The sequence below is a fragment of the Pseudomonas sp. NFPP24 genome (assembly GCF_900112095.1).
Lineage (GTDB): Bacteria > Pseudomonadota > Gammaproteobacteria > Pseudomonadales > Pseudomonadaceae > Aquipseudomonas > Aquipseudomonas extremorientalis.
The window spans coordinates 57,169-172,511 of sequence record NZ_FOKD01000012.1 but is presented as its reverse complement, the minus strand read 5'-3'; the positions used below and the strand labels follow the sequence as shown (position 1 = coordinate 172,511).

Here is a 115,343-nt window from a genome sequence, read left to right as displayed (position 1 = left end):
TGATCAGTCCTTTGTACTCGGTGGCCTCGGCCGTCCTGGCCGCCAGTTCTGTTTTGAGTGTTGTGTTGAACATGACGTACCCTCAGGCGTGCGAAAAAACCCGTGTCTTGATAGGGCTATCGGCTGTGGAATACGCGACTTTACCGGCCTTGCGTGGATTATTTTCTGGCGTCAAATACTTGCGCAATCAGGGTTTTGCGCCTAGCAAAGCGAGGCGCTCGCGCATGCCGGCACTGGCCGCCGGACCGGCTTGCAACACGCACTGGTCAAACGCCACCAACTGCCCATCCGCGCGGGCGAGCGTCGGCTGCACCGGCCTGCCTGTTTTACGCTCCACCAACTCGACACTGGCGCCCTCCTCGGCGTAATGCCGGTTGCCCCAGGCAACCAGTGATATCAGCACCATGCCGAAATCCTCACCCTTGGCCGTCGGCACATATTCATGGCGCGGCGGTCGTTCGCTGTAGGCACGGCGCTCCAGCATGCCCGCCTCCACCAGCGCGTTCAGGCGGCGCGTGAGCATATTCGGCGCAATGCCCAGGCTGCGCGAGAACTCATCGAAGCGGCGCAGGCCGTGCAACGCATCGCGCATGATCAAAATGCTCCACCACTCCCCTACCCGCTCAAGGCTGCGGGCGATGGGGCATTCGTCGCTGATGAGGGACTTGCGTTGCATGGGGATTCCTGTGGGTCAGTGCCAATGTGCGTGATGCCATGTTACTTTCATGATGATAGTGACGTCCATAAGGTCTGTTCCTTCACCGCAACTGGAGTCGATTGATCATGAGTAAACGCATCGTTGTAACAGGTATGGGCGCACTGACGCCGTTGGGCGCTGACGTGGAATCTACCTGGCGACGCCTGTTGGCCGGGCAATCGGGTATTCGTCGCCTGCCGCAAACGTTGATCGGTGATTTGGCCGTCAGCATCGGTGGCCAGGTGCAGACCGTACTCGAGGACCCTGAAGCCGGATTTGATCCCGACCGCCTGCTGGCAGCCAAGGAACAGCGCAAGATGGACCGCTTCATCCTGTTCGCCCTGGCGGCGGCGGACGAAGCCTTGAAGCAGGCCGGCTGGGCGCCGAACACGCCTGAAGCGCAGGAGCGCACCGCGACCATCATCGCCTCGGGTGTCGGCGGCTTCCCGGCGATTGCCGACGCGGTACGCACCACCGACAGCAAAGGCCCACGGCGGTTGTCGCCGTTCACCATTCCGTCGTTCCTGAGCAACATGGCCGCCGGACACGTGTCGATCAACTACGGTTTGAAAGGCCCGCTGGGTGCGCCGGTGACGGCCTGTGCAGCGGGTGTACAGGCCATCGGCGATGCGGCGCGCATGATTCGCGCAGGTGAAGTGGATGTGGCGGTATGCGGCGGTGCCGAAGCGGCGATCCATCGGGTCAGCCTTGCCGGGTTCGCGGCGGCGCGGGCGCTGTCCAGTGACTTCAATGACAGCCCGGAGCAGGCTTCGCGGCCTTTCGACCAGGCGCGGGACGGTTTTGTCATGGGCGAAGGCGCCGGCATCCTGGTCATCGAGGAACTGGAGCACGCCCTGGCCCGAGGTGCGCAGCCGATTGCCGAATTGGTCGGCTACGGCACCAGTGCCGATGCCTATCACATGACCGCCGGCCCGGAAGACGGCGACGGTGCACGCCGGGCGATGCTGCAAGCCCTGCGCCAGGCCGGGATCGACGCGGACCAGGTGCAGTACTTGAATGCCCACGCCACCTCGACGCCGGTGGGTGACAAAGGCGAATTGGCCGCGATCAGGACGGTATTCGGTGCGAACGGCAGCCCTGCGATCAGCTCGACCAAATCCGCCACCGGCCATCTGCTGGGGGCTGCGGGCGGTATCGAGGCCATCTTCACCGTGCTTGCCCTGCGCGACCAGATCGCCCCGGTCACCCTCAACCTGCAACACCCCGACGCCCTCGCCGAGGGCCTCGACCTGCTGCGCGGTGCTGCCCGGCCGATGCCGATTGACTATGCACTGTCCAATGGCTTCGGGTTTGGCGGCGTGAATGCCAGCGTGCTGTTCCGCCGCTGGGCGTAGTTTGCCCCTGCCGTCATTTTCGGGGACCATGGCGCCTTTCTGAACCTGCCAACGAGAGGCGCCCATGGCCAACCACGACCTGCACTACACCCCGGACCCCGATGCCGATTCGATTTCCTCCGACGTGATCGGCTTCAACGGCATCCTGGTGTCCACCCAGATCCCGACCCGTGCCGATGGCAGCCTGGAACTGGGCGACATCACCCTGCAAAGCGAATGCACCCTGCAAGCCCTGAAAGTTGCCCTGGAAAAGGCCGGCAGCTCCATGGACCGGGTGATGCACCTGACCATTTATCTGACAGACATGGCCGATCGCGCCGCCTTCAACGAAGTCTACAAACGCTTCTTCGCCAAGCCCTGGCCCGTGCGCGCAGCGGTTGGCGTGGCCGCGCTGGCGGTAGACGGCATGCGCGTGGAAGTCACGGCGATGGCCGCTCAAGCCTGAGTGCGTGCCGGTCAGGCATTTCACAGCTACAATGCGCGCCTCAACCGTGACAAGCCTGACTAAAAAAACTATGTCCTTGCCCAAGCATCACCTGGAATTGCTCAGCCCTGCCCGCGATGTCGCCATCGCTCGCGAGGCCATCCTGCATGGCGCCGACGCCGTGTACATCGGCGGCCCGAGCTTCGGCGCGCGCCATAATGCCTGTAACGACGTGAGCGACATCGCGCAGCTGGTGGAATTCGCCCGCCGTTACCATGCCCGCGTGTTCACCACGATCAACACCATCCTGCACGACAACGAACTGGAACCCGCACGCAAGCTGATCCATCAGCTCTACGATGCCGGCGTCGATGCGTTGATCGTGCAAGACCTGGGCGTGATGGAGCTGGATATTCCGCCCATCGAGCTGCACGCCAGCACCCAGACCGATATCCGTACCCTGGGCCGCGCCAAGTTCCTCGACCAGGCCGGTTTTTCGCAGTTGGTATTGGCCCGTGAGCTGAACCTGCAAGAGATCCGCGCCATTGCCGACGAAACCGATGCCGCCATCGAGTTCTTTATCCACGGCGCGCTGTGCGTGGCGTTCTCCGGGCAGTGCAACATCTCCCACGCGCAGAATGGCCGCAGCGCCAACCGTGGCGATTGCTCCCAGGCTTGCCGCCTGCCGTATACGCTCAAAGACGATCAAGGCCGCGTCGTGGCTTTTGAGAAACACCTGCTGTCGATGAAAGACAACAACCAGAGCGCCAACATCCGTGCGCTGGTCGAAGCCGGCGTGCGTTCGTTCAAGATCGAAGGCCGCTACAAGGACATGGGCTATGTGAAGAACATCACCGCCTATTACCGCCAGCGCCTGGATGACGTGCTTGAAGACCGCCCGGACCTGGCCCGCGCCTCCAGCGGCCGTACCGCGCACTTCTTCCTGCCCGACCCGGAAAAGACCTTCCACCGGGGCAGCACCGACTATTTCGTCAATGACCGCAAGGTTGATATCGGCGCCTTCGACACCCCGACGTTCACCGGCCTGCCGGTGGGTGTGGTGGAAAAAGCCGGTAAGCGCGACCTGCAAGTGGTTACCCACGAGCCATTGTCGAATGGCGATGGCCTGAACGTGCTGATCAAGCGCGAAGTGGTGGGTTTCCGTGCCAACATCGCCGAGCCTAAAGGCGAGTTCGAGGAAGACGGCGAGAAGCGCTACCGCTACCGCGTGGAGCCGAACGAGATGCCGGCCGGCCTGCATCAATTGCGCCCGAACCACCCGCTGAACCGCAACCTGGACCACAACTGGCAACAGGCGCTGCTCAAGACCTCATCCGAGCGTCGTATAGGCCTGACCTGGGCCGCTCGCTTGCGCGAAGCGCAGCTGGAAGTCACCGCCACCAGCGAAGAAGGCATCAGCGCCAGCGTCACCCTGCCCGGCCCGTTCGGCGTGGCCAACAAGCCGGAACAGGCGCTGGACACCCTGCGCGACCTGCTGGGCCAACTGGGCACCACCGAATACCACGCGACCGACATCCAACTGGATGCGCCGCAGGCGTTCTTCATCCCCAACTCACAGCTCAAGGCCCTGCGCCGTGAAGTGATCGAGGCGCTGACCGCCGCCCGCGTGGCTGCGCACCCACGGGGTGGCCGCAAGGCGGAAACAACACCACCGCCGGTGTACCCGGACGCGCACCTGTCGTTCCTCGCCAACGTCTACAACCAGAAAGCCCGCGACTTCTACCACCGCCACGGGGTGAAGCTGATCGACGCTGCCTTCGAAGCCCACGAAGAAACCGGCGAAGTACCGGTGATGATCACCAAGCACTGCCTGCGTTTCTCGTTCAACCTGTGCCCTAAACAGGCCAAGGGGGTCACGGGCGTGAAGACCAAGGTAGCGCCGATGCAATTGATCCATGGCGATGAAGTACTGACCCTGAAGTTCGACTGCAAACCCTGCGAGATGCACGTGGTGGGCAAGATCAAGGGGCATATCCTGGGCTTGCCACAACCGGGCAGCGCGGTAGAGCACTTCAACCCGGAAAACATTATTTTCCAGGGCACGCACTGACCCTTTGCACGCGGGGCCACCACCAGCCCCGCTGCAACCCGGCAGCCGCCAGTAGAATTGCCGCCACCCCGAACCATTGCAGCCAGCCCAGACGATGCCCGAAGGCGAACCAATCGACGAAGATCGCCGCAATCGGGTAGATAAACGACAGCGCACCGGTCAGGGCTGTCGGCAGTTTCTGGATCGCGCCATACAACAACACATACATCACGCCGGTGTGCACCACGCCGAGTGTCACCAGTGCGCCCCACGCGCTGGTGGTGGCCGGCAAGCTATTCCATGGCACCAGCGGCGCCAGTAACAACGCGCCGGTGGTTACCTGGATCAACGCCATCAAATGTGGCGGCACTGCCTTCAGACGTTTGATGATCAGCGCGGCAATCGCGTACAGCAACGCCGCGCCCAGTGCCAAGACGATGCCGGCCAGGTAATCGTCGCCGGTCGGTTGATCGCCATGGGCAGTGACAATCGCCAACATGCCCAGGAACGCTACGCTCAGCCAGGCGAGTTTCTGCAGGGTGATCTTTTCACCTAGAAACACGGCAGCCAGCATCACCAGCATGAACGGCTGCACGTTATACACCGCCGTGCTGATGGCAATCGACGCGCGGGAATAGGATTCGAACAGCAGTAACCAGTTGCCGACAATTGCCACGCCACTGAGCATCGCCAGGCCGAGCCTGGTCCAACTGAGCAGGTCCAGGCGCAAATACCCCAGCAGTGCACACACCAACAACAACGTCAGCCCGCCGATCACACAGCGCCAGAACACCACTTCGATCACCGATACGCCGGAGACCAGGACAAACCAGCCAATGGTGCCCGAGATCAGCATGGCGGCAACCATTTCCCACGACCCGCGACGGATGGATGTATCCATGATTGAAGCTCCTCAAGTGAGGCCCAATTATGGCAATCTGGTCGAGACCGGCTCCAGCGACTAAAAAAGGCAAAAGCCTTGAGTTGCCTTTACTTATTAGGTGGACACCATGATTGACACCATCGACCAGCAACTGATCGCCGCTTTGATGGACGACTCGCGTCTGTCCCTCAAGGCCCTGGCCGGGATTACCGGGCTGTCTTCGCCGAGCGTCGGCGAACGCCTGCGGCGTCTCGAAGAGCGCGGCGTGCTGACCCACTACACCGTCGACATCGACCCCAGGCACTTCGGCTACCTGCTGCAGGCCATCGTGCGCATCCGCCCCTTGCCCGGCAAATTGCATGAGGTGGAGCGACAGATCCAGGCGATCCCCGAGTTTACCGAGTGTGACAAGGTGACTGGGGAGGATTGCTTCATCGCACGCCTGCATGTGCGCACCATGGATCACCTGGACAGCCTGCTTGACCGGCTCAACGCCTACGCTGAAACCAACACGGCCATTGTCAAGAAAACCCCGGTGAAACGGCGTCTGCCGCCCTTGGGCGACTAGCGGCAGTAGCTTGTTGTGGGTCCTGATGTGGCGAGCGGGCTTGCCCCGCGTTGGGACGCGAAGCGGCCCCTTTTAGCATCACCGCGTTTCTACAGGAAAACCATGGCGCCTGGGTTTGGGGCTGCTTCGCAGCCCAACGCGGGGCAAGCCCGCTCGCCACGTCATAACCAGGCAGCATCCCACAGTGGATAGTCTCCAATGTGCTCGACCAACCCGGCTCGCAAGGGGTTGGCGATGATATAGCGCGCCATTTTCCGAATATCGTCCTCAGCCCGCACCGCCCGGTCGTGATAACCACGCTGCCAAAATCTTTCCCGACTGCAACGGGCTCTATTAATGCTCAAGGTGCTGCGCGACTTGGTTTGTCGCATCACATCGGGAAGCGTCGAACGGTTAAGGTCAAACAACCAGTGGAAGTGGTCTGGCATGACGACCCAGGCTAGGGAGTTCACTAAGCCGGCATCATGAAGTCGCTTGAACTCGGCGACCAGTAACCGCCCCAACCGGAACTCCCTGAACAAGGGTTGGCGTTGATGGACCACAGCGGTCACCAGGTAAGCACGGCCGGTTTCCGAATAGCGACCACGGCGTAACAAATGAGAGTTGGGCTGACGGGGCAATCCGTTGCTCCTTTGAGTGGGTTTGGCCTTTTCACGCTAGCAATGGGTGCGGCTTAGCTATGTTGATTTCAGTGTCCTGGTGTTACCCCGATTACACCAAGCGTTGATAAGGGTACTTGTTGTGGCGAGCGGGCTTGCCCCGCGTTGGGGCGCGAAGCGGCCCCTTTTAGCATCACCGCGTTTCTACAGGAAAACCATGGCGCCTGGGTTTGGGGCTGCTTCGCAGCCCAACGCGGGGCAGGCCCGCTCGCCACAACAGGCCGTTCACCAAAACAGGCCACCCAGATAAGCTAGCTCACTACAGAAGGCTACTCGTGAAGGGCCTTGGCCGCGCTCAGCAAACCTTGAAACTTGCGATATCGCGCCTCCAATACGGGCTGCGGCGTAAGGTCCGGCCTGTACCGGGCCTTGACCCGCATCCCCGCCGCGAGCAACTGCGCGCCTTGCCCTATCGCCACAAACCCCAGCTTCGCCGCACCGATACACGCGCTCAATTCGCTGCCGTGCAGGGTGAAGATGTCCCGTTGCAGGATGTTGGCCAGCAACTGCGCCCAGTACTCACTGCGCGCACCACCACCCACCAACGCGCAGGCGCCCACGTCAGCCCCCGCTGATTGCACCGCGCGCAACGCATCCAGCAGCCCGAACCCCACGCCTTCCATCACCGCATAACCGAGCATCGCCGGCGTGCAGTCATGGCCCAGGCCCATGAAGCCACCGCGCAGCAGCGGGTCGTTATGCGGGGTGCGTTCACCGGCCAGGTACGGCAGGAACAACGGCGTACCGAGCGGTACTGCCTGTTCGATCGGCAGTTGCGCCTGCACCTGGTCCAGCAAGGTTTGCTCATCCGCGGTTCCCGTGAGACGCGTGACCCAACGCAGGCAACTGGCGCCGGCCAGCATGGCGCCCATGGTGTACCAGCGATCAGGCAGCGCATGGCAGAAGCTGTGCACGGCACTCGCGGGATTACCGGCTGCGTGATCGGTAATCGCGACAATGGCAGCGCTGGTGCCGAGGGTGATGAAGCCATCACCGGCACTGATCGCCCCGATCCCCACGGCCGCTACCGGGTTGTCACCACCACCGCCGGCAATCACCACCGAGGAAGACAAGCCCAGCCCCTGCGCCGTCAACACAGCACTTGCGGCACCGCCCTCGACCAGTCTTGGCATCTGCTCCGGCGACAGGCCCGTCGCCCGCAGCATCGGCGCGAACCACTCACGCCGCGCCACATCCAGCCACAACGTCCCCGCTGCATCGGACATCTCGCTGATGCGCTCGCCACTCAGACGCAAGCGCAGGTAATCCTTGGGCGACAGCACACAATCAATGGCCTTGAACACCTCGGGCTCATGGCGTTGCAGCCACAGCAGTTTCGGCGCCGTCAGCCCAGCCATGGGCAGGCTGCCGGTGATGTCGGCATACACCGGGCCCAACTCATCGGCCTCGGCGACGGCACGGGAGTCGTCCCACAGGATCGCCGGGTACAACACACGGTTGTCCGTGCCCAGCAGCACCGCGCCATGCATCTGCCCGGACAGGCCGATACAGGCCACGCGGGCAAATCCGGGATGCTCGCGCAATTCGGCAAGCGCCTGCAAACACGCCTGCCACCAATCTTCCGGCGCCTGCTCGGACCAGCCGCTATGGCGCCGCGACACACTCAAGCGCACGCCAGCATGGGCCAGCACCGTACCGTCGAGGTCCATGAGGATGGCCTTGAGTTCCGAGGTGCCGAGGTCGATGCCGAGGGAAACGGGACTGCTCATAAGGGGGTCATTCCAATCCATTACAGCCACATGAATTACGCCGTTGCAGGGTCGGCGCCAGGCGCACGCTGTGAGTGGGGGCGTCGGGCGATGCCATGCGCTGCAACAACAGGTTCACTGCCTGTGTGCCCAGTGCCTGGACCGGCTGCGCGATCAGGGTCAGGCGCGGCACGAAGAAATCCGCCCAATCGAAATCATCAAAACCCACCAGGGCCATCTGCGCCGGTACGTCGATCTGCGCATCACGCAGGGCCTGCATGGCGCCCAGGGTCATCAGGTTATTGCCGGCCATGATCGCCGTGGGTGGCTGCGCCAGGCCCAGCAACTGCACCGTCGCCTGACGCGCTGGCTCGGTGTTGGAGCCGCCATTGACCAACAAGTGCGGATCGAACGCCAGCCCCGCGCCTTGCAGTGCCGCGCGGTACCCGGCAACCCGCTCATCGGTGGTGCTGAACCCCTCACGCCCGGCGATAAAGCCGATGCGCCGGTGCCCGTGTTTGATCAAGTGGGTAACCAAGGCCTGGGTGGACTGCGTGTTCTCCACCCCGACCTGGTCGAATTGTTCGCTCATCATGCGGTCCACCAATACCGCCGGGATTTCGTTGGCCCGCAGATACTCCAGGGCCTTGGAGCCGTTCGAGGGCGCCAGCACAATGCCGTCCACCCGCCGATGGTGCAATGCCGTGACGACCCGCAGCTCGTGTTCCGGGTCGTCGTGGGTATCGACAAACAGCATCATGTAGCCGTGCCTGGCGCACTCGGTTTCAATCGCGTGCACGGTTTCGCTGAAATAATGGTTGGACAGCGCAGAGATCGCCACGCCAATCGTGCTGGTGCTCGACCGTGCCAGCGAACGCGCCAGGGTGTTGGGGATGTAACCCAGCGCCTGGATCGCTTGCTGTACCGCGTGCACCGTTGCCGGACTGACCTTGCGGGTACCGTTCAACACATGGGACACCGTCGACGTCGACACCCCCGCCCTGCTTGCCACGTCATCCATGGTGACCACGACGCTGTTCCTCTCAAGGGATCAATGTTTGCTCGACCAACCGCTGTACGTAGCGACGTTGTCGCGGGTGATCAGTTTTGGCGTGAGCAGGGTAACCGCTTCGGCCGGGGCTTTGTCATTGAGAATATCGTTGCCCACGTTGACGGCGGTCTGCGCCATGGCCCAAGGGTCCTGGCTGGCCGACGCCTGAATCTGTGTGTCGGTTTTCAGCGCGTTCTCGATATCCGGCGCACCGTCCACCGAGGTAATAATGATGCCGCTGCGCTTGAGCTGTTTGGCCGCCAGGTCGCTGCCGATGGCTTGCGGGTCGTTGATCGCGAACAGACCGTCGATTTTCGGGAAGCGCGTGAGATAACCCTGCATCACGTTCAGGCCGCCTTCGCGGGAGCCTTTGCCGTCCTGGTCATCGGACAGCACCTTGATCTGCGGCGCGGCGGCCAGTGCGGCCTTGCAACCCTTGACGCGATCGGTCACGGCGGTGACCTGCGGACCGTTCTGGATGATCACATTGCCCTTGCCGGAGAGCTTGTCCACCAGGTACTGGCAGGCCAGCTTGCCGGCTTCGACGTTGTCGGTCTGCACCGTGGCGTTCACCCCTTTCGCGTCCACATCCACGGCCACCACAACGATGCCGGCATCGCGGGCTTTCTTGATCGCCGAGGCCATGGCGGACGGGTCGACGGCGTTGATCAGGATCAGATCGACCTTGGACGAGATGAAGTTGTCGATCTGCGAGAACTGCTTGCTCAGGTCATAGTCGGCCGACACCGAGGTGACCTTGACGTTGGGGTTCAGCTCCTTGGCCCGGGCGGTTGCGCCATCGGCCAGGGTCACGAAATACGGGTTGCCCAGCGAGCCCATGCTGATGCCGAGGGCCTTCAACTCACGGGCTTCGACGGCCTGGGACATCAGGGCAGCCAAGGCAATGACCGGAAAGATACGTTTGAGGTTCATAGGGGTCTCTCTTGTGATTGTTGTTGGAGTGAGTTCAGGTCCGTGCGCCGGACTGGCGATAACGATCCAGCGCCACCGCGCCGATGATCACGATGCCTTTGATGATGTACTGCCAGATGTCCGAGACGCCCAGCAGCACCAGGCCGTTGGTGAGTACCGCGATGATCAGCGCGCCGATCAGCGTGCCGCCGATGGTGCCGACACCGCCGGTAAAGCTGGTGCCGCCGAGGATCACCGCGGCAATCGCATCCAGCTCGTAGGATTGCCCCAGTTGCAGGCCATTGGCAGCGAACAGGCGCGACGCGCTCATCACCGCGCCCAGCCCGGCCAACGCGCCGGACATGGCGTAGACGAACAGCAGCACCTTCCACACCTTGATCCCCGACAGCCGCGCCGCTTCCGGGTTGCCGCCCACCGAGTAGATCTGCACGCCCATCACGGTGCGGCGCAGGATGAACCACGACAACGCCACCACTGCCACGGCGATTACCACCAGCCACGGCACCCCGAGGATCGAGTCGTTGCCGATAAAGGCAAACGGCAGGTCCGGGTTGAACACGGTCTTGTCGTCCGCCAATAGCCGGGCCAGGCCGCGCATGGCCGTGAGTGCACCGAGGGTGACGATAAACGGCGGCAGGCGCATAAAGGCGATCAAGCCGCCATTGACCAGGCCCAGCAACAACCCGAAGCCGATACCGGCGGCAATCCCGAACATGCCGAACTGCGGCGACATCGACGCCTGCAGCGCCACCACCGCCGATGCGGCGAGGATCGCGCCCACCGAGAGGTCGATGCCCGCCGTGAGGATCACAAAGGTCATGCCCGCCGCCAGCACCACGTTCACCGACGCCTGCTGGGTGATGATCGACAGGTTCTGTACCGTCAGGAAGTTCTCGCTGGCCAGGGCAAAGCCCACCAGCAGCAAGATCAGTACCGGCAACATGCCGACCGTGCGCATCAGCTCGCGGGCGCGCTCTGCCTTGCCGGTTGTTGCAATATTCAATTCAGCCATGGGCCACCACCTGATCGCCACCGGTGGCGAGGTCAATAATACGTTCCTGGGAAATAGCGTCGCCGGAGGCGCCGCCGACTTCTGCGACCAACCGGCCTTCGCGCATGATCAGCACGCGGTCGCAGGTGCCGATGATTTCCGGCAGCTCGCTGGAGATCACCACGATGCCGACGCCGGCCTGGGCCAATTGGTTGATGATGCGGTAGATCTCGGACTTGGAGCCGATGTCGACGCCACGGGTGGGCTCATCGAGGATCAGCACGTGCGGCTTGACCTCCAGCAGCCGCGCCAGCAGCACCTTCTGTTGGTTGCCACCGGACAACGCACCGACATTGACCTTGCCCGACGCCACGCGAATCGACAGCGACTTGATTGCCTCGGTGGCGCGCTGCGCGGCATGGGCGCGATCGAGCACCCCGCCGGCATGGGCATCCGGCACGCAGGCGCAGACATTGATGTTGTCCGCCACGCTCATGTCCAGGAACAGGCCCTGGGCCTTGCGGTCTTCGGTGAGGTAGACGACACCGGCACGGATCGCATCCGCCGGGGTGCGCAACTGGGTGACGGTCTTGCCGACCACTTCCAGGGTGCCCGAGGTGCGTGGGTCGGCGCCGAAGATCAGGCGCGCCAGTTCGGTGCGCCCTGCCCCGACCAGCCCGGCGATGCCCAGCACTTCACCGGCGTGCAGGTCGAAACTGCACTGACGCACGCGCTTGCCATCGGCCATGTCGCGCACGCGCATCACCACGTTGCCGGGGTTATAGGCGGCGTGCTCCTTCTTGTAGAACCCTGACAAGTCGCGACCCACCATCATCTTCACCAGCACTTCGGCCGACAGCGCCTCGCGGGTCAGTTCGCCGATGTACTGGCCGTCGCGCAGCACCGAGACGCGGTCCGACAGCTCGTAGATCTCCGCCATGCGGTGGCTGATATAGATGATCGCCAGGCCCTGGTTGCGCAGCTGTTTGATCAGCGCGAACAGGCGGTCGGTCTCCCGGGATGACAGCGGCGTAGTCGGTTCGTCCATCACCAGGATCTTGGCGTGGGCGTGCAAGGCGCGGGCGATTTCCACCAATTGGCGCTCGGCAATCGACAGGCTGCTGACCTGCGTGGCTGGAGTGAACTCCGCGCCCAGACGTTGCAGCACTTCGATGCAACCGGCCTGCATGCCTTTGCGGTCGATGGTCCAGCCGCGTCGCAGTTCACGGCCCAGGTAGATGTTCTCGGCCACGCTCAGGTTGGGGCAAAGGCTCAGTTCCTGGTAGATCACGGCGATGCCGAGGGCTTTGGCGGTGGCGGGGTCGAACGTGGGGATGGGCTGGCCGGCGATGCGGATTTCACCGCCGGGGTCGGCTTGGTAGGCGCCGGAAAGGATCTTCATCAGCGTCGATTTGCCGGCGCCGTTCTCCCCCATCAAGGCGTGGATTTCGCCGGGGTAGACCTTCAGGCCGACATTCTTGAGCACGCGCAAACCGTTGAAGGTTTTGCTGATGCCCTGCATCTCGAGCAAGGGTTCAAGGCTCATGGATGAGCTCCTGGTTTTATTATTTTTGTCGTCAGTGGGCCGACTCTAATGTAGAAACATTTCCTTACGCAAGCGCTTGCGTCGATCATTTATCGACAGATGAAACGTTTCATCAGCCATTAATCCGAAAAGTACCCAATTTCACCCGAGGGTATCCATTTGAAGCGAGATAGCCCGTAGCCCGCCATCAAAACGCCATAATCTCTGCTATTGTCCAAGGACCTCATCTCCTCCTCGTCGCCCCCCAGCGATCTTCTGTGAGCATGCTCTGCGCCATCGCCGCTTGACGATGGCGGGCCTGAACGTCACGGAACGCCAAAGCGATGGACACACCGTTACCCGAACAACCGCAATCGCGGGCTGAAAAGATCGTCGAGTTCAAGCGGCAGAAAACCCTGCTCAAGACCGGCGCCCTGCAAGACGCAATCTTCAACAGCGCGTACTTTTCCAGCATCGCCACCGACGAGAAAGGCGTGATCCAGATCTTCAACGTCGGCGCCGAACGCATGCTCGGTTATGCCGCCGCCGATGTGGTCAACCGCATCACGCCGGCCGATATTTCCGACCCGATCGAGCTGATCACCCGCGCCGCCGCCCTCAGCCTGGAACTGGATACGCCGATCACGCCGGGCTTCGAAGCGCTGGTATTCAAGGCCTCGCGGGGTATCGAAGACATCTACGAGCTGACCTACATCCGCAAGGACGGCAGTCGTCTGTCGGCCATGGTCTCGGTCACCGCCCTGCGCAACCGACATGACACCATCATCGGCTACTTGCTGATCGGCACCGACAACACCGCGCGCAAGCAGGAAGAAGCCGAGCGCAAAGGCTTCGAGCGGGCGCTGGAAGAAAAGAACCTGGAGCTGGAACACGCCAGTCACATGAAGTCCGAATTCCTCGCCACCATGTCCCATGAACTGCGCACGCCACTGAACGCGGTCATCGGCTTTTCCGAGGCGCTCAAGGATGGCCTGGTCGGCGACATGAGCGAGACCCAGCGCGAATACATCGGCGACATTTTCACCAGCGGCCAGCACTTGTTGTCGTTGATCAACGACATTCTCGACCTGTCCAAGGTCGAGGCCGGGATGATGGAGCTGGAACTGGAAAACGCAGAACTGGCGGGGCTGTTGGCCAACAGCCTGCTCATCGTGAGGGAAAAGGCGGCGCTGCAACGCATCCAATTGAAGCTGGAGTGTCCCGAAGACCTTGGCCTTTTGCAGCTGGACCTGCGCAAGACCAAACAGATCGTCTATAACCTGCTGGCCAACGCCGTAAAGTTCAGCGCACACGGCAGCTCAGTGACCTTGACAGTGCGCCAGGTGCCCCGCGCACAGGTCGGGCACATTCCCGGCGACTGGCCGGTGTACCGCTTTGCCTTGCCCGACGGCGCTCATCAGCCGTTCCTCGAACTCAGCGTCTGCGACACTGGCATCGGGATCGCCGAGGCGGACATGGACAAGTTGTTCAAGGCGTTCAGCCAGATCGACAGCAGCCTGGCACGCAAATTCGAAGGCACTGGCCTGGGGCTGGCGATGGTCAAGCGGTTGACCGACCTGCATGGCGGCAGTGTCGCCGTGGCCAGCCGTGAAGGCTGCGGGGCGCGGTTCGTCGCCTGGCTGCCGCTGCACCGCGCCCCGGAGGCTGCATGCCCCACATCCTGATTGTTGAAGACAACGAAGCCAACATGCGCCTGGCGCGCCTGTTACTCGTCAATGCCGGTCACACGGTGCTGTGGGCCGCGGATGCCGAAACCGGCCTGACCCTGGCCCGCGAACTGCAACCGGCGCTGATCCTGATGGACATCCAGTTGCCCGGCATGGACGGGCTGGCCGCCACCGCCCTGCTCAAGCGCGACCCGCTCACCGCTCACATCCCGGTGATCGCCCTGACGGCAATGGCGATGAAAGAAGACCGCGAAAAGACCCGACTCGCGGGGTGCGATGCCTACATCATCAAGCCGCTGCGTTACAAAGAGCTGTACCAGGTGATCGACACCTTGCTGCAACAGCACATCCGCCCTCTCACATGAGTCCTCTCCATGGCCAGCCAACCCGCAACGTTGTTGATCGTTGATGATGAACCCCAGGTGCGCAAACTCTTGGAAACCCTGCTGCAACATGAGGGCTACCAGACCCTGAGCGCGAGCAGCGGCGAAGAAGCCTTGCAGTTGGTGGCCCGGCAGCCGCCGGACCTGATCCTGCTGGACATCATGATGCCGGGCATGGACGGCTATGAAGTCGCCAGCCAATTGAAGGGCGATGAAACCACGGCGGGTATTCCGATCATCATGCTGTCGGCCCTCAGTGAACCGAGCGCCCGTGTCAGCGGGCTTGAAACCGGCGCCGAGGAATTCATCAGCAAGCCGGTGGAACGTGTCGAGCTATGGTTGCGGGTGCGCAACCTGCTGCGGCTCAAGGAACGCGGCGACCTGGCCAGCCACTCCCGTGAGCTGACGCAACGCCAGATCGGCATGAGCGTGCATGACCTGGCGCACCAGTCCCTGGAAAACGACTTGCGCCAAGCGGTAGCGCGTAATGACTTCACGGTGCATTACCAACCCAAGGTCGAGGTGGCGAGCGGTCGCATCTGCGCCCTCGAAGCGCTGCTGCGTTGGGAAAGGCCGGAATACGGCGCGGTGTCGCCAGCGGTATTTATACCGATCCTGGAAAGCCTGGGCTTGATCGTCCCCGTGGGGCGCTGGGTGATCGAGCAGGTCTGCCAGCAGATCGCCGAGTGGCAACGCGGCGCGATTGGCGCGGTGGAGGTGTCGGTGAACGTCTCCGGCCATCAATTGATCGAAGGCGACCTGATCGCCGATATCGCACGCACCCTGGCCCGCACCGGAGTCGAACCCCATTGGCTGGAAGTGGAACTGACCGAAGGTTCGTTGATGGAAAACACCCAGCACACCATCGCCAGCCTGCAGCGGCTGCACGCCATGGGGGTGAAGATTTCCATCGACGACTTCGGCACCGGCTATTCGAGCCTGGCGTACCTGCGGCGGTTTCCCATCGACACGCTGAAGATCGACATCGCGTTCATCCGCGAGGTAACCAGCAACCCGCAGGACGCGGCGATCACCCGTACCATCATCGAACTGGCCCACAGCCTCAGCCTGCGGGTAGTAGCCGAGGGCGTGGAAACCCAGGCGCAACTGGCGTTCTTGAAGGAGGCCGGCTGTGATCAGATCCAGGGCTATCTGTTCAGCCGGCCGCTGCCGGTGGAGACCCTGGAGCGGCTGTTGCTGGAGCGCTTAGAGAGTCCGTGAGATTTCCTCACGCAGGCACTCGATCAAGCCCCGGTGGTGGTGCATATCTGTGCCAGCCCGCACCTGGACAGTGCGATGTGGCGGTTGAAGCGGTTGGGATCACACTTCGAGCAATGACACACTGCGCTAAAAATGTGGGAGGGGGGCTTGCTCCCCGATAGCACCAGGCCAGTCAACACATCTACAGCTGATCCACCGCAATCGGGGGCAAGCCCCCTCCCACACAGACACCGCTACGGGTCCAGCACGCCGCCGCTGTAGCTGTCGGATAACCGCGTCCCGGTAAACTTGGCGACCACCGAGCCCTGGGCCACCAGGCGTTCGCGGTGGCCGGTGACCATGCGGCCGGCCTGGGCGGCGTGCAGGATCACTTCGGAAGACGGGTCACCGGGGCGGCCGATGATGCGTGCAAAAGGCTGGCCTTCCTCCACGTAATCCCCCAGGGCTTTCTCGAACACCAGCACGCCGGCGCAAGGTGCCAGGATGGTTTCCATGCAGCCCATGTCGACCACGTCGCCCGGCCACTCGTTAATGGCGGCTACTTCGTCGACCACGCCATTGATGCACAACCACGCCCACAGGCCGTCGGCATCCTGTTGCGCCAGCGCATCGCTGACGTCCGCCTGCCCGCGCAGCTCAACGGTCGCGGCCAGTTGCGGCGATGCATGGTTGATGATGGTCTCTTCAAAGGAGCCATCACCGCCCTCATCCCAGACGATCACCAGGTCCACGCGCAAGGCCGCCGCCAACGCCAGGCCCTGGCCGGGCCAGAAGCTGCGGTGGATGTAGAGGTACGGCAGCGCTTCGTCATCGGTGTGCAGGTCCAGCACCAGGTCGGCCTCGGCGGCCAGTTGCACCAGGCGCTTTTGCCACTGCGCCAGGTTACTCGCCGGGCGCGCCATGGCCAGGGAATGATCGAAGGCACGGTTGAAGTTCTGCCCGGTCGCTTCATGAAAGCGCCCCAGCAAACGCCCCTGGCGGAACTGGCCGATGCCGAACGGGTTGGCCTGGGGCACCACGGTGACGCAGCCCTTGAGGCGGCCTTGGTCCTGACACGCCTGTAAGCGCGGCAACAGCTGATGCAGTACCAGCATGCCGGCGATTTCATCCGCGTGCACCCCCGCCTGCAGGTGCACCCTTGGCCCGCTGCCGTCGCCTTCGAAGCGCCAGGCGCCGATGTGCAGCGGGTTGCCGGCGTCGCCGGTGACCTGCCACGAAAGGTCGTTTGCCATGCCTTGCCCTCTTCTCATCAATTAATCGCTAGAGAGTGAACAGACGTTCAACTAACCTGAGCGCTGTGGTGTTTCCATCAAAGGCCTGCCCATGACCGTCGACCCTCCCAAACTGCGCCGTGCCGACCCCGACGAGCGCCGCGACCTGCTGATCGCCGCCGCCCTCACCTGCCTGGCCCGCGACGGGCACGCGGGGATTTCCGTGCGCCGTATCGCCTCCGAAGCCGGTGTATCGGTGGGCTTGCTCAACCACCATTTCGGCAGCATCGACGCGTTGATCGCCGAGACCTACCACAAGCTCGCCAACGAACTGACCACTGTGCTGTGGGAACAGGTCGAGTTGGCTGACGGCGCCGCCGCACGGCTGGACGCGTTTCTCAGCGCCTCGTTCTCGCCACGGGTCATGGACCCCGACCTGCTCGGCGTGTGGGTGGTGTTCTGGAGCCTGATCCGCCACTCACCCCACGTTAACCAGTCCCACGAAAACAGTTACCACACCTACCTGGGGTTGATCCGACGCCTGCTGGACGACCTGGCCCGCAGCGAAAACCTGCTGATCCACGACAGCCACCTGGCCGCCATCGGCCTGTCGGCGATGCTCGACGGACTCTGGCTCGAGGGCTGCCTCAACCCCGGCACCTTCAGCCCCGCCAACGGGCTGCATATCTGCCGCTGCTGGGTACAAGGCTTGCGTCAGGGCGCATTCGGCGCCGACCACAGCCTGTGACAACGGTTTATCCGGCCGACCTGCGCAGCGGCGTACCGCGCCGTTCGGCGATGGCGTAGACGCCTTCGATGAGGAAGGTCAGGCACAGGTAGACGCCCGCCACCAGCAGCAGCGGCTGGTAGATCTGCAAGGTCTGCGCGCGCACCACGTTGGCGGCGCCGAGCAGGTCGACCACGGCAATGGTCGACGCCAGCGCGGTGGATTTGAGCAGCATCACCGTCTCCCCGGCCAGGGTCGGCAGCAACAGGCGCATCGCCCGTGGCAAGCGCACGCGCAGCAAGGCCTGACGCGGTGTCATGCCGAATGCCGAGGCCGCTTCCATTTCGCCTTTGGGCACCGCCAGTAGGCCTCCGCGAATCACCTCGCCGACATAGGCGCCTACCGACAACACCAGGGCGAACACGATGTACCAGTAGCCATCGCGCAGATACGGCCAGAGTAAGCTGCCACGGATCATCGGGAACTGGGCGAACAGGCTGCCCAGGCCATAGTAGAAAATGTAGATCTGGATCAGCAGCGGCGTACCGCGCAGCACGCTGGTGTAGGCCAGTGCACTGCGCGCCAGCCACTTGCGCCGCGACAACCGTGCCAGCGCCACCAGGACCGCCAGGGCAAAACCGAGTACCGCCGAAATCACCAGCAGCGACAAGGTGGTCTGCAATCCCTTGGCGATGAGCCCGGCGTAGTAGCTTATCCACTCAGGCATGTGTGCCTCACTCGACAACCGGCATCCAGCGACGGATACGGCGCTCCAGGCGCCCGGACAGGTAGTTGGAAGCCAGCGTCACCAGGTAATACAAGGCGGCGGCCGTGAGGTAGAACAGCAGGTATTGGCGGGTCGACCCCGCCGCCTGCTTGGCGGTGTACAGCAGCTCGTTGGTGCCAACCACGCTGATCAAGGCGCTGTCCTTGATCAGGTTGATCCACAGGTTGGACATGCCGGCCAGGGCGAACGGCGCCATGATCGGCAGCGTCACCCGCCGGAACAGCCCCAGCCCGCTCAGGCCAAAAGCCCGCGCCGCTTCGATCTGCCCGTGAGGGATCGCCAAAATCGCCGCGCGAAAAATCTCCGAGGCATAGGCGCCCTGCACCAGGCCCAGCACCAGGATCGCCACCAGCGGGCCGCTGATATTCACTTGGGCGAAGCCCAGCCACAGCATCAGCGCGTTGAGGCCCATGGAGCCGGCGTAATACAGCAGCAGAATCAGCAGCAGTTCCGGCACCGCGCGGAACACCGTGGTGTAGCCGCGCATCAGCAGCGCGATCGGGCGCGGCGCGCTGAGCTTGGCGCAGGCCACCACCAGGCCGATCAGCAAGCCCACCGCAAACGACCCGGCGGAGATCTGCAGGGTCATCCATAACCCCTTGAGCAACGCATGGCCCCACCCTTGTTCGCCGAAGCCGAGAAGATCGAACATGGTTATTCGGTCTTCTGGGCGATTTGCGGGTACGGGCTGTCACAGGTCTTGCTCACGAACGCCGGGGTATCGGTGCGCTTGCACGGGCTGACCGACAGGCCGAAATAGTGCTGCGACAGGTCGTCGTAGTCCTTGCTCACCAACAATTCGCCAATAGCCTTGTCCAGCCGGGCCTTGAGCGCGGTGTCTTCCTTGCGCAGGCCAGCGCCGACGCCACGGCCGATGATCGGGTCGTAGGGCACGCTGGCGATGTGCGCCAGGCCGCTGGCTTCCGGGGTCTTGACCATCATGGCGATGGCGGTGTCGTCGGCCATCATGTAGTCGATACGCCCGGCAATCAGGTCGGCGTTGGCCGATTCCTGGGTGTCGTAGTACTTGAGGTCGGCGATGTTTTCGTAATACTTCTTCAGGTAATTGGCGCTGACCGTGGAGATCTGCACGCCGATCAACTTGCCCTTGAGGCCCGCCGGGGAGATCTCGACTTCGCTGCCTTTCGGCCCCGCAACGCCCAGCAGGGAATCGTAGTAGGCGCGGCTGAACGCGATCTGTTTTTCGCGCTCGTCGGTCACCGACATCGACGAGAAAATCACGTCGATCTTCTTCGCCAGCAGCGAGGGAATAATGCCGTCCCACGCCACTTCCTTGATCTGGCATTCGGCTTTCATGCCTTCACAGAGCTTGTGGATCAGGTCCACCTCGAACCCGGACCACTGGCCGTTACCGCCCTTCACGGTAAACGGCGGGTAGGGTTCGGCCGCCACCGCAAACACGATGGGTTTGTCGGCCGCCCAGGAGAAACCTGCGGCCAGCATCAGCACTGCACTGCCCAACCACGTTGCCATATGCTTGGATTTCATGATTTTTCCCCGTCTTTTTCTGGAGTTAGCGAGTTTGATGCGCGTTGACGAACTGTCGGCAACGTTCACTGCGTGGGTCGATAAACACCGTGTCCGGCGAGCCGGTTTCTTCGATCATGCCTTGGTGCAGGAACGCCACTTTCGACGACACATCCCGGGCGAATGCCATTTCATGGGTGACCAGGATCATGGTGCGCCCCTCTTCAGCCAGGGAACGGATCACCCGCAGCACTTCGCCCACCAACTCCGGGTCGAGGGCCGAAGTGGGTTCGTCGAACAGCATGACTTTGGGCCGCATGGCCAGCGCCCGGGCAATCGCTACGCGCTGTTGCTGGCCACCGGAAAGGAAGGCCGGGTATTCGTTGCGCTTGGCGGCCAGGCCGACGCGGTCGAGCAGGCTTTCTGCGCGTTCGATGGCCTCGGCGCGGCTTTCGCGCAACACCTGGGTGGGGGCTTCGATGAGGTTTTCGAGCACCGTGCGATGGGGCCACAGGTTGAAGTTCTGGAACACCATGCCCAGGGTCGAGCGAATCCGTACCAACTGCCTGGCATCCGCGACCAGGGGCGCGCCGGGGCGGCCGTAGTTGAGCTTGATGCTTTCGCCGTCCACATGAATGCTGCCCTGGTCCGGCACTTCGAGCATGTTGATACAGCGCAGCAAGGTGCTTTTGCCCGAGCCGCTGGCGCCGATCAGCGAGATCACCTCGCCTTCGTGGGCCGTGAGGGAAATGCCCTTGAGCACTTCGATATTGCCGAAGCGCTTGTGCAGGTCGATGACCTCGATCATCTTCTTGGCTGCGACGGGTTGCGCCACTTCAACCCTGGACGTGGCGGTGATACGTGGCTCACCGGCCAGCTTGGCGACAAACTGCGCGATACGTTGGCAGGCCTGTGCCAGGCGCTCTTCACTGAGGGTGAACGACAACCGCACAAAACCTTGCGCGGGCTCGCCGAAGGCCGCCGCGTCCAGCACCGATACCCCGGCTTCGCGAAATAGACGCCAGGCAAAATCCAGGGAGCCCAAGCCGGTGCCGCGCACGTCCACCAGCACGAACATCCCCGCTTGCGGCACCTGTACCTGGATTCCGGGGCAGGCACTCAGCCCGGCCACCACCAGGTCGCGGCGGCGCCGGTAGATCTCGCGCATGCCCCGGGTCACTTCATCATGGGCCAGCACGGCGGCGGTGGCGGCTTCCATCACAAAGCCGGGCAAGCCGTACAGCATGCTGAGCACCAGGGTTTCGGCATGGGCGATCAGTTCGGGCGTGGCGATGAGCCAGCCGATGCGCCAACCGGTCATCGCGTGGGACTTGGACAGGCTGCCAATCACCACGCAGCGCTCGGCCATGCCCGGCAGCGCGGCGAGGCTGTGGTACTCGCCGTCGAACACCAGGCTTTCGTAGACCTCATCCACCACGACCCACAAGTCATGGGCGATGGCCAGCTCAGCGATGGCCTGCAACTCCTGTGCGTCAAGGACCACGCCGGTGGGGTTGTTCGGGTTGGAGAAGAAAATCGCCCGTGTCCGCGGGGTGATCGCGGCGGCGAGCAGCGCCGGATCGACGCGGAAGCCCGACTCAGGGGAACACGGCACGCGTACCAGTGTGGCGCCGCTGGCCTTGAGCGTGGCTTCGTAGGTGACGTACATCGGGTCGAGCACCAGCACCTCGTCACCGGCCTGCAACAGGCACAGCGACGTGACGAACAAGGCGTTCTGCGCACCGGCCACCGTGATCACATTTGCGCCGTCCAGCGGGCGTGCCAGCGTCTGGCTGTAGCGTGCTGCAATCGCTTCGCGCAGTGCCGGGCGGCCAGGGATTTCGGTGTAGTGGGTGTCGCCTTCGCGCAAGGCGCTGACGGCAGCGTCGGTAATAAAGGACGGCGTGGCGAAATCCGGGTCGCCGACGCTGAGAATGATGATGTCTTCGCCCTGGCTGGCGGCGTGAAACGCCGCGTGGTGGATGTCCCAGGCGGCTACGCCCTGCCCTGCAATTCGTTCGACGAAGGGGGAAAACCGCATGCCAGAGCCTCTCGTTCAAGAAGAAACAGCGCTAACCCGTTCTGTTGCAAACGGGCGGATGCGGTCAACATAGTTCAAGCTGAACACTCGTTCAATGGGCATGTCTGACCCGGTGTCGTTTATCGTCCAAAGAGGTCGCTATGGCGATTCCGCAGGAGGCGCGAGGCTAATTCGGATGGTCTCGACGCGCATGAAAAAATCCAGTGGCTTGCAATAATGCCTGGAAAAACAATTACCCTAAGTCATCCACGGTTGAATCGGGCTCAACGCCGCACCCAGCCGAACTCCTGCATAAGAGACTTGCAAATGGCTGCTTTCAACCGTTCCGAACTGGCCGATCTCAACGTGTTCATGGCGATCATCCGCCGTCGCAGCTTTCGCCATGCTGCCCACGAATTGGGTGTGACCACCTCGGCCCTGAGCCACACCATGCGCAACCTGGAAACCCGACTGGGGGTCAAACTGCTGTACCGCACCAGCCGTGCCGTCGAACCCACCGATGCCGGCTCGCTGCTGGCAGAAAAACTCAACCAGGGCTTCGCCACCATCAAGGACGGCCTCGACACCCTGGAGTTGTACCGCGAAGCACCGATTGGCCGGCTGCGCTTGAACGTGCCGCGGGATGCGGCGGTATTGCTGCTGGCGCCGATCCTCGGGGACTTCTGCGCCACCTACCCGCAACTGCGCGTGGACCTGATCGTGCAGGACCAGATGATCGACATCATCGCCGAGGGCTACGACGCCGGTATCCGCTACGGTGCCACCGTGCCCCAGGACATGGTCGCCGTGCCCTTGACCGGTGAGTTGCGCTGGATCGTGGTCGCGTCGCCCGCCTACCTGGCCCGCCGGGGCACGCCGCAGGAGCCCAAAGACCTGCTGCAACACGCCTGCATCCGCATGTACCTGGGCGACAACACTACCTATAAGTGGGAACTGGGCAACGGCAGTCGCCAGCAACGCATCGACGTGCCCGGCCACTTCAGCGCAGCCGACACCGAGACCATCGTCAATGCGGCGCTGCAAGGGGTGGGCATCGCCTACTGCCTGTCCAACCGCGTGCAGCAGGAGCTCAAGGACGGTCGCCTGGTGGAGGTCATGCCCGACTGGGCCTGCATGGGCGAGCCGTTGTGCATGTATTACCCGAGCCGGCGCCAGCCGCAGCCGGGATTGCGCCAGCTGATGGACATGATCCGCGTGAAAACCATTGGCTCGCAGTTGATCCAATCACATTGAACCCGTCACCGGCCGCGGTCCTCCAACCTGAACAGACCACGGCCTCGGTGCACGCTCGATGACTTTTATTCTATGGATGGCCGTACTGGGCACTGTCTTGCTCACCCTTGCCCTCACCTCCTCCTACCTGCGCTGGATGCCGGTCACCACCTCGGCGGTGTGCCTGTTGCTGGGGGTAGGCATCGGCCCGCTGGGCGTCGACCTGTTGCACCTGGACATCAAAAACTCTGCGCGCTGGATGGAGCACCTCACTGAAGTCGCGGTGCTGTTTTCGCTGTTCGTCAGCGGCTTGAAGCTGCGTCTGCCACTCAAGCACCGAACCTGGCGCATCGCGTTCGGCATGGCCGGGCCGGTGATGCTGTTGACCATCCTCGGCATCTGCCTGGCGCTGCATTACCTGTTTGCATTGTCGTGGGGTGTGTCACTGCTGGTCGGGGCGATTCTGGCCCCGACTGACCCGGTGCTGGCAGGCCTGGTGCAGGTCAATAATGCCCAGGACTATGATGCGCTGCGCTTCGGGCTGTCCGGCGAAGCGGGCCTGAACGACGGCACGGCCTTCCCGTTTGTGATTTTCGCCCTGCTGTTCATGCAGCACGGCGGGTTCGACGGTGGCTGGCTGGGCGGTTGGGTGCTGAAGAATCTGCTCTGGGCGGTGCCGGCCGGGTTGTTGATCGGCTACTGGATGGGCCGTGGCATAGGCCGCGTGACCCTATGGTTGCGCATCAGCAACAGTGACAGCACGCTCTCGCCCAATGACTACCTGACGCTCGCACTGATCGCACTGGCCTATGTGGTCGCCGAGGCGGTGGGCGGCTATGGCTTCCTGTCAGTGTTCGCGGCGGGGCTTGGCTTGCGCCAGGCGGAGTTCCGCTCGACCGGGAACTCGCAGACCCCGTCGGAGCATTTGGCGCTGCCGGTGGTGGGTCACCTGGAAGTAGAGCCAGAACACGCATTGCAAGGTGATGTCAGCGAACTGAAAGACACCCAGATCGCCGCCGGCGTGATGATGGGCGACATGCTCTCGTTCGGCAGCCTGGTGGAGCGTTCGATGGAGGTGTTCCTGGTAACGGTGCTGGGCATCGTGCTGGTCAGCCACTGGGATTGGCGCGCACTGGCGGTGGCGGCACTGCTGTTCTGCGTGATCCGCCCGCTGGGCGTGCTGGCAATGCCTTGGGGCCGCTTGATTGATCTGCGCCAGCGCGGGCTGATGGGGTGGTTTGGTATTCGCGGGATCGGCAGTATTTACTACCTGTTCTACGCGCTCAACCACGGCTTGATTGGCACCAGCAGCGCGGTGGCGGTAAACCTGACCTTGTCAGTCATTGCCTTGAGCATCGTCGTTCATGGCCTGAGTACCCAGCCGATGCTGGTGTGGTATGAACGACGAGCCAAGGCGGACGCTCAGTCCTGACGCTCTGTATTGCCTACGTCTGCCGCGTCATCCAGGTCGTTGAGCGGCACTTCTGCATCATCCATCAAGGAACCGGGGTCTTCATTGCCCGGGTCGTTGAGTTCGTCGTCGAGTTCTTTGGACATGACCGTCTCCTCTAACCGCCCTGGGTATCGATATCGGCATCGGTTTCAGGCTTGGGCTCGCGCTCGGGCTTGAAGTCTGGACTGTAGTCGTTTTCCCTGGCTTTGGGGTCTTTGGCCGGGACCGGGTCTTTCGGTGCGTCGGCAGCGGTACCGGGAGCCGGTTCGCCGCCGTCGATGGCCGGGTCGTTGCGGTTATCGAGTTGCGGGTCTTTGCTTGTGCTCATGGGTCACCTCGTTACAGGCCGCAGGGAAATCAGCAGGGCCTACAGGTAAGGCGCTGCGCCACCCGGCGAAGTTCCGTCCGATTGCTCAGCGGATCGGGTTGTCGACCTGGATATAGAACGCGTATATCCCCAGCACCAGCCAGAACACCATGAACAGCCAGGGCGCACGCATGGAGAACAGCAGCGACTTGCGATAGCCCTTGTGGGACGACTCCATTTCGGAAAATAGCGGCGACTCATCATAGGCCATGCCCATCACCGGCTCGCTGCGCAGCAGTTCGCTCTGCTTGTAGTGCCAGTGATCGATGATTTCGTACGCCGCCCGAATGCCTGGCCAGGCATTCAGGGAGCTGAGAATGCCCAGCGAGACCAGGAACACCGGCACCACGAGGGTAAACAGCTTGCCCCACTCCGGGTTGAGGTTGCCCATGCCGGAAACAAAGGCGATCACCAGGAACGATTGCGCCGTGAGATAAGCGTCGGTGCGGTTGGCCAGGATGGTGGTTTCGTACTGGATCTCGCGCCGGTAGAAGTCCAGACGGTCCTTGGGCGAACCGAAGATCTTGGCGTTGTGTTCGCTGTGGTCGGTCAGGGCCGCTTCCGGTGTATGGGGAGAGATGATTCTGGGCATGACGGTGCTCCCTGCTGGTTCAAGTCCTGTTAGAAGAATCAGCGGCGAGTGAAGTTCAAGTTTGTTCATGCACCAAGTCGGGGCGCCTGCCAGGCACTGCCCCCTTCTGGTGAGCGGGCATGTTGTTGTGAGCGGGCTTGCTCGCCACGACACGCCCCTCACTACAAGCAATTCAGGGTTTCGGCACAGGCATTGCTTTATCCATTCATCTGCCCGGATACAGGAGCATTCGTTACCCCCCGACCCAGAGCCGCCCCCACAAGAAAGTAAGGACCAGGCCCAGTGGCACCCTTAGCCACGGGCTCATAAAAATGCGTTTTTTGAAACGGCAGTGCCACCCAAGCGTCCCTCGGCACTGACAAGGTACTGGAATGGCTCGATCTTTCTTCGATGAAATGAATGACGCAAACGGCGCCTGCCGTGCGCACTATCAGGACTTCTCCCGCTGGCTGGCGAATACGCCGCCGGAACTGCTGGCCCAGCGTCGCCGCGAAGCCGATTTGCTGTTTCACCGCGCCGGGATCACCTTCACCCTCTACGGCGACGAACAAGACACCGAGCGCCTGATCCCCTTCGACATCATCCCGCGCAGCATCCCTGCCAGTGAATGGAGCGTTATCGAACGCGGCTGTATCCAGCGCGTCAATGCGCTGAACATGTTCCTCGCCGACATCTACCACGACCAGCGCATCATCAAGGCCGGGATCATTCCGGCGGACCAGGTGCTGGGCAACGAGGGCTATCAGAAGGCCATGGTCGGCCTGGACCTGCACCGCGACATCTACTCGCATATCTCGGGTGTCGACCTGGTGCGTGACGGTGACGGCACCTATTACGTGCTCGAGGACAACCTGCGCACCCCCAGCGGCGTGAGCTACATGCTCGAAGACCGCAAGATGATGATGCGCCTGTTCCCCGAAGTATTCGCCAAGCAACGCATCGCGCCGGTGGACCACTACCCCAACCTGCTGCTCAAGACGTTGAAGAGCTCCAGCCGCCTGGACAACCCCAACGTGGTGGTACTGACCCCGGGCCGCTTCAACAGCGCGTTCTTCGAACATGCGTTCCTGGCCCGGGAAATGGGTGTGGAACTGGTGGAAGGCGCCGACCTGTTCGTGCAAGACCTCAAGGTGTTCATGCGCACCACCGACGGCCCCAAGCCGGTCGACGTGATTTACCGGCGCATCGATGACGCCTTCCTCGACCCCAAGGCCTTCAACCCCGAGTCGATGCTCGGCGTCCCCGGCCTGGTCGCGGCCTATTGCGCCGGCAACGTAGTGCTGGCCAATGCCATCGGCACCGGCGTGGCGGACGACAAGTCGATCTACCCCTATGTGCCGGAAATGATCCGTTTCTACCTGGACGAAGAACCGGTGCTACAAAACGTACCGACCTTCCAGTGCCGCAAGCCCGATGAACTGTCCCACGTACTGGCTCACCTGCCGGAACTGGTGGTCAAGGAAACCCAGGGTTCCGGTGGCTACGGCATGCTGGTCGGGCCGGCTTCCAGCGCCGCCGAGATCGAGGACTTCCGCCAGCGCATCAAGGCGCGTCCCCACGCCTACATCGCCCAACCGACGTTGAGCCTGTCCACCTGCCCCACCTTCGTTGAAAACGGCATCGCCCCACGGCATATCGACCTGCGGCCCTTTGTGCTGTCGGGCAAGGAAACCCGCCTGGTGCCCGGTGGGCTTACCCGCGTGGCATTGAAGGAAGGCTCGTTGATCGTCAACTCGTCGCAAGGCGGCGGAACCAAGGACACCTGGGTGGTGGAGGGCTGAGTATGTTGAGTAGAACCGCCGCAGATCTGTACTGGATGTCCCGTTACCTGGAGCGTGCCGAAAACCTGGCGCGCATGCTCGAAGTCAGTTACTCGCTGTCGTTGATGCCACAAGCCGGGCGCAGCGACGGTCTGGACGAACTGGCCATGTCGTTGCTCAGCAGCGGCACCCTGGACAGCTACCTTGAACGCCATAAACAGCTGGATGCCGAGCGCATGCTGCACTTCTTCGCCCTCGACGAAGAAAACCCCGCCAGCATCTACAACTGCCTGCGCGCCGCCCGTGGCAATGCCCACGCCGTACGCGGGCGCATCACCGCCGACATGTGGGAAAACCTCAACGCCACCTGGCTGGAAATGCGCAGCATCGCCGCCGGCGGCCTGGCACGACACGGCATCAGCCACTTCTGTGATTGGGTCAAGCAGCGCTCGCACCTGTTTCGTGGGGCAACCTCGGGGACGATCATGCGCAATGACGCCTATCGGTTCATTCGCCTCGGCACCTTTGTCGAGCGTGCCGACAACACCCTGCGTTTGCTGGATGCGCGCTACGAGATGTTCGGCGAAGAATCGGAAGAAGTCAGTGACTTGTCGGCACGCGGTTATTACCAGTGGAGCGCCCTGCTCCGCGCGTTGTCGTCCTTCGAGGCGTATACGCAGCTGTACCCGAACGCGTTGAACGCCCGTTCCGTGTCCGAATTACTGCTGTTGCGCAGCGATGTGCCGCGCTCGTTGCATGCGTGCATCGAGGAGTTGAGCCATATCCTGGCGGACCTGCCTGGTAGTTATGGGCGCACGGCGCAGCGCCTGGCGGCGGAGTTCGAGGCGCGGCTGCGGTATACGGGGATTGATGAAATCCTTGAAGACGGCTTGCACAGCCGTCTCACCGAGTTTATCGACACCGTGCGCGAGTTGGCGCGAGCAATTCACAGCTCGTACCTGGAGGTTGTGTAATCCACAACCGGGGGTTACTGGTGTTTTACCAGCACCGGCTCGGCGCGGTATTGGTCGGGAAAGAGTTTCTTGAGCTGCGCCACCTTCGGAAGATCATTGATCACGATGTAGGGGTAGGACGGGTTCTCGGTGAGGAAGTCCTGATGATAGGACTCCGCCGGGTAGAACACCTTGCCCATCTCGATTTTAGTGACGATGGGTTTGTCGAAAGACTTGGCGGCGTCCAACTGGGCGATGTAGGCCTGGGCGACGTTTTGCTGTTCGGCGTTCTGCGCAAAGATCGCCGAACGGTACTGGGTGCCGGTGTCGGGGCCCTGGCGGTTGAGTTCGGTGGGGTTGTGGGCCACTGAGAAATAGATCTGCAGCAGTTTGCCGAAGCTGATTTTGCTCGGGTCGTAGGTGACGGAAACCGCTTCGGCGTGGCCGGTGTTGCCGTCGCTGACGGACTCATATTGCGCCGTGCTTGCAGCGCCGCCATCGTAGCCGGACACGGCGTTCTTCACGCCTTGCACATGCTGGAACACCCCTTGAACGCCCCAGAAACAGCCGCCGGCGAACACAGCGGTTTGCAGGTTGCCAGCTTCGGCGGGCAGGTCCAGGGCGGGCGGCGCGATCACCACGGCGTCGTCGGCGGCGGCGCCAAAGGAAAAGGCCGGGCTTTGACCGACGAACGCTGCGAAGGCCAGGACTGGCAGGTATTTGAATACATTCATGGCAGGCACTCCGGGTTAACCAAAGGTGAAGGCATACGCCGACACGTTGGGGTCAAGGAATTCAATGGTGAAGGTGCGGTCCTGCACGGCGCCCGGCTGACGCACCAGTTGGTACAAACGCTGTTCGGTGACGGTGCCGCTGCCATCCGGTGCGACGTCGGTGCCATGGGCACCGCCCGGGGCCTGGCCGTCGATCGTGACCTTGAAACGCACCGGCTTGCCGTCGGCGCCCGGGCCGAGCACCAGGTGCAGGTCGCGGGCGTGGAAGCGGTAGACGATGCGCCCACCGGCCTGGTCGAGAGTGGCTTGCTGGCCGCCGACGTTCCATTGGCCTTGCAGGGTCCACTGGTTGAGTGCCAGGGTGCCGGACTTGACGAAGTTTTCGGCGCGCTGCGAACCCAGGTAGGTTTCCGGCGACTGCACCTCGTTCATGTCCGGCGCTTGTTGCACGCCCTTGGCATCGGCTTCGATCAAGCCGCCCGCGACGTTCTTCGCGCCGGCTTCACGCAACAACTGCTGGATCACCCGCTCCGACTCGGCGTAGTCGCCTTCACCGAAGTGGTGGTAGCGAATCTGACCCTTGGCATCGGCGAAATAATGGGCCGGCCAATACTGGTTGTTGAACGCGCGCCAGATCTTGTAGTTGTTGTCGATGGCCACAGGGTAAGTGATGCCCAGGTCCTTCATGGCCTGGGTGACGTTGTTCACGTCGCGCTCAAAGGCGAACTCCGGCGCATGCACGCCGATCACCACCAGGCCCTGGTCGCGGTATTTCTCGGCCCAGGCCTTTACATACGGCAAGGTGCGCAGGCAGTTGATGCAGGAGTAGGTCCAGAAGTCCACCAACACCACCTTGCCCTTGAGTGCTTCGGTGGTCAGTGGCGGGCTGTTGAGCCACTGCACGGCACCGTCGAGGGGCGGCAGCGCGCCTTCGATCGGCAAGGTGTCGCTGTGATTGGCGGCCATCATCATCGCCCCGCCCGGCTGCGCCGGCTTGGCGCTCAGGCGATCCACCAGGCTTTGTTCCAGGCCACCGGTGGACGCGGTCGACAGCCGCGACAGCACGCCCATGTCGAGGCCCAGCGCAATCGCGGCCACACCGGCCAGCATCAACCCACCCAGGCCCCGGCGCAGCCATTCGCCGGCACCGAGAGACTTCTTCATGAAACCAAACACCTTACCGCCGACCAGCAACGCCAGCGCGAGGGAGGTGGCAGCACCGGCGGCGTAAGCCAGCAAGAGCAAGGTAGTACCGATGCTGGCGCCCTGCAGCGCCGCGCCGGTGAGCACCAGCCCCAGGATCGGCCCGGCGCACGGTGCCCAGAGCAGCCCGGTGGCCACGCCGATCAGGAACGACGCGCCCGGCCGCGGCCGGGCATCGGCCCCGGCGGCTTGCGACAAACGACTGCCGGCGGCCACCAGCGGGCGCGTCAGGCGGTCCGACAGTTGCGGCAACAACAACGTGAGTCCGAACAGGGCAACGCACAGCAACGCGAGCCAGCGCCCGAATTGATTGACCTGCACCACCCAACCGCCGCCCACCGCCGCCAGCGAGGCCACCAGGGCGAATGTCACCGCCATCCCCGCTAACAGCGGCAAGCCACTGCGCAAAAACGGCTGCCCGGTGCGAGCGAAGACAAAAGGCAGAACAGGCAGGATGCACGGACTGACGATTGTCAGCACGCCGCCCAGGTACGCGAGAACCAGAAGCCACATGGGATGGACCCTTATAAGAAAAAGACATTGGCTTACGCCGTCGCGAACGTCATGGCGACATCCAGGTCGCCACTGGCCAGGAGTATTTGTCGGCGTGAGTACATGGTGTTTTCCCTCTTTGAAGTAACGGGAATGTTGGGCTGTTTACCGTCGCGGAATCCTCACGCAGAGTTAAACAATTCGTGATAACTACACTGTTGCAAAAGCCGCACAATGCGCGAACTACAAGCGAAGGTTTCTCTTACATGGATCAGCCCAAACGTGTCCTGGTGGTCGAGGACGATGCCCATATCGCCGACCTGATCTGCCTGCACCTGCGTGATGAACAGTTCGACGTGGTGCACAGCGCCGATGGCAATGAAGGCCTGCGCCTGCTGGAGCAAGGCGGCTGGGATGCGCTGATCCTCGACCTGATGCTGCCTGGCGTGGATGGCCTGGAGATCTGCCGGCGCGCCCGTGCCATGACGCGCTACACCCCGATCATCATCACCAGTGCACGCTCCAGCGAACTGCACCGCATCCTCGGCCTGGAGCTGGGCGCGGATGATTACCTGGCCAAGCCGTTTTCCATGCCGGAACTGGTGGCCCGGGTGAAAGCGTTGCTGCGCCGGGTCGACGCCATGGCGCGCAACCTGAAGATGGACGCCGGCAGCCTCGACCTCGGCCAGTTGTTCATCAACCCGCTGACCCGTGACGCCACCCTGCAAGGCCAGCGCCTGGACCTTACCCCACGGGAGTTCGACCTGCTGTACTTCTTCGCGCGCCAACCGGGCAAAGTGTTCTCGCGCATGGACTTGCTCAACGCGGTATGGGGCTACAGCCACGAAGGCTATGAACACACGGTCAACACCCACATCAACCGCCTGCGGGCCAAGGTCGAAGCCGACCCGGCCAACCCGGCGCGCATCCTCACGGTGTGGGGCCGTGGCTACAAGTTTGCCGAGAGCCCGCCATGAAGCTCACCCTCACCCAGCGCCTGTCGCTGGTGTTCGCGGTACTGCTGTTGATCTGCAGCGGCACCTCGGCGTGGCTGCAGGTGCGTTCCAACCACATGCACGAGCTGGAGGTGGTGCAAGGCCTGTCCCGCGATCTCGCGGCGCACATCGCCCGCGACACCCAATTGATGGACGCCGACGGCCTCAAGCCCGACGCCGTGCGCAACCTGTTCAGCCAGTTGATGCTGGTCAACCCCAGCGTCGAGGTGTACCTGCTCGACATCGACGGCCGCGTGGTCGGCAACGCCGCACCCAGCGGCCACCTGTTGCGCGACAAGGTCGACCTGGCGCCCATCCGGCGCTTCCTCGCGGGCTTCATGCTGCCGATCCTCGGGGACGACCCGCGCAGTGTCGATGGGCGCAAGGTATTCAGCGCCGCGCCACTCACCGCCGGCGGGCAGCAGATCGGGTTCCTGTATGTGGTCCTGCTCGGTGAAGCCCACGATGCGTACGACGCCAAGGACGCCACCGGCATGGCCTTGAAGATCGCCCTGTGGTCCATCGGCCTGGTTGCCCTGCTCTGCCTGACGGCCGGCCTGATCGCGTTTGCCTGGATCACCCGACCGCTGCGTCAACTCACTGACAAGGTTGGCCAGTTCGACATCAATGGCGCGCCCAAACCGGCAGAATCCGTTGCAGTGCCACTCACCAGCGGCGATGAAATCGCCGTGCTGGATCACGCCTTCGCGCAAATGGAGAACCGCCTGGGCGAACAGTGGCGCGCCATCACCCACCAGGACCAGGAACGCCGGGAAATGGTCGCGAATATCTCCCATGACCTGCGCACACCGCTGGCCTCGTTGCACGGTTACCTGGAAACCCTGTCGCTCAAGGATGCCAGCCTCAGCCCTGAAGAGCGCCGCCGCTACCTCGGGATTGCTTTAGACCAGAGCCGCAAAGTCGGCGGCCTGGCCCAATCGCTGCTGGAACTGGTGCGCCTGGAGCATGGCTTTGTGCAGCCGGTGATCGAAGGTTTTTCATTGCCGGACCTGGTGCAGGACATCTTCCAGAAATTCGAACTGACTGCCGAGGCACGCGGCATCACGCTGACGGCCAGCCTGCCGCCGCAGGTGCCGACGGTGCAGGCAGACCTGGGGTTGATAGAACGGGTGCTGACCAACCTGCTGGACAATGCCCTGCGGCATACCCCGGTCAACGGCGAAATCGAGGTCATCCTGACGCCTCAAACCCATGCGGTAGCCGTCACCGTCAGCGACAGCGGCCCGGGCATCGACGCCGAATTACGCGAAGGCCTGTTCCTGCGCGCATTCACCATTGGCGGCGCCCGGCGCGACGGGGGGTTGGGCCTGCGAATCGTGCACCGCATCCTGCAACTGCACGGGCGCAGCATCAGCCTGGTGGACCGCCCTGGCCGAGGCGCAACCTTTACGTTTTCCCTGGAAACCCGAGCATCAGCGCGATGACCGGCCCCGGCACCAGCCTCATTGATGGCAGGAAAAACTCAAGCCAGCGCCCACCAGCGCGGCAACAACTGGCGTACCTGGCCTTCGCCGAAACGGTCATCGATCAGCATCACCACGCCACGGTCCTGCTGGCTACGGATCACCCGCCCCGCCGCCTGCACCACTTTCTGCAGGCCGGGATACAGGTAGGTGTAGTCGTAGCCAGCGCCGAAGATCGCGCCCATGCGCAGTTTCATCTGTTCATTGACCGGGTTCAGTTGCGGCAACCCGAGGGTGGCAATGAACGCACCGATCAAGCGTGCCCCCGGCAAGTCGATGCCCTCGCCAAATGCGCCGCCCAGCACGGCAAAGCCGATGCCCTGGCTGTGTTCGGTTAACTGGTCGAGGAACGCCTGGCGCTCGGCCTCGGCCATGCCGCGTGACTGCTGCCATAGCACGATCTGCGGATGTCGCTCGGCGAGCAACTGCGCAACCTGTTGCAGGTAATCAAAGCTTGAGAAAAACGCCAGGTAGTTGCCAGGTTGTTGCGTGTACTGGCGGGCAATCAGCTCGACGATTGGCTCCAGCGAGGCCTGGCGGTGCACAAAGCGCGTGGAGATTTCAGCGACGATGCGCACCTGCAACTGCTCGGCCTTGAACGGTGACTCCACATCGACCCACGCCGTATCCGCCGGCAAACCCAGCAAGTCGGCGTAGTAATGTCGGGGGCTCAGGGTCGCGGAAAACAGCACGCTGCTGCGGGCAGCCGTCAATCGCGGGCGGATGAATTCGGCGGGCACCACATTACGCAGGCACAGGGTGGAACTGCTGCGTTTGCCGCTGAGCTGGCGCTTGCTGATGTCGAAAATGAAGTGCTCGTTGAACAGCTCCGCCACCTTGGCAAATTGCAGCACATCGAAATAGAAGGCTTGCAGGTCGCCGCTGAGGGACTCGGGGTGCTCGTTGAAGTATTCGCCCATGGCGCTGGCGCACAGGCTCAGGGCCTGCAACAGTTTGTCCGGGCGGGCGGCGTAGGCCTGGTACGGCGCAAGCTGGTCCTTGTGCAGCGCGTTCCACTCACGGTTGAGGCGCTGCAAGGGTTTCTTCAACGGTTCCGGGGCGCTGTCGCGCAGGGTCTTGAGGTGGTACTGGTCGAGGCTGGCGCTGTACATCGAACGCGCCCGTTCGACCAGGTTGTGAGCCTCGTCCACCAGCACCGCTACACGCCATTGGTTGAGCTGGGCCAGGCCGAACAGCATGGCGCCAAAGTCGAAGTAGTAGTTGTAGTCAGCGACCACCAGGTCAGCCCAGCGCGCCATTTCCTGGCTCAGGTAATACGGGCAGACCTGATGCGCCAGGGCCACGTCACGCAGGTTGCGCTGGTCGAGCAGGCGCACCTTGGACGCGGCGATGCGCGCGGCGGGCAAGCGGTCGTAGAAGCCCTTGGCCAATGGGCAGGAGTCGCCATGACAGGCTTTGTCCAGGTGCTCGCAGGCTTTGTCCCGCGCCACCAGTTCCAGCACACGCAACGGCAAGCCGGGGCTGCTGGCATACAGCACTTGGGCGGCGTCCAGGGCGAGTTTGCGGCCGGGAGTCTTGGCGGTGAGGAAGAACAACGTGTCCAATTGCTGGGGCGCCAGGGCCTTGAGCAACGGGAAAATCGTGCCGATGGTCTTGCCGATGCCGGTCGGTGCCTGGGCCATCAGGCAGCGGCCGGTGCTGACTGCCTTGTACACCGACTCGGCCAGTGAGCGCTGGCCAGGGCGAAAATCCGCATGGGGGAACGCCAGGGTCTGCGCGGCGCCGTTGCGCGCTGCGCGGTGTTGCATTTCCTGCTCGGCCCAGCCGAGGAACAGCGCGCATTGCTGGTTGAAGAACGGCTCCAGTTCACTGGCTTGAAAGCGCTGGTTGAGCAAGGTCTCGCCCTCACCGACGATATCGAAGTACACCAGCGCCAGGTCGATTTGCGCGAGCCCGAGTTTGCGGCACATCAACCAGCCATACACCTTGACCTGGGCCCAGTGCAATTGCCGATGGTTGGCGGGCTGGGCATCGAGGTCACCGCGATAGGTCTTCACTTCTTCAAGGCGGTTGGCATCCGGGTCATAGCCGTCCGCCCTGCCCCGCACCGTGAGTTGCTGGTATTGCCCCTCCAGCGCCACTTCATTCTGGTAGTGCTGGCTGCGCCGCGACGCTACGGTACGGTGGCCGGCGATGCCTTCCTGGGCGCTCGGCGACGGCGTGAAGCGCAGGTCGAGGTCACCGACCTTGGCCGTGAACTCGCACAGCGCCCGCACCGCGACGGTGTAGCTCAAGCGGATTGTGCCCAGCGCACATAGCAGACCGTCACCGGCATCTGGTACTCGCCGCAGAACTCCAGCCAGCGCAGCTGGTTGTCTTGCAGGCGATCGCCGGGGCCTTTCACCTCGATCATGCGGTAGGTCTTTTGCGCGGGCCAGAACTGGATCAGGTCGGGCATGCCGGCGCGATTGGCGCGGATGTCCAGCAGCAGCCGCTCGAACCAGTAGCGCAGGTGCTCGGCGGGCAAACAGGCCAGGGCCTGCTCCAGCAGCTCTTCGCTGAGCAGGTTCCAGAACACGAAGGGCGACTGGATGCCCCATTTGTCGCGGTAGCGTTGGCGGATAGTGGTTTTGTAGCGCTCGTCCTGCAGTTGCTCGAAACACGCGGCGAACAGCGGCGCACGGCGCTGGTGAAAATCCGCGCTGTGCAGGTCGGCGGGGCCGCGCTGGAACGGGTGGAAAAACGAACCCGGCAACGGCGCAAAAATCACGTCCCAGCACAGCAGGCCGAACAACGAATTGATCAGGCCGTTTTCCACATAATGTACCGGCCCATCCGGCTCGCTGAGGTGCGCCTGCACGCAGTACTCCACCGACATCAAGGATTCCGGCGGAGTGAGGGCCAGGTCCAGGCGCGTGACCGGCCGTGGCTTGACCTTGGGCAACGCCGGCTCGCCCAGTTTGCGGCGCAGGCGTGGGATGACACGCAGCAAGTGCTGCTGTTCGGCGGCGCTTTCCGGGGCCTGTTGGGCCGTGTTCGCCAGGGCCATGGCCTGGGCGTAGTCCTCCTGGCGCTCCAGCACGCGGATCAACCGTGAGCGGGCACCGGGGTAGGTGCAGCTCCGGTAAATCCGCTCCGCCACGGCCAGCTCGGCAGTGCGTTCGCAATATTGACCAATCTGGAACAACAGCTTGGCGCGGCGTTTTTCCAGCCAGGGGTTATCGGTGTCCAGCGTGGCGATCCCGGCCAGTACATCTTCCAGCGGCTCACCGGCCTCGAAGGCCTGCTGGCAGTGGTGCAGGAACAGATACCCCTGCACATCGTCACGATGGCGCAAACCACGGGATTCGGCGCAGAACTCGACCTTTTCATAGGTGTAGATGCCCAGGTCAGCCAATACAAACTCGGACCAGTCCTGATGCAGGTTGCCGAAGAACATCAGGCGCAGACGGTCGCACAGCTCCATCACCGTGAGGCTGAACAACCTGTCGGCCAGCTCGGGGCACCAGGTGGCAAAGCTGCGGCTGTCCATGAATTGCGCCGACAGCCCTTCCAGCCAATCGGTTTTCTTGCCTTTGGGCTGGTCTATCCACGGCTTGAACGCGGCCAGGATTTCAGCTTTTTGCAGCACGGCGAACAGCTCTTCAAAGGCCAGTAGGTACTGATCGTCCACCCAACCCAGTTCCATCAGCGGCCCGGCAGCCGCATGGGGGCAACCAATCTCCAGGTAATTGAGCTTGCGGGCCCGAAAATGCACGCCCTTGCGCATCACCATACGCACCAAAAGCGCCTGGGACGCCTGCGGCAACCTGTCAAATTGCTGAATAAAAAGCTGTTCGTCCGGGTCCAGCAAATCGGCATAGCGCTGTGCCAGCCACAGCAGCACTCGGCGGAAGTTATGCAGGTAATACAGGGGATCGTCGAGAGGGTTGGTCATTTCACGCGCTGATCGAATACTGGTTATGCATACAGAGTGCCGTCCCAAATGCCCTGTTGCAATCGGTAATAGATAAATGGCACCTGCAACTTTTCTTATAAAAGTGATCAGATGGGAGAATCGATGGCGTAACATTTGTCGCCCGTCGCCTCTGGCGCGGGACTTTTCAAGGTCAAGGTAAGGGTTATGAACATGAAGAATCTGGGGCTGCCGCTGGTTGCACTCACTTTTCTGGTACTGGCCGGTTGCGCAACGCAAACCGTAGTGACGCTGCAAAATGGCACGCAGTATTTGACCAAGGACACCCCCAACGCAAAGACCGCCGACGGTTTCTACGAATTTACCGATATCGCCGGCAAGCGCATCCGAGTCAAAGCCGCCGATGTCGCGACGGTTATCAAAGAAAAATAACAATGAAAAGCCCCGCAGTGCGGGGCTTTTTTTGCATTATCGCTCGGTTAATAGCGGTAATACGGGTGGTAGTAGGGATGGTAATAGTACGAGTGGTAGTACGGGTGATAGCAGCACGGGCCAGGATACGCCGGGTACACCGCACACCCAGCCAACCCCAGCAGTACCAGGGCGCACAGCAACAATCGCAATCGGGACATGCTCGGTTCCTCCCACGTCATCACGCGAAACGGCTCGCTTGATCGTTAAACGCAGGCACACCGAGCGATCCGTCGCGACAACCAGGTAGATATTTATTTACCGAAGGATTTCCACGCCGCTGCGTTTAGCCTTATTCAACCGATACTCACACCGTCCGCCCATAGGCCGCCTTGCCCGATGCCGACCAAGGTCACTGAGTCGGCGCCAAAGGTGAGCACCGTATCCGCGCCGACCACTTTTGCATGGTCACGCAAGTCGGTGCTGCCTTCCACATCCTTGAACACCAACTTGTCCGTGGGTTGATAGCCGATCACCCGATCGTTACCGAAGTGGCCGCTGAACAGGAAGGTGTTGTGCCCACTGTTGTCGCGAATGGTGTCATTACCCTTGCCCCCCTCGATAAAGTCCACGCCCTTGCCGCCCTGGATCAGGTCATTGCCGTCGCTGCCGATGATGAAGGTATCGCCTTTGTGCGGCTCGGCATTGCGGTTGAGGTCCTGCACCCAGGTGTTAGCCCGTGCCGGGTCGGACAGGTTGGCCACAATCACCGTGGAATCGCGGGTCATCTGCTCGTAGAAGCCCGACTCCAGGATGCGCGTCATGCCATCGCCATAGCCGGTGGGCAGGTGCGAGATCCAGGTCGGCAGGTTGACGATGGAAAACGGCATCACATTCCACAGCGTCGACGCATAGTGGTCGTTGAAGCTGACGATGTTGTCGGTAGTCGACGCATGGGGGGTGTCGTGCACGCCCAGGGACGACAGGTTGAAGGACGAACCATCCAGGGCCCGGAACACCGGGTCGTTTTCGTAGCCGATATTGAGCACCTTGTCGCCGGCACTCTGGGTCGGCGAGGCATAGGCCACGTAGTTGGCGTCCTTGTAGAAGCCGGACCATTTGCTGTTGCTCAGGTCTGCCATGCTGTTGACCGCCAACCCACCCAGGCTATGCCCACTGACCACCACGTCCTTGCCGCTCAGGCCATGGGCGCTGGCGTAGTCGGCGACATTTTTGAGCAAACCGCCAAAGGCTTCGCCGGCGTAGTTCTTCGCGTAGTCCTTGGGCCCCAGGGCCGCGAGCAAGTCGCTGACCAGATCGCCGATAGAATCGCTGACCAGGGTTTCCCGTGGTCCGGAGGTGCCGCGAAAGCCAATGCCGATTTCCAGCAGCTTGCCGGCATCATCGTACTTGCCCAGCACCTCGACCTGGGCCGTGGTGTAGCCGGCCTTCTCGCCGAAGAATGTACCTCGCGCATCGACCTTGCCGCCGTAGCCCAAGGCACTGGCGCTGATCGGCGTCCATCCGGCCTTGTGCACCGCGTCCAGGGCGGCTTTTTCCGAATCCGGGTTCCACGGGATGCCGGGGATCACGCCCTGGGAATCGGTGCTGCCGAGCAATGCGCCGACCAGCGTGGCGGGCAGGCCAAGCCCCAGGCCATTGTGCTGGTACCCCACGGCAAAGCCGTTATCCAGGTTGTGATAGGTGTACAACGTGATCGCCATTGCATCGGCGAACAACGCCTTGGAACCCTCGGCACCGAGGTTTTTATAGTCAAAGATCCCCATGGGGTGTGCCTCTCTTTTGTTGGAGTTGTCGAGAAAGCCAAACCTGCGGGTGCCGGTGTGCCGGCACCCGCAAAGGTCGCTGAACCCTCAGAACGCCCAGTCCAGGCTCAAGCCCACGCCATGGACTTTTTCCTTGCTGGCCAGCAGGCCGTTGTAGTCAAAGTTCACTCGCGCCTGCTTGCTTAACGCCAGGCTCACCCGCGCCCCGACCAGCGCCGCATCACACACCATCGGCGCACTTTCCACCGCAAACGACGGGCCGCCCGAGGCAAACGCCAGGTGCTGTTCAGAGTCATTGCTGCTGAGGTTGTGCTGCCAGCCCAGGGTGCCGGACACCTCCAGTTGCTGGTGGTCATTCACGGTGAAGGTTTTCAAGGCACGCATACCCAGGGTGCTCAGCACCAGGTCGCGGCTGTCGTCGCGACTTTTGAGTGCAGCAGCGTCGCCTTTTTCGGTCACGCCATCGCTGTCCAGGTGCACGTAGGCCAGGTTGGCGAACGGTTCCAGGGCCAGCGGTTGCAGATTGACCCGGTAGGCCGCTTCGGTGAACACCTGGGTGCTGCGTGCATCAACCTTGGCTTTCTGTTTGCCTGAAACATCGCCGTATTGCAGGTCACGTTTCACGTCTGCGCGGTGCCAGCTGTAGGTGGCGCCGCCGCTCAGGCGCCAGGCGCCGATCTCATGCCCGGCGTACGCACCGAAGTGATAGCTGTCGACCGAAGCACGGGAATGGGTACCGCTGCCCATGTTGAGTGACGTGTCGCTGTAACCGGCGACCAGACCGATGCGCGTGGACTCGTCGAGCGCACCGTCCACCCCCGCGAGCATGCCGCCGACGGACGTGGTGTAGCCGGCCGTATCGCTGCGACTGTCGGTCTTGCCCCAGGCGCCCAGGGCCTTCACCCACACGTTGCCACGGCTGTCGAGCGTCTCGCTGGGTGCGCCCATCTCGCCATTGCGCAGGCGCTCGCCCACGGCTTCACGCACGTAGCGGCTGTCGTTGACCAAGGCCGTTTCCAATGCCGGGTAGATTTCCCCAGACAGCTGCTGGAAAGCCCCTTGCGCCGATGCCGCGTTCGGCGCCGACAGCAGGCTTTCATACACGGCGTTGCCCGCGCCCAGTTGCTCAGCGGCGCTGGCCACGGCGCGCTGGTTGTCCGTGGCGCCCACGCTGGCAAAACTGTTGGCGTTACGCGCCACGTCCAGTTGCACGCCGTTGGCCGCGTAATTCAGGTTGCCGCCAAGGAACAGGTAGTTGGGCAGCACCGCGCCAAAGCTGCCGGTAATGCCGCCGGCGGCTTGCAGGATGTTGTACTGGCGCCCGATCAGGCTTTGCGCCTGGGCACCGCTGAGCAGTGTCGGGCTGTTTTCCAGCGCGAGGGTCACCGTGCCGCCGTTCAAGGTGGCAGTGCCTCCCGCCACAATGCGATCGCTGTTGGTGGGCGACAGCTCCACGGCATAGGTCGACCCGGGCTCAAAGGTGACGTCCCCGGCCACGTTCAGCGTGCCGATGGAATTGCCCGGCGCTACGGTGCCGCCGTTTTTCGCCAACAACGAACCGATGCGCCCGCTCCCCCCAACCACCCCACTCTGGCTGACGGTGACGTTCGAAATGACTGAGCCGTTGATGGCCAGCAGGCCCTGGTTGACCAGCGTCGGGCCGCTGTAAGTGCTGTAGCCGGTGAGCACCAAGGTGCCGATACCTTGTTTGGTCAAGCCGCCGTGTCCGGCGATGTCATTGCTCCACACGTCCAGCCCGCAATGCACATCGTTGCACAGCCGCTGTGTCGGTTTGCCGGCATCGACCACCGCGCCCACGCCCGGCAGATCCGCGACAAACTGACCGCTGCCATAGGCGCCGTCGATGCGGAACTCGGCGGGGATGTCCTCGGCCGTGACAAACATGCCTGGGCCATTGATCGCCTTGCCCAGATTGATCATGCCCCAGCCATACAGCGAGTCGATGCCCGGTGCGCCGAGGTCGGTGGCGGTGGTCTTGAGCAGCGTCGAGATCTGGTCGCCGCTCATGTACGCAAAACGCTGCATCAGCACGGCCGCGCTGCCGGCCACGTGAGGCGCGGCCATGGAGGTGCCGTTGAAGTTGGCATAGTCGGTGGTGAGGTTGTCCAGATTGGTGCCATTGATGACGGAGCTGTAGATCCTGGTACCGGGGGCCGACACGCAGAAGCTCGCCGCGTAGCCGCAACGCGAGGAGAACGTACTGATCACATACGGGTCGGCGCTCGCAGTGTCCGGGTTCTGCTGCAAGGCCGCGACGGACAGCCAGTTGGGCGCAATCTCGGGCACAAAGTACGCCAGCCCGGAAATCGCATCCGGGTTGTTGCGGTTGTAGTCGTTGCCGGCGGCGAAGATCGTCAGTACGCCGCTGCGGGCCGCGTCGATGGCGCCCTGGTAGGCGCCCCCGGCGATCGTACCGAGGATCGGCCGGATGTTATTGAACTGCGCCTGCGCTTCATTGACCGTGAAATTCGGGAACGCCGGGTCGCGTCCGCCCTGGGCGTATTGGTCGCCGATGCCGATGCCCCAACTGTTGTTGATGATCCGTGCGCCACTGGCGACCAATGCGTCCCAGCCGGCCTTGTACACCGCGCCATCGTTGCCAAGGATGATGCCGTCTTCCGGGCCTGGGTCGCCGTTCTCGGCGCTGATGATTTGCGCATCGAAGGCCACGCCATGCATCGGCCCGCCATCGCGATTGCCTGCGGCGATACCGCCGACATGGGTGCCGTGGTTGCCCAGCTTGCCGTTGGAGCCCAGCGACGGCGTGCCGTCATAACGAAACGCATCGCCGGCCTTCACCGGGATATACGGGTCGGTGTACTGGCGTATGCCTTCAGTGACAATCGTCACGACTTTGCCGGGGCTGGCGAACTCCGGATGCTGGGCGTACACCGGCTGGTCGAAGATCCCCAGCTTGACCCCCTTGCCGGTATAGCCCGCGGCATACGCGGCGTCGGCATGCACGGCGCCCAGGCCCCAGTCGGCCTTGAATTCAGTGCTGCGCCAGCTGGCGGCGTCACCCAGCTTGCCGGTTTCCACATAGGGTGCGGCCTGGGCGGTTCCCAGGCTTGCCAGGCAGCACAGCAAGGCACCGTATGGCGCGCTGCGGGTCGCGCTGAGCGGGTAGCCCAAGGCGGTGTGGATGGCGGTTGTTAACCCTGACTTGCTTTTGTTCACGCTGACCTTCCTTAGTTTTCTTATTGAACGTGTGTAAGTCGCTTCAGAACTGCCAGTTGAGGCTCAGCCCCACCCCCTGGGTTTTCTCACGTCCACCCAATTGGCCGTTGTAATCAAGGTTGACCCGCATGGCGGGGCTCAACGCCAGGCTGGCCTGCACGCCGACCAGCGCGGCGTCCCGCAGCAACGGCGAACTGCCCACGGCAAATGACGGTCCACCGGCGACAAACGCCAGGTGCTCTGCGGATTCGACGGCGGTGAGGCTGTGTTGCCAGCCCAGCGAAGCGGAAAGCTGCAGTGGCTGGTGATCGTTCAGGGCAATGGTTTTCAACGCACGCACGCCAAGGGTGCCGAGCACGGCGTCCCGGCGATCACTGCCACGCTCAAGCGCGGCGGCGTCGCCTTTTTCGTGGAAGCGGTCACTGTCCAGGTGCACATAGGCCAGGTTGGCGAACGGCTCCAGCGCCAAGGGTTGCAGGTTGATCCGGTAGGCGGCTTCGGAGAACAGTTGCGCCGTGCGCGCCTCCAGTTTGGTTTTCTGCTTGCCGCTGACGGCGCCGTAGTGCAGGTCGCGCTTCACGTCACCGCGATGCCAGCTGTAGGCGCCACCGGCACTGATGCGCCAATCACCCAGCTCGCGCCCGACATACGCGCCGAGGTGATAGCTGTCGATGGACGCCGAGGCATGCGTGCCGCTGCCCATATTCAAGGAGCTGTCGCTGTAACCGGCGACCAGGCCCACGCGCGTCTGCTCGTCCAGCGCACCATCGACCCCGCCCAGCAGGCCACCGAGGGACGTGGTGGAACCCGCCGTTTCGCTGCGGCTGTCGCGCTTGCCCCAGGCACCGAGTGCCTTGAGCCACAGGTTGCTTTCAGCAGTGACCGGCACGTGGCGCAAGCGCTCGCCCACGGCGTCGCGCACTTGCAGGCTGTCGTTGATCACCATGGCGCCGATGGCCGGGTAGATTTCACCGGACAGTTGCTGCAAGCCTTGTTGCGCCACCTCGACGGAATCGGACTGCAGAATGCTTTCATACACCGGGTTGCCCGCGCCCAGTTGCTCGGCGGCGATCGCCACATTGCGTTGGTTGCGGGTCGCCGCGACGCTGGCAAACGTGGCGGCGCTGCGGACCACGTCCAATTGCACGCCATTGGCGGCGTAACCCAGGGTGCCACCGAGGAACAGGTAGCCGGGCAACACCTGGCCAAATCGGCCCTGGATGCCACCCGCCGCCTGCAGGATGCTGTACTGGCGGCCGATCAGGCTTTGCGCCTGTGCGCCGCTGAGCAAGGTCGGGCTGTTTTCCAACGCCAGGCTGACGTTGCCGCCGCCCAGGATCGCCTTGCCCCCGGCGACGATACGGTCGCTACTGGTGGGCGTGAGCTCCACCGCATAGGTGGAACCCGCGCCCAGATTCACGTCACCCGCCACCTGCAAGGTGCCCACCGAATTGCCCGGCGCCACTCGTCCACCCGTGTTGACCGACAGCGCGCCGATCCGTCCGGAACCGCCCAATGTACCGCGGTCATTGACGGTCACCGCAGACGTCAGTGAACCGTTGACCGCCAGCAGCCCGCCGTTGACGGTGGTCGCACCGCGATAGGTGCTGTCGCCGTCGAGTACCAGCGTGCCTGCGCCGGACTTGATCAGGCTGCCTTCATAAATCCGTGTCGCGGCCGCCTGGTCGCGTGCTGTGCCGACCGCGTAATCGGTCTGGTCCTGCTGGCTGGCAGCGGCGCCCACACCGTTTTGCCAGCCCTTGTCGATCAGGGTCTGCTGCCAGGCGCTGTGCTCGGCGGCGTCTTGCGCCTGGCGCTGGAGCAGGGCCTGGTCGGAAATGCCATTGCTCCAGACATCGCCCTGCCCGGCCGCCAGGCTGACGTTCATCGGCCCGAGTAACTGCCCCGGACCGTGCATCGCCCGTCCCAGGTCCGGTACGCCCCAACCCACCGTGGTGTTGGGCGCCTGGGTAATCGAACCATCGAGCTGCGTGGCGGCGGTCAGCAGCACTTGCAATGCCTGTTCGTTGGTCATGTAGGGATAACGCTCCATCACCAATGCCAACGCACCCGTGGCATGCGGTGCCGACATCGAGGTGCCGGACTTCACGCCGTAGCCACCGCCGGGAACGGTACTGTTGATCAGCGCGCCAGGCGTAGAAATGCACCAGTACTGGGCGATGCCGCATTTGTTGTATTTCTGGCTATTGGCTTTATCCAGCCCCGATACCGCCAGCCAGTGCCCCTCCAGTTCCGGCTGGAAATACGGCAACGCCGAGCGCACGCTGGCATTCGCGTAACCACTGTTGCCGGCACTGAACACGTTGATGACACCGGCCTTGGCTACGTCCGCCGCCGCATCCAGCCAGGTGCCCTGGTTGTAATGCTGGGCGTAGGCGGCGTGCAGATCACCCAGGGTCTGGTAGCTGACATCCTTGGGTTGGCTGCCCCAACTGTTGTTGATGGCGCGCACGCCGGAATCCACCAGGGCGCTGTACACCGCCTTGAAGTACTTGGGGTCCGGGGTCGGACCAAACAGAAAGCTGTCGTTGGCGTTGGTGTTGCCCACGAAGATATGCGCGTTATAGGCCACGCCGTGCATGCCGACGCCATCACGGGCCGCGCCCATGGTTCCGGTGACATGGGTGCCGTGGGAGTCATTGTTGGGGTTGAGCGCGCCGCTGGTGCCGAAGGGGCTGCCATCGACGTAACTGCCATTGGCGGTGACGGCGTGATAGCGATCCTTGGCGGCTTCCGGGTGGTCGGGATCGAAACCTGAGTCCAGCGCACCAATCTTCACCCCGTTACCCGTGATACCAGCGGCGTAAGCTTCATCCGCCTTCATGCGGCCCAGCCCCCAGTCGCTCTGGAATTCGGCGGAACGCCAACTGGCAGCGTTCCCCGGTTGACCGGCCTCGGTATAGGCCGCCTGCGCCGCAACGGACACCAGCAGCAAGGAACCGGCGGCAAGCGGTTTGAAACGGTGTGAGTCGCAGAGCATTGAAACCCTCCTTTTTGTTGTTATGGCGGCTTATTTCATCGGGCCGAACGCTTCATCCACTTTGGCCAGATCGGTATCGCGCAGGTTGCCCGCGTAGTAGTGCAACTTGGTCCAGGCCATCAGGTAGTCATACCGCGCCTGGGCCAGGTCGCGCCGGGTGCTGTAGAGCTGCTGCTCGGCGTTCAGCGCGTCGAGGTTGACCCGCTCGCCGCCAAGGATGCTCTGCCTGGTCGACACCACCAGTGCTTCGGCCGACGCCAGGGCCTTCTGATACGCGCGCAATTTGCTCACCCCCGACAGGCAGGCGCTGAACTGCCGGCGCAGTTCGATCAGGGTTTCCCGGGTCTTGCCCTCAAGCTCGTACTCGGCCTGCTCCATGGCGCGGCTGGCCTGGCGGGTGGACGCCGAGATGCCGCCACCGGCATACAGCGGCAGGCTGACCTCGACGCCAATGGTGTTGGTGTCGTAGCGCTGGTTGTAAGTGTTACCGCTGTCGGATTCCTGCTGGCGCGAACTGGCATACGCCGTGACCTTGGGCAGATGCCCGGCACGGTTGCGCTCCACTTCATAACGCGCCACTTCCAGGGCCTGGCGCTGGGAGGCCAGCGTGGGGTTGTTGCTGAGAGCCAGCTCATGCCAGGTGTCGTAGTTGGCCGGGGTCAGGGTGAACGCGGCAAAACCCTGGTTCAGTGGCGCCAGGTCGTGGATGTCGACGCTCTGTACACCGATCAAGGCGCCCAGCTCGCGCAAGGACGCGTCCTGTTCATCCAGCGCCTGGATCTCTTCGGCGGTGGCCAGTTCGTAGCGCGATTCGGCTTCCAGAATGTCCGTGCGAGTGCCCTCGCCCTGTTGGAACAAGTGCCGGTTCTGCTGGAACTGTTGCTCGAAGGCCTTCTTCTTGGCGCGGGCGATGTCGATCTGGTCCTGGGCGAACAAGGCCTGGGTGTAGTAGGTCAGCACCCGCACCAGCAACGCCTGGCTCTTGTCACGAAAGCTTTCATCGGCAAACAGCGCCTGGGCCACGCCCTTGCGGTAGTTGGCGTAGGCCTCGTAGTCGAACAGCGGCTGTTGCAGGCTGAAGGTGGAGCCGTAGCTGTTGTAGTTACGGTCGTCGTGATAATTGCCACCGCGCCCGTCCGGCAAGGTGGCCTGGGAGTTGTTACGGCCCTTGTTGTAGTTGTACGACAGCCTGGGCAGTAGCCCGGCGCGGCCGATGGTGCGGTTTTCCAGGCCGGCGTCGCGCTCCTTGATCGCACCGAGAAACACCGGATCGTTACGCAGGGCCTGCTCGTACACATCGAACGGGCCCATGGCCGCCTGGGCACTGGCGCAGGTCAACAGCAAGGCAATAAACACGGGTTTCATGCTCATTCCTCGGTCAGCGCCGAGCCGGCACGGTCGAGCAGCGGCTTGAACAGGTAATTGAGCAACGAGCGCTCGCCGGTGCGCACGAACATCTCGGCGGGCATGCCCGGCTTGATCACCAGCCCATGGAGTTTTTCCAAGGCCGCTTCGCTGACCGTGGTGCGCAGCACGTAGTAAGGCGCACCGGTCTTTTCATCGAGCATCTGGTCCGCGGAAATCAGGCTGACCTCCCCCGGCACCCGGGGCGTGCGGCTCTGGTTGAAGGCGGTGAACAGGATGTCCACCGGCAGGTGCGTGCCAACCTTGTCCACCAGGTGTACCGGCAGGTGCCCTTCCACTTCCAGGCGCGTGCCCTGGGGCACGATTTCCAGCAGGGTTTCGCCGGCGCGAACCACGGCGCCCTCGGTGTGCACGCTGAGATTGACCGCAATGCCGTCCGCCGGGGCGTTGATTTCGCTGTGCTGCAGGTCGAACCCGGCCGAGGTGAGTTGCTGCTCCAGGGTCAGGCTGCGCAATTGCGCATCGGCCAACTGGCTGCGTACCTCTTTTTGATATTCCTCACTGTGTTGTTGCAGCTTGAGGCGCGACTCGAGAATGCCCTGCTCCACACGGCCACTTTCGCCGGTGTTTTGCGCCAGGTCCTGTTGCACCTGGGACAACTGCCGCTGGTACTCCATCAAGCGGTTGCGCGGGATGTAGCCGTTGTCGGCCAGGGGTTGCAGGTTGCTCAGTTGATCGCGCAGGGACTGGGCCTGGGCGGTCAGGTCAGTGCGCGCACGGCGCATACCGCCCAGCTGTGCGGTGGCGCCCTCGATATTGGCGCGGATGCCGGCCTGCTCGCGGGCGAAAGCTTCGCGGCGACTGCTGAACAACTGGCGCTGGCCTTCCAGCACCAACGCCAGGGCGGGGTCGGGATCGGCACTGAGTTCGACGGGAAAGCGGATGCCGGCGAGGTTGTCGCGCTCGCTCTGCCAGCGCGCCACGCTGGCCCAGGCCATGCGGTACTGGGCTTGCAGGGATTGCACATCGGCCTGATGCTGGGTCTGGTCAAGGCGGAACAGCGGCTGGCCTTGTTTTACAAGCTCGCCCTCCTTCACCAGGATCCGGCTGACGACGCCCGGGCTGAGGGTTTGCACGGCCTTGCGCTTGCCCGACACCACCACCGTGCCCTGTACCGGGATGCCCTGGTCCAGTGGTGCCAGGCTGGCCCACAGGAAAAACCCGCCGGCGCCGACCACGGTCAGCAACCATCCCATGCGCGTGAAAAACCTGGCGTCGTGCTCTTTGAAGCGTGGTTCAACTGTGATGCTGCTCATGCGCCTGGATTCCTTGCGGCCTGGTACTGACGACTGAAACTCACGCCCGGTTTCTCCTTGGGCGTTTCCTGCTGGCCGGACAATGCGCGCAACACCTCCTGGCTCGGCCCGAACGCTTGCAAATGACCGTCGCTGAGCACCAGCAACTTGTCGGCCTGGGCCAGCGCCGACGAACGATGGGTCACCAGCACCACGCTGCTGCCCTGGGCTTTCATCTGCACGATGGCGCTGGCCAGGGCGGCTTCGCCCACGGTGTCGAGGTTGGAGTTGGGCTCATCCAGCACGATCAGGCGCGGCCCGCCGTACAGGGCGCGGGCCAGGGCCACCCGTTGCTTCTGGCCGCCGGACAGGCCGCCGCCGTTGTCGCCCAGCACGGTGTCGTAGCCCTGGGGCAAACGCAGTATCAGTTCATGTACACCGGCCTGCTGTGCGGCCCGCACCACCTGCTCGGGGTCGGCCTCGCGAAAGCGTGCGATGTTGTCGGCGATGCTGCCGCTGAACAACTCGATGTCCTGGGGCAGGTAGCCGATGTGCGGGCCCAGGTCGTCGCGGTCCCAGCGATGGATGTCGGCGCCATCCAGGCGCACGGTGCCAGCCAGTGTCGGCCATACGCCCACCAGCACACGGGCCAGGGTGGATTTGCCGGAGCCCGACGCCCCGAGCACACCGAGCACTTCGCCAGCGCCCAGATTGAAGCTGACCTGGTGCAAGGTCGCCAGACGCCGCCCGGGCGGGCCGGCGCTGACCTGTTCGAAGCTGACCTGGCCCTTGGGCGCCGGCAGCTTCATCTGCTCGACCTCCGGGGGGAACTCGCGCAGCAAGTCATCCAGGCGCTGATAGGCCAGCTTGGCCGAACTCCATTGCTTCCACACCGCGATCAACTGGTCGATGGGGCTGAGCACCCGGCCCATCAGGATGGAGCCGGCGATCATCATCCCGGCGGTCATATCGCCCTTGATGACCAGCAATGCCCCCAGGCCGAGCACCAGCGATTGCAGGCACAGGCGCAGGGATTTGCTCAGGGAGGTGATCACCGAGCCGGTATCACTGGCCTTGTTCTGCAAGCCAAGAAACTGCGAATGCAACGCGAACCAACGGCTGCGCAGTGCGCCGAGCATGCCCATGGCCTGGATGGTCTCGGCATTGTGCAGGTGGCTGGTGGCCAGTTGCGTGGATTGCTGGGAGTAACCACTGGCTTCGCCCAAGGGCTTTTTGGTCAGGTATTCATTCAGGCACGCCAGGCCGATCAGCAGCACGGCGCCGGCCGTGGCCAACACGCCAAGCCACACGCTGAACAGGAAAATCACAAACAGGTAGATGGGAAACCACGGCGCATCAAAAAACGCGAACAGCGCCGGCCCGGTGATAAATTGGCGAATATGGGTCAAATCCCCCAGGGACTGCCCGGCATGCCCCTGGCCGCGTTGCAGGTTGCGTTCGAATGCAGCCTTGTACACGCGCAAGTTGAAACGCCGCTCCAGTTGGCTGCCGATGCGGATCACGATAAAACTGCGGATCACCTCCAGCAGGCCAATAAACGCAAAGAAGCCCACGACCATCAGCGTCAGCATCACCAGGGTGGTTTCATTCTGGGAGGACAGCACGCGGTCATACACTTGCAGCATATAAATCGACGGCACCAGCATCAGCAGGTTGATCAACGCCGTGAAACAGCCAATGCTGATCAAAATACTCTTGTACTCACCCAGCGCCTTGAACAACGGCGCGGCGGCATGGGACTTTGCCATGGTGTCTGATCTTCCTTGAACCAAATTACGCGCAATAGTTGCCCCAGCCCCGGCGAACGAAGCGGTCAACTAATGAAATCAAGTTATTTACTTATAACGGCAACTAAGGTGCGCGTTGCAGTACAACTTCAAGGCCCGTCGGCGTGCGGCCTTTATATTCACCTTCCTTCTGTCGGTTGAGGTGAGTAATACCACTGCCTTCGGCGTTCATCAGCCAGATACCGTCGGGTGTTGGCGTCCAGGTCAGGGGCTTGTCGCCCAACCAGTTTGCGACACACGCCACATCGCCGCCCAAGGCATTGGCCTGTTCCAGCAGGTCCAGCGCGCAGACCTGGTCCTGCTGGTGCAACTGCCAATGCCCGGCCAACTGGGCGGAGGTAGGTAATACGAGACTGCTCGCCATTGCGTGGGCTCCTGCCGACACGAACATCACCTGCAACACGCAGGCGATCACATTAAACATACGCCGCATCTTCATGCTCCATCCGTAAGGCGCGGCGCCGAAGCGCCGCGCCCGTGCATCACGCTACGATGTCGCTGACCGCAGCCTGGCCGACGGTGGTGACGAGGAAGTCCGCCACGCCGTGCCCGGAGAAGTCCACAGCCAGGGTGCCCAGGTTGGTACCTGCGGCGTAGGTGAGGACTGCATCGCCGGCATGCCCGGTAAAGGCATTGACGAAGGTCAGGCCTGCGCCCTTGGTGATGCCGGACAGGTCGATCTTGTCGGAACCGGAGGTAAAGTCAAAGATCTTGTCCGCCGCGCCCGGCCTGGAATCGGAGCTGGCACCGAACACAAAGGTGTCGTTGCCCGCACCGCCCCACAATTGGTCCGCCCCGCCGCCACCGTAGATGAGGTCGTTGCCGGCACCGCCCTTGATCACGTTGGCCGCGTTATTGCCGATGATCAAATCGTTGCCGGCACCGCCGAAAGCATTCTCGACGGTCACGCCCTTGGCGATGGACACGTTGCCCACCAGGCCGCCCACGTCGGAGAACGACGCTTCATTGAGGTTGATCTTCTGGTTCTGGGTGAAGCCGGAGAAGTCCAGGGTGTCGTTGCCACCGCCATCCCACACCGAGAACACCAGCTTGTCGGCATTGGAGGTGGCGCTGTAGAAGTCACGCCCGGTGTTGGAGTTGAAGCCGTACGTGGTGTCGCCGGCACGGGTGTTGTAGTTGGCGCCGTAGAGCTTCTGGATCGCCGCGATGTCGTCGATCAGCGGAGCGGACGCGTAAGCCTCGACCCCACCCTTGCTGAAGTTCTGGTTGGTGTTGCTCTCGCTCCAGTAGCTCATCAGGCTGTAGCCGCGCGTGTCCTGTCCATAGGTCGCGTCGTTGTAGGTCGGGTTGCCGTTCCCGGCGTTGTAGTCGCCAGGGTGGGCCAGGCCCAGGGTATGGCCGATTTCGTGAGTGAGGGTCTGCCGGCCGTAGTTGTTCAGGTCCGGGGTCTTGTTCGGGGTGTAGCTGTTGTTGGTCAGGTACCACGAGGTGCCGTCGTAGCCTGCGCCGGTGCCGGGCAGGTAGGCGAAGGCTGCCGCGCCGTCCTGGCCGCTGCTGTAGTTGCCGAAGGTCATGTGGCCGTCACCGCCGGTGGCTTTCTCGGTGAAGGTGACGTTGGCCACGTCCGCCCAGGATTGCATGGCCAGTACGGCCTGTGCTTTCTGCTGGGCATTGAACTGGCTGAAGCCCGCGATGCCATGTTTGTTCATGGTGCTCGAGGAGGCCGAGGTCAGGAAGGTGTAGGTCAGGTCGATCTTGCCGTTGCCGTCAAAGTCCCGGTACGCGGCGCCGTCGCGCAGCAGCTGGGTGGCCGCCTGGTCAACGGAATAGGAGGGTTTGCCATTGATCGTGAGGTTGCCGCCACGGTCGTACAAATGGCTGAAGCTATCGATTTGCGAGTAAGCGGTGCTGGCTTGCGCCGCCGACACGATAGCCTTGTCTTTTACTTTTGACATAAACGTACTTCCTTGTTTGCAAGTGCATCAGTCTTTGATCGATAGGAACCCCGCGGGCGAGATCGTCCTATCACTCGCCTCTTTTGAAGGCGTAAGAAAACTGACACAACTTCAAATCTTTCGTCTACATCTTTTCCTGCACTAAAAATCGGCAGGCAAACACCCCGGATAAGTTCCGCTCCATGTTTATTGGGCAGTACCGATGTTGTCCGACAAAAACACCGCGCCGGTATTTAAATATTAAATAGCACTAATGCCGCTCAAGTTGAGCGGCATTCGCTATTAATGGATCCAATATATTGCCACGGTGCCATTGGCAACATTAAACAGCCACTACTTACAGTCAACATTAAGTGTGCCCCCTATTTCCGGGACACACTCCAGCCGGTGTGGTGCAATGCCGCCAACAGCGTGTCGGCGTCCAGGCCCGGCACGCGCACGCCTTGATCGGTGAGCATGTTCTCCCCGGCCAGCATCGCATTGATGATTGCCTCCTCCACGGCCTCCGCCGCCGCGCTGAACAGCGGCGAAATATGGTCATTGTTGACCATCTGCAATGCACTGCTGAACGGCAGGCCCTTGCGCCCGTAATCGGCTGGCGGCAAGTCCTGGTTACCCGTGGCAAACGCCAGGAACAGATCGCCGCTGGAGTCCTCGGTGCCGCCGCCGGTGCGGGCGATGCCGATGGATGCACGTTGTGCCAGGCGCTGGCATTGGTGCGGCAGCAACGGCGCGTCTGTGGCGATGATCACCACAATCGAACCCATGCCCGGCGTGCCTTGCTCGGCGAACGGCGACGCAATGTCCATCAGGCTGCGCCCCACCGGGTAGCCATCCACCCGCAGTTCCTGGCGCTTGCCATGGTTGGCCTGCACCAGCACGCCGACGGTCCAGCCGCCCTGCTCCGCCGGCAGGCACCGCGAGGATGTGCCGATGCCGCCCTTGAACTCGTGGCAGATCATCCCGGTGCCTCCGCCGACCGCGCCCTCCTGTACCGGGCCGGTTTCGGCATTGTCCACCGCTTCACGCACATGCTCGGGCCCCACGTGCTGGCCCCAGATGTCGTTGAGCAGGCCGTCATAGGTTTCCATCACCACCGGCATGCACCAATACACTGCCGGATCGGCCAGGCGCTCGCGCTCCAGGGCAATCAGGCTGTCGCGCACGATGCCGATGCTGTGGGTGTTGGTGATCGCCAGCGGCGTGGTCAACAGCCCCGCTTCGCTGACCCACTCGAGGCCGGTGGCGTCACCATTGCCATTGAGCACGTGGTACCCGGCAAAGCACGGTTGCAGGCGTGCTTCTCCCGCGCGCGGCTGGATCACACTGACGCCGGTGCGCACCTGCTTGCCATCGATGCGGGTCTTGAGCGTACTGTGCCCGACCCTCACCCCCGGCACGTCGGTGATGGCGTTCCACTCACCGGGCGTGCCCAGCCCTAACGTGATGCCCAATTGACGTGCGCGCATAACCACTCCTTACAATTTCTGGAAGACCGGACTCAACCGGCCACTGATGCAATACAGGATCACCGACAGGGCCAGCAGGCCGAGGATGATCATGATGTCGCGGACCGAGGCCGCCACGATCAACGTCATTAACAGATAGCCCGCGCCCAGCACCGCCACCAACGCCGGCAGCGGCCACAGCGGCATGCGGTAGGGATGCTCGCGGTCACGCAGCAGCACGCGGCTCATCAACGCGCTCAACGCCACCACCAGGTACACCAGCATGATCAGCAATACGCTGAACGAGGTCAGGTCGGCCAGGTTGGAGCTGAAACTCAGCAGCGCCGAAGGAATCGCCAGGAACAGCGTCGCCAACCACGGCGAATCCCAGCGCGGGTGAATGCGTGTGAACAGTTTGTTGATGCCCGGCGTCCACAGCGCATCGCGCCCGCTGCTGAACACCACGCGGCCGATCTGGATCACGATGGCGACGATCGCATTGAACACCGACAGGAAGATCCCGGCACTGACCAGGCGTGACAGGGTTTCATTGCCGTGGCTGGTCAACAGGTAGCCGATGGGGTCAGGGCTGCTGATCATCGCGCTGAGGGACGGCGCGCCGATCAATAGGGCGGTGATTGGCACCAGTTCGATGACCACCACCAGGCCAAGGGACCACAGCACCGCCTTGTGCACGCCTTTGCCGCCGCATTTCATGTCTTCGGCGAGCAACACCGCCGGGCCGTAGCCGTTGTAGGAAAACAGGCCGATACCCACCGCGCCGATCACCAGGGCCCAGGGCGCCAGGTGCAACACGCCGTTTTCGACGATCTGCGGCTGGAACAGCACGCTGGCCGGTTGTACCGGGTTGCCAAAGCCGATCACCACGATCACCAGCAGCGCTGCGACTTCCAGCAACAGGCAGGTGCCAGTGATCCAGGCATTGAGCTTGATATTGAGGATGCCCAGGGCGTAGCTGCACACCACGATCACCAGGGCCACAGTTTGCGAATCAAACTTCGTGCCCAGGGCGTTATTCAGGTAAGTTGCCGCGCCCGTAGCCAGTACCGGTGGAATAAACAGCAACATCACCAGCACGGTCAGGAACGTCGCATAACCCGCCATGCCGCCGAACACACGCTTGGCGTACACATACTCGCCACCGGCGCTGTTGTGGGCACGGCCCAGTTCGGCGTAGCAAAAGGCAAACATCAGCGCGAGCAGACCGGCCATCACAAACGCCAGGAACACCCCGCTGCCGGCCTGCTGGATGGCAAACGGTGCGATCACAAACACGGAACTGGCCGGCGTCACCGCTGATACGGTAATGGCGACCACATCGAACACACTCAAGGTGGGTTTCAGCACGCCTTCGGGCGTGGGGGAAGTGCTCATATCGTTATCCTCTGTCGTTGTTCTTGGTATGAGGCAGAAACGAAAAATCTGATAAGTCACGGGATATGTTTCCCGCTGAATGATGCGGACGTTAATACGTGAGGGGATGTCGGCCAATTCCCCTATTGGCGTACTCCCCTTGACGACACGCGGCAAAAGCCGAACCCTTGGCCGATCTTTTTGCCGGCGGGAGCCTGTCACATGAGCCTGTTTCGCGAGGTGGGGATGCACGCCGGCCTGGGCCGCACCGTTGCGCACATCGGCACCGAGCGTTTCTGGAAGCAGTTGGTGCTGTTGCTGCACCAATGCCTGCCCTTCGATAACGCCCTGGCGATCTTCTACCCCTTGGAGGGCCCGCCACTGGCCCTGGAAGAATACGACGCCCAGCCCAGCAGCAAACCGGCGTCGATGCTGGCGTACCTCAATGGCTTGTATTTGCTCGACCCGTTCTTCCAGGCCTGTCGCGAGGGGTATGCCAGCGGGGTGTACCGCCTGGAGGAAGTGGCGCCGGATCATTTTCGCCAGAGTGAGTACTTCCTCAATTACTTCCACGACAACGTGCTGGAAGACGAGGTGCAATTCATCCTGCAACTGCCGGGCGCCGGCACGTTATCGCTGTCGTTGGGCATGCAGCGGCGCTTCAGCTTTGAGGAGACCGGGTTGATGACCACCGTAGCGGCCTGGGTGTTGCCGCTGATGCAACAGCATTGGCAGCAAAGCACCCAGCGCGCCCCGGCGATGGACAGCCAGATCCGGGATGCGCTGAGTCAGTTCGGCTGCGGGGTGCTCTCGGACCGCGAACTGGAAATCGCCCGCCTGGTGCTGCGCGGGTTCTCGTCCAAGGCCATGGCCGAGCGCCTGAACATATCGCCGGACACGGTGAAGGTGCACCGTCGGCATTTGTACGCCAAGCTGGATATCTCGTCACAGCCGGAGCTGTTTTCGTTGTTTATCCAGTCGTTGGGGCATGATCTGGAAAATCCCTGAGCTGTGCGTGGGCCGCTCACCGCCCCGCCCTTCAGCGGCCGGTACGGACGGTGTTCCACACCCGCGTGCGCACCCGGTCGATATTCAGCGGCATCGCTTCCAGCGCGAACAACTTGCCCATCATTGCCGGGCTCGGGTACACCTTGGTATCCGCCTTGATCGCCGGGTCCACCAGGCTGTCGGCGGCCTGGTTGCCATTGGCGTAATGCACGTAGTTGGTGATGCCGGCCATTACTTCCGGGCGCAGCAGGTAGTTCATGAACGCATAACCAGCTTTTTCATCCGGCGCGTCGGCGGGCATCGCGACCATGTCGAACCAGATGGCGGCGCCTTCCTTGGGGATGTTGTAGCCGATGTTCACGCCGTTCTTGGCCTCTTTGGCGCGGCTTTCGGCTTGCAGGATGTCGCCGGAGAAGCCGACGGCCACGCAGATATCGCCATTGGCCAGGTCGGCGGTGTATTTCGAGGAGTGGAAGTACGCCACGTAAGGCCGCACTTTCATCAGCAGGTCTTCAGCCTTCTTGTAGTCCTCGGGTTTCTTGCTGTGGTGCGGCAAGCCCAGGTAGTTGAGCGCGGCCGGCAGCAGTTCCGGGCCGTTGTCGAGGATCGCCACCCCGCACTTCTGCAGCTTGGCCATGTTTTCCGGCTTGAAGATCAAATCCCAGGAATCCACCGGCGCATTGTCGCCCAGTACCGCCTTGACCTTGTCGATGTTGTAGCCGATGCCGGTGCTGCCCCACAGGTACGGGAAACCATGGGCATTGCCCGGGTCGTTGTTTTCCAGGGCCTTGAGCAGCACCGGGTTGAGGTTTTTCCAGTTGGGCAACTGGCTCTTGTCGAGCTTTTTCAGCGCCCCGCCCTGGATCTGCCGGGCCATGAAATGGTTGGACGGGAACACCACGTCGTAGCCGGATTTACCGGTCATCAACTTGCCGTCGAGGGTTTCATTGCTGTCGTACACGTCATAGGTGAAACCGATACCGGTTTCTTTCTGGAAGTTCTTGGTGGTGTCCGGCGCAATGTAGTCCGACCAGTTGTAGATTTTCACCGTCTCGGCGGCCTGGCTGATAGAGGCCACCAACATCAAGGGCAACAGGGCAATGGCTTTCATGGTTCGATTTCCTGGCGGTTTTAGGGCTGTTTTTATGGCAGGCGATCAAGGATCAAAGCGTTACAGGATCAATACATAGGTCTTGCGCACGGTCTCCTGGATATCCCAGATACCGGTGCTGTTGGCCGGCAACATCAGTGCATCACCGGCTTGTATATGAACGACTTCACCGTTGTCCGGGGTGAAGGTGCAGCGGCCCTGGACAAAGTGGCAGAACTCCTGGGATGTGATCTGTCGACGCCAGCGCCCGGGGGTGCACTCCCAGATGCCGGTCTCGACGCCGTCGTCGCGCTCCACGCTCAGTGTCGACGCAACGGCGATGGGTTCGCCCAAGGGCACGGCGACGGGCGACGAGTCCGGCAGGGAGGCGTTCAGCGTGTCTTTGAATTGAGTGATGCTCATGGGCTTTCCCGTATTGATGAAACGACTTAGTGCATGAAACCTTCCATGAACCCGGCCACGCCGGTCGCCAGCTTGCGACGCCAAGGCGCGGTATTGGGGTTGGCCAGTACCTGGTCTTCATGGACAAAACTGCGAATGATCGCGTTGTAGCCCAGCCAGCGGCAGGGCTCGGGCTCCCAGGGCTTGAGTGCCTCGAGGCCGCGTTCGCGGATGACCCAGGGTTGATGGGTCAACGGGGTGCCGCGCCCCAGGATCAGGTCGGCCAGGGTGCGGCCGCCCAGGTTGGTCGCGCCAACGCCCTCCCCGCCGTAACCGCCGGACAGCGCGATGCCGGTCTTGTGATCGCAGAGCATGTGCGGCCGGAAATTGCGCGACATGCCCAGGTTGCCGCCCCAGGAATGGCTGATCCTCACGCTCTTGAGCTGTGGGAACAGCTCACCAAACAGGTAGCGACGCAGCTCGACTTCGCTGTCGGTCAAATCGAAGTCATGGCGCAGCTTCCCGGCAAACTGATAACCGCCGCGCGCACCGAACACCAGGCGGTTGTCCGCTGTACGCTGGCCGTAGGTGACCTGGCGACTGCTTTCGCTAAAAGCCTGGCCATGGCTCAGGCCGATCTCATCCCAGGTACTGGCCGGCAATGGCTCGGTGGCGACGATCAGGCTTTGCACCGGCAGTTGGTAGCGGCCCAGCGGCGGCAAGGTGGTGGCATAGCCTTCCACCGCCGGCACCACCCAGGCGGCACGCACGCTGGCCTTTGCGGTGCGCAGGCTGCCGGACTGCCAGTGGGTGACCGGGCTGTTTTCGTAGATTGTCACGCCCATGCTCTCGACCACCCGCGCCAGGCCGCGCACCAGCTTGGCAGGGTTGATGGTCGCGACGTGGGGGGCGTAAATACCGCCGTAGGGTTTGGCGATGCGGATCTGTTCGGCCAGCTGCTGCGGGCCGAGCCAGCGGTAGTCGGCCTCGGTCAGGCCCTGGGCGTAGAGTTTTTCCAGGTAGCGGCGCAGGCTGCCTTCCTGCTCAGGGTAACGGGCGGCGCAGTACAGCACGCCGCCCTTTCGGTAGTCGCAGTCGATGCCTTCACGTGCCAGCACTTGGGCCACTTCGTCGGGAATGGCGTGCAGCAGGTCAAACGATGCACGGCGTTGCTCGGGATTCAGGCCGGCGAGCAAGCGATCTTCGCCCAGCAGATTGCCCATCAGCCAGCCGCCATTGCGACCGGAGGCGCCGAAACCGGCGGTTTGCGCTTCGATGATGGCAATTTTCAGCTCAGGGGCCTGGCGTTTCAGGTAGTACGCAGTCCACAGCCCGGTGTAACCGGCGCCAATAATGGCCACATTGACGTCCAGGTCATGCTCCAGCGCCGGCCGCGCTTGCAGCGGGTCGTCCAACTGGTCCATCCATAAACTGATAGTGCGCCATGCCGGCATGCCAGGTTCCCCTACCTCGTTTTGATAGGGTCGATCCTAGAGCGCCGTGTCATGGGCTGTCTTGCGCGCGTGCACGCACAGAAATTTGTTTGATGTAGGCCTTGGGCGACTGGCCCGTATGCTGGCGGAACGTACTATAGAATGCCGATAGCGAATTGAAACCGGCGGCAAACGCGAGGTCATCGACCTTTATCGGCGGCAGGGCCTGATCCAGCGCGGCCAGTAAATGCTGGAGCCTGGCCTGGTTGACGTAGCGATAGAAGCTTTGTCCCAACACCTGGTTCAGCAGGTAGGAAATCTGATTGCGGCTGTATCCGCACTCCTTGGCCACCCGTTGCAGGTCCAGCTCGGGGTCCAGGTAAGGTTGTTTGCGTTCGAAATACTGCTGCAGGTCATTGGCCATGTGCCCCAATTGCTGGGGCGACAGGCCCAGGCGGCTGACAGAGGGCCGTGCGGCCTGGGCCGGCTGCTCATGCACCAGCGACGCATATTCGTTGACCCGCCAGATCAGCCCGTCGCGCACCGTAATCGCTTCGCTGGTGCGGAACGACACCAGGCCCTGGCCGCCCCGCAAGGTGATGCGGTACTGGATGAACGCGGTATCGCCGTCGGCGCGGATACGGTCGCTGTGCTCGATCGCTTCGTCAGCCTCACGGGGCATGCTGGCTTGCAGGTAATCGCGCAAGCCGGCGAAACCGATGACACGGTTCTGGAAAAAGTCGTGGTATTGGATTTCCGGGTGGTAGTAGGACATCACGCCTTCCAGGTCCCGGTGGCGCCAGCAAAGGTGGTGGCGCAGCACCAGCTCGCGTGTGGCGTGGGATTGCTGGCAATCATCGTCTGCAGCGATGTCGGGCATGGAAGGCTCTGCGGCGGGTAAACCCTGGAGATTGCCGAATTTCTGCGGGTGCTTCAATGGCCAATTGGCACTTCTGACTAATGGCCTATTGCCCAATCACAAGCAGGACATGACCCAAATCAACCTTATGGAAAACAACTGCCGAACGGGGCCGAAAAAGTCACCTTGTGGTGACGAACGAATGCTATTTTTAAGCTCTACAACGCCACGACCAGTGAAGGTCATGGCCCCCTGCCGCGAGCTAAAGGAAGCGCTCAATGAACAAGGTGGGCAACATGAACAAAGTGACGTTCCCCAACGCCTGCCAGCTGATGCGCTGGCATTTCCATCCAATGGGCTTCGAGGGCAGCATGGACGCGCCCGGCAGCATGATCGCCCGCCTGTTCGACCGGGCCAGCGGCGAGACGTTGATCGCCATCGCCGGCATCCCCTGCGCCACGGTGATGAATGCCGCCGATGTGGAGCGGATCATCGAGGCGGTGGAGGATGAGTTGGAGTCGTTTGTGCCGCCGCAGTCCCTGCGGGCCTGAACTCGATCCTACATACAGCCCATATCTTCTGTGGGAGCGGACGAGCCCCCTCCCACATTTGAACGGCATCGATCCGTTAATTGCGTTGGTCGTCGAAGAAGGCTTTCTTGCCATCTACCCGCTCTGAGGCCTTGGGCACATTCACTGCCTGGCCTTCGGGTTTTTCCACATACCAGTAGCAATGACTCACCGCCCGGGTGATGCCCACATACGCCAGGCGCAAGACCTCGTCTTTCTGGGCGTTGTCATACGGCTCGCTGTCCCCGTCCTTGCCCAGGCCCGCCATGCGGTACACCTGGTTCTTATACGGGGAATGGGTGACATGCTGGCAATCCCCAAGCAGGAATACCGCATCGGCCTGCAGCCCCTTGGCGCTGTGGTAGGTCAATTGTTTCAGCCTGCGCGCTGGAGGCGGCAAGCTAGAATCCACATTAACTGCAGACTGAATATGCTCTTGAATCAATAACTTATCGCTACTTTTTCGATAAAGCATTAACACTGATTCACCGCGTTGGTAATGCTCCAGCAACTGCCGCCCCAATGCTGCGTCGTCGCGCTCCAGCACCTTGACCGGCACCAGATCCTTGGGCGCTCCGCTGGCCTTGGCTTTCTTGCCGGGGATAGCCGGTGCGGCACGCACGATGTGCTCGGCCGCGTCGATGATGTGCTGGTGACTGCGGTAGTTCTCGCCCAGCATCACTCGGGTGGTGGCCGGCGACGGGAACTCCTTGTTGAACTCCATGAAGTACTTGGGCGAACTTCCACGCCAGCCGTAGATCGACTGCCAGTCATCCCCCACACACAACAGTGATGAATGCTGGGCGCCGCGCCCGACGTGCATGGCCGGGCCACGGCTGCGGATCTCGCGCAGGCTGGCGCGGATCCACGAGACGATCTGTGGCGAAACATCCTGGAACTCGTCGATCATCAGGTGCGACAGCGGCCGTAACAACGGATCGCTGAGCAGCTTGAGGTTTTCCGGGGTGTTCTCGCCGAACAGCGAAAACATGCGGTTGTAGGTCATGATCGGCGGCGACTGGTCCAGCAGGTGATCTTCCAGGGCCTTCCAGAAAATGCTCAAGGCCTCGAAGAAGAAGCGGTCTGGATCATCCTTGGCAAAACTCATCTGCCCAACCGCAGTAGGCACATCCAGCCCGAGGTTCTCGATAAATCCGGCCGCCATCACGAAACTGTCCAGCAACGGCGCCGACGCCAGCTCGCCTTTGACTTTGTAATCGAAGCCTGGCCCCGCAGCGGCATCACCCGCCAGGCTACTCAAAAGGCGCTTGGACGACTCATAGCTATCGAGCCATATCAATGGCTTACGACAGAAAGCTTGAAACAGTGTGCGCTTTACCGCCCACTCGGCGCGCACTGACAGTTTCGCGTTGGGCCGGCTGAGCTGGGCATTTTCCCGAGCATCGAAACCCAGCACCACCCAGGCGTCCAGCTCGGGGATATAGCCATGGCAATGAAATTGCGCGCCATTGATCTCCACGGTCTGGCGATTGGGTTCGATGCCTTTGATCGGCCAGGCACCGGCGCGGAACCACAGGTCCTCGATGACATCACAGAGTTCTTCATCACGCTTGGCTGCCAGTTCGGTCACCGCTACGCGTTTTTGTACGTCAGGGTGATCACGCTCCAACTCCTTGAGTTGCAGCCCATGGCGCGCCAGCGGCGCAATCAGCTCGCGAAAGCGTGCGTGCCGCCCGTGCAGGTGGTGATAACAGGCATTCATCTGCTGGCGTTGGGCGTCGTTGATACGCAAGTCAAAGGGGTTGCTGTCGGCGTCGTCAAAACCCGAGCTGAGGTTTTCGAACGCTTGCAGGCTTTCAAAGCCCGGCAGGCTGCGCACCATCGGCAGAATGCGCGAGTGAAAGGTGCGCACCACGGCCTGCGCTTCTTTCATACCCAGGGGTTGGCCCCACAGGCTGAGAATTTCCATGAGCTTGTTGATGAAGTCTTTGCGCGACTCCCGGGTAAAGGTCACCACCGTCATAGAGCTCAGCTCAAAGCCCAGATAATGGGTCAACAGCAGGATACGCAGCACCAGCGAGGTGGATTTACCCGCGCCGGCCCCGGCAATCACCGACGTTGAGGGCGTATCGCTGAAAATCATCTTCCACTGCGCCGCGCTGGGCTGGGCATGGGCCGGCAGCAATCGCGCGACATCCGCCTTGATACGCTTCTTCAACTCGGCGGTGAGTGGCAGACGCCAATCATCGAACAGGCTATCGTCCACGCCCGGCGCACGGTGCTCATCCGGGCGGAAATCACGAATCAACAGGACCTGCCGGCCTTCCTCGATGCCATCGGCCTTGCCTTCGCGGTAACCGTACTCCACGCCCGCCTCGTGCCCACTGCGAAAACCGTCGGCCTGTCCGTGCAACCAGGAAAACCGGTGCTGGGCGCGCAAGCGGGTCAGGCCGTGGCCAAACAGGCGCGCGGCCAGGCGTTTCAATAGCGGCATTTCGGCCAAGGGGCGCAGTTCGGGAGGAAGATCAGGCTTTTGTTGCGACACGCGGACTCCTGCGATGAGCTGGGTTCTGACAAGTGCGCCATGGTCGCCGGAATCGACGTTCAGTGCCAGCCAATTGCTTTGCGGTCATGCAGTTAGGCGATGAACTGAAAGTCAAAACGCTGCTAACCAATCCATTAAATCGATAGGAATCAGGCATTTTTTACGCTTTTTATCGATCATGGGCTGCAGGATCATAGGGCCATCCACAGGAGACGATCATGCTTGAACTTCGACCTTTCAAATCCCTGGGCGGTGCCCACCATGGCTGGCTTGACGCCCATCACCACTTTTCGTTCGCCGAGTACCACGACCCCAGCCGCATGCACTGGGGCAACCTGCGGGTGTGGAACGACGACATCATTGCGCCCGGCACCGGCTTCCCGCAGCACCCGCACCGCGACATGGAGATCATCACCTATGTGCGTGAAGGTGCGATCAGCCATGCCGATAACCTTGGCAATAAAGGCCGTACCGAGGCGGGCGATGTACAGGTGATGAGCGCGGGCACCGGCATCGCCCACAGCGAGTACAACCTGGAAGATGCGCCGACCAAGATTTTCCAGATCTGGATTATTCCGAATCAAGCCGGTTTGCCGCCTTCGTGGGGCGCCAAACCGTTTCCGAAAGGTGATCGCGAGGGGTTTGTGACACTGGCCAGCGGTAAGGCCGGGGACAACGAGAGCCTGCACATTCGTGCGGATGCGCGGCTGGTGGCAGCGAACCTGAAAGCTGGGGAAAGTGCTGAATACCGGTTGGACAGCGGACGTCGTGCGTACCTGGTGCCGGCGACGGGCGTGATTGAAGTCAATGGCCTGCGTGCGCAAGCGCGAGACGGTGTGGCTGTAGAGAATGAACAGGTATTGCGGGTAACCGCGATCGAGGACAGCGAAATCGTCCTGGTAGACCTGGCCTGACCTCGATCAACTGTGGGAGGGGGCTTGCCCCCGATGGCTGTGTTTCAGAAAAAGAGATGCAAACTGACACACCGCTATCGGGGGCAAGCCCCCTCCCACATTGTTATTACGGCGTTATCCGGAGATGGCGCCGTCGACCAACACCTGCGCCTCTTCGACCAACTGCTTGAGGTGATCGTCACCGATGAAGCTCTCGGCGTAGATTTTGTAGATATCCTCGGTGCCCGATGGCCGCGCGGCAAACCAGCCGTTTTCGGTCATCACCTTCAAGCCGCCGATCGCCTGGTTGTTGCCCGGTGCGTGACTGAGGATCTGCTGAATGCGTTCCCCGGCCAGTTCGGTCGATGTCACCTGATCCGGCGACAGCTTGCCCAGCAAGGCTTTCTGCGCCGGGGTGGCCTTGGCGTCTACACGAATCGCGAACGGCTCGCCGAGGGCATCGGTCAGGCCGCGGTAGATCTGGCTCGGGTCCTGGCCTTTGCGCGAGGTCATTTCCGCTGCCAGAAGTGCGGGGATCAGGCCATCCTTGTCGGTGCTCCAGACCGTGCCGTCCTTGCGCAGGAACGAGGCGCCGGCGCTTTCTTCGCCGCCAAAGCCCAGCGAGCCTTCGAACAGGCCATCGGCAAACCACTTGAAGCCGACCGGCACTTCGTACAGGCGACGGCCGATGCGGGACGCCACGCGGTCGATCAAGCCGCTGCTGACCACGGTCTTGCCCACCGCCGCGTCTACGCGCCAGTCCGGACGGTTCTGGAACAGGTAGTCGATGGACACCGCAAGGTAGTTGTTCGGCGCCAGCAGGCCGCCGGACGGCGTGACGATACCGTGACGGTCATGATCCGGGTCGCAGGCGAAGGCCACGTCGAACCGTTCCTTGAGGCCGATCAGGCCCTGCATGGCGTAGCTGGAGGATGGGTCCATGCGGATCTGGCCGTCCCAGTCGACGCTCATGAAGCGGAAAGTCGCGTCGACTTCGGTGTTCACTACGTCCAGGTTCAAGCGGTAGTGCTCGGCAATCGCCGACCAGTAGCGCACCCCTGCTCCACCGAGCGGATCCACGCCCAGGCGCAGGTCGGCGCTGCGGATGGCGTCCATGTCGATCACGTTGACCAGGTCGGCCACATAGCTGTTGAGGTAATCGTGGCGATGGGTGGTGTCGGCCTTGAGCGCCTGCGCGTGAGTGATGCGCTTGACCCCGGCCAGTTTGTTCGCCAGCAGTTCATTGGCCTTGGCTTCGATCCACTTGGTCACGTGGGTATCGGCCGGGCCGCCATTGGGTGGGTTGTACTTGTAGCCGCCACTCTGCGGCGGGTTATGCGACGGCGTGATGACGATGCCGTCAGCCAAACCGCTGGTTCGACCACGGTTGTAGCAGATGATCGCGTGGGAAATCGCTGGGGTCGGTGTGTATTCATCGCCTTCGGCGAGCATCACGTGCACGCCGTTGGCGGCCAGCACTTCCAGGGCGCTGGCACCGGCAGGCGTCGACAACGCATGGGTGTCCAGGCCGACAAACAGCGGGCCGTTGATGCCCTGGGCTTCGCGATACAGGCAGATCGCCTGGCTGATGGCGAGCACATGCCACTCGTTAAAGCTCAGTTCGAACGAGCTGCCACGGTGCCCGGACGTACCGAACGCTACGCGCTGGGTGGAGATTGCTGCATCAGGCTGGCCGGTATAGTAGGCCGTGACCAGTCGCGGGATATCCACCAGCAACTGGGCTGGCGCCGGCTTGCCCGCAAAAGGACTGATTGTCATGCATAAACCTCGGAAAGAAGGATTCGGAAAAGATGGCAGTTTACTGAGAGTTGGACTACTGCGCGACGGTATCGATCCCACAGCAGTAAGAGAAACTTCACGCAATCATCCCATTTGAGCCTGACGCAGGGCCTCGCTTATGGCAGCCAAGGCGATCTCCAGGTTGGGCTGCCCATGAAAGGTATGGCTCACGCGCAAGTGCTGATGATGCAGCCCACTGACACTGAACAGCTCACCGGGTGCAATCACGACCTGCTGGGCAAGCAGGCGCTTGAAGACCTGACGCATGTCGACGGCCTGGGTGGAGCCCAGCCAGAACGCCGCCCCGGCAGTCGGCATCCGATAACTCACCTGCTGCCCCAGATGCTGGTCAAGGCGCCCGCTCATTTCAGCCGCTTGTGCCTGCAGTAGTTGGCGTAATGCCCGCAAGTGCGGGTCTATTCGCCCGCTCTGATAAAGGCGGGCAATGGCGCGCTGGCGGATCGACGATAAGCGGAATGAGCGCAGCAGAAACTGGCGCTGCAACTCACTGCTCATGCGCCGAGATAACAGATAACCGTAGGGCGCTTCCGCCCCCAGTATTTTCTCGAACGAGGAAAACACCATCAGGCGCTCCGGGTTCACCCACTCGCGCAGGGCCGCCTGGGGTTCCTTGAAACCCAGCTCGCCAAAGGTGTCGTTTTCCAGCAGCCAGCAACCGTACCGGTCCAGCATCTGTGCCAGGCTGAGACGGTCATGGGCAGGCAGGGCATTGCCTGATGGCAGGCTGACCTTTGACGACAGCAATACCAGGTGCACCGGCTCATCGCGCAACAGTTGGTCAAGGGTCGTCAGGTCCAGGCGCCCTTCCGGGGTCCAGGGCAACTCGATGATGCGCACCGCGCAATCCTGGAACAGGCGCAAAATCAGCCAGTCACAGGGGGATTCAACGATCACCGTGGTACCCCTGAGGCCCAGCACCTCAATCAGGATATCCAGCACCCCGCGCAGGTCGGCCCCGATGTAGATGTCGTCGGCGTGCCAGCAACGCGTGGGCGACGAGGTGTACCGCGCCGCCAGTGCCGCACGCAGTTCCCACACGCCACACGGCTGTGACCAGGGTTGCAGATGACGCGGGTACTGGCGCACCAGCTCCCGTTCGAGGCGCAACAGCGCCCCATCCAGCGAAGCCAGCAGCGCCGGTTCATCGCCGCTGAACACCGCCATGCAGGGGTTACGTGCCGCCGCGTAGAGCCGGTCAAGCAAATCGCCGCCGCCCCCAGCCATGGTGCTTGATGAAAGCGGCCAGGCGTAATAACCCGACTTGGCCACCGAGTAGACTCTGCCCTCCTTCTCAAGCAGCGAGTAGGCGTATTGGATCGTCGAGATCGATACGTTCAGGCGCCTCGCCAATTGCCGCAGCGATGGCAGCTTTACACGGGTATCGGTGCTGACTTCGTTGATCAGGTTGATCATGTAGCGGTAGACCGCCTGATACGTGAAGTCGGCTTGTCGCTCGCCGCGCAGTGTCATCGCCCGGACAATTGGCAAGCAGGCGTGTTGCCATGGTCCATGACGCTTGCATTGCGCGATTTCCCACTCGCGCCCGGCACCGGACGCTTGCGATAGAGGTGCTGCAACAAGGGCATCGGCAGGCCACTGGTGTCGCTGACCCACTGTTGCAACATGTCAGCCGATTGCTTGCCCTGCAGAACCTTGTGCAGCTCAGGCAAGGCCACCAGCATGCCAGGGTGGCATTGACGCAAATAACCTTCCAGCCGCTCCCCATGGTGGATAAACGGCGAGAACAGCAGGCACACTAACTGTGTTTCATCCAGCCCAAAGAACTGCTGCGCGGCGGTACTCGGCAGGGCAGCGTCTTCACCGATGCCAACCTGCGCCAGCCACTCCTCGGGCAGGTGCTGGCGACGCAGGAATTGCGAGGCCTGGCGGATAAAGCCTTGCACCCCCTCTTCGTAGTCAAGGTCTCGCAGGCAGCGGGCCTGCAAGCCACGCAGATGAGCCATCATCAGAGGATTGGAGTAGCCAGGATGGCTGAAATGAAATCCAAGCGGGTCGGGAGCAAACGCCATGAATTCAGTCAATATCGGCGACATTTGCGTATCCACGTCCTCCAGCAGGTCGGCAATGCTGATGTAAGCCAGGTGACGGTGACCCGCCTTGCTGGGGTTGGCACTGGCGACATAATGTTCACCGTACACCTCGCGGTAGTAGCTGGTGCTCCACTCGTCCATGCGCGCAAACAACCCGGTAAGCGACAACGGCCAGGTACTGGCGATCGGAACGCCGACGCTCTGGGCTGTTTTCTTCAGCCAGGCCAGAAACTGCCCTTGCTTGCGCGGGGAATCACCACTGACCAGGGCATGCACCCCGCCATTCCAGGTGGTCACGCGCTGGTAGAAATCCCCGAGTGCCAGATACGTGTCGCTGCACAAAGTGGCACGGCAATCTCCCGAACTCAGGTGCCCGATCATCAGCATGTTGCGCTGGCTGGTTTCTCGCCCCATGGCAGAGACCGGCCGTTGATGGTTGAAGGGCAGTACTTCCTGGTTCTCCACCATCAGCAGTTCAACCCTCGGATCATCGTGCAGGAACAAGCGCCCGTAACCCTGATTGAGGCTGTCGAGCCTGCTTTCGGTCATGCCCGAATGGCGCAACGTTGCCACCCGCAGCTTGAAGGTTCGTGGCGCTCGCCCGGCGATGGTCAGCTGTGCAGCACGCAGCAATGCCAAGGTACAGCTGCTGACTTCGCCTCCGCCATGGGCCATCAACACCTTGTATTCCCCCACCTGCTCCATGCCACCCGCGGCCACGACAATTCGCTGGACCAACAACTGAAGCGCTGTTCGCTCCGCACGATTAAAGTGCCCGATCAAACGCTGCAGAACTTGCTGGTAAACATAATTCATAGCCTGTTCGTGAATAGTGCTCATCGTTCTACTACCTGAATTGAAATGTCAGTTTCGGGCAACTACTGAGCGTGTTTGCCCGATCTATTACACGCATAGAAAGTTCCACATCACATTGTGAAGCGCTAAATAAACAGTAGCACCGAGCAACAAAATGACACGGAGATTCCCGGGTATCAGCCCAGCCTTGAAATCCTCCACCCCTCTATTTATCTAGGCCCAAACGAGGCCGAGCTGGAAACCTAGGAAAATTCCGACAACTTCCTACACGTCTTTAGCCAGTCAATCAAAGACGTGTCTGACAAATAAAACTGCAAACTTTCCAACTTATTGGATTGAGGTTCGTCCTGGATATATCTACTTCCCTGATTCCACACAAGCGCAGCAGCCTCTGCTTCGAGCACTCGCGATTGCAGTGTCGGATATTCAATCATTGCTCAGTCCTTGAGATGAAAGTTAAGGCGCAATTATCAGTGCTGGAATAATGATTAATAGATACAGAACCTGGCCGAAAACCAGTGCAGATAAAGCACCGGCGCCTGTATTAATCACACGCACACAAAGACGCCGCGCTGGATTTCAGGGCGGCGTCAGAGAGGAAGGCCGGATTCAGGGGCTAAAGCGCCAGCTGGGCGCCTGGCGGGCGATGCAGGTTCCGTCCTGTCAAATGGCGCATTTGCCTCACGCGGCGGATGGCAGGAAAGCTTGTTTACGAATATTCCTACGCCCTAAACAGCTTCAACCTGCAACGCAACGCGTTCGCGGCACGGGCATTCGTCCATGTAGCGGTGCGCTTCCACAAATTGGCTGAAGGGAAACACCGTGGTTTTCAGCGGCACCAGCACACGATCGGCGGTCAGTTGGTTGATATCCCGCAGGGCGCGCTGCAAAGCGACCTGATCCTGGATGATGCCCAGTTCGGGTTTGCCGGTGAAGTTACCAATGCAGTGCACAAAGAACTGAATGTTCTTCTGGAACGCCGCACACGCGGGGAATGGCGTCTGGTTACCGCCCTGCAAGCCATACAGCACCAGGCTGCCGCGCGGTGCCAGCACATCGCCGAGCAACGACATTTGCGGGCCGCCCAAGCCATCGAACACCACGTCGACACCGCGGTTGTCGGTGAACTTGTTGATTTGCATGAGCAGGTCCTGCTCTTCGGTGACGATGACCTTCTCCGCACCGAGGGACAGCAGGTACTCGCGCTCCGCACTGTCCTTGGTCGCGGCAATCACCCGTACACCCAGGGCCTTGCCCAGTTGCACAAAGGAAGGGCCGGCACAGTGACTGGCATCGGTGACCAGGGCAAACTGCCCAGGCTTGACCCGAGCCAGATCCACATAGGCAAAATAGGCAATCAGCAGCGGCGTGTAGTGCACGCTGGCTTCAATCGGGCTCAAGACATCCGGATAGCGGGTCAGGGCCGAACGGGGCAGGACGATCTGCTCGCCATACACCGGGTAATCATTGGGGCTTTCAGCCGGAAAACTGGCGACTTTGTCACCCACGGCCAAATCATCCACGCCATCGCCGACGGCGACCACAACCCCTGCCATCTCATGGCCAAGGCCGGACGGCAAGCGTGCATGGGAAGACGCCAGGTTCTGGCGCCACAGAATGTCATACCAGCTGATGCCAATCGCTTCGACACGCACCTGCACTTCGCCCGGTGCGGGCTGCGCAGCTGCATGCTCTTCGCATTTGAGCACCTCGGCCGGACCAAACTTGTGAAAACGGATCGTGCGGGACATCGCAAACCTCGTCAAAGTAACCTCTAATGCCATGAACTCTATCTGGGCTTTGCGGGTAAGACCACCGGTCGCCATTAATAGTCGACATGCCTGTCATTGATTCCGCAACTGAGTAATAGACCCCAGAGCTTGTAAGAAAACTCAATTTTCCTGTGCAGAGTAACAGCCTTTACCCGTAAGATTCATGCCGGTCATTCTTCTTATATGGCTGCTCTCGTCAAGTTTGCTGACTCTTCCAGGACACAAGATGAACCGTAACGACCTGCGTCGTGTCGACCTTAACCTCTTGATCGTATTCGAAACCTTGATGCATGAGCGCAGCGTGACCCGCGCCGCCGAGAAACTGTTCCTCGGCCAGCCGGCCATCAGCGCGGCGTTGTCGCGCTTGCGCGGGCTGTTTGATGACCCGCTGTTCGTGCGCACCGGCCGCAGCATGGAGCCGTCGGCCCGGGCTGTGGAAATCTTCGCCCTGCTCTCCCCGGCCCTGGACTCGATCTCCACCGCCGTCAGCCGTGCTGCCGAGTTCGACCCGGCCACCAGCACGGCGGTGTTCCGCATCGGCCTGTCCGACGACGTCGAATTCGCCCTGCTGCCCCAACTGCTCAAACGCCTGCGCGCCGAGGCGCCCGGCATCGTGCTGGTGGTGCGTCGCGTCAATTACATCCTGATGCCTGGCTTGCTGGCCTCCGGCGAAATCTCCATCGGCGTCAGCTACACCGCCGACCTGCCAGCCAACGCCAAGCGCAAAGTGCTGCGCCGCAGCCTGCCAAAACTGCTGCGTGCCGACAGCGTGCCGGGCTCCCTGAGCCTGGATGACTTCTGCGCACGGCCCCACGCACTGGTGTCCTTTGCCGGGGACCTGAGCGGCTTTATCGATGAAGAGTTGGAAAAGCTCGACCGCAAACGTCACGTGGTGTTGGCGGTGCCGCAGTTCAACGGGCTGGGGACGTTGTTGGCGGGTACTGACATCCTGGCGACCGTGCCGGATTATGCGGCAGAGGCATTGACGTCTGCGGGTGGGTTGCGGGCGGAGGATCCGCCGTTGCCGGTGCGTTCGTTTGAACTGCATATGGCGTGGCGTGGGTCGCAGGATAATGATCCGGGGGAGCGGTGGTTGCGGTCGCGGATACAGATGTTTTTTGGGGACCCCGACAGTTTGTAATCGAAGTCCCCATCAAGCTTCAAAAAAAAACCTTTAATAACATGCATGACCGACTAACCCAGTGCGCCGCAGCTTGTCTGGATCCCCTGAGTTCAAAACCGAATCAGCGGCAAATTTTGGCTCGTTAAGTTGATTGTCACATCCTGAACATTCCGCAAATCAACCTTCTCTGAGTTTACTCATGTTCTGATCTTCGCTTGGTGCAAACCTCTCCTCACCCGCTACGGGTACCCAGCCGTTCAACGGTGTCAGGAAATGCAGTTCAAAACGACGTGACAGGAACGCCCATTTTCCGTCCCGACGTTCAAACCTGTCGTGATACAACCCGCTGACTTGGACCGGGCCTTTTTCAGTGTCGACTCTTCGTGCCAGATTCCGCTCAGGAGCGACACGTCGATGCGATCGAAGGCATTGGCGTAGGCGCTGATCAGCGACTCGATGGCGGCGCGACCTCCAGGGCGTCCAGTCGGGTGTTCAATTCTTCACTGTTCATGTTGAGGTGTCCTGCGGGGGGCTTCGCAAAAGCGACAAAAGCAACCCTCTGCAAGGGTTGCACCAGGTTCGATCGGGAGGTCAGATCTGCGACAGCCCGCCGTCGACCATCAGTTCCACCCCGTTGACATATTTCGCATCGGCGGATGCGAGGAACAGCGCTGACGAGGCGATTTCTTCAGGTTGGGCCATGTATCCCAGCGGAGTGATCTGCTCGACATGGTGGCGCAGCGCGGCAATGTCGCTTTCGCTCATCTTCAAGCCGTTGTCCATCAAAGGAGTGCGGGTGAAGCCAGGGCTCAGGACATTCGTTCGGATCTTGCGGCCTTTGAGTTCGTTGGCCCAGGTCCTGGCGAAGGACCGCACGGCAGCCTTGGATGCGTTGTAGAGACTCAGTCCTTCCATGCCATTGCTGGAGCAGATAGACGCCGTCAGCACAATCGAAGCGCCGTTTTTCAACAAAGGCATCAACGTCTGAACAGTAAAAAACACGCCCTTCACGTTAATGTCGAAGAGGTTGAAGTACGCCGCCTCGGTGGTCTCGCCCAGCGGGTTCTTTTCGCAAATACCCGCGTTGGCAAACACTGCGTCCAACTGATCGTTGCGCCCCTCAATCGTCGCCTTGAGCTGATCGAGATCGGCCTGGCGCGCGACATCGGAAATAACCGCGATCGCTCTATCGCCAAGCCTGGCCACCGCAGCCTCCAGCGTGGCTGCAGAACGCCCAGTGATGTAAACACGCCTGGCGCCCTCTGCAATCAAACCCTGCGCAATCGCAAACCCGATCCCGGTGGATGCGCCGGTGACCACTGCTACCTGACCAGCGAATTTACCTGACATATCTGACTCCTCAGTCTCGTTTGTGTGGACCGACTGGAACCACAGTGCGGCCATTTTGAGAGGAATCAGGCACTCGACGGCACTGCCATAAATGAACGCTGGGCGTTCAATTTTGTGAGGCGTCAGCCCAAGTTTGATCGTTTAGATTGGGCCCCATTGATTCGGGGCATGACCCGCCATCGTGAATATTCTGGAACCGAAGGGTTCCAGGCAGGAGACCTTATGCCACAGACAAAAATCGCCCCACCGGAACCGCGGCGCTGGTTGATGTTCGCCATCTTATTGGTCGGTGCGTTTTTACCGCCGCTGGATTTTTTCATCGTGAACGTGGCACTGCCCTCGATCCAGCAATCGCTCGGCACGGCCTCCTCCGCCGAACAGTTGATCATTTCCTCGTACGCGGCGCTTTATGCCGTGACACTGATTACCGGCGGACGGCTGGGTGATATCTACGGTCGCATGAGAATGTTTTTCCTTGGCCTGGTTGGTTTCGCAGTTGCCTCACTGATCTGCGGCGTCGCCGAGTCACCTTGGGTGTTGATCGCCGGACGTTCGCTGCAAGGCGTGACGGCAGCCGTCATGGCGCCCCAGGCACTCGCTTCTGCGCAGGCTATGTTTCCCGAGTCCGAAAAGCCCTTGGCGCTGAGTCTCTATGGCGCGGTCTTTGGGCTGGCGTCAGTAGCCGGCCAGGCACTTGGCGGGATATTAATATCGCTCGACTTGATGGGCTTGGGGTGGCGGGCGATATTTCTGGTTAATCTACCGATTGCGTTGCTGGTCATTCTGATCGCCATTCCCGTGGTCAGGGAAACCCGCGCGCAACGGACAAGCAAGCTGGATCTGGGTGGAACCGTCCTGTCCATGGCGACCCTTGGGGCGCTGATCGTTCCATTGATCGAAGGGCGTGAAGCCGGCTGGCCCTTGTGGGCCTGGCTGTCGCTTGCGGCCGTACCGCTGCTGGGCTGGCTGTTCTGGCGCTACGAAGCCCGTTTGCACCAGGCGCAAGGCGCACCGTTGCTTGATCCTGTCGCATTGCGCACGCCTGGGTTGGGCCGGGCACTGCTCGTCGCCCTGACCTTCTACGCGATCGGCGTGTTTTTCCTGCTGTTTTCCATGTATTTACAGGGAGCGCTGCATACGAGCCCACTCAATGCAGGCCTGATCTTCCTTCCTTTTGGCGCGGGATTTTTGCTGGGCCCGCTTTCCACCCCTCAATTCAGGCGTTTCCTGGGGGCTTACGTGAACCCCGTCGGAATGGGGCTTGAGGTGCTGGGGTTCGTGCTCCTGGCCTGGCTCGTGACGCACACACCGATGGCCGTCACGCCCCCTGCGCTGCCCCTCGCCGTCATTCTGTTTCTGATCGGTTTCGGACAAGGACTGGCCCTGCCGACATTGATGCGAATGATCACAGGACGCGTGGCGCCCGCGTATTCCGGCATGATTGCGGGCATTGCCAGTTCTACCCTGCAAATCAGCACATCACTGAGCGTGGCGATAATAGGCGGCATTTTCTACACCCTCCTGGGCACGGATACGGACGCGGCCGCCATCACTCACGCCTTCACCGTTTCCATACTCTGCATCGCGGCATGCCTGGCCTTGGGCGCGGGACTCAGCCTAAGCCTGGCGCGCCAACCGGCTGCGCAATTGCAAACGGCAGCCCTGCGCCCAGTAAAGTGAATCATCGGCCCTGCTGCGAGCCGATCATGCTCGAGGCAAGGTCGGCAAGGGCACGAAGACTGTCCATCTGCCGCATGTCCTGGTGGTAACCCATCCAGATGTCGCGACCCGGTGGCGGTTCATGCGGATCAATCAGCCGCAGCGCCGTCAACTGGTCGCCCAGGACGCGAGGCAATACGGCGACACCCTGCCCTTGCGCGCACATGTGCGCCTGGGCTGTGCGGCTGCTACTGGTGAACACCTTACGGGCCAGAGGGTAACGCTGCTGCAGCCATTGCACATCGGGATAGTGAGACTGGGCAACACTCATGGTGATCAAACCCACCCCGTCGCCCTGCGGCTCGGGGTCAGCGGATCCGACGGCCGCGTATAACCCGTAGCTCAAGGTAGTCAGTTTGCGGTGGACAATATCGGGTTCGGTGAAAGGAACGATCCGAAAGGCAATGTCGGCATCGCGACGAGCCAGGTCAAACAATCGATGTCCTGCGATGACCTCGGGCACGATCAGCGGATAACGTCGTCCCAGTTCATTCAGGACCGGGGCCAGCACATAACAGGCGAACCAGTCGGCGCAAGAAATGCGCAACACACCTTCTGGCTGTGCGCTGTCCCCCGCAAGGCGCCTTTCGATTGCCAAGGCACTTTGCTCCATTTCCTGCGCCAGACTGAGCAGCTTTTCTCCGCTGTCGGTCAGAACCAGACCCTGGGTGGTACGCAGGAAAATGGGTTGGCCACTGGACTGCTCAAGCACCTGCAAGCGTCGCCCCACGGTCGGATGGCTGACACCCAACTGCTTGGCGGCAGCGCCCAGCGACCCGCTGCGGGCAATCGCGAGAAAGACCCGCACATCACTCCAGTCCATGCGTTACCCCGTACAAAAAAGAACAGTGAGAGTGCAGCGATGGCACTGCCGTAGCAATCTCAGGCCCGACATACTGCTCTGCATACACCTTCGTTGAAACACCAACCGGGGACTGCAAATGTCGACTTTCGGGAGTCGCGTACGACCCCTTCAACCTGACCGCAGGACCCTGACGTTCATTAAATCAAACACTGAAAAGCTTCCACAGTATCGCGTAAGGCATCTCATCATCAGCAATGTCATGCGACCGAAAATAATAAACAGCCGATGCGCTTTCCAAGCCTTTATGAACAAATGCACCGTCAGACATAACACGATAAGAGGCGTACTCCATTAACCTGTCAGAACCAAGAGCGCCAAGCGCCTCTTTTATCTGACGGTAGGTCGCACCCGCCTTCGATCTGCACAGCGACGACCACTCTTTCACGTTATCTGCCTCTAGCCTATTGCGGCCATTGATTATCCAGCCTTCGCCCCTGCCAGCCTTGAGTGCACTCTCCGCGGCTGCTTTGGCCGATCCCTCAGGCATATTCTTTACGGAGTTTATGATCTCTGATTGCCAGGCATGTAACTTTGAATCGGGCAAGGAATTCGGATAGCTCCCGCTGGCGTTGGCGTATCCGAGGTCCGAGGCGATGCGCATCACAGACTCGTTGCCGCTCAGTGTGCCTGACCCGGCAGGTGTATTTGGCAATGCGAGGCAGAAACATAAGACAAACTGCGGCTACCCTGAACACGGCTACCCTGAACACTGTCCCATTCGACAACGGCAAGAATCAGGAGTGATGGAAATGCGCAGTTTTACCCTTCAACGTATCGATCACGTTGTCTTGCGGGTCAAGGACATTGAGCGCAGCCTGGCGTTCTACACATCCGTGCTGGGGTGTGATGTCAAAAAACGCCGTGACGACCTCGGCATGATTCACCTGAGCGCTGGCACATCCATGATTGACCTGGTTGATGTGAACGGGCCGATCGGGCGTCAGGGTGGACAGCCGGCAGGCAAGCAAAGACACAATGTCGATCACGTTTGCCTGCGAGTCGAGCCGTTCGATGAACACGCCATTCTCCAGCACCTGGCGGCGGCCGGGGTATCCGCTGAAGCAGCCGTGATGCGGTATGGCGCGGAGGGAACCGGGTTATCGATGTATCTCAATGATCCTGATGATAATCAGATCGAGTTGAAAGGCCCAGCGGTGCAGGCTTGATGGCTGGAAAGCGTCGAGCCTGAGTCATCATCCGACTGTGCCAGTGAACTTGTGCACGCACCCTTCCCGGTAAATTCAATCTGTTCGACCGCGTTACGGCGCCCCCACCGTCAGGCTCCAGCGCCCTAATCGAAAGCCCCCTCGAGCACCTCATAAATAAGGCCGGAAGCAATAGCCACGAGGATCAGATCGGTGCCCGCCTGCTGCCATTCGTAGCCGTCATAATGCGGCAGCCTGCCCAGCAGGCGCCCATCGAGCTTCTTGGCAATGCCTGGAGGCAGCGGTTTGCCTCGCGCTAACTTCTTCTGTATGCCAGGCGGCAGTGATGGGCCTGGGCTCCAATAGTCACGATAGCCACCAAGCACCCCCAGGATGCCGCCACGGTCGATACTGGGGCCGTGCCCCCTATCATCGGCGTCTGCGCCTTTGCCCTTATGGCCCTGGTTGCCATGACCCTGGACGCCTTGCGCGTTACCCTTTGCGGAACCCTGGCCCTTGCCGTTGCCAGGGTCGGCCACCGCCGCCACTGGGCCCAGGACCAAAGCGAGGCACGTAACAGCAACCGCCAGCGTGCGGGGTTTGAACATGATCGTCTTCTCCGTAAGGGAACCTCCCCTGGAATGTAGTCGACATTGGCGATAAGCAGCGCGCCTGTTTTTCACATAATAAAAATAGGTAATTTTATTTCAGATATAAATAATATTAACTGATAATTAGCTTATTCCAAAAAAGACTTTCCACAAGGTTTTTTATAGATATATCTTCATTTCACAGACCGACCCCATACCTGGCGGAGGACGCATCCACACCCTCCAGGTTACCTCCATGCCCGACATCGCCTTCCCCACGCCCCTCAAGAAATTACCTCTTTCACTCCTGACCGGCTCCCTGCTCCTGACTGCAGCACCCTCTTTTGCCGAAGACGCCAAGCTCGACACCGTCACTGTGATTTCCACCGGTCTGCGTGGCCAGCAACGCACGGTGGCCGACAGCCCGGCGCCGATCGATGTGATCAACAGCGACCAGTTGCTCAAGACCGGCCGCGCCGAGTTGTCCGAAGCCATCGCCAAACTGCTGCCGTCGTTCAACTTCGGCACCAACATCGCCGGCTATAACTCGGTGACCCGCCCGCTGAGCAACCGTAGCCTGGGGCCGGCCTACACCCTGGTGCTGGTCAACGGTAAACGCCGGCATAACGGCGCCACCGGCCAGCGCGGTTCCATCGATAACAGCGGTGCGAATGCGGTGGACATCGACCTGATCCCGGTCAGCGCGGTAGACCATATCGAGGTGCTCAAGGACAGCGCTGCCGCGCAGTACGGTTCCGATGCAGTCGCTGGCGTGATCAATATCATCCTCAAGTCCGGGAAGAGCGGCGGCCACCTGGAGACCAGCTACGGTCAGTTGTATTCCGGCCAGGGCGAGACCATCAAGGTCGCGGGCGACCAGGGCTTCGAACTGGGCCAGGGCGGCTTCTTTCACTTCTCCGCCGATGCGCGCAAACGTGGCAGCGCATCGTGGAACGACAAGGCCGACAGCAGCGTGCGAGCGTTCGCTGACCCAGCCAAGGAAGCGGCCTGGGACCGGGTGGCGATCAAGAACGGCGACCCGGACCTCAAGGCCTTCAACCTGGCCTACAACGCCGAACTGCCGCTGGAAGACCTGACACTGTATTCGTTCTCCACCTACGGCGAACGCGATGCCGAGGCCGCCAACTACTTTCGCCTGCCGACTGGCACCGCCGCAGTGCCCGAGGTGTTTCCCGACGGTTACTTCCCGCTCAACAACATCAAGGACCGCGACTACCAGTTGCTGTTCGGCGGCAAGGGCCTGGTGGCCGACTGGAACTGGGACCTGAGCACCACCTACGGGCGCAACAACGTGCACCACTCCAGCGACCTGAATATCAACCCGTCGCTGGGCACCGCGTCGCCGACCAAATTCGACAACCTGGCGACCTTCCGCTTCGAGCAGTGGGTCAACAACCTGGACTTCACCCGCCGCTACGACAGCCTGTTCAACCTGACGCCGCCGGTGCAGGTCTCCGCCGGCCTGGAACACCGCTGGGAACATTTCAGTACGTTTGCCGGCGAGCGCGAGGCCTATATCACCGGCACCTACCCCGCCGCATCGGGCGCACAAGCGGCGGTGACGATTCGTCCGGAAGATGAAGTCAGCCTGATCCGCAACAACTACGCCGGTTACCTGGACCTGGGTTTCGATCTCACGGACCGCTGGTTCCTCGACGTCGCCGGGCGGGTCGAGCACTACGACGATGACTCGGGCAACACCTTCGGCCTGAAAGTGAACTCACGCTACGAACTCACCGACAGCGTGGCCGTGCGCGGCACAGTGGGCACCGGTTTCCGCGCACCCTCCCTGACCCAGATCGGCTACACCGTGGCCGACAACCGCGTGGCGACCGATGTGAACGGCAACGTGGTGCCGGCCGTGACGCGCCTGACGCCGTCCGGCAGCAACCTGGCCAAGGCGCTGGGCGGCGATGACCTCAAGCCGGAGAAATCGCGCAACCTGGGGCTGGGCCTGACCTGGCAGCCGGCGCCACGCACCAGCGTCACCGCCGACGCCTACCTGATCGACATCGATGACCGCATCGCCCTGACCAGCAATATCTACGACCGTGGCAACGGAGCGATCAACGCCATTCTCGCCGCCCAGGGCGTACCCACCGGTACCTGGGTCAACTACTACACCAACGCCTTCGACACCCGCACCAGGGGCCTGGACGTGGTGGCCGACCACACCACGCCGCTGGAGGCCTGGGGCGATGTGCGCTGGAGCCTGGGCTTCAACTGGAACAAGACCACGATTGAAGGCACTCGCGATACGCCGGCGGCACTGGCAGGCTCAGGCGTGACCCTGGTCGGCCGCGACCGCGAAGGCGACCTGACCGACGCCTCTCCCAAGACCAAGTGGATCCTGGGTGCCAACTGGAAGGTGCGGGACCTGGCCGTCAACCTGCAAACCGCGCGCTACGGCGCGGTCAAGACCCTGGCCGTCAACCCGACGGGCGACCGCAGCTTCGGCGCCAAATGGATCACCGACCTGGACGTCAGCTACACCTTCGTCGACAGCCTCACCGTGAGCATCGGCGGCACCAATATCTTCGACGTGCGCCCCGACAAACACGCGGTGTACAGCAACCTCGGCCTCGCGGCCTACGGCAACCCGCCGTTCTACCCCGGCGGCGGCTACTGGTACACCAAGCTCGCCTACGACTTCTGATCCACACGCCACATGAGGGCACACCATTGAATACCGCCAACTTGATGAGCCGTCTGCTGGCCCCCTGCGCCCTGGCGCTGAGCCTTGCCGCCTGCTCGCCCGGGCATGACACCCAGGCGGGCAAGACCCTGAACATCGCGTTTTTCGGCGATAACACCACCCTGGTCAGCGTCGATCCGTTCCAGGTGTATTGGCTGGAGCACCGCGTGCTGCTGCGCAACGTGGCCGAGTCCCTGACCGACCAGGACCCGCAGACCGGCCAGATCATTCCGTGGCTGGCCAAACGCTGGGAAGTGAGTGACGACGCCCTGACCTATACCTTCCACCTGCGTGAGGACGTGACCTTCAGCAACGGCGAGCGCTTCGACGCCAAGGCGGTGAAAACCGCCTTCGACAGCGACAAGGCACTGGCCACCGAATTGCCGGCCACCTTCGGCGCCACCTACCTGGCAGGCTTCGACCACGCCGAGGTGGTGGACGACTTCACCGTCAAGCTGGTGCTGTCCAAGCCCAATGCGGGTTTCCTGCAAGCTACCTCCACCACCAACCTGGCGATCCTCGCGCCGGCTTCCTACGCGCTGAGCGTGAAGGAACGCTCCCTGGGCAAGATCATCGGCACCGGGCCGTTCGTACTGGCCAGCTACACGCCGGAAGTCGGTGCGCACCTGACCAAGCGCAAGGGCTACGCCTGGGCCTCGGCCAATATGAAAAACCAGGGTGAAGCGCACCTGGACGCGGTGGACATCAGCTACATCCCCGAAGAAAGCGTGCGCAACGGCCTGTTCCTGCAAGGCAAGGCCGACATCCTGTGGCCGCGCAACCCGTTCTCGGAGGTCGACCTGAAGCTGTTCCAGTCCAAGGGCGCGACCATTCAGAGCCGTTCGCTGCCGGGGCCGGCGCTGAACCTGTACCCCAATACCCGTGGCGAGCGGATCCTGGCCGACCGGCACGTGCGCCTGGCGCTGCAAAAGGCCCTCGACCGCAAGAGCTACGCCGGCACCGTCTACAACGCTGAGTTCCCGGTGGTGGACGGCATCTTCGATGTGACCACGCCGTACTTCAAAAGCCAGGGTGCCAAGCTGGCCTATGACCCGGCAGGCGCCGAGCAACTGCTGGAGCAAGCCGGCTGGACCAAGGGTGCGGATGGTTACCGGCAAAAGAACGGCAAGCGCCTGAGCCTGAGCTACAACATCACCCCGGCCGAGACCGCGGGCGACGTGCTGATCCAGGACCAACTGCGCAAGGTCGGCATCGAGTTGAAACTCAGCGTGGTCACCCGCGCCGAGTGGGTCGCCAACAACTCGGCGGGCAACTATGACCTGACCATCAACTACATGACCCGTGCCGACCCGATCATCCTGCAGACCATCCTCGATCCACGCAGCGCCAACAGTTCCACGCTGGCCACCAACACCTATGAACCGGCGGTGCTGGAAAAGGCCAAGGGCTTGTTCGACGCCGGCATCACGGCCACCCAAGCCCCGCAACGCGCTGCCGCCTACGGCAGCCTGCAGGATTTACTCATCGATGAAAGCTCCGCGTTCCCGGTGTATGAGCGCGTGTGGCAGGCGGCGACCTCGCCCAAGGTAAAAAACTTCCGCTGGACCGCCGAAGGCTTCGCGCTGCTGGGTGATATCGAGATCGGCACGCCATGAGCCGCTACCTGATCGGCCGCATCGGCCAGGCGCTGCTGGTGCTGTGGGGGGCCTACAGCATCACCTATTTCATTCTGTATCTGCTGCCGGGCGACACCTTGTCGATCATGCTGAGCGCGTCGGGCATGGAGGCCGACGCGCTGTCGGTCGAGGACCTGGCCAAGGCGCGGGCCTACTACGGCCTGGATAAAGGCCTGTTCGAGCAGTATGTCGATCTGCTGTCGGGGGCGTTGCGGGGGGATTTCGGGCAGTCGCTTTCACTGAATCGCCCGGTGGCCGAGTTGCTTGCCGAACGCCTGCCGCAGACCCTGTCCCTGGCGGGCCTGGCCATCGTGTTGTCGTTGCTCGGCGGAATCGGCCTGGCCTACCTGACCGCCTACATCCGTTGGCAACCGCTGAAGAAAGCGCTGGCACGCCTGCCGTCCCTGGGCTTTTCGGTGCCGGTGTTCTGGATGGGGCTGTTGCTGATCCAGGTGTTTGCCTTCGGCCTCGGCTGGTTCCCTGCCACCGGCAGCCGGGGCCTGGAAAGCCTGGTGCTGCCGGCGATTACCCTGGCGATTCCGAGTGCGGCGGTATACGCCCAGGTGCTGCAACGCAGTTTCCAGGGGGTCTGGAAAGAGTCCTATATCACCACCGCCTACGCCAAGGGCCTGAGCCGTGGCCAGGTGCAGGCGCGGCATGGGTTCAAGAATGCGGCGCTGCCGATTCTCACCCTGATCGGCTTGCAGGTGGGCAACACCGTGTCGGGCGCGGTGTTGGTGGAGACCATCTTCGCGCGCTCCGGCATTGGCCGCCTGGCCCAGGAAGCGGTGCTGCGCCAGGACATTCCGGTAGTGCTCGCGATCGTTTCGGTATCGGCGGCGGCTTTTGTCCTTGTAAACCTGTTGGTCGACCTGTTGTACCCGTGGTTCGACCCGCGCATCTCCCACATCCCAAAGGTGTCCTAGACCATGACTGTCCTTGAGCAGAACCTGGGCCGCAATCCCCTCCCGGCCAGCCCTGCGCCGTGGCGCCGCCGCAGCCGCCTGCAACGCGTGGCGGCGACGGTGTTGCCCCTGTTGCGACGACCGGGGTTCAGCCTGGCGCTGCTGGTGGTGGTGTTTGCATGGGTGGCGGCTGTGGCGCCGCACGTGTTGAGCAGCTTCGATCCTTACGCCACCTCGCCCGTCGACAAACTGCGCGCGCCCAACCTGATCCACTGGTTTGGCACCGATGAGCTGGGACGCGACCTCTATACGCGGGTGGTGCATGGCGCCGGCCTATCGGTCCTGGCGGCGTTCCTTGCGGTGGGCATCGCCCTCTTGGGCGGGCTGGGCCTGGGCATCCTGTCGGGTTTTGCCGGGGGGCGCATCGACGCGGTGATCATGCGCTTTGTCGATGTACTGCTGGCCCTGCCCGGCCTGCTGCTGGCCCTGGCGATTGTCACGGCCATCGGCTTCGGCACGGTGCCGGTGGCGATTGCCGTGGGCATCGGCATTATTCCGGGGTTTGCCCGCACCACCCGCGCCGAGGTGCTGCGGGTCAAGACCCTGCCCTACGTCGAGGCCGCGCGCCTGGGCGGTGCCAGTTGGGGGCGCACCTTGCTGCGGCACATCCTGCCTAACGCATGGGGGCCGGTGGCCGTGCTGGCGACCCTGGACTTCGGCGCCGCGATCCTGGCCACCGCTGGCCTGAGCTTTCTCGGTTTCGGCGCCGCGCCACCAGCTGCGGAATGGGGCACCCTGATCGCCAACGGTCGACACTTCCTGATCACCGCTCCCTGGGTTTCCCTGCTGCCCGGCCTGTTCCTGGTGGCCGTGGTGTTCAGCCTCAACCATATCGCCCGCACCTTCGAGGAGATCCAGCGATGAGCGCTCTAGTAGATGTTCGTCAACTCAGCGTCAGCTATCGGCACGGCCACACGGCGGTCAATCGCCTGTCACTGAACATCGCCCAGGGCGAAACCGTGGCGATTGTCGGCGAGTCCGGCTCCGGTAAATCGACCCTGGCCAACGCTATCCTCGGTCTATTGCCGGACAGTGCGCAGATCACCGCCGGCCAGCTGTGGGTAGATGGCCACGACCTGACCCACGCCAGTGAACGCCAAAAGCGCGCATTGCGCGGCCGCACCATCGGCCTGGTGCCCCAGGACCCGATGGTCAGCCTCAACCCGACCCTGCGCGTGGGCCAGCAGATCGCCGAGGCGCTGATCCTGGCCAGGGGCAAACGCTACCCTGGCGTCGATGCGGACATTGTCGAACTGCTGCAACAGGTGGGCATCGACAAGCCCGTACTGCGTGCGCGCCAGTACCCTCATGAACTCTCCGGCGGCATGCGCCAACGCGTGCTGATTGCCATTGCCCTGGCGGGCAACCCGCGCTTGATCATCGCCGACGAACCCACCAGTGCCCTCGACGTGACGGTGCAGCGCAAGATCCTCGACCACTTGCAACGCCTGGTGAGTGAACGGGGGATTTCGCTGTTGATCATCACCCATGACCTCGGTGTGGCCGCCGACCGCGCCGACCGGATCCTGGTGATGCAACACGGTGAAGTGGTCGAACAGGGCACGCCAGGTCGGATCCTTGGCGCGCCACAACACGATTACACCCGGGCACTGATTGCCGCCGCTCCGGCGTTTGCCAAACGGCGCGAGCCCTTGCCGCGCATTGACTCGGCCCAGGCCCCGATCCTGAGCCTGCAAAACGTCGGCAAGACATTTGCGCTGCCCAAGGTCAAGGGCGAAGAATCAACGTTCGTGGCCCTCGAGGACCTCAACCTGCAGGTGTACCCCGGCCAGACCCTGGCCATCGTCGGTGAGTCCGGCTCGGGCAAGAGCACCGCGCTGCGCATCGCACTCGGCCTGGAAAAACCGACCCAGGGCCAGGTCTGGTTCGAGCAACAGGACGTCACCCACCTGAACTGGCGCGACTTCCGCCCACTGCGCCAACGCCTGCAACTGGTGCAACAGAACCCGTTCGCCGCCCTGGACCCACGCTTCACCGTGTTCGACAGCATCGTCGAACCCCTGGTGTCCTTCGGGCGGCTCAAGGGCGCCGCGCTGGAACAGGCGGCCCGGGAGTTGATCAGCCGCGTGCATTTACCGGTCAGCTACCTGGATCGGCTGCCGCGAGAGCTGTCCGGCGGCCAGTGCCAACGCGTCGCCATCGCCAGGGCCCTGGCGTTGAAACCTGACCTGTTGTTGCTCGACGAGCCAGTGAGCGCGCTGGATGTGTCGGTGCAGGCGCACATCCTTGAGCTGCTGGAAGAGCTGCAACGGGAGATGGGTATCGCGTATGTACTGGTGTCCCACGACCTGTCGGTGGTGGCCAACTTTGCCCATGAGGTGCTGGTGTTGCGCAATGGCCGGGTGATCGAGCAGGGCTCGGTGGAGCAGATCTTCCATCGGCCGGCCAGCGAGTACACGCGGGAATTGATTGCGGCCATCCCTGGCCGGCAGGTCATTGCGAGCGCCGCGTGAGACCTGTATCGCAGTGCCACACGAAACAGTTGTCGGCAACGGCGCGATCCCCGAGCATCGCGCCCCCGACCGTCGGGCTCTCCAGGGATATTCCGCGACTGTCTTTACAGCCCAGGCAAAAGACCTTTGTCATCACGCCTATTGATAGCCCCCTAACGAAACCCCCATGCTAGAGGGCTAATCTCGCGCTTATATCATTCCGAATGATAGTTACCTTTGCTTCATTCGATTCGTGACATAGCACAGCGCCGCGCATGATCCGCCCATCTCAAATACATTGGCGGATGCACCTCATGGAACAGTCACTCAAACATTTGCGCTTCCCCTTGGCCATTTTGGCGGTAGTGGTGATGAGCGCGTGCGGCAAAACGCCGGAACAAGCGGCCGCCATGCCAGCTGCCAAAGTCAGCGTGGCCAAGGTGCTGGAACAACCGGTCAACGAGTGGGATGAATTCACCGGTCGCCTGGAAGCCCCGGAAACCGTGCAGATCCGTCCGCGCGTGTCCGGCCAGATCGACCAGGTGGCCTTCACCGAAGGCGCGCTGGTGAAGAAAGGCGACCTGCTGTTCCAGATCGACCCGCGTCCGTTCCAGGCCGAAGTGCGTCGCCTTGAAGCCCAGCTTGCCCAAACCAAAGCTGCCGCGACCCGCAGCGATAACGAAGCGCAACGTGGCGAACGCCTGCGCCAGAGCAATGCGATCTCCGCTGAACTGGCCGACTCGCGCACCACCGCCGCCCAGGAAGCCCGCGCCGCCGTCGCAGGGATCCAGGCGCAGCTGGACCTGGCCAAGCTGAACCTGAGCTTCACCCGCGTGACTTCGCCGATCAGCGGCCGCGTCAGCCGTGCCGAAATCACCGCCGGCAACCTGGTGACCGCCGACGTCACCGCGCTGACCAGCGTGGTTTCCACCGACAAGGTCTACGCCTACTTCGACGCCGATGAGCGGGTGTTCCTCAAATACACCGAGCTGGCCCGCCAAGGCCGTCGTGGCGCCACCACTCCGGTGTACCTGGGCCTGTCCAACGAAACCGGCAACCCGCACCTGGGCCAGATGAACTTCGTCGACAACCAGGTCAACCCGGCCACTGGCACCATCCGTGGTCGCGCCGTGTTCGACAACAGCAAGGGCGAATACACCCCTGGCCTGTACGCCCGCCTGAAGCTGGTCGGCAGCGGCACCTACTCTGCCGTGCTGATCAACGATGAAGCCGTGGGCACCGACCTGGGCAAGAAGTTCGTGCTGGTGATGGAAGGCGACAAGCCGGCCTACCGCGCAGTGGAACTGGGGCCGAAGATCGAAGGTTTGCGCATCGTGCGCAGCGGCCTGAACAAGGACGACACCATTATCGTCAAGGGTCTGCAGCGTGTGCGCCCAGGGTCGCCGGTCGCCCCGGAAACCATTCCGATGGCCAGCAAGGAAACCCTCGCCGCCTTGGCCCAACAACGACAAGCACTTGAAGCCAGCAACCTGGAGCAAGTGGCGCCGGAAAAAACCGCGCCCAAGCTCGCAGCCGTTGCAGCTCCACGCGGTTAAGGGAAACGACTCAAGATGAATTTTTCCAAGTTCTTCATTTCGCGGCCGATCTTCGCAGCAGTGCTCTCACTGTTGATCCTGATCGCTGGTGCGATCTCGCTGTTCCAATTGCCGATCAGCGAATACCCGGAAGTGGTGCCGCCGACCGTAGTGGTACGCGCCAACTTCCCGGGCGCCAACCCCAAGGTCATCGGTGAAACCGTGGCAGCACCTCTCGAGCAGGCGATCACCGGCGTCGAGAACATGTTGTACATGTCCTCGCAGTCGACCGCCGACGGCAAGCTGACCCTGACCATCACCTTCGCCCTGGGCACCGACCTGGACAACGCGCAGGTGCAAGTGCAAAACCGTGTGACCCGGACTCAGCCGAAACTGCCTGAGGAAGTGACGCGCATCGGTATCACCGTGGACAAGGCCTCCCCCGACCTGACCATGGTGGTGCACTTGACCTCTCCGGATCAGCGCTACGACATGCTCTACCTGTCCAACTACGCCTTGCTCAACGTGAAGGATGAGTTGGCGCGCCTCGGCGGTGTGGGTGACGTGCAGCTGTTCGGCATGGGCGACTACTCCCTGCGTGTATGGCTGGACCCGAACAAGACCGCTTCGCGCAACCTGACTGCGACTGATGTAGTGACCGCGATCCGCGAGCAGAACCGTCAAGTGGCCGCCGGTGCCCTGGGTGCGCAACCCGCGCCGACCGCCACCGCGTTCCAGTTGTCGGTGAACACCCAGGGTCGCCTGGTGACCGAGGAAGAGTTCGAGAACATCATCATTCGCTCCGGCGCCAACGGTGAAATCACGCGGTTGAAAGACATCGCTCGGGTGGAGCTGGGTTCCAGTCAATACGCCCTGCGCTCGTTGCTCAACAACCAGCCGGCCGTGGCCATCCCGATCTTCCAGCGCCCTGGCTCCAACGCCATCGAGATCTCCAACGAAGTGCGCGGCAAGATGGAAGAGCTGAAAAAGAGCTTCCCGCAAGGCATGGACTACAGCATCGTCTATGACCCGACCATCTTTGTGCGTGGCTCCATCGAAGCGGTGGTGCATACCCTGTTCGAAGCGCTGATCCTGGTTGTGCTGGTGGTGATCCTGTTCCTGCAGACCTGGCGCGCCTCGATCATTCCGCTGGTGGCGGTGCCGGTATCGTTGATCGGTACGTTTGCGGTAATGCACCTGTTCGGTTTCTCGCTCAACGCGCTGTCGCTGTTCGGCCTGGTACTGGCCATCGGTATCGTGGTGGACGACGCCATCGTGGTGGTGGAGAACGTCGAGCGGAACATCGAGCTGGGCCTGGACCCCTTCCCGGCCACTGAAAAAGCCATGAGCGAAGTGACCGGCCCGATCATCGCCACTGCGTTGGTGCTGTGTGCGGTGTTCGTGCCCGCGGCATTCATCAGCGGCTTGACCGGGCAGTTCTACAAGCAGTTCGCCTTGACCATTGCGATCTCGACGGTGATCTCGGCGTTCAACTCGCTGACCTTGTCCCCTGCCCTGGCGGCGGTGTTGCTCAAGAGCCATAACGCGCCGAAGGATGGGTTCTCCAAGTTCCTCGACAAGTTGCTGGGTGGCTGGTTGTTCAAACCGTTCAACCGCTTCTTCGACAAGGCCAGCCATGGCTACGTCGGTACCGTACGCCGGGTGATCCGTGGCAGTGGTATCGCGCTGTTCCTGTATGCCGGCCTGATGGTCCTGACCTGGCTGGGCTTTGCCCACACGCCAACCGGTTTCGTACCGGCCCAGGACAAGCAATACCTGGTGGCCTTCGCCCAACTGCCGGACGCCGCGAGCCTGGACCGTACCGAGGACGTGATCAAGCGCATGTCCGACATCGCCCTGAAACAACCGGGCGTGGAAGCCGCCGTGGCCTTCCCGGGCCTGTCGATCAACGGTTTCACCAACAGCCCGAACAGCGGCATCGTGTTCGTGACCTTGAAGCCGTTCGACGAGCGTAAAGACCCGAGCATGTCCGCCGGCGCGATTGCCGGTGCCTTGAACGGCAAGTACAGCAGCATCCAGGAAGCCTACATGGCGATCTTCCCACCGCCGCCGGTACAGGGCCTGGGTACGATCGGCGGCTTCCGCCTGCAGATCGAAGACCGGGGCAACCTGGGTTACGACGAGCTGTACAAAGAAGTGCAGAACATCATCACCAAGAGCCGTACCACACCGGAACTGTTCGGCCTGTTCACTAGCTACACGGTCAACGTGCCCCAGGTCGATGCCGCCATCGACCGTGAAAAGGCCAAGACCCACGGCGTGGCGATCAGCGACATCTTCGACACCCTGCAGATCTACCTGGGTTCGTTGTATGCCAACGACTTCAACCGCTTCGGCCGGACCTACCAGGTCAACGTGCAGGCTGAGCAACAGTTCCGCCTCGATGAAGACCAGATCGGCCAACTGAAAGTGCGCAACAACAAAGGCGAAATGATCCCGTTGGCGACCTTCATCAAGGTCAGCGACACCTCGGGCCCGGACCGCGTGATGCACTACAACGGCTTTATCACCGCCGAAATCAATGGCAACGCTGCACCGGGCTACAGTTCGGGCCAGGCTCAGGCGGCCATCGAGAAACTGCTGAAAGACGAACTGCCCAACGGCATGACCTACGAGTGGACCGACCTGACCTATCAGCAAATCCTCTCGGGCAACACCGCGCTGTTCGTGTTCCCGCTCTGCGTACTGCTGGCGTTCCTGGTACTGGCCGCCCAATACGAAAGCTGGAGCCTGCCATTGGCGGTGATCCTGATCGTACCGATGACCCTGTTGTCGGCGATTACCGGGGTGATCATCTCGGGCGGTGACAACAACATCTTTACCCAGATCGGCTTGATCGTACTGGTGGGCCTGGCGTGCAAGAACGCGATTCTGATCGTCGAGTTCGCCAAGGATAAACAGGCAGAAGGCCTCGACCCGCTCGCTGCGGTACTGGAAGCCTGCCGTCTGCGTCTGCGGCCGATCCTGATGACCTCGTTCGCTTTCATCATGGGTGTGGTACCCCTGGTGTTGTCCAGCGGTGCCGGTGCCGAGATGCGTCATGCCATGGGCGTGGCGGTGTTCTCCGGGATGATCGGTGTGACCTTCTTCGGTCTGTTGCTGACGCCAGTGTTCTACGTACTGATCCGTCGCTCTGTGGAGCGCAGCGAAGCGCGCAAAGCGGCCAAGGCCTTGAAGCTGGAGACACAGCAATGAGTGTGAAAGTATTCCTGCCGAGCTTGCTGGTCCTGGCGCTGAGCGCCTGTGCCGTGGGCCCGGACTACAAAGCCCAGACTCCGGAGGCGGCCAATATCACGGCCGCTGCCGACGCCAAAAAGTATGACCACGCCAAGTTCGAAGGCATTTGGTGGCAGCAGTTCGAAGACCCGACCCTCAACCAGTTGGTGACCCAATCGCTGCAAGGCAACCGTGATTTGCGCGTCGCTTTTGCCCGTCTGCGGGCGGCCCGAGCGATCCGCGATGACGCCAGCAATGACGCGATGCCGACCATCACCAGCCGCGCCAGCAGTGACCTGGCCAAGGGTCAAATCCCGGGCCAGACCACCAAGCGTGTCAACAGTGAGCGTTACGACCTCGGTCTGGACATGGCCTGGGAACTGGACCTGTTCGGTCGCATCCAGCGCAACCTGGAAGCCACCGACGCCGACCAGCAAGCCGCCGAGGCTGACTTGTACCAGTTGCAAGTCACCATGATTGCCGAACTGGTGGATGCCTACGGTCAGCTGCGTGGTGCGCAACTGCGTGAACGCATTGCTTTGGACAACCTGAAGAACCAGCAGGAATCGCGCACCATCACGGTCAGCCTGCGCGATGCCGGTGTGGGCGACCAGCTCGACGTGGAGCGTGCCGACGCACGCCTCGCCGCGGTCGAAGCCAGCGTGCCGCAACTGCAGGCCGAGCAAGTGCGCGAGCGTAACCGCATCGCTACCCTTCTCGGCCAGCGTCCCGACAAATTGACAGTCGACCTGAGCCCGAAAGACCTGCCGGCGATTGCCAAGGCCTTGCCGATTGGCGATCCGGGGCAACTGCTGCAACGTCGCCCGGACATCCTCAGCGCCGAACGCAAACTGGCCGCCGCCACTGCGCGTATCGGCGTGGCCAAGGCCGACCTCTTCCCACGGGTCAGCCTCAGCGGCTTCCTCGGCTTTACCGCCGGGCGCGGTTCCCAGATCGGCTCGTCCGCCGCGAATGCCTGGGCCCTCGGCCCGAGCATCACCTGGGCCGCCTTCGACCTGGGCAGCGTGCGCGCCCGTTTGCGCGGCGCCGATGCCGAAGCGGATGGTGCCCTGGCGACCTACGAGCAGCAAGTGCTGCTGGCCCTGGAAGAGTCCGAGAACGCCTTCAGCGACTACGGCAAGCGTCAGCAACGCCTGGTTTCGCTGATCCGCCAAAGCGAATCCAGCCGCGCCGCCGCCGACCTGGCCGCGATCCGCTACCGCGAAGGCACCGTGGACTTCCTGGTGCTGCTGGACGCGCAACGCGAGCGCCTGGCCGCCGAAGATTCCCAGGCCCAGGCCGAAGTGGACCTGTATCGCGGCATCGTCGCGATCTACAAGGCTCTGGGGGGGGGCTGGCAGCCGGACACGGTGGTCGCCAGCGCCAAGTGAGGTAAAGAGCTCCTTTGGTTGGTCGCATCCAGCCAATTTTTTGCCCCGTGGTCCATTCGGTCACGGGGCTTTTTTTGGCCTGGGCAGCAGTGAAGGGCTGTATCAGATTCTCGGGTTCAGAATGCTTTCCCCCTCAGGTGTCAATGCCTTGAAGAACGGTCCGTCCGCTTTGATTTGTGCCAATGCATACAACACGCGCGCTAGCCTGCCATTGCCGTCGCCATAGGGGTGAAATCGGACCGCTGCCGCGAACAGGCCGTCCGCCAGAAGCCACTTGCCTTCCTGTGCGCTTTGAGCAAGTTCAGGCAATAGCTTCTCGAACCCCGCGTGCCCGATCTCCGACGCCATATAAACAGGGTCGCTGCTGGAGCGGAAGTCACGATAAGGTTCACCCGGCCCGGGTTTGTAGACCTGCGCATGAATCTCATCAATCGTGTGAATGTCAGTCAGGTCGGCGTCTCGGTTACGCCACAACACGCCCCGAACCTCGTCCGCCGTTAAACCATCGGAGCGACTCGTATCGACAATCCACTCCGCCGCCTTTTCGTAGGGATTACCCAGTTTGAGCTCGCGAGGGACCAACGGGGTGCTGTCCAGCAGGGATCTCATTGCGGTGTTGGTTGCCTCCAAACGGGCACGGTCCTTTGCCAGGCGACGCAAACCATGGCCTACCTCGCCCTGTAACGTGCCCCAGGCAAAGCGCTGACGCGGGACGCCAAGACCGTCCAGCTTCAAGTTGTCACGAATGGATTGAACAACGGTGGCTTTATCGGTGGAACCCATCAGCGCCCGGGCGTCATCACTTAGCAACAGTCGGTTTACCAGATAGTCGATCTTGTCCTCGTCCGACAGTGAACCCCAGTTTTTCGGACCCAACAATTGAAATCCTGGATTATCAATAGCAAGGGGGGGCGGTGCAGCGCTGGATATGGGTACTTGAAGGCCGGGTTTACGGTTCGCAATATCCTGGGCGCGCACGCGAGCAATCCCACGTACGGAAGTGCTCACTTTGTCCAGCGGCGTAGGGCCGGACGCTGCATTCGGTTGCGCGAGGGTTGGCTTGCTCCAGCCGTAACTGAGCAGGTGGCCGCCCTCGATAAACTGCTTAGGCCCGGGTGCGGAAAAACCTGAAAAAGCTGCCTCTGCCGACCGCAGGTTGGAAAAGTCCTTGTACTTGATCAGTGCCTTGTTCGTAGCAGCCTGATAGGCCTGCATTAATGCCGGCTCCGGCAGAATCATCGGGTCTGTAAACGAGGGCATGCCTTTATTGGCAAACTGTGGCGCCGTCAGATCAAACGCGTAGGTTTTGCCCTTGAAGTCGCCTATAGGTAAAAAATGGTTGAATACACCGTCCGGGTTGCGCGAACTCCAGATCAGCATCGCTCGAAACTTGATGTTTTCAAACCCATTTGTACGCATGAATTCGGCAACCGTTTCCGCGGCGCTTGCGCACTGTCCTGCGGGAGCCATGAAAGCATTGTGCAGCTTGGGATTGGCGCGCAATGTGTCCATGAACCCATGCATCTCAACGGGTAGTGCTCGTGAAGGGCTGCCTTCAATCTGTCGAAAGGGCTCGATTCGGGTATCAACGTCAGGCGCGCTTGTGGGCGCCGCAAGTACGCGGGTCGGTGGCTTTTTGAATGATATTGAAGGCGGTGATAAGCGTAATTCTGAGGTTTTGACGAGGGCACTGAATCCTTTGTTGGTATCCTGAAGATGTGCCAACGCATAGAGTGTCCTTGCCAATGGATCGTTATTAGTCGCATAGGGTTTAAAACTCTGGGTCAACCCGAACAACCATTCAGCTCGGGACAATCCCGTTGGAACACCCGAGTTCTTCAGTTGGTGTGCAAATGCACCACGAGCGATATCAGACCCCATCTGACCAGCTTCTCCACTGAGGCGAACCGCTTCTTCGGAAGTCCCGCTGATTGCCCGATGAATATCATCAATCACACTGATTTTGCTCAAATCGGCCTGCTGAAACTGCGCAATAACCCGCTGCAAACGCCCTTCCGGTATCCAGGGGCTGCTGGACGCCGCAATCCAGCCCGCCGCCCTCTGCACAGGTGGCCCACTGACGGCGCGTGTCTCAATGGTCGGCGGCTGCTTATGCAGTTGTTTTATAAACTGGTCCACGGTATCGAGGCGTTTTGAATCAGATTCAAGCAATGCTTTTGCAGGATTGATTTCACTACGTTCACTCTTCCAATTCGTCGCTGTCGTGAGATCACGTCGCAAATTATTGGCAATCGACTGTCTGACAGACTGCTCACTGGTCCGCGCGATCAACTTCTTGCCGATACGGGAGGCCATTAACTTAGTCGACAAGTAACTGACCTTTTGTGCATCGGTCATTTGGTTCCAGATCGTTGGTGTTCCTGCTACCCCTTGGATGCCTGGCGCCGCTCCTGATGCCACAACATGGCCCGTTGCAGATGAAGAGCCTGCACTTTTAGGGAGCAATGCAGCCGCACTTGCCGGCGAGTGGGAAGCAGAAGCGGCAGGGCGAAAGTTGATCCCGTACTTGCGTGCCAGCACGTTGTTTATTATGCGAAACGTATCAGGCCGAATAATGTATTCCTTGGAAAAACGGTAATAATTCACCGCCGAGGCCAATGTATTTGCCCCTTTTGCTCCGCCAATCGCCAAAGGAATGCCGAGTGAAATAGCCGTTGAAATAAGAGATACCCAAGCGGACGTTTTGGCGGTATCTCGCTCCGTCGGATCGTCGCTGATTTCAGCTTTCAACGCGTGGGCGCCTGCGCTGGCCAACCCCAGGCCAGTGGCGTAGATCATCCCTTTCAATGCGGCGCCGCTGCCGGGAGCGCCGAACATAAATATTAAGCCTTGGACCTTCAGAAACTCGGTGAGGACATCCAGTGCTTTGAGCGAATAGTACTCCCAATCAGCAAAAATCAACGTGTCAATATCTGATTCGACACGTTCCATATTTGACTTGAACAAAGAGGCGCTCAGTTGCTGTATGCTTTCCTGGGCGGTAAAGGTCAAGGGTTTGATATTGACCTGGCCACCGTTACGGCCCATCCCTATTTGAACGTTTGTCGACATCTTTGTTCGAGTGACCTCAAACACCTGTGGATTCCTGGCGGCCTTAATTTGCTCAATGAGCGGCAGTTTTATACGGATCCAGCTTTTGAATTTTTCATCTTTTGGGTAAACAGGCATCCCCTCAGTATAAGACGCCCCGAACTTCCAGTAGCTATTACGTTTTTCACTGATATAAAAACAGTTGTCGTCATCCACACTACACAGGACCGCCGCCTGCCCTTGAGTGACAGCAAACACACCATTGACCTTCGCGCCATGAAATTCAACCTCAGATGCCTTTAATTCTCCATTCAGAAAACGACTCATCAACACATGACCAGGATGCTCAATGGAAGTGTTGGAGAGATAGTTAAATGCAGCATTCTTGATCCTGCCATCATAGAAGTCTACCCATTTCTGCTCTATGTCTGGCCGAGATTTATAAGCAGAAAGCTCAGCCTCCAATGCCGGCCCCAATGAATGTTTAATAAATTTGACTAGCTGCGGATGGGAAACGCGGGAAACCTTATAGCCCATATCGAGATATCCGCGCATCGATCTTATCTCCTTCAAGTAAGTACCGGTGATGACTTCCTTGAGCGTGAAATATTTTTTACGTTCTACTGTAGCCACGATATTGTAGTTAAGGTTGCGTGACTGGTCTTCCTCGTACCAAACGGTTATCGTGCTGTTAAGTCGCAGACTCACGGTCTCTCCCGTCTTCCTTTCAAATGCCTTGATACGCTGAATGATCATTTCGTCCAATGCAGCAGACGGTTCCAGAATGGGTGCATAAAGGTTGGTCATCCATTCGAGGGAGTCTTTAATGTGCGCTTCCAGACTACTGGTCAATTTTTTCTCATACGTCGCTTGGAGTTCGGTACGCTGAATTTCGAAGCGCTGCAATCCCGTGGTAATCGCCCCTGCCAGCATCTTGTCATCCACCTCGGCACCGATGCCTCCAGCGTTTCGCACAAGCTCACCATTGGTCTGGTTTTCGCCATGGGCACGATGCTTCAGCATTGCGTCGACTGAGCCTGTCCGTGCAACCGAAAGGTTGCCATCATCCACACTGCGAGGGGCGCGAGACTTCACTGTGTACAACTGATCCAGAAACACTTGCCCGATCGATACATCCGGGTGATCAGGCAGTGCCTGTTCGAGTGCGATATCCACCTCTGCGTCCAGCATCGGCAAGCGATCGCTTGAATACGTCCTTCGTTCGTTATCTTCCAGTCCTGGGGAAGCTGGCAGGAACCAGTTGCTATAAAACGTACTGATGCCGCCATAGGCGGCAAGCACCCCCAACGCAAGCACAGGGTGTTCTCCGACAGCATCGCCGACGCGTTGCGTCAGTAGAACCCCCTTGCCGAGCAACCAACTGCCCAAGGCAATGCCCAAGCGTTGCATCTCTGGCGTGTAACCTTGCTCCTCAACAGGCCCTGTGGTTTCACGGTAGACACCATTGGCGCCCGTGGCGTAACGACCCGACATCGGCGGACTGGCTTGGCTGAGCACGTCTTTGAGCAGGACTCTGACTTCCTCCAACTCGACACCTTCGGCACCCGGCAGGCTCAACGCGGCATCGATGCGGCTCAGCACCTGCCGGGTTTGAGAAGTGAACGACGCCAACCATTGTTTATCCGCAGGGGCGGCCTCTGCGTGTTTTTCCCGAAGATCATCGACAACATTAGGACCATGGTCGACTGCGGCCATCCGCAGCTCGTCCTCGTAGTACATCTGGGCCTGGTTGACCTGCAGCAGGTCGGGCCGCACACACTGTTTGTTGTACATGCCCTTGATTCCATCAGCAGCATCCAGAATCCCCTGCCCGGCCTGCTGTAACCCCAAATAGGTCTGCACGTTAAACAGTGGCAGTAGCGGCGCCGTGTCCTTCGCCAAGGTTTCGCCGACATCGATGGCGAAGGCAAACTTGGCGGCCTCGAAACGCTCTCTCAGTCGATTGACATGGACGCTGACCACGGCGGCCTTATCGCCAGTGAGCCCACGCAGGCTGTCCTCGGCGTCCATCAGTTGCTCGCCCATTTGCGCAAGCGCTTCAGCCTTGGCGAGGGGAATATAGCGGTTGTTCAACCTGGCCAGCCGCTCTCTGGCCTTCCACGCCTGTTGCAGGGACCGATTGGGTGTATGCCCCGGCTGATGCCCTGACCCCGCCATTTGCACACTCACCCACAGGTCCTTGATTTTCTGGCGGGTGCTGAGCGGTCGTGGACGAACATCTTCATATGCCGCCCGTAACATATGGTGTTGATAGGCGTCGGACTCACGTTTTATCTGAGTGCGTAACTGGTTCAGCTCGTTGCCGAGCGCTTCGCTTTCCTTGCGAGGTATTGCATTCGTAGCCACTGGCAACTGCGCCACGGCAGCGTTACCCGGCCCTGATTCACCGGCAGTGAGAGATTGAGAGGTTATCGACAGCGGCATCTGACAGACTCTTCAGCGAGGAAAGATGCCTGAGAGTTGCGGATTGAGCGCTTGGCTCCTATCGGATAAGTCGCAGTGCGTTGTGGTACTCAGCCCTCAGCCAGCACCGTCCAAAATCAGACTACGATAGTGCCCCGGGTTGGAACCGGCCCACTTGCGAAAGGCTTTGTAGAATGAGCTGGTATCAGCAAATCCGAGCCGTGCGGCAATCTCGGCAAAACTGATCTGCGGCTCCGCCAACCACACAATCGCCAACTCCTTGCGCACACTGTCCTTGAGCCCCTGGTAGGTCTGCCCTTCTTCCGCCAGGCGCCGGCGCAGGGTCGAGGCGGAAATGCACAGGCTGGCGGCGAGGCCTTCGGTTTCCGGCCAGGTGTCGGGGGGCATCTGGCGCAAATCGTGCTTGATACGGGTGGCGAGGCTGGCGGGGTCGCGGTATTTGACCAGGATGTTGGCAGGCGCGTGGGCGAGGAAACGCTTGAGTTCCTCTGAGCTGCGCTTGATCGGCAGGTCCAGGCAGTCGGCGGAGAAGATCATGCGCGTGCGGGGTCGGTCGAAACGCAGGTTGTCGGAGAACATCACCTGGTAGTCATCACAGAAATCCGGTTTTGAGCAACGCAGCTCAATCGCCAGAATCGGGATCCGCCGCCCGGCCAGCCAACAGGCCACACCGTGCACGATCATCCAATAGGTAAAGTAAGTGAAGGCCCGATTGGGTTCGGACTCGGGCTCCAGCAATACGATCTCCGCCAGGCTTTGTTGACGCACCAACTCAGCAGGCAGGCGCTCCAGCATCAGCGACAGAAACCCCAGGCCGGTTTCCAACCCGGTGCCAAGGGTGGGTTGCGCCATCGCGGCGCGGCAGAGGAACGCCAGGCTGCCGGACTTGAGCTTGCGCGGGTCCATGCCGAAGAACTCATCATCCATGCGTCGGGCCAGCAGGCGCCACAGGCGTGCGTAGGTGGTGGCCGAGACCCGCGCGTTGGGCTCGGCCAGCAGTGCCGGGTCAATCCCGGCTTTATGCAGCACTTCGGCACTGGCCGCGCCGGGCGCGCAGCTTTGCAGCAAGGCCTCACGCACCAGGTGGAGGGAGATGGTGTCTTTTTCCGACATGGGGAAACGGGCATCCGGCGGCGCAAATAATGACGTGCATCATAAGGTGGGTTGCGATTCGCCACCACCGTTCAGCCCATGTTCAGCAAACGTCAAGAATTGTTGTTTAGCAATGAGTATCATTATGTTACAACTTAGCCTCCTATCTAGTTGTGGCGCGGTGCCGAATGCTCGTTCCTTTTCTCATCATGCTGCGCGAAGGCATTGAAGCCGCACTGATCGTCGGCATTATCGCCAGTTACCTGCAACAGACCGGCCGTGGTCAGTGGATGCCTGCGGTGTGGATCGGCGTGTTTCTCGCCGCTGCGCTGGCCCTGCTGGTCGGCGGCGGCCTGGAATTGGTCAGCGCCGAGTTTCCGCAAAAGCAACAGGAACTGTTCGAAGGCATCGTCGGCCTGGTCGCCGTGGGCATCCTCAGTTCCATGGTGTTCTGGATGCGTAAAGTGGCGCGTTCCATCAAGCACTCCCTGCACGAATCCCTCGATCACGCGTTGGCCGGCTCCAAACACCAGGTCACTGCGCTGATCGTGATGGTGTTTTTCGCCGTGGCCCGTGAGGGTCTGGAAACCGTGTTCTTCCTGCTGGCGGTGTTCCAGCAGAGTGAAGGCCCTGGCGCACCGATTGGCGCCCTGCTCGGCCTGATCCTGGCGATCATCGTCGGTTTCCTGATCTACACCGGCAGCATGCGCCTGAACCTCGGTGCATTTTTCCGCTGGACCGGCTTGTTCATCCTGGTGGTGGCGGCCGGCATCCTCGCCAATTCGGTACAGGCCCTGCACGAAGCAGGCGTGTGGAACCACCTGCAAACCGTGCTCTTCGACTTCAGCACCGCCCTGCCCATGGACAGCCCGCTGGGCTCGGTCCTGGCCGGCATGTTCGGCTATCAGGAAGCCCCCACCGTCAGCACCCTCGGCGCCTACCTGATTTACCTGGTGGTGGCCCTGGTGATGTTCTTCCTACCCGCCGCGCCCCCCAAGCCGGCCGTCACACCCTCCTCCGTTTCCAGCCAGTAAGGACCGTCTCTTGTCCAACCCAACCCCTCAACCGGCTTCGCCACCTCGCGCCCTGCGCTGGGCGGTGGCGGGCTCGGTGGTCGTGATGATCGCCGCCGCAGGCCTGTTCTATTACGCCTCGCAACTGGCAGCCAGCAAACGACAGACCAACCACAATGAAATCGCCGTGACCATTCACGGCCACGCTTGCGAGCCGAATGAATTGACGGTCCCCGCCGGCCACGCCAGCTTCCGCATCATCAACCGCTCCGATCGTGCGGTGGAATGGGAGATCCTGGACGGCGTGCTGGTGGTCGAAGAACGGGAAAACATCGCTCCCGGCCTGAGCCAGGTGATCAACGCCAACCTGTTGCCCGGTGACTACGCGATCACCTGCGGCCTGCTGAGCAATCCGCGTGGCACCTTGCACGTAACACCGACCGCCGAGTCCGACGCCCAGGCCAAGGCCAAACCGTCGATGGTGGCGTTCATTGGCCCATTGTCGGAATTCCGCGTGTACTTGAGCGGCCAAGGCAGCGCACTGGTCAAGGCGGTAACCGCGTTGCAACAGGCCATCGACCGTGGCGACCTGGCCCAGGCCCAAGCACTCTACCTACCGGCTCGGGAGGCTTACCAGCGCCTGGCTCCGGCATCGCAACGCCTCGCGCAACTGGACAACGCGATCAACGCTCGTGCCGACTATTTTGAAAAACGCGAACAGGACCCGGCCTTCAGCGGCTTCCACCGCCTGGAATACGGCCTGTTCCAGCAACGCAGCCTTGACGGCCTGGCGCCGGTTGCCCAGCGCCTGCTGACCGACGTCAGCGCCCTCAAACAACAACTGCTGGCCCAGTCCCTGCCACCGGAGCAACTGGTCAGCATCGTGGTGCGCAACCTCAACAGCCTTGCCGATGTACGCGCCATCAGCGGTGAAGAAGAACGCTACAGCCATGTCGACCTGAATGGTTTCGCCGCCAACCTGGAAGCCGCCCACAAGGTGGTGGAGCTGATGCGCCCGCTGCTGACCAAGTCCGCCGCCGACCTGTTGCCTGAAATCGACAGCGCCCTCGCCGCCTTCGATGGCGAACTGCAAGGCTTCAAGGTCGACAAGGGCTACGCCACCTACGACACCGTAACCGCCGATCAGCGCAAGCAGATCGCCGACAAGGCCAAGGCTCTGGCCGTTGCACTCGATGGAATCGACCCCGCCCTTGGCCTTTCCGGCCTGCAGTGAAGACGACCGCACACACGAGTGATTCAGAACACACCAACCTTCAGCGTCGCCGTGTCCTGCTGGGCATGGCCGCCACCGGTGCCGCGATTGCCGGCAGCGCCCTGACCTGCCCGGCCATGGCCGCTGCGACGGAGCAAGTCACCACCGCACCGCGCAGTGACAAGACCCAGGACCACCACGACTTCTTCGGCAAACACCAGAGCGGTATCGTCACCCCACGCCCGGCCTGCGGCATGATCGTGGCGTTCGACGTGCTGGCCAGCGACCGTGACGACCTGGAGCGCCTGTTCCGTACCCTGAGCGAACGCATCGCCTTCCTGATGACCGGCGGCACCGTGCCGCAAGTCGATCCGAAACTGCCGCCCACCGACTCCGGCATCCTCGGCCCGGTAGTCACGCCGGATAACCTGACCATCACCGTTTCTGTCGGCGAGTCACTGTTCGATGAGCGCTTCGGGCTCGCCAAAGCCAAACCCAAGCGCCTGACTCGCATGGTCGGTTTCCCCAACGATGCGCTGGAGCCGGCGCAGTGCCATGGCGACCTGAGCCTGCAGTTCAGCTCCAACACCCCGGACACCAATATCCACGCCCTGCGCGACATCGTGAAAAACCTGCCCGACCTGCTGCTGGTGCGCTGGAAACAGGAAGGCAGCGTACCGCCCCAGGCGCCTGCCAAGCCCGGCGAGCCGGCCCAGAGCGCGCGTAACTTCCTCGGTTTCCGTGACGGTTCGGCCAACCCGAACTCCAACGACGACAAGGCGATGAACCAGATTGTGTGGGTACAGCCCGGCAGCGACGAACCGGCATGGGCGGCCAACGGCAGCTATCAGGCCGTGCGCATCATCCGCAACTTCGTCGAGCGCTGGGACCGCACCCCATTGCAGGAGCAGGAAAGCATCATCGGCCGGGTAAAGCCCACCGGTGCGCCGATGGATGGCCACAACGAAACCCAGGTGCCCGACTACAGCAAGGACCCGGAAGGCAAACTGACCAAGCTCGACGCACACATCCGCCTGGCCAACCCGCGCACGCCGCAGACCCAGGCCAACCTGATCCTGCGTCGGCCGTTCAACTACTCCAACGGCGTCAACAAGAACGGTCAGCTGGACATGGGGCTGTTGTTCATCTGCTACCAGGCTGACCTGGAGAAAGGCTTTATCAGCGTGCAAACCCGGCTCAACGGCGAACCCCTGGAGGAATACCTCAAGCCGGTCGGCGGCGGGTACTTCTTCACCTTGCCAGGCGTCACCGGGGCCCAGGATTTCCTCGGGCGCACGCTGCTCGCTGCAACGCACCCTCAAACCACTGCCAATACCTGAAAAACACACTCAGAGCGGATACCGTCCCATGAAAAAGTCGACTATTGCGTTGTCGTTGTTATTGACCCTTTCGCCGCTGGCAGCGTTCGCCGCCACCGCGCCGCTGGACCTGGTAGGGCCGGTGTCGGACTACAAGATCTACGTCACCGAGGAAATCGGCGAGCTGGTCACCCAGACCCAAGCGTTCACCGCTGCCATCAACCAGGGCGACCTGGCCACCGCCAAGAAGCTCTATGCGCCGACCCGCGTGCACTATGAGTCCATCGAGCCGATCGCCGAGCTGTTCAGCGACCTCGATGCGTCCATCGACTCGCGCGTCGACGACCACGAAAAAGGCGTGACCGCCGAAGACTTCACCGGCTTCCACCGTATCGAATACGCGCTGTTCTCGCAGAACACCACCAAGGGCCTGGAAGCGCTGACCGCCAAGCTCAACAACGACGTCAACGACCTCAAGACCCGCGTCGACGGCCTGACCTTCCCACCCGAGAAAGTCGTAGGCGGCGCCGCAGCGCTGCTGGAAGAAGTCGCCGCCACCAAGATCTCCGGCGAAGAAGACCGCTACAGCCACACCGACCTGTATGACTTCCAGGGCAACATCGACGGAGCGAAGAAAATCGTCGACCTGTTCCGTGGCCAGATCGAGAAGCAAGACAAGGCCTTCCTGGCCAAAGTCGACAAGAACTTCGCCAGCGTGGACAAGATCCTGGCCAAGTACAAGACCAAGGACGGCGGCTTCGAGACCTATGACAAGGTCAAGGAAAACGACCGCAAGGCCCTGGTCGGCCCGGTCAATACCCTGGCGGAAGACCTGTCCACGTTGCGTGGCAAGTTGGGTTTGAACTGACCCAGGGGCCCGGCGACCGCTCAGCCATCAGCGGCGCAGCGGTCGCTATGCTCAAGCAGCTTGCGATCCGGGCGGTTTGGTAGGGTCTACCAGGCCCGTACCGACCAGAAAATAACAGCGCATTTTTTCGTCTACCGTCATCAGGTGAGGCATTGCCTTGCTCAAGCCCGCACTGACAGCGCCCCGGCTGGACAACTTGGACAGGCCTTTGGACGCGGCACTGATCAGGCGCGGATAACCATCCACCGGATTGAAGACCGCGTTCAAGAACAGTGCTGTCTGCTTGGAAAAATCAAATGCGGCGTCGCTGAAGCGCACCTTGGGTTCATTCCAGGACCAGGCAACCTTTGGGGTGCTCGGCGCGACGCGAGCGCTGAATCTGCCGATGGACGGCCGGCTGGTGTTTTTTGCCAGGGTCTTGAGCGAACGGATCAGCGACCGTGCCTGGCCTCCCGCACCGATCATCAAACCTGCGCCGTCCAACGCCAGACTTTGCAGGCCTTTGCCAAAATTACCATCGCGAAAGTCCTGATAGGCACCGACGAAGGGAACCAGCGATAGCAGCAGGTTGACATCCCGCGCATGGGCCTCGCGGCTTTTTTCCACGGGTAACTGGCCCTTTGCCCGTGCAAGCATGTCCTCGGCACTTTCGTAGAAATTGCGTTCGGTGATTTCAACGGCAATGTCCTCGATACGGTCTGACTGATAGGTATCAGGAACAAACGTTTCCCTGGTCACGTTTTCGGGGAGTGGGCGCGGCCCCCTGGTAACACCGACTTTATCGAGAATGACGTCGGAAGAACTGACGCCTTCGCGTGCCGGTGCACCGCTGGCATACGCATTGAAATCCAGGCCGACGTCATGACCGCGACGGATGTATTTGTCTGCAAGCAATTTGTACTTTGCCAGGTAGCTTCTGTCCGAGGCCACCTTATCCAGGGCATTCGTTACCTCAAGGCTGTCGTGTTTGACGATGTTTGCGCTGTAGAGCACTTCGTAATAGGTGACAGTATTGTCGTGAACTACACGCATCAATATCCCCTGCCGCGCGGTCACTGCCGCTCGGTCCTGGTCCGACTCCCACACCTGCTGTTTGCCAGTGGCCTTGCGCAACGTGAACAGTTCCACACTGCCCAGTTCAATGCGCTGGCGATCGACCAACGGCAACCCCGCGAACATCAGTTTGAGCTTGGTGACGAAGCCCATCTTTTGATCGTTGTGGTGACGGGTGACGGCGCTTTCCAGTAGGGGGTCCAAGGCGGGAAGCCGCTCGATGATTTCGTTGAGCTTTTGTCGAGCCGCTGCCGAATTCGTAGAGGACTCATCAATATGCCGATAGGGGGTATTCGAACGTTTACCAGCGTTGGACATATCGGTGGTCAAGACCCATCTGTCCTTGGTCAGATCGCCGCTCATGTACGCCTCGATCAGCGAGCGCGTACGCGGTTCGGAGCGCCTCAGGTTGCGGCGTTCGTCGGAGTCGGGGAGATGAACCTTCATCGCCTCCAATTGGCTGAGGCTGGTCTGAGGCACGGCCTTGAGCAACTCTTGGGTCGCCATCTGCCTGCGCGACGGCAAGGCGGTGCTCAAACGGTTGAACGAACGAGCCGAGAGTGTCCGTTGCCGCGAGAACACACTCGACGTTTTCTTGAGATCCTCCTGAGTATGCCGGCCTTGAGGCTTGTCCGGTATGACACCATTGAGCACTCCCCAGTCAAGCAATATGCCAAGGGCTTGCTCCTGCATGAGGGTGCGTTGACCATCGGACGTAGGCTCCAGGCCCGTCAGTGCGCAGACCTGCTGCTCATCCATCATCCGGGAGGTGCCTGGCAACATGCGTTCAGCCATCGCACAGCCAAGTCGCAATTCCGTCCACGCCGATGTGCCGATCTTGATGCCCTCGGGTAAGTCCCGGACCAGAAACTCGGGGGCTTTCCTCGCCAGCGCCACATGGGCCACCAGGAACGCAAGGCTTGGGTCCATTGCCTTGTTGTCACACAAATACTGCTCCAGAGCCCGGCGGACTTCACCCAGGGTGCGTCCCGCATTGCTGGGGCTGTAAAGCGCGTAACCGCCTATCGAACCCGCAGGCCCTTGCAAAACCGCAACAAGGATGTTGCCAAACGCTACAGCGTCCGGGCCCTGGCTCAACCTCCCAAGGTGAGCGTCGGGATCGGCACTCAGTGTTGCCGGGGTGTACATCGCGAGCGTAGCCAGCGGTTTGTAGTCCGGATCGCCCGGTTGTAGCGGGACCAACCCAGAATAATCACCCAAGGGCGGGGCCGGTGGCAGGACTGTGCGCAACCACCGAATGACGTTGCGGGTCGCCGCAGCCGTACGAGGTACGCCCAACCCCTTATGCTCAAGCAATTGGGCAACATCGTAGCTGGAGTGGGGCCCCATACCCTTGGCAGAGGCCGGCGATGGCTGGATCTTCAGTGTTGACCAATCGGTAGCACGGCTATCCGCCAGTGGCTGCACCTGCTCTTCAAGCAAATTCGCCAGGAAAGCGCGCTCATCCAGGTCACTGATCACGCCGCGCACATCGTCGAGCGCGGCCAAAAACCGAGGAGCTACCGTCAAGCCATGCGCCGCCACCTGGCCTTTGAGTGCCCGCTTCTGTTCAGTGGATTCACCGGGATCCAGGCCGTAGGCGTTCAGCACGACGTGCAGGGGCATACGAGGCTCATCAAGACTGACGCAAGGCAAGCCCTTATCGTCGGGGTCAAGCACATTGCGCATCGCCCGTAGATGCCGGCTCGCCTCCCCCCAGCCACTGTCGTCAGTACTGCTGAACGCTACGGGAGTGCGTATGCCCCCCGCGGCGGTGAAACCCTCTACGCGATCCTTGCGCAGTGTCAGGGTGTCCATTGCCAGGCCTTTGAGCGAGAACCAGGACTGAGAAGACGGTTGATCAAGCAACTGGCGGTAGAGGGCCAAGGCCGCACCGAGACTGCTGTCATCAGGGATTGCCACACTATTCTGGCCGCTGTCGAGGGCCTGTGCCAGACGCTCAGCCAAGGTGGAGTCTCCGACAGTGCCGGTGGCACTGGGCGACATAGGTAATGTCCAGGTGGGCGCCGCAATTGCGGGCGTACCGGGGCGTTCAGGGACAGTTTCGCAGGGGTTGTATGGGACAAGGGAAATTGAAGGTTGGGACATGGGCGCCAGGTCAGGCGCCGGAGTGGCTGGCGCGCAGATGACCGAACCGCTTTGGGCAAGAATAGATGGCATGTTGCTATCCTCTTTATGGCAAATCCATTGAGGGAAAAGCCGTGCCTCCTTGAACGGTTGGAAGGCACTGTAAGAGGGGAAAAGGCAGCCGTTCTATAAGCCGACGCCTAAAACCAGCGATGAAATCGGGCAGAGACTCTAGAGAATTCGATACAACAATCGCTCGATTCGTACCCGGCTGACCCGGCGCAGGAACTTGCCGACCGCCTCCGGGTAGTCCGGCAACGCCTGCAAGTCCTGGTAACGCTCGATTCGCGTGGTGTGCTGGAAAATCTGCGCCAACTCGGTACGTCTCGGCTCCAGCCACTCGCTCTTGGGATCATCGATCAGCAAGGCGTTTTCCAGGTCGAGGCGAAACGCGCGCGGATTGAGGTTGTTGCCGGTGAGCAAGGTGTAGCGCTGGTCGACCCACATGCCCTTGAGGTGGTAGGTGTTGTCGTCGTGGTGCCACAGGTGCAGGTTCAACTGGCCGTGGTCGATGTCGCGCTGATGGCGCTTGGCGAAACGGCGCAGGCTGATCTCGTACAGGTACGGCAGCGCGGCGATCACCTTGAACGGCTCGCTGGGCGGGATGTAGAAGTCGTTGGCGGTCTTGTCGCCGACGATGATATCGATCTTCACGCCACGCGCCAGGGCGCGGTTGATTTCGCGGGTCACTGGCAGCGGCAGGTTGAAGTATGGCGTGCAGATGGTCAGTTGATGCTGGGCACTGGCAATCAGCTCCAGGATCACTCGGCTCAACGGATTGTTCTTGCCCACGCCCAACAGCGGGCTGACCGACAGATGGCCGTTGGGCAATTGCCCGGCGGTGGTGTCGTATGCCGCGTGCTTGAGACGGCTACGCAGGTCGCCGATGTCGTTGCGCAGGCTGCGCGTAGTGGGCGGGTTGGGCAAGTCCAGGCGATGCACCGCCTTGGACGCCACCAGGCCGTGCTCCACCAGGTGCTGCATGGAGTCTGCGAGCGGTTGGCTGTGGATCAGGTGGTAGCGGTCGTAGCGGTATTTGTCGAACTTGTGCAGGTACACGTTGTTCAGGCTCGCGCCGCTGTAGAGCACCGTGTCGTCGATCACAAAGCCCTTGAGGTGCAGCACGCCGAACAGCTCGCGGGTTTGCACCGGCACGCCATACACCGGCACTTCACTGCTGTGGCTCTGGGTCATGGCCTGGTACCAGGCACTGTTGCCCGGCTGCTTGCCGGCGCCGATCAAGCCACGCTGGGCGCGCAACCAATCGACCACCACCACGATATCCAACTCCGGGCGCGCCGCCTTGGCGGCGTGCAGGGCGTCGTAGATCTCCTGCCCTGCCTCGTCCTGCTGCAAATACAGCGCGACGATGTAGATACGCCGTGTGGCCTGGGAGATTTTTTCCAGCAGGCAGCGACGATAGGCAGCAGCGCCGGACAGCACGTCAATCGCATCAGGAGTCAGGGGGAAACCGCGCAGTTTGGGCAACAGGGAGCGTTTGAAGAACGACGGCATAAGGCTCGCAATGGGTCGAATCCGAAGAGGCCCCGAGCTTACACCATGGGTGGGCCCAGGTCTTGCTGTGACGCATGGAAAAAATTTAATTGACCAAGAAGAACGATCGTTCTACTGTTCACGACATGAACGATATGACCAGTAATGAAACCCGCGACATCATCCTCGACGTCACCGAGAAGTTGATCTATCGCCATGGCATCGCCGCCACCGGCATGGACTTCCTGGTGAAAACCGCTGGTGTCTCGCGAAAAAGCATCTACCGCTACTTCGCCAATAAAGACGATTTGGTGATTGCCGCCCTGCAGCGTCGTGACGAGCGCTGGATGCAGTGGCTGCGCACAGAGGTGGAGTGTAGCGAAGGCACCGGCCAACGCCTGCTGGCGGTGTTCGATGCACTTAAAACCTGGTTTGGCTCCGCCGATTTCCGCGGCTGCGCCTTCATCAACACCAGCGGCGAAACCGGCGACCCGCAGGATCCGGTACGCCAGTTGGCCAAGACCCACAAACAGAAACTGTTCGAGTACCTGCTCGAACTGTGTCAAGCACATGGCACCCCCGACCCTGAGCGGCAGGCCGCGCACCTGCTGATCCTGATCGATGGCGCCATTACCGTTGCCCTGGTGATGGGCGATTCAACAGCTGCCGATAATGCGCAATGCATGGCGCAAACCTTGTTGGGACTTTGATCGCACAACGGCGCAACTTTCAACACACCCTGATTGTTTGAGGAACTGCCCCCATGTCATCGACTGCAGAAACACGTCCGCCCCTGCCGCCGTTTACCCGCGCATCGGCCATCGAAAAAGTGCGTTTGGCCGAAGACGGCTGGAACTCCCGCGACCCCCACCGGGTGTCCCTAGCCTACACCCTCGACACGCAGTGGCGTAACCGCGCCGAGTTCGCCCATAACCGCGAAGAAGCAAAAGGCTTCCTGACCCGTAAATGGGCCAAGGAGCTGGATTATCGGCTGATCAAGGAGCTGTGGGCGTTTACCGATAATCGCATCGCCGTGCGTTATGCCTATGAGTGGCACGACGATTCGGGCAACTGGTTCCGTTCCTATGGTAACGAGAATTGGGAATTCGACGAGAACGGCCTGATGGCCAATCGGTTTGCCTGCATCAACGACATGCCGATCAAGGAAAGCGAGCGCAAGTTCCACTGGCCGCTGGGACGGCGCCCGGATGATCACCCGGGGCTGTCTGACCTGGGTCTGTAAACCGTGGCGGCGATGGCGTTGCTGAAATCGCCATCGCCGCCAGGCCGGGCTCCTACAGGTTGTTGTCGGCTTCAGTCCTGATTGAGGCCGACTCGGTATAGCACGCCATCATCCTCATCTGTCAGCACATACAAAAAGCCATCCGGCCCCTGCCGTACATCGCGAACCCGCGCTTTCAAAGCGCCCAGCAAACGCTCCTCGTGAATCACCTTGTCACCGTCGAACTGCAAGCGGATCAGTTCCTGGCTGGCCAGCGCGCCGATGAACACATTGTGCTGCCAAGGCTTGAAGCGGTCTGCATCGTAGAATGCCATGCCGCTGATACCCGGTGATTTTTCCCAGACATGATGGGGCGGCACGGTGCCTTCTGCGGTCTTGCCTTTGGCTTCGGGAATCGGTGCCAGCGAGTAATTGATGCCGTGGGTCGCCAACGGCCAGCCGTAATTCTTGCCGCGCTCGATGATATTGATCTCGTCACCCCCGCGTGGCCCATGTTCATTTTCCCAGATCGTGCCACTCCAAGGATTCAGCGCCAGGCCCTGGGGGTTGCGCTGACCGTAGGACCAGATCTCCGGGCGCACGCCTGGCTGGCCGACGAAGGGGTTGTCATCCGGCACGCGGCCGTCGGGGTAGATGCGCACCACCTTGCCCTGCAGTTTGTCGAGGTCCTGGGCGGTCGGGCGGTCGTTGTTTTCGCCCAGGGTCACAAACAAATAACCGTCGCGGTCGAAGGCCAGGCGTGAACCGAAGTGATTGCCGGTGGACAGCTTCGGCTCCTGGCGCAGGATCACTTTGAAGTCGGTCAGGCCACTGAGGTCAGCCGCCAGACGTCCACGCCCTACCGCAGTACCGGCTGTTCCGCCCTTGCCGCCACCTTCGGCGTAGGAAAGGTAGACCATGCGGTCCTGCTTGAAGTCCGGCGACAGCACCACGTCCAGCAAGCCGCCCTGCCCCTTCGCCCACACTTCAGGCACGCCCGTCAGTGGCGCGGACAATTTCCCGTCAGGGCTGACAAAACGCAGGTGGCCAGGCCGTTCGGTGACCAGGAAACCTTGCTTGTCCGGCAGAAAAGCCACGGCCCAGGGATGGTCCAGGCCTTTGGCGATCGGTGTGACGGTGATGCTGCCTTGCTCGCTGGGGAACTGCTGGGCATCGGCTGCGAAACTGGCCGTCAACGGCAGTAGAGAGGTTGCGCACAGCGCGGCTAGCAGGGTTTTGCGTAGAAACATAAGACGGAATCCTTACCGGCGATTGCCGTTGGCATCATAAGTGGGGGCTTTGGTTTCGGTGGCCGGACGGCTGGGCGCAGCGTCGCGCTTGGGATAGCTGTTGCCAATGCCGCCGTTTTCCAGGGTCGGTGTGCGCGTGGTCGGCCCGGTCTGAATCCCGCGAATCGCCGGCGCGTTGGGCTGGGTGCCCTGCATGCTGTTGGGATTGGCCCGGTGGATCGGGCCGTTGTTGGCGTTGTTGCTGCCGGGCAGGTTTTGCGCCTGGGCCACGGGGATCAGGGCCAGACCCAACAGCAGCGCTGCAACGTGACGCATACAAGTGTTCATTGACAAAGCCTCTCGGGAGTGAGGAGTACGTGCTTTCGATAACACGCTACGCCTTGGGTTCGGCTTTCGACGCTAAATAGTTTCTCATCAGGTGTAACACGATCTGTCCGCGCATCTGCCAAGGGAAACTTTTCATATCGGCACCGAGTCACCAGAACACCCCCTCTACTCAAGGAGTCGCACCGATGCCACGAGCTATCTGGAAAGGCGCCATCAGCTTTGGCCTGGTGCACATCCCCGTGTCGCTGGTCTCGGCCACGTCATCGCAGGGCGTTGACTTCGACTGGCTGGACAAGCGCAGCATGGACCCGGTGGGCTACAAGCGCATCAACAAGACCACCGGCAAGGAAGTCACCAAAGACAACATCGTCAAGGGTGTGGCCTTCGAGAAAGGCCGCTACGTGGTACTCAGCGAAGAGGAAATCCGCTCGGCCCACCCCAAGTCGACCCAGACCATCGAGATCATCGCGTTTGTCGCCAGTGACCAGATCCCGTTTCAGAACATCGACACGCCCTACTTCCTGGCACCGGACAAGCGCGGTGGCAAGGTTTACGCGCTGCTTCGGGAAACGCTGAGGAAGACCAAAAAAGTCGCGCTGGCCAACGTGGTCCTGCACACCAAGCAGCACCTGGCGGCACTCATGCCGCTGGAGTCGGCGCTGGTATTGGTGATGCTGCGCTGGCCCGCCGAAGTGCGCAGCCTGGACGAACTGGAACTGGGCAGCGACGTGACCAAACCCAGCCTGGCCAAGGGTGAACTGGACATGGCCAAGCGCCTGGTCGACGACATGAGCGCCGACTGGCAGCCCGATGAATATCGCGACAGCTTCCAGGAAAAGATCATGGCGCTGGTGGCCAAGAAGGCCAAGGCCGGCAAGATCGAGGATGTGGAAACCAGCCAGGACAGTGAAGAGCGCAAGTCCGCCGATGTGATCGACCTGACGGAGTTACTCAAGCGCAGCCTGGCCGGCAAACCCGCCAAGAAGCCCGCCGCGAAGAAAACCACCAAGGCGTCATAAGCCATGCCAAAGCCCCTCAGCGAATACAACCGCAAGCGCGACTTCGGCGTCACCGGCGAACCGGCGGGCAATGCGCCCGCAGGAACACGCAACGCTTCGGCGCTGTCCTTCGTGATCCAGAAACATGACGCGCGCAACCTGCACTATGACTTCCGCCTGGAACTGGATGGCGTACTGCTCAGTTGGGCAGTGCCCAAAGGGCCCAGCCTGGACCCGACGCAGAAGCGCCTGGCCGTGCATGTCGAAGATCACCCTCTCAGCTACGGCAGTTTCGAAGGCAGTATCCCGGCGGGCCAATACGGCGCCGGGGACGTCATCGTGTGGGACCGCGGTGTGTGGCAACCCCATGACGACCCGCGCAAGGCCTACGCCGCCGGCAAGCTCAAGTTCACCCTGGTCGGCGAAAAGCTGTCCGGCGATTGGACACTGGTCCGCACACGCCTGAAAGGCAGCGGCGATAAGGAACAATGGCTGCTGATCAAGGAAAAAGACGCGCAGGCACGACCTGCCCAAGACTACGATATTGTCCAGGCCCAGCCCGACAGCGTGCTCAGCGACGCCTCGCTGAGTAAGCCAAAACCACGCGCAAAAGCCCGAAAAACCAGCGTCGCCCTCCCCGAGCACTTCACCCCGCAATTGGCCACCCTGGTGGATCGCGCCCCCGAGGGCGATTGGCAGTACGAAATCAAGTTCGACGGTTACCGCATGCTTGCGCGCATCCGCGACGGCGAGGTGCGGCTGTTCACGCGCAACGGCCACGACTGGACCGACCGCCTGCCGCGCCAGGCCAAGGCCTTGCAAGCCCTCAAGCTCAAGGACAGTTGGCTCGATGGCGAGGTGGTCAGCCTCAACGGCGATGGCCTTCCGGACTTCCAGGCGCTGCAGAACGCCTTTGATATCGGACGCAGCCTGGACATTGTCTACTACCTGTTCGATGCGCCGTTCCTGGATGGCCAGGATCAGCGCCAGGCCCCCGTCGAAGATCGCCGTGCAGCGCTGAAGACTGCGTTGTCCGGCAGCAGAAGCAAGCTATTACGCTTCTCCGAAGCCTTTACTGCCCATCATCGGGACATCTTTGAAAGCGCCTGTGACCTGGCCCTCGAGGGCGTCATCGGCAAGCGCCTGGGCAGCCCATACGTGTCCAGTCGCAACACCGATTGGGTCAAGCTCAAATGCCGCCTGCGCCAGGAATTCGTGATCGTCGGCTACACCCGTCCGCAGGGCTCGCGCAGTGGTTTCGGTGCACTGCTGCTGGCAGTGAATGACACCTCGGGATTGGTGTACGCCGGACGCGTGGGCACCGGGTTTGATCAAGCGTCACTGAAGGCGATCCATGCGCAACTCAGGCCATTGGAGCGTGAGTCATCGCCGCTTGAAAAAGCCCTGACCAGCGCCCAGGCCCGTGACGTGCACTGGGTGGAACCGACACTGGTCGGCGAAGTGCAGTTTGCCGAATGGACCCGTGAGGGGGTGATCCGCCAGGCGGCGTTTGTCGCAATGCGCACCGACAAACCGGCCGCACAGGTCATTCATGAGCAACCGCGCACGGTCAAATCCATGAAACCTGCGAAAAAAACCACTGACACCGTGAAGATCACCCACCCGGACCGCGTGATCGATAAGCAGAGCGGCATGCAGAAGGAGCAACTGGCGCAGTTCTACAACAGCATCAGCGAGTGGATCCTGCCTTTTCTGCGTCACCGTCCCGTGTCACTGCTGAGGGCACCCGAAGGCATCGACGGCGAACAGTTCTTCCAGAAACATTCGGAGCGCCTGGCCATTCCCAACATCAAGCAGTTGGAACAGGCACTCGATCCCGGCCATGCGCGCCTGATGGAAGTCGACAGTGCCAAGGCGTTGCTCGGGGCGGTGCAAATGGGCACCGTGGAGTTTCATACCTGGGGCGCCACTGTCGACAAGATCGAAACTCCGGACCTGTTTGTACTCGACCTCGACCCCGACCCGGCGCTACCGTGGAAAAGCATGCTGGAAGCGGCGCAACTCACCCTCTCGGTCCTGGACGAATTGGGCTTGCAAGCCTTCGTCAAAACCAGTGGCGGCAAAGGCCTGCACCTGGTCGTGCCGCTGGCGCGCCGAGATGACTGGGACACTGTCAAGGCATTCGCCAAAGCGATTGCCCAATTCATGACCGAGCAACTGCCCGAACGCTTCACCGCGACGTCAGGGCCAAAAAACCGGGTGGGCAAGATCTTCATCGACTACCTGCGCAACGCAAGGGGCGCCAGTACCGTGGCCGCTTATTCGGTAAGGGCGCGGCCAGGTTTGCCGGTGTCGGTACCGGTCAGTCGCGAGGAATTGAAGGGATTGCACGGGGCCCAACAATGGACCGTCGCCAATCTGCAGCAGCGCTTGGACGGCTTGAAGAACGATCCCTGGGACGGCTATACCAATCGACAGAAGATCAGCAAAAAGATGTGGGACAAACTGGACGCCCATCCACCGGAGTGAATGGCGCCCGAAGCACTCAGATCAGCAGGAAAATGGCGGCCAACCCTGCAAAGATCGCCCATTTTTCCAGGTAATAACGCGTACGGTTGCGCTTTTTCAGCTCTTTGCCGCGCAAGCGAATCTTGTACAGCCGGGTGAAGGCGCGGTTGAGCCCGCCCGTCTTGTCACCGGCATCGTTGGGCGAGCCCGCAGCCGCCATTACGTTGCGGCTGAACCAGCGATTGAACGCAGCGGCCCAACGGTATTTCATCGGGCGCTCGATATCGCAGAACAGAATGATGCGGTTCTGCTGCGTCGTGTTTTCCGCGTAGTGGATGTAGGTCTCGTCAAACATTACCGGCTCGCCATCACGCCAGTAGTAGTTCTCACCGTCCACGTTGATGTAGCAGCCCGGGTCGTTCGGCGTGTCCAGGCCCAGGTGATAGCGATACGAGCCCGCATACGGGTCGCGATGGCGCACCAGCCTGGACCCCGGCGGCAGTTCGGCGAACATCGCGGCCTTGATCGAACCGATGCCCTGCACCAGCTCGGTGGTACGCGGGCACAGCTTCATCGCCGACGGGTGGCTGTCGCCATACCATTTCAGATAGAAGCGCTTCCAGCCGGACTTGAAGAACGAATTGAAACCTACGTCGTTGTACTGTTCCGAGCGCTTGATTTCGCCGGCGCGCAGCAGGTTCTGGCCTTCCTCGCGAATCTCCTGCCAATGCTCCTGGAGCGGGCTCAGGTCCGGGAAATCGCTGGGCGACAGGTAAGGTCGGCTGGGCAGCCTGGAAAAGAGGTAGAGAAAGCAGTTGATCGGCGCCAGGAAGGTCGAATGATCACTGAGTTGGCGCCCCAGCTTGTGCCGCACCCGCCCACGCAGGTGTACATACGCAATCGAGGCAACGTAGAGAATAACAATGATGAGTTTCAAGGGATTTCGTCACAAGTCAGAAGAGAACAGGCTGCTCCTGCGTGCCCACAACGGACGAGGATGGATAGCAGCACCTGAAATCACAATTCACACAATCGGCACGACCGGCTGAGTGACCACCCGGCGCGTGGCCCTTTGCAGTTATTTAGCCACAGGTTGTAACCAAAAGTTAACTAAGAATTGTGAAAAGCTGTCTTCTGACGGATGTTGCGAAGGCGCACAACCACTGGGCATGAACCGCCGTTGTGCGCGATGCTGTTACAGCAAAGGTTCATCGTCCTTGCGCTCTCGGCGGGAAAAACGCCCCTCTTCCAGCGGCGAGTAAGGTGCCGGTTGTCCACGATTCTGCACAACGTAGCGGATCAACGCGATGACCAGCCCCAGCACCAGCCCTGCAGTCAGGCTCAAGGCAACCACCAGCGCTTTCTTCGGCTTTATCGGCGCCAGCGGCTCTTGGGCGCGACGATCAATGGTCACCAGTTTGAGGTTGCTCATATCGATGTTCAAGTTGCGCAACCGCGCGACTTCGGCACGCAGCGGTTCGACATCCTGCAGGAAAATGTCCTCATTGTCGCGCCTGCGCAGTACCTCGACCTTACGGTTCACCTCTAACATTTGCAATTCTTTGCCGATCTCGGCGACGCGGGCGTTGGTGAAATCGTCGCTGGTGCGTCGCTGGAGTGCATCGCGCTCCGCTTCAAGCGCATTGGAGCCCATGAAATACAGCGGGATTTTCTGGTTGTTGACTTCAGTACGCATGACCTGCCCGCTTCCACCGCGTGATGCATCCGCCATTGCCGACGGCGTCGTCGGGGTTTTGATTCCCAGGGACTTGGCAATGGCGATGGCCTCGGTCAGTTCTGCCAGCCGATCACTGCGCTCCATCTTCATCTGCAGACGCAGCGCACTGAGCTCATCTTGCAACTGGGCACGCTTGAGCCGGTCGCTTTCCAGCAGTGAGGCGATCTTCGACTCTTTCTCGTTCTCATAATTGGCGCGAGCGGCATCAATCTTGCCCTTGAGCTCGTTCAAGCGGTTATTGACGATCACCTTGAGGTCCGCGCCCACTTGCTCGCGCTCGGCGCCAATAGCGTAATCGACAAACCCGTTGAGAATCGCCACACCATCGACATCGGCGGGGTACTGCAACTCCAGGCGGATGTAACTGCTCAACGAGTCAGCCTTTTTGGGGTCAGGCAGAATGAGGTTGACCGCGTTGCGATTGAAGTCTTCGAAAGACTGCTCCAGGCTTTGGCCTGGTTTCTGAAATGCCTTGAACAATTGCTGGTGCGACTTGAAAAATTCCAGCCGTGTTTCGTAAGAGTCCAATTGCGACCCCACCTTTGACAGCGCATCGGCGGGCGGTAGCTTATAAACCTCGG

At 61.5% G+C, this 115,343-nt stretch carries 90 protein-coding genes (2 of these 90 only partly in view); 37 read left to right on the top strand and 53 right to left on the bottom strand.

The window, feature by feature from the left end:
• Nucleotides 1-73 carry the start of a methyl-accepting chemotaxis protein gene (locus BM026_RS29525; RefSeq protein WP_071488325.1) on the bottom strand. It extends 1,283 nt beyond the left edge of the window, so the window shows 73 of its 1,356 coding nt (coding positions 1-73); the start codon lies at nt 71-73; the stop codon falls past the left edge of the window.
• A 114-nt stretch (nt 74-187) separates the two neighbouring features.
• On the bottom strand, nt 188-676 hold the full coding sequence (locus BM026_RS23740; RefSeq protein WP_071488326.1) for a winged helix-turn-helix transcriptional regulator: 489 nt from the start codon (nt 674-676) through the stop codon (nt 188-190).
• A 107-nt stretch (nt 677-783) separates the two neighbouring features.
• Here BM026_RS23740 and fabF point away from each other — a divergent pair, with 107 nt between their 5' ends.
• The 3 genes from fabF (at nt 784) to BM026_RS23725 (ending at nt 4,547) form a co-directional block, all read left to right on the top strand.
• The gene (gene fabF, locus BM026_RS23735; protein ID WP_092243522.1) at nt 784-2,052 is read left to right on the top strand and encodes a beta-ketoacyl-ACP synthase II; all 1,269 of its coding nucleotides are present in this window, start codon (nt 784-786) and stop codon (nt 2,050-2,052) included.
• A 64-nt stretch (nt 2,053-2,116) separates the two neighbouring features.
• Nucleotides 2,117-2,497 carry a RidA family protein gene (locus BM026_RS23730; protein ID WP_028616142.1) on the top strand — a complete coding sequence of 127 codons (381 nt, stop codon included), beginning with the start codon at nt 2,117-2,119 and terminating at the stop codon, nt 2,495-2,497.
• Between the two features lie 70 nt (nt 2,498-2,567).
• Entirely contained in the window at nt 2,568-4,547 is a 1,980-nt protein-coding gene (locus tag BM026_RS23725; RefSeq protein ID WP_071488328.1) for a peptidase U32 family protein, read from the top strand.
• On the opposite strand, the gene BM026_RS23720 is transcribed toward BM026_RS23725, so the two are convergent.
• Nucleotides 4,525-5,427, bottom strand: a complete 903-nt coding sequence (locus tag BM026_RS23720) for a DMT family transporter (protein WP_093120988.1) — start codon at nt 5,425-5,427, stop codon at nt 4,525-4,527. The genes BM026_RS23725 and BM026_RS23720 overlap by 23 nt on opposite strands.
• Before the next feature lie 109 nt (nt 5,428-5,536).
• Here BM026_RS23720 and BM026_RS23715 point away from each other — a divergent pair, with 109 nt between their 5' ends.
• Nucleotides 5,537-5,977: an Lrp/AsnC family transcriptional regulator gene (locus tag BM026_RS23715; protein ID WP_071488330.1), complete on the top strand. Its 441-nt coding sequence runs from the start codon at nt 5,537-5,539 to the stop codon at nt 5,975-5,977.
• 161 nt (nt 5,978-6,138) lie between these two features.
• Here BM026_RS23715 and BM026_RS23710 read toward each other — a convergent pair whose 3' ends face one another.
• The 6 genes from BM026_RS23710 to BM026_RS23685 form a co-directional block, all read right to left on the bottom strand.
• Nucleotides 6,139-6,597 carry an REP-associated tyrosine transposase gene (locus tag BM026_RS23710; RefSeq protein WP_093530297.1) on the bottom strand — a complete coding sequence of 153 codons (459 nt, stop codon included), beginning with the start codon at nt 6,595-6,597 and terminating at the stop codon, nt 6,139-6,141.
• Between the two features lie 308 nt (nt 6,598-6,905).
• Nucleotides 6,906-8,366: a xylulokinase gene (xylB, locus tag BM026_RS23705; protein ID WP_093530295.1), complete on the bottom strand. Its 1,461-nt coding sequence runs from the start codon at nt 8,364-8,366 to the stop codon at nt 6,906-6,908.
• A gap of 7 nt (nt 8,367-8,373) precedes the next feature.
• Nucleotides 8,374-9,375 (bottom strand): LacI family DNA-binding transcriptional regulator, encoded by a 1,002-nt coding sequence (locus tag BM026_RS23700; protein WP_093120985.1) that lies wholly within the window; start codon nt 9,373-9,375, stop codon nt 8,374-8,376.
• A 21-nt stretch (nt 9,376-9,396) separates the two neighbouring features.
• Nucleotides 9,397-10,329 (bottom strand): ABC transporter substrate-binding protein, encoded by a 933-nt coding sequence (locus tag BM026_RS23695; RefSeq protein ID WP_071488334.1) that lies wholly within the window; start codon nt 10,327-10,329, stop codon nt 9,397-9,399.
• A 34-nt stretch (nt 10,330-10,363) separates the two neighbouring features.
• A complete protein-coding gene (locus BM026_RS23690; protein WP_025854715.1) occupies nt 10,364-11,341 on the bottom strand; it encodes an ABC transporter permease subunit in 978 nt (325 codons plus the stop codon).
• Nucleotides 11,334-12,866 (bottom strand): sugar ABC transporter ATP-binding protein, encoded by a 1,533-nt coding sequence (locus BM026_RS23685; RefSeq protein WP_093513233.1) that lies wholly within the window; start codon nt 12,864-12,866, stop codon nt 11,334-11,336. Before BM026_RS23685 ends, BM026_RS23690 begins: the two co-directional genes overlap by 8 nt.
• Nucleotides 12,867-13,189: 323 nt before the next feature.
• Between BM026_RS23685 and BM026_RS23680 the strand changes: the two genes are divergently transcribed.
• From BM026_RS23680 to BM026_RS23670, 3 genes are read left to right on the top strand one after another with little or no spacing between them, the layout of a single operon-like run.
• Nucleotides 13,190-14,530: a sensor histidine kinase gene (locus BM026_RS23680; protein ID WP_093530293.1), complete on the top strand. Its 1,341-nt coding sequence runs from the start codon at nt 13,190-13,192 to the stop codon at nt 14,528-14,530.
• Nucleotides 14,515-14,898 (top strand): response regulator, encoded by a 384-nt coding sequence (locus BM026_RS23675; protein WP_093530292.1) that lies wholly within the window; start codon nt 14,515-14,517, stop codon nt 14,896-14,898. Before BM026_RS23680 ends, BM026_RS23675 begins: the two co-directional genes overlap by 16 nt.
• 9 nt (nt 14,899-14,907) lie before the next feature.
• Entirely contained in the window at nt 14,908-16,137 is a 1,230-nt protein-coding gene (locus BM026_RS23670) for an EAL domain-containing response regulator (protein WP_093530290.1), read from the top strand.
• A 233-nt stretch (nt 16,138-16,370) separates the two neighbouring features.
• Here BM026_RS23670 and BM026_RS23665 read toward each other — a convergent pair whose 3' ends face one another.
• On the bottom strand, nt 16,371-17,369 hold the full coding sequence (locus BM026_RS23665; RefSeq protein WP_093530288.1) for a M14 family metallopeptidase: 999 nt from the start codon (nt 17,367-17,369) through the stop codon (nt 16,371-16,373).
• A 91-nt stretch (nt 17,370-17,460) separates the two neighbouring features.
• Here BM026_RS23665 and BM026_RS23660 point away from each other — a divergent pair, with 91 nt between their 5' ends.
• Nucleotides 17,461-18,096 carry a TetR/AcrR family transcriptional regulator gene (locus tag BM026_RS23660; RefSeq protein ID WP_093530286.1) on the top strand — a complete coding sequence of 212 codons (636 nt, stop codon included), beginning with the start codon at nt 17,461-17,463 and terminating at the stop codon, nt 18,094-18,096.
• A 7-nt stretch (nt 18,097-18,103) separates the two neighbouring features.
• Here BM026_RS23660 and BM026_RS23655 read toward each other — a convergent pair whose 3' ends face one another.
• The 4 genes from BM026_RS23655 to BM026_RS29520 are packed head-to-tail and all read right to left on the bottom strand — an operon-like array spanning nt 18,104 to nt 22,391.
• A complete protein-coding gene (locus BM026_RS23655; RefSeq protein WP_092243497.1) occupies nt 18,104-18,802 on the bottom strand; it encodes an ABC transporter permease in 699 nt (232 codons plus the stop codon).
• 7 nt (nt 18,803-18,809) lie between these two features.
• Nucleotides 18,810-19,514: an ABC transporter permease gene (locus BM026_RS23650; protein ID WP_092243494.1), complete on the bottom strand. Its 705-nt coding sequence runs from the start codon at nt 19,512-19,514 to the stop codon at nt 18,810-18,812.
• A 2-nt stretch (nt 19,515-19,516) separates the two neighbouring features.
• Nucleotides 19,517-20,356, bottom strand: coding sequence for a transporter substrate-binding domain-containing protein (locus BM026_RS23645; protein ID WP_093120979.1), 840 nt, complete (start codon nt 20,354-20,356; stop codon nt 19,517-19,519).
• A 40-nt stretch (nt 20,357-20,396) separates the two neighbouring features.
• Nucleotides 20,397-22,391 carry an aminotransferase class I/II-fold pyridoxal phosphate-dependent enzyme gene (locus BM026_RS29520; RefSeq protein ID WP_093530284.1) on the bottom strand — a complete coding sequence of 665 codons (1,995 nt, stop codon included), beginning with the start codon at nt 22,389-22,391 and terminating at the stop codon, nt 20,397-20,399.
• 306 nt (nt 22,392-22,697) lie between these two features.
• On the opposite strand from BM026_RS29520, the gene BM026_RS23635 reads away from it, so the two are divergent.
• Together BM026_RS23635 and BM026_RS23630 are read left to right on the top strand one after the other, a co-directional pair.
• Nucleotides 22,698-23,624: a LysR family transcriptional regulator gene (locus BM026_RS23635; protein WP_092243486.1), complete on the top strand. Its 927-nt coding sequence runs from the start codon at nt 22,698-22,700 to the stop codon at nt 23,622-23,624.
• Between the two features lie 58 nt (nt 23,625-23,682).
• Nucleotides 23,683-25,035, top strand: coding sequence for a cation:proton antiporter (locus BM026_RS23630; protein WP_093530282.1), 1,353 nt, complete (start codon nt 23,683-23,685; stop codon nt 25,033-25,035).
• Here the strand turns inward: BM026_RS23630 and BM026_RS29430 are convergent.
• The 3 genes from BM026_RS29430 to BM026_RS23620 all read right to left on the bottom strand — a co-directional run bounded on the left by BM026_RS29430 (nt 25,026) and on the right by BM026_RS23620 (nt 26,015).
• Nucleotides 25,026-25,160 carry a hypothetical protein gene (locus BM026_RS29430; protein ID WP_010210499.1) on the bottom strand — a complete coding sequence of 45 codons (135 nt, stop codon included), beginning with the start codon at nt 25,158-25,160 and terminating at the stop codon, nt 25,026-25,028. The two genes, BM026_RS23630 and BM026_RS29430, sit on opposite strands and share 10 nt — an antisense overlap.
• An 11-nt stretch (nt 25,161-25,171) precedes the next feature.
• A complete protein-coding gene (locus BM026_RS23625; RefSeq protein ID WP_071488344.1) occupies nt 25,172-25,384 on the bottom strand; it encodes a hypothetical protein in 213 nt (70 codons plus the stop codon).
• A gap of 85 nt (nt 25,385-25,469) precedes the next feature.
• On the bottom strand, nt 25,470-26,015 hold the full coding sequence (locus tag BM026_RS23620; protein WP_071488345.1) for a hypothetical protein: 546 nt from the start codon (nt 26,013-26,015) through the stop codon (nt 25,470-25,472).
• Between the two features lie 371 nt (nt 26,016-26,386).
• On the opposite strand from BM026_RS23620, the gene BM026_RS23615 reads away from it, so the two are divergent.
• Complete coding sequence (locus BM026_RS23615; protein ID WP_093530280.1) at nt 26,387-27,796, top strand: circularly permuted type 2 ATP-grasp protein; 1,410 nt, start codon at nt 26,387-26,389, stop codon at nt 27,794-27,796.
• Between the two features lie 2 nt (nt 27,797-27,798).
• Nucleotides 27,799-28,749, top strand: a complete 951-nt coding sequence (locus BM026_RS23610) for an alpha-E domain-containing protein (RefSeq protein WP_093530278.1) — start codon at nt 27,799-27,801, stop codon at nt 28,747-28,749.
• 14 nt (nt 28,750-28,763) lie between these two features.
• On the opposite strand, the gene msrA is transcribed toward BM026_RS23610, so the two are convergent.
• The gene (gene msrA / locus BM026_RS23605) at nt 28,764-29,462 is read right to left on the bottom strand and encodes a peptide-methionine (S)-S-oxide reductase MsrA (protein ID WP_093530276.1); all 699 of its coding nucleotides are present in this window, start codon (nt 29,460-29,462) and stop codon (nt 28,764-28,766) included.
• A 15-nt stretch (nt 29,463-29,477) separates the two neighbouring features.
• Entirely contained in the window at nt 29,478-31,178 is a 1,701-nt protein-coding gene (locus BM026_RS23600) for a cytochrome c biogenesis protein DipZ (protein ID WP_093530274.1), read from the bottom strand.
• 245 nt (nt 31,179-31,423) lie between these two features.
• Here BM026_RS23600 and BM026_RS23595 point away from each other — a divergent pair, with 245 nt between their 5' ends.
• On the top strand, nt 31,424-32,134 hold the full coding sequence (locus tag BM026_RS23595) for a response regulator transcription factor (RefSeq protein ID WP_071488349.1): 711 nt from the start codon (nt 31,424-31,426) through the stop codon (nt 32,132-32,134).
• Nucleotides 32,131-33,597 (top strand): sensor histidine kinase, encoded by a 1,467-nt coding sequence (locus tag BM026_RS23590; RefSeq protein WP_093530272.1) that lies wholly within the window; start codon nt 32,131-32,133, stop codon nt 33,595-33,597. Before BM026_RS23595 ends, BM026_RS23590 begins: the two co-directional genes overlap by 4 nt.
• A 38-nt stretch (nt 33,598-33,635) precedes the next feature.
• Here BM026_RS23590 and BM026_RS23585 read toward each other — a convergent pair whose 3' ends face one another.
• Nucleotides 33,636-35,891, bottom strand: a complete 2,256-nt coding sequence (locus BM026_RS23585; protein ID WP_093513226.1) for an ATP-dependent DNA helicase — start codon at nt 35,889-35,891, stop codon at nt 33,636-33,638.
• On the bottom strand, nt 35,888-37,534 hold the full coding sequence (locus tag BM026_RS23580; protein ID WP_093530270.1) for a VRR-NUC domain-containing protein: 1,647 nt from the start codon (nt 37,532-37,534) through the stop codon (nt 35,888-35,890). Before BM026_RS23580 ends, BM026_RS23585 begins: the two co-directional genes overlap by 4 nt.
• Before the next feature lie 186 nt (nt 37,535-37,720).
• On the opposite strand from BM026_RS23580, the gene BM026_RS23575 reads away from it, so the two are divergent.
• Nucleotides 37,721-37,945 carry a YgdI/YgdR family lipoprotein gene (locus tag BM026_RS23575; protein ID WP_071488353.1) on the top strand — a complete coding sequence of 75 codons (225 nt, stop codon included), beginning with the start codon at nt 37,721-37,723 and terminating at the stop codon, nt 37,943-37,945.
• Between the two features lie 47 nt (nt 37,946-37,992).
• On the opposite strand, the gene BM026_RS29235 is transcribed toward BM026_RS23575, so the two are convergent.
• From BM026_RS29235 to BM026_RS23525, 11 genes are all read right to left on the bottom strand, one after another.
• Nucleotides 37,993-38,145, bottom strand: a complete 153-nt coding sequence (locus BM026_RS29235; protein WP_175507967.1) for a hypothetical protein — start codon at nt 38,143-38,145, stop codon at nt 37,993-37,995.
• Between the two features lie 135 nt (nt 38,146-38,280).
• The gene (locus BM026_RS23570) at nt 38,281-39,711 is read right to left on the bottom strand and encodes a polyurethane esterase (RefSeq protein WP_093530268.1); all 1,431 of its coding nucleotides are present in this window, start codon (nt 39,709-39,711) and stop codon (nt 38,281-38,283) included.
• A gap of 87 nt (nt 39,712-39,798) precedes the next feature.
• Nucleotides 39,799-42,909, bottom strand: a complete 3,111-nt coding sequence (locus tag BM026_RS23565) for an autotransporter serine protease (protein WP_093530266.1) — start codon at nt 42,907-42,909, stop codon at nt 39,799-39,801.
• Between the two features lie 43 nt (nt 42,910-42,952).
• Nucleotides 42,953-45,910 (bottom strand): autotransporter serine peptidase EprS, encoded by a 2,958-nt coding sequence (locus BM026_RS23560; protein ID WP_093530264.1) that lies wholly within the window; start codon nt 45,908-45,910, stop codon nt 42,953-42,955.
• Nucleotides 45,911-45,940: 30 nt separating this feature from the next.
• Complete coding sequence (locus BM026_RS23555; RefSeq protein WP_092243444.1) at nt 45,941-47,275, bottom strand: TolC family outer membrane protein; 1,335 nt, start codon at nt 47,273-47,275, stop codon at nt 45,941-45,943.
• 2 nt (nt 47,276-47,277) lie between these two features.
• Complete coding sequence (locus tag BM026_RS23550) at nt 47,278-48,591, bottom strand: HlyD family type I secretion periplasmic adaptor subunit (protein ID WP_093120968.1); 1,314 nt, start codon at nt 48,589-48,591, stop codon at nt 47,278-47,280.
• Entirely contained in the window at nt 48,588-50,339 is a 1,752-nt protein-coding gene (locus BM026_RS23545; RefSeq protein WP_093513221.1) for a type I secretion system permease/ATPase, read from the bottom strand. The genes BM026_RS23550 and BM026_RS23545 overlap by 4 nt, the downstream gene beginning before the upstream one ends.
• Nucleotides 50,340-50,442: 103 nt before the next feature.
• Complete coding sequence (locus BM026_RS23540) at nt 50,443-50,817, bottom strand: protease inhibitor Inh/omp19 family protein (RefSeq protein WP_092243428.1); 375 nt, start codon at nt 50,815-50,817, stop codon at nt 50,443-50,445.
• 43 nt (nt 50,818-50,860) lie between these two features.
• The gene (locus BM026_RS23535; RefSeq protein ID WP_071488361.1) at nt 50,861-52,294 is read right to left on the bottom strand and encodes a serralysin family metalloprotease; all 1,434 of its coding nucleotides are present in this window, start codon (nt 52,292-52,294) and stop codon (nt 50,861-50,863) included.
• A 362-nt stretch (nt 52,295-52,656) separates the two neighbouring features.
• Entirely contained in the window at nt 52,657-53,763 is a 1,107-nt protein-coding gene (locus tag BM026_RS23530; protein ID WP_093530262.1) for a DmpA family aminopeptidase, read from the bottom strand.
• Between the two features lie 9 nt (nt 53,764-53,772).
• Nucleotides 53,773-55,137, bottom strand: coding sequence for an APC family permease (locus BM026_RS23525; RefSeq protein WP_071488363.1), 1,365 nt, complete (start codon nt 55,135-55,137; stop codon nt 53,773-53,775).
• Between the two features lie 201 nt (nt 55,138-55,338).
• On the opposite strand from BM026_RS23525, the gene BM026_RS23520 reads away from it, so the two are divergent.
• Nucleotides 55,339-56,124 (top strand): helix-turn-helix transcriptional regulator, encoded by a 786-nt coding sequence (locus BM026_RS23520; protein WP_092243423.1) that lies wholly within the window; start codon nt 55,339-55,341, stop codon nt 56,122-56,124.
• Between the two features lie 31 nt (nt 56,125-56,155).
• On the opposite strand, the gene BM026_RS23515 is transcribed toward BM026_RS23520, so the two are convergent.
• Genes BM026_RS23515 through BM026_RS23500 form a run of 4 tightly spaced genes read right to left on the bottom strand, consistent with a single transcriptional unit; the run spans nt 56,156 to nt 59,929 of the window.
• Nucleotides 56,156-57,235 (bottom strand): polyamine ABC transporter substrate-binding protein, encoded by a 1,080-nt coding sequence (locus BM026_RS23515; protein WP_092243420.1) that lies wholly within the window; start codon nt 57,233-57,235, stop codon nt 56,156-56,158.
• 60 nt (nt 57,236-57,295) lie between these two features.
• Complete coding sequence (locus tag BM026_RS23510) at nt 57,296-57,637, bottom strand: cupin domain-containing protein (RefSeq protein WP_092243414.1); 342 nt, start codon at nt 57,635-57,637, stop codon at nt 57,296-57,298.
• Nucleotides 57,638-57,663: 26 nt separating this feature from the next.
• Nucleotides 57,664-59,070 (bottom strand): NAD(P)/FAD-dependent oxidoreductase, encoded by a 1,407-nt coding sequence (locus BM026_RS23505; protein ID WP_093513216.1) that lies wholly within the window; start codon nt 59,068-59,070, stop codon nt 57,664-57,666.
• A gap of 49 nt (nt 59,071-59,119) precedes the next feature.
• Nucleotides 59,120-59,929 (bottom strand): helix-turn-helix transcriptional regulator, encoded by an 810-nt coding sequence (locus BM026_RS23500; protein WP_093530260.1) that lies wholly within the window; start codon nt 59,927-59,929, stop codon nt 59,120-59,122.
• Between the two features lie 257 nt (nt 59,930-60,186).
• On the opposite strand from BM026_RS23500, the gene BM026_RS23495 reads away from it, so the two are divergent.
• Nucleotides 60,187-60,459: a DUF1652 domain-containing protein gene (locus tag BM026_RS23495; RefSeq protein ID WP_058425948.1), complete on the top strand. Its 273-nt coding sequence runs from the start codon at nt 60,187-60,189 to the stop codon at nt 60,457-60,459.
• 76 nt (nt 60,460-60,535) lie between these two features.
• Here the strand turns inward: BM026_RS23495 and BM026_RS23490 are convergent, their stop codons facing one another.
• Nucleotides 60,536-62,983, bottom strand: coding sequence for a UvrD-helicase domain-containing protein (locus BM026_RS23490; RefSeq protein WP_093530258.1), 2,448 nt, complete (start codon nt 62,981-62,983; stop codon nt 60,536-60,538).
• Between the two features lie 218 nt (nt 62,984-63,201).
• Between BM026_RS23490 and BM026_RS23485 the strand changes: the two genes are divergently transcribed.
• Entirely contained in the window at nt 63,202-63,897 is a 696-nt protein-coding gene (locus BM026_RS23485) for a pirin family protein (RefSeq protein WP_092243400.1), read from the top strand.
• A gap of 114 nt (nt 63,898-64,011) precedes the next feature.
• On the opposite strand, the gene pgm is transcribed toward BM026_RS23485, so the two are convergent.
• The 4 genes from pgm to BM026_RS23460 all read right to left on the bottom strand — a co-directional run bounded on the left by pgm (nt 64,012) and on the right by BM026_RS23460 (nt 70,315).
• Entirely contained in the window at nt 64,012-65,655 is a 1,644-nt protein-coding gene (pgm, locus tag BM026_RS23480; RefSeq protein ID WP_093513213.1) for a phosphoglucomutase (alpha-D-glucose-1,6-bisphosphate-dependent), read from the bottom strand.
• Nucleotides 65,656-65,760: 105 nt separating this feature from the next.
• On the bottom strand, nt 65,761-67,167 hold the full coding sequence (locus BM026_RS23475) for an aminotransferase-like domain-containing protein (protein ID WP_093530256.1): 1,407 nt from the start codon (nt 67,165-67,167) through the stop codon (nt 65,761-65,763).
• Nucleotides 67,164-68,588: a hypothetical protein gene (locus BM026_RS23470; RefSeq protein WP_092243390.1), complete on the bottom strand. Its 1,425-nt coding sequence runs from the start codon at nt 68,586-68,588 to the stop codon at nt 67,164-67,166. The genes BM026_RS23475 and BM026_RS23470 overlap by 4 nt, the downstream gene beginning before the upstream one ends.
• Before the next feature lie 704 nt (nt 68,589-69,292).
• Nucleotides 69,293-70,315 (bottom strand): zinc-dependent alcohol dehydrogenase family protein, encoded by a 1,023-nt coding sequence (locus BM026_RS23460; protein WP_071495692.1) that lies wholly within the window; start codon nt 70,313-70,315, stop codon nt 69,293-69,295.
• A 247-nt stretch (nt 70,316-70,562) separates the two neighbouring features.
• On the opposite strand from BM026_RS23460, the gene BM026_RS23455 reads away from it, so the two are divergent.
• A complete protein-coding gene (locus tag BM026_RS23455) occupies nt 70,563-71,477 on the top strand; it encodes a LysR family transcriptional regulator (RefSeq protein WP_028616088.1) in 915 nt (304 codons plus the stop codon).
• 573 nt (nt 71,478-72,050) lie between these two features.
• On the opposite strand, the gene BM026_RS23445 is transcribed toward BM026_RS23455, so the two are convergent.
• Nucleotides 72,051-72,809, bottom strand: coding sequence for an SDR family oxidoreductase (locus BM026_RS23445; protein WP_093120958.1), 759 nt, complete (start codon nt 72,807-72,809; stop codon nt 72,051-72,053).
• Between the two features lie 222 nt (nt 72,810-73,031).
• Between BM026_RS23445 and BM026_RS23440 the strand changes: the two genes are divergently transcribed.
• The gene (locus tag BM026_RS23440; protein ID WP_093530254.1) at nt 73,032-74,489 is read left to right on the top strand and encodes an MFS transporter; all 1,458 of its coding nucleotides are present in this window, start codon (nt 73,032-73,034) and stop codon (nt 74,487-74,489) included.
• A 1-nt stretch (nt 74,490) separates the two neighbouring features.
• Here the strand turns inward: BM026_RS23440 and BM026_RS23435 are convergent, their stop codons facing one another.
• Together BM026_RS23435 and BM026_RS29230 are read right to left on the bottom strand one after the other, a co-directional pair.
• Entirely contained in the window at nt 74,491-75,351 is an 861-nt protein-coding gene (locus tag BM026_RS23435) for a LysR family transcriptional regulator (protein WP_092250113.1), read from the bottom strand.
• Nucleotides 75,352-75,535: 184 nt separating this feature from the next.
• On the bottom strand, nt 75,536-75,994 hold the full coding sequence (locus BM026_RS29230; protein ID WP_175507966.1) for a hypothetical protein: 459 nt from the start codon (nt 75,992-75,994) through the stop codon (nt 75,536-75,538).
• 148 nt (nt 75,995-76,142) lie between these two features.
• On the opposite strand from BM026_RS29230, the gene BM026_RS23425 reads away from it, so the two are divergent.
• Nucleotides 76,143-76,559, top strand: a complete 417-nt coding sequence (locus tag BM026_RS23425) for a VOC family protein (RefSeq protein WP_093530252.1) — start codon at nt 76,143-76,145, stop codon at nt 76,557-76,559.
• Nucleotides 76,560-76,684: 125 nt separating this feature from the next.
• Here the strand turns inward: BM026_RS23425 and BM026_RS23420 are convergent, their stop codons facing one another.
• The gene (locus BM026_RS23420) at nt 76,685-77,146 is read right to left on the bottom strand and encodes an anti-virulence regulator CigR family protein (protein ID WP_093530250.1); all 462 of its coding nucleotides are present in this window, start codon (nt 77,144-77,146) and stop codon (nt 76,685-76,687) included.
• A 238-nt stretch (nt 77,147-77,384) separates the two neighbouring features.
• Between BM026_RS23420 and BM026_RS23415 the strand changes: the two genes are divergently transcribed.
• The 8 genes from BM026_RS23415 to BM026_RS23380 all read left to right on the top strand — a co-directional run bounded on the left by BM026_RS23415 (nt 77,385) and on the right by BM026_RS23380 (nt 91,062).
• Nucleotides 77,385-79,805, top strand: a complete 2,421-nt coding sequence (locus tag BM026_RS23415; protein WP_093513211.1) for a TonB-dependent receptor plug domain-containing protein — start codon at nt 77,385-77,387, stop codon at nt 79,803-79,805.
• A 44-nt stretch (nt 79,806-79,849) separates the two neighbouring features.
• The gene (locus BM026_RS23410) at nt 79,850-81,460 is read left to right on the top strand and encodes an ABC transporter substrate-binding protein (protein WP_175507971.1); all 1,611 of its coding nucleotides are present in this window, start codon (nt 79,850-79,852) and stop codon (nt 81,458-81,460) included.
• Nucleotides 81,457-82,407, top strand: coding sequence for an ABC transporter permease (locus BM026_RS23405; RefSeq protein WP_093120951.1), 951 nt, complete (start codon nt 81,457-81,459; stop codon nt 82,405-82,407). Before BM026_RS23410 ends, BM026_RS23405 begins: the two co-directional genes overlap by 4 nt.
• Before the next feature lie 3 nt (nt 82,408-82,410).
• Entirely contained in the window at nt 82,411-83,310 is a 900-nt protein-coding gene (locus tag BM026_RS23400; RefSeq protein WP_093513208.1) for an ABC transporter permease, read from the top strand.
• The gene (locus BM026_RS23395) at nt 83,307-84,920 is read left to right on the top strand and encodes a dipeptide ABC transporter ATP-binding protein (protein WP_093530246.1); all 1,614 of its coding nucleotides are present in this window, start codon (nt 83,307-83,309) and stop codon (nt 84,918-84,920) included. Before BM026_RS23400 ends, BM026_RS23395 begins: the two co-directional genes overlap by 4 nt.
• Before the next feature lie 293 nt (nt 84,921-85,213).
• Entirely contained in the window at nt 85,214-86,455 is a 1,242-nt protein-coding gene (mexE, locus tag BM026_RS23390; RefSeq protein ID WP_071488457.1) for a multidrug efflux RND transporter periplasmic adaptor subunit MexE, read from the top strand.
• Nucleotides 86,456-86,470: 15 nt separating this feature from the next.
• The gene (locus tag BM026_RS23385; protein ID WP_071488416.1) at nt 86,471-89,650 is read left to right on the top strand and encodes an efflux RND transporter permease subunit; all 3,180 of its coding nucleotides are present in this window, start codon (nt 86,471-86,473) and stop codon (nt 89,648-89,650) included.
• Complete coding sequence (locus tag BM026_RS23380; RefSeq protein ID WP_093530244.1) at nt 89,647-91,062, top strand: efflux transporter outer membrane subunit; 1,416 nt, start codon at nt 89,647-89,649, stop codon at nt 91,060-91,062. The genes BM026_RS23385 and BM026_RS23380 overlap by 4 nt, the downstream gene beginning before the upstream one ends.
• Before the next feature lie 102 nt (nt 91,063-91,164).
• On the opposite strand, the gene BM026_RS23375 is transcribed toward BM026_RS23380, so the two are convergent.
• Both BM026_RS23375 and BM026_RS23370 read right to left on the bottom strand, forming a co-directional pair.
• Entirely contained in the window at nt 91,165-96,558 is a 5,394-nt protein-coding gene (locus BM026_RS23375; protein ID WP_093530242.1) for a hypothetical protein, read from the bottom strand.
• A gap of 96 nt (nt 96,559-96,654) precedes the next feature.
• Nucleotides 96,655-97,671, bottom strand: coding sequence for an AraC family transcriptional regulator (locus BM026_RS23370; RefSeq protein WP_093530240.1), 1,017 nt, complete (start codon nt 97,669-97,671; stop codon nt 96,655-96,657).
• 167 nt (nt 97,672-97,838) lie between these two features.
• Between BM026_RS23370 and efeU the strand changes: the two genes are divergently transcribed.
• From efeU to efeO (BM026_RS23350), 4 genes are read left to right on the top strand one after another with little or no spacing between them, the layout of a single operon-like run.
• Nucleotides 97,839-98,684 (top strand): iron uptake transporter permease EfeU, encoded by an 846-nt coding sequence (efeU, locus tag BM026_RS23365; RefSeq protein ID WP_092250147.1) that lies wholly within the window; start codon nt 97,839-97,841, stop codon nt 98,682-98,684.
• Between the two features lie 10 nt (nt 98,685-98,694).
• Nucleotides 98,695-99,897 carry an iron uptake system protein EfeO gene (gene efeO, locus BM026_RS23360; RefSeq protein WP_093530238.1) on the top strand — a complete coding sequence of 401 codons (1,203 nt, stop codon included), beginning with the start codon at nt 98,695-98,697 and terminating at the stop codon, nt 99,895-99,897.
• The gene (efeB, locus tag BM026_RS23355; RefSeq protein WP_093530236.1) at nt 99,894-101,216 is read left to right on the top strand and encodes an iron uptake transporter deferrochelatase/peroxidase subunit; all 1,323 of its coding nucleotides are present in this window, start codon (nt 99,894-99,896) and stop codon (nt 101,214-101,216) included. The genes efeO (BM026_RS23360) and efeB overlap by 4 nt, the downstream gene beginning before the upstream one ends.
• Nucleotides 101,217-101,244: 28 nt before the next feature.
• A complete protein-coding gene (efeO, locus tag BM026_RS23350; protein WP_093530234.1) occupies nt 101,245-102,063 on the top strand; it encodes an iron uptake system protein EfeO in 819 nt (272 codons plus the stop codon).
• Nucleotides 102,064-102,114: 51 nt separating this feature from the next.
• Here efeO (BM026_RS23350) and BM026_RS23345 read toward each other — a convergent pair whose 3' ends face one another.
• Complete coding sequence (locus tag BM026_RS23345) at nt 102,115-105,084, bottom strand: hypothetical protein (protein ID WP_139217573.1); 2,970 nt, start codon at nt 105,082-105,084, stop codon at nt 102,115-102,117.
• A gap of 351 nt (nt 105,085-105,435) precedes the next feature.
• Entirely contained in the window at nt 105,436-106,779 is a 1,344-nt protein-coding gene (gene pssA / locus BM026_RS23340) for a CDP-diacylglycerol--serine O-phosphatidyltransferase (protein ID WP_092250159.1), read from the bottom strand.
• 125 nt (nt 106,780-106,904) lie between these two features.
• Between pssA and BM026_RS23335 the strand changes: the two genes are divergently transcribed.
• Nucleotides 106,905-107,468 carry a TetR/AcrR family transcriptional regulator gene (locus BM026_RS23335; RefSeq protein WP_093513201.1) on the top strand — a complete coding sequence of 188 codons (564 nt, stop codon included), beginning with the start codon at nt 106,905-106,907 and terminating at the stop codon, nt 107,466-107,468.
• 53 nt (nt 107,469-107,521) lie between these two features.
• Nucleotides 107,522-108,001, top strand: a complete 480-nt coding sequence (locus BM026_RS23330; RefSeq protein ID WP_071495778.1) for a nuclear transport factor 2 family protein — start codon at nt 107,522-107,524, stop codon at nt 107,999-108,001.
• Nucleotides 108,002-108,072: 71 nt separating this feature from the next.
• Here the strand turns inward: BM026_RS23330 and BM026_RS23325 are convergent, their stop codons facing one another.
• The gene (locus tag BM026_RS23325; protein ID WP_093120941.1) at nt 108,073-109,230 is read right to left on the bottom strand and encodes a PQQ-dependent sugar dehydrogenase; all 1,158 of its coding nucleotides are present in this window, start codon (nt 109,228-109,230) and stop codon (nt 108,073-108,075) included.
• 12 nt (nt 109,231-109,242) lie between these two features.
• On the bottom strand, nt 109,243-109,557 hold the full coding sequence (locus BM026_RS23320; protein ID WP_092250165.1) for a hypothetical protein: 315 nt from the start codon (nt 109,555-109,557) through the stop codon (nt 109,243-109,245).
• A gap of 185 nt (nt 109,558-109,742) precedes the next feature.
• On the opposite strand from BM026_RS23320, the gene BM026_RS23315 reads away from it, so the two are divergent.
• Together BM026_RS23315 and ligD are read left to right on the top strand one after the other, a co-directional pair.
• Nucleotides 109,743-110,576, top strand: coding sequence for a non-homologous end joining protein Ku (locus tag BM026_RS23315; protein WP_093530231.1), 834 nt, complete (start codon nt 109,743-109,745; stop codon nt 110,574-110,576).
• A 3-nt stretch (nt 110,577-110,579) separates the two neighbouring features.
• On the top strand, nt 110,580-113,045 hold the full coding sequence (gene ligD, locus BM026_RS23310) for a DNA ligase D (protein WP_093530229.1): 2,466 nt from the start codon (nt 110,580-110,582) through the stop codon (nt 113,043-113,045).
• Nucleotides 113,046-113,061: 16 nt separating this feature from the next.
• Here ligD and lpxO read toward each other — a convergent pair whose 3' ends face one another.
• Together lpxO and BM026_RS23300 are read right to left on the bottom strand one after the other, a co-directional pair.
• Nucleotides 113,062-113,961: a lipid A hydroxylase LpxO gene (gene lpxO / locus BM026_RS23305; protein WP_092250175.1), complete on the bottom strand. Its 900-nt coding sequence runs from the start codon at nt 113,959-113,961 to the stop codon at nt 113,062-113,064.
• Nucleotides 113,962-114,219: 258 nt separating this feature from the next.
• Nucleotides 114,220-115,343 carry the 3' portion of an LPS O-antigen chain length determinant protein WzzB gene (locus BM026_RS23300; RefSeq protein ID WP_071488432.1) on the bottom strand. Its footprint extends 220 nt past the window's final position, so only the last 1,124 of its 1,344 coding nucleotides appear in the window; the start codon falls outside the window, past its right edge; the stop codon is at nt 114,220-114,222.

Excerpts from the sequence above, each read along its gene's own strand:
- BM026_RS23375 (WP_093530242.1), bottom strand. The coding sequence starts at position 96,558 with ATGCCGCTGTCGATAACCTCTCAATCTCTCACTGCCGGTGAATCAGGG.
- BM026_RS23635 (WP_092243486.1), top strand. The coding sequence starts at position 22,698 with ATGGCTGCTTTCAACCGTTCCGAACTGGCCGATCTCAACGTGTTCATG.
- BM026_RS23615 (WP_093530280.1), top strand. The coding sequence starts at position 26,387 with ATGGCTCGATCTTTCTTCGATGAAATGAATGACGCAAACGGCGCCTGC.
- BM026_RS23505 (WP_093513216.1), bottom strand. The coding sequence starts at position 59,070 with ATGCCGGCATGGCGCACTATCAGTTTATGGATGGACCAGTTGGACGAC.
- BM026_RS23600 (WP_093530274.1), bottom strand. The coding sequence starts at position 31,178 with ATGTGGCTTCTGGTTCTCGCGTACCTGGGCGGCGTGCTGACAATCGTC.
- BM026_RS23690 (WP_025854715.1), bottom strand. The coding sequence starts at position 11,341 with ATGGCTGAATTGAATATTGCAACAACCGGCAAGGCAGAGCGCGCCCGC.
- BM026_RS23650 (WP_092243494.1), bottom strand. The coding sequence starts at position 19,514 with ATGTTCGATCTTCTCGGCTTCGGCGAACAAGGGTGGGGCCATGCGTTG.
- BM026_RS23730 (WP_028616142.1), top strand. The coding sequence starts at position 2,117 with ATGGCCAACCACGACCTGCACTACACCCCGGACCCCGATGCCGATTCG.
- BM026_RS23625 (WP_071488344.1), bottom strand. The coding sequence starts at position 25,384 with ATGAGCACAAGCAAAGACCCGCAACTCGATAACCGCAACGACCCGGCC.
- BM026_RS23675 (WP_093530292.1), top strand. The coding sequence starts at position 14,515 with ATGCCCCACATCCTGATTGTTGAAGACAACGAAGCCAACATGCGCCTG.
- pssA (WP_092250159.1), bottom strand. The coding sequence starts at position 106,779 with ATGCCGTCGTTCTTCAAACGCTCCCTGTTGCCCAAACTGCGCGGTTTC.
- BM026_RS23520 (WP_092243423.1), top strand. The coding sequence starts at position 55,339 with ATGAGCCTGTTTCGCGAGGTGGGGATGCACGCCGGCCTGGGCCGCACC.
- BM026_RS23325 (WP_093120941.1), bottom strand. The coding sequence starts at position 109,230 with ATGTTTCTACGCAAAACCCTGCTAGCCGCGCTGTGCGCAACCTCTCTA.
- BM026_RS23720 (WP_093120988.1), bottom strand. The coding sequence starts at position 5,427 with ATGGATACATCCATCCGTCGCGGGTCGTGGGAAATGGTTGCCGCCATG.
- BM026_RS23455 (WP_028616088.1), top strand. The coding sequence starts at position 70,563 with ATGAACCGTAACGACCTGCGTCGTGTCGACCTTAACCTCTTGATCGTA.
- BM026_RS23685 (WP_093513233.1), bottom strand. The coding sequence starts at position 12,866 with ATGAGCCTTGAACCCTTGCTCGAGATGCAGGGCATCAGCAAAACCTTC.
- pgm (WP_093513213.1), bottom strand. The coding sequence starts at position 65,655 with ATGACAATCAGTCCTTTTGCGGGCAAGCCGGCGCCAGCCCAGTTGCTG.
- BM026_RS23725 (WP_071488328.1), top strand. The coding sequence starts at position 2,568 with ATGTCCTTGCCCAAGCATCACCTGGAATTGCTCAGCCCTGCCCGCGAT.
- BM026_RS23620 (WP_071488345.1), bottom strand. The coding sequence starts at position 26,015 with ATGCCCAGAATCATCTCTCCCCATACACCGGAAGCGGCCCTGACCGAC.
- BM026_RS29520 (WP_093530284.1), bottom strand. The coding sequence starts at position 22,391 with ATGCGGTTTTCCCCCTTCGTCGAACGAATTGCAGGGCAGGGCGTAGCC.
- xylB (WP_093530295.1), bottom strand. The coding sequence starts at position 8,366 with ATGAGCAGTCCCGTTTCCCTCGGCATCGACCTCGGCACCTCGGAACTC.
- BM026_RS23415 (WP_093513211.1), top strand. The coding sequence starts at position 77,385 with ATGCCCGACATCGCCTTCCCCACGCCCCTCAAGAAATTACCTCTTTCA.
- BM026_RS23420 (WP_093530250.1), bottom strand. The coding sequence starts at position 77,146 with ATGTTCAAACCCCGCACGCTGGCGGTTGCTGTTACGTGCCTCGCTTTG.
- BM026_RS23530 (WP_093530262.1), bottom strand. The coding sequence starts at position 53,763 with ATGCGCGCACGTCAATTGGGCATCACGTTAGGGCTGGGCACGCCCGGT.
- BM026_RS23550 (WP_093120968.1), bottom strand. The coding sequence starts at position 48,591 with ATGAGCAGCATCACAGTTGAACCACGCTTCAAAGAGCACGACGCCAGG.
- efeU (WP_092250147.1), top strand. The coding sequence starts at position 97,839 with ATGCTCGTTCCTTTTCTCATCATGCTGCGCGAAGGCATTGAAGCCGCA.
- BM026_RS23495 (WP_058425948.1), top strand. The coding sequence starts at position 60,187 with ATGAACAAGGTGGGCAACATGAACAAAGTGACGTTCCCCAACGCCTGC.
- BM026_RS23470 (WP_092243390.1), bottom strand. The coding sequence starts at position 68,588 with ATGAGCACTATTCACGAACAGGCTATGAATTATGTTTACCAGCAAGTT.
- BM026_RS29235 (WP_175507967.1), bottom strand. The coding sequence starts at position 38,145 with ATGTCCCGATTGCGATTGTTGCTGTGCGCCCTGGTACTGCTGGGGTTG.
- fabF (WP_092243522.1), top strand. The coding sequence starts at position 784 with ATGAGTAAACGCATCGTTGTAACAGGTATGGGCGCACTGACGCCGTTG.
- BM026_RS23630 (WP_093530282.1), top strand. The coding sequence starts at position 23,683 with ATGACTTTTATTCTATGGATGGCCGTACTGGGCACTGTCTTGCTCACC.
- msrA (WP_093530276.1), bottom strand. The coding sequence starts at position 29,462 with ATGAATGTATTCAAATACCTGCCAGTCCTGGCCTTCGCAGCGTTCGTC.
- BM026_RS23580 (WP_093530270.1), bottom strand. The coding sequence starts at position 37,534 with ATGACCAACCCTCTCGACGATCCCCTGTATTACCTGCATAACTTCCGC.
- BM026_RS23500 (WP_093530260.1), bottom strand. The coding sequence starts at position 59,929 with ATGCCCGACATCGCTGCAGACGATGATTGCCAGCAATCCCACGCCACA.
- BM026_RS23545 (WP_093513221.1), bottom strand. The coding sequence starts at position 50,339 with ATGGCAAAGTCCCATGCCGCCGCGCCGTTGTTCAAGGCGCTGGGTGAG.
- BM026_RS23330 (WP_071495778.1), top strand. The coding sequence starts at position 107,522 with ATGTCATCGACTGCAGAAACACGTCCGCCCCTGCCGCCGTTTACCCGC.
- BM026_RS23515 (WP_092243420.1), bottom strand. The coding sequence starts at position 57,235 with ATGAAAGCCATTGCCCTGTTGCCCTTGATGTTGGTGGCCTCTATCAGC.
- BM026_RS29430 (WP_010210499.1), bottom strand. The coding sequence starts at position 25,160 with ATGTCCAAAGAACTCGACGACGAACTCAACGACCCGGGCAATGAAGAC.
- BM026_RS23715 (WP_071488330.1), top strand. The coding sequence starts at position 5,537 with ATGATTGACACCATCGACCAGCAACTGATCGCCGCTTTGATGGACGAC.
- BM026_RS23475 (WP_093530256.1), bottom strand. The coding sequence starts at position 67,167 with ATGACACTGCGCGGCGAGCGACAAGCCGACTTCACGTATCAGGCGGTC.
- BM026_RS23665 (WP_093530288.1), bottom strand. The coding sequence starts at position 17,369 with ATGGCAAACGACCTTTCGTGGCAGGTCACCGGCGACGCCGGCAACCCG.
- BM026_RS23410 (WP_175507971.1), top strand. The coding sequence starts at position 79,850 with ATGAGCCGTCTGCTGGCCCCCTGCGCCCTGGCGCTGAGCCTTGCCGCC.
- BM026_RS23525 (WP_071488363.1), bottom strand. The coding sequence starts at position 55,137 with ATGAGCACTTCCCCCACGCCCGAAGGCGTGCTGAAACCCACCTTGAGT.
- BM026_RS23370 (WP_093530240.1), bottom strand. The coding sequence starts at position 97,671 with ATGTCGGAAAAAGACACCATCTCCCTCCACCTGGTGCGTGAGGCCTTG.
- BM026_RS23320 (WP_092250165.1), bottom strand. The coding sequence starts at position 109,557 with ATGAACACTTGTATGCGTCACGTTGCAGCGCTGCTGTTGGGTCTGGCC.
- BM026_RS23400 (WP_093513208.1), top strand. The coding sequence starts at position 82,411 with ATGACTGTCCTTGAGCAGAACCTGGGCCGCAATCCCCTCCCGGCCAGC.
- BM026_RS23680 (WP_093530293.1), top strand. The coding sequence starts at position 13,190 with ATGGACACACCGTTACCCGAACAACCGCAATCGCGGGCTGAAAAGATC.
- BM026_RS23435 (WP_092250113.1), bottom strand. The coding sequence starts at position 75,351 with ATGGACTGGAGTGATGTGCGGGTCTTTCTCGCGATTGCCCGCAGCGGG.
- BM026_RS23645 (WP_093120979.1), bottom strand. The coding sequence starts at position 20,356 with ATGGCAACGTGGTTGGGCAGTGCAGTGCTGATGCTGGCCGCAGGTTTC.
- BM026_RS23555 (WP_092243444.1), bottom strand. The coding sequence starts at position 47,275 with ATGAAACCCGTGTTTATTGCCTTGCTGTTGACCTGCGCCAGTGCCCAG.
- ligD (WP_093530229.1), top strand. The coding sequence starts at position 110,580 with ATGCCAAAGCCCCTCAGCGAATACAACCGCAAGCGCGACTTCGGCGTC.
- BM026_RS23445 (WP_093120958.1), bottom strand. The coding sequence starts at position 72,809 with ATGTCAGGTAAATTCGCTGGTCAGGTAGCAGTGGTCACCGGCGCATCC.
- BM026_RS23385 (WP_071488416.1), top strand. The coding sequence starts at position 86,471 with ATGAATTTTTCCAAGTTCTTCATTTCGCGGCCGATCTTCGCAGCAGTG.
- BM026_RS23485 (WP_092243400.1), top strand. The coding sequence starts at position 63,202 with ATGCTTGAACTTCGACCTTTCAAATCCCTGGGCGGTGCCCACCATGGC.
- mexE (WP_071488457.1), top strand. The coding sequence starts at position 85,214 with ATGGAACAGTCACTCAAACATTTGCGCTTCCCCTTGGCCATTTTGGCG.
- BM026_RS23670 (WP_093530290.1), top strand. The coding sequence starts at position 14,908 with ATGGCCAGCCAACCCGCAACGTTGTTGATCGTTGATGATGAACCCCAG.
- BM026_RS23335 (WP_093513201.1), top strand. The coding sequence starts at position 106,905 with ATGAACGATATGACCAGTAATGAAACCCGCGACATCATCCTCGACGTC.
- BM026_RS23560 (WP_093530264.1), bottom strand. The coding sequence starts at position 45,910 with ATGCTCTGCGACTCACACCGTTTCAAACCGCTTGCCGCCGGTTCCTTG.
- BM026_RS23575 (WP_071488353.1), top strand. The coding sequence starts at position 37,721 with ATGAACATGAAGAATCTGGGGCTGCCGCTGGTTGCACTCACTTTTCTG.
- BM026_RS23740 (WP_071488326.1), bottom strand. The coding sequence starts at position 676 with ATGCAACGCAAGTCCCTCATCAGCGACGAATGCCCCATCGCCCGCAGC.
- BM026_RS23440 (WP_093530254.1), top strand. The coding sequence starts at position 73,032 with ATGCCACAGACAAAAATCGCCCCACCGGAACCGCGGCGCTGGTTGATG.
- BM026_RS23460 (WP_071495692.1), bottom strand. The coding sequence starts at position 70,315 with ATGTCCCGCACGATCCGTTTTCACAAGTTTGGTCCGGCCGAGGTGCTC.
- BM026_RS29230 (WP_175507966.1), bottom strand. The coding sequence starts at position 75,994 with ATGCGCATCGCCTCGGACCTCGGATACGCCAACGCCAGCGGGAGCTAT.
- BM026_RS23660 (WP_093530286.1), top strand. The coding sequence starts at position 17,461 with ATGACCGTCGACCCTCCCAAACTGCGCCGTGCCGACCCCGACGAGCGC.
- BM026_RS23380 (WP_093530244.1), top strand. The coding sequence starts at position 89,647 with ATGAGTGTGAAAGTATTCCTGCCGAGCTTGCTGGTCCTGGCGCTGAGC.
- BM026_RS23590 (WP_093530272.1), top strand. The coding sequence starts at position 32,131 with ATGAAGCTCACCCTCACCCAGCGCCTGTCGCTGGTGTTCGCGGTACTG.
- BM026_RS23315 (WP_093530231.1), top strand. The coding sequence starts at position 109,743 with ATGCCACGAGCTATCTGGAAAGGCGCCATCAGCTTTGGCCTGGTGCAC.
- BM026_RS23595 (WP_071488349.1), top strand. The coding sequence starts at position 31,424 with ATGGATCAGCCCAAACGTGTCCTGGTGGTCGAGGACGATGCCCATATC.
- BM026_RS23655 (WP_092243497.1), bottom strand. The coding sequence starts at position 18,802 with ATGCCTGAGTGGATAAGCTACTACGCCGGGCTCATCGCCAAGGGATTG.
- BM026_RS23395 (WP_093530246.1), top strand. The coding sequence starts at position 83,307 with ATGAGCGCTCTAGTAGATGTTCGTCAACTCAGCGTCAGCTATCGGCAC.
- BM026_RS23695 (WP_071488334.1), bottom strand. The coding sequence starts at position 10,329 with ATGAACCTCAAACGTATCTTTCCGGTCATTGCCTTGGCTGCCCTGATG.
- efeO (WP_093530234.1), top strand. The coding sequence starts at position 101,245 with ATGAAAAAGTCGACTATTGCGTTGTCGTTGTTATTGACCCTTTCGCCG.
- BM026_RS23510 (WP_092243414.1), bottom strand. The coding sequence starts at position 57,637 with ATGAGCATCACTCAATTCAAAGACACGCTGAACGCCTCCCTGCCGGAC.
- BM026_RS23535 (WP_071488361.1), bottom strand. The coding sequence starts at position 52,294 with ATGTCAAAAGTAAAAGACAAGGCTATCGTGTCGGCGGCGCAAGCCAGC.
- BM026_RS23405 (WP_093120951.1), top strand. The coding sequence starts at position 81,457 with ATGAGCCGCTACCTGATCGGCCGCATCGGCCAGGCGCTGCTGGTGCTG.
- BM026_RS23610 (WP_093530278.1), top strand. The coding sequence starts at position 27,799 with ATGTTGAGTAGAACCGCCGCAGATCTGTACTGGATGTCCCGTTACCTG.
- BM026_RS23425 (WP_093530252.1), top strand. The coding sequence starts at position 76,143 with ATGCGCAGTTTTACCCTTCAACGTATCGATCACGTTGTCTTGCGGGTC.
- BM026_RS23570 (WP_093530268.1), bottom strand. The coding sequence starts at position 39,711 with ATGGGGATCTTTGACTATAAAAACCTCGGTGCCGAGGGTTCCAAGGCG.
- BM026_RS23540 (WP_092243428.1), bottom strand. The coding sequence starts at position 50,817 with ATGAAGATGCGGCGTATGTTTAATGTGATCGCCTGCGTGTTGCAGGTG.